Below are 112,172 nucleotides of genomic sequence, written 5' to 3'. Positions count from 1 at the left end.
TCTTTTGGAGCGCTCCCACCGGATGGGGGGCGTCTGAGCTGATGAGTGGGGCATCCCCGTACAAGGTGGAACTCGAGGTGCAGAGTGTGGCGCGCGGACCTCATTCAGGCCGCCCCGCTAGTCTTCCAAAGTGATCGCACGCCTAGCCTTGGGTAGAGACCACCGCCCGGCGCGCCACCCGCCCATAACCCCCAAGGAAGGGCCACCAACCAGTGACCGATGAGCTGCCGCCTCCGCCCGACGAAGCGCGTGAGCTGCCGTCTCCGCCCGCTGTGGCGCGAGAGGTCTTCACGGGCGATGCCTGGGACCGCGCAGAGGCGTTCGCCGAGCTCCTGGCCGGCCCCGGGGTGGTACGCGGGCTGCTGGGCCCGCGCGAGGTCTCACGGATCTGGGATCGCCACCTGCTCAACTGCGCCGTCGTCGCCGAGGCCGTCCCGCCGGAGGTGCGGCTGGTCGACATCGGCTCGGGCGCCGGCTTGCCGGGCCTCGTGCTGGCGATCGTCCGGCCGGACATCACGGTGACCCTGCTGGAGCCGCTGCTTCGCCGTACCGTCTTCCTGGAGGAGTGCGTCAAAGCACTCAAACTGGACAACGTCGAGGTGTTGCGCGGTCGGGCGGAAGAACTGGCAGGCAAACGTGAGTTCGACGTCGCCAGCGCCCGTGCGGTCGCACCCCTTGACCGGCTGCTGAAGTGGGCCATGCCACTCCTTCGCGAAGGCGGCGAGTTGATTGCCATGAAGGGGGAGCGCGCCGCGGAAGAACTTGCCGAGGCGGAGCCCCAATTGCGGGCCTGTGGGGCGAGGACAGCCGAGCTTGTGACCGTCGGGCGCGGTAAGGTCGAGCCGCCTGCAACATTGGTTCGGGTGGTAGCGGGTCGTGCGCCGGAGTCCGGTAGGCGGCGACAAAGGAGGTGACGGTCATGCCAATCGCATCAAGCGGTCTTGGCTGGCCGGACAGCCCTCTGTCCGAGAGTCCCAGCGGGGTTGGCTGGCCCGAAATGGGCGTGTCGCGACAGCCAATTCCTGGCACCGGCCTGCCACTGGTTGAAAGGATGGCCAACGTGACCCAGACCCCCCTAAACCCCGGTGATTCGCCGTTGGTACGAGAGGCGCTCAGCTCAGTGGTTTCACGTGAAACATCTGCCACCCAAACGGCCGCCGCCAAGTCAGGCGAAGCGCCCGGGGGAGGCGACGGTGCCTGGCCCAGGCCGCCCAAGTGCCGGGTGATCGCGGTGGCAAACCAGAAGGGCGGCGTCGGCAAGACCACAACCTCGGTCAACATTGCCGCCGCGCTCTCCATGCACGGCCAGCGCGTCCTCGTCGTCGACCTCGACCCCCAGGGCAACGCCTCGACGGCGCTGGCCACCGAGCACCGTGGCGATGTTCCGGACGTCTATCAGGTGCTCGTCGACGACCTGCCGATGGCCGACATCGTCAAGGAAGTGCCGGACATGCCGGGCCTCTACTGCGCGCCCGCCACCATCGACCTCGCCGGCGCCGAGATCGAGCTCGTCTCACTCGTCGCCCGTGAAGCCCGCCTCCGGCGCGCACTGGCGGCCTTCGAGGCGATCGAGCTCGACTACATCATCATCGACTGCCCGCCGTCGCTCGGCCTCCTGACCGTCAACGCCCTGGTGGCCGCCGAAGAGGTCATGATCCCCATCCAGTGCGAGTACTACGCGCTGGAGGGCCTGGGCCAGCTCCTCCGGAACGTCGACCTCATCAAGGCGCACCTGAACCCCACGCTCAGCCTGTCGACGATCGTCCTCACCATGTACGACGGCCGCACCCGGCTTGCGTCCCAGGTTGCCGACGAGGTCCGCGCCCACTTCGGCGAAACCGTCCTCAGCACGGTCATCCCACGCAGCGTCCGTCTCTCGGAGGCCCCCAGCTACGGTCAGTCGGTCATGACGTACGACCCCGGCTCCAGCGGCGCGATGGCCTACATGGACGCCGCCCGAGAAATAGCCCACCGCGCCAACGCCTGACCTTCCGCCGTGCCGTACGGCTGATCTTTTACGGCCGCACGAACCTCGTACGGCAGGGTGCGGCAGTCGGCTCCACGGACCATGTCCACAGCTTGTTTCCGACTGGCGGGGTCCCACGGACGGCTTCCGCGTGTGGACGGTTTCCGCGTACGGACGCTCACGGATGGCTCTCACTCCCCGGACGGCCGTCACAAATTGCCCCCCGGCTCGCCTTCTCAAGACAGCCCCGGACCCCGCCCGCACAGCTTGCACTAAAGACGACCCACAGACTGACTGCTTCCCCTCCGCTGACGCCCTCAGACTGCCGCACGGACGACCCACGGCTCGAGTTCCATGGAGCACCTCCCACGAACGGCTGCCGGATCGCCTTCCACGAAACGGCTTCCGACCGTCTACCGTAGGACGGCGTACGGACCGTCTTCCGCGGACGGACCACGGACCGCTTCTACCGGCGGTCCGGCTGGCAGTCCTACCGGCGTGTGCCATTGGCGTGTAACCGCTGGCATGTCGCCATCGGCGGTTGCTGGGCATCCTCGAATGCCTCTGCCCTCATCACTCCTCGCCGCCCACGTCCCCAAGATCGCTTGATCCTCGTTTACTCAGGGAACTTCGCTTACCCACGGCGCCTCGGCCAGCCACGGCGCTTCGCTTACCCACGGCGCTTCGCTTACCCACGGCGCCTCGGTCACTCACGGCACTTCGATCACCATGACAATTCGGTGTCTTTAAGACCCAGGTGTCCCGGCTGTGCCCAGGCCGCGTCCACGCCGCCGCCGACCCCCAGGATGCCTGCAGCGCGTTTGCGAAGCACACGCCCTTGGCCTCGAGGTGCTCGCGACGCCCTGGGGCACGCACTGCACGCGCGTCGAGCGTGTGGCCACAGCGGGGGAGCGGTCCGGCACACTCGTGGCGTACGCACACTCGTGGGGCGCCTCACCACGCTAGTGGCAAGGCTCCGACACGCCCAGGGAGCGCACGGCGCATTCATGGAGTACAGCACCCGCGAGCACACACGCACCGATTCCCCCGCCCCGACCACCCATCACTCCAAGGCCGGGATCCTGCCGGGATCCTTTTGAACAGTCGTCTTCGCGGTCACACTCATTGGGTAGGCCTGCAGAGGGCATGCCTGGTCGGATGTGTACGCGTGAGCTTGTGGCGGTGTAAATCCGGAGGAACCGCGCGTGGCGAGCGGGCACCCCGTTGCGTTGACGACGGTAACCTCTCCTGGAGTGACCGGAATCGGCCCGGTGGATGAGGAGACGCAGTGAGTCAGCAGCGGCGGGGATTGGGCAAGGGGCTCGGGGCACTCATCCCGACCGGTCCCATCGTTGACGGCACGGGGACAGTCGCCCCTGCGAATGGAGCAACGGGGGAGACCGGCCCGAGGCCAATTGCCGGAGCGTACTTCAGGGAGATCGCCCTCAGCGCGATCATTCCCAACCCGCGCCAGCCCCGCGACGTCTTCGACGACGACCGCCTCAATGAATTGTCCGCGTCCATCCGCGAAGTCGGCCTGCTCCAACCAATCGTCGTACGCTCGGTGGGCGGCGGCCAGTACGAGCTGATCATGGGAGAGCGCCGCTGGCGCGCCTGCCAACTGGCCGAGCTCGACCCGATCCCCGCGATCGTCCGCAACACCCAGGACGACGAACTTCTCAGAGACGCCCTGATCGAAAACCTCCAGCGCGAGCAACTCAACGCCTTGGAAGAAGCCGCCGCATACCAGCAGCTTCTCGACGACTTCCGGACGACGCACGAACAGCTCGCCCAGAAGGTCGGCCGCTCTCGTTCCCACATCACCAACACCCTGCGCTTGCTCAACCTCCCGCCGGAGGTCCAGCTCCGCGTCGCCGCCGGCACCGTCAGCGCCGGCCATGCCCGTGCTCTCCTCAGCCTCGACAGCCCGGAAGAGCAGATCCAACTGGCCAAGCGAATCGTCGCCGAACTCCTCTCGGTCAGGGCCGTCGAAGAGATCGTCTCCCTCGGCAGCTCGAAGGCGGCCCCCAAGGCCACCCGCGAACGCCAGCCCAACAAGCCGTCGGCGCCCGGCCTCCTCCACCTCGCAGACCGCCTCTCCGACCACTTCGAGACCAAGGTGAAGGTCGACCTCGGTCGTCGGAAGGGACGCATCGTGGTGGAGTTCGCGACGATCGACGACCTTGAGCGCATCATCGGCACCATGGCCCCCGAGGCGGTCCGCGCCATGAAGGACGCCGAAGACTGACCCCTGTTTCACGTGAAACCATCGGCCAGCAAGCCCCGCGCCGCCTAGGGCTGTTCGCCAAATAGCCCGTGTTTCACGTGAAACACTCGCAGCTTCTCCTCTCCGTCCGCCAGCACTGCCACGTCCCATGAACACCGCTACACCCCCGCCACAGCTCCACCCTTTCTGCCGCCACCTCGTCTCTCCGCACCGCTCCGCACCGCACCGCGATTCGGAACCGCGCCGCGTCTCTCGGTATCGAACCGAACCACGCCGCCGGAACCGAACCACGCCGTCCGGAGCGCACCGTCCGCGCTGCCTCCCCTCTGTCTCTTCCCGCGCCGTGCTTCCCGCGCCGCGTGGGCCGGGGCCGCGTGGGCCGGGCCTGGCGAGGCAGGGCTGGGCGGAGTACTGCCCCCCGCGACCCACATTGCCTATGCTTCGCCTCTTCTGTCTCCGCTGCATTCCGCACAGGACACGGTGTTCTGCGCGGCGCTGGGTTTCCTGCGCCGCGTCGTCCGCATCGCACCATCGGCATCGCGCGTCTGCACGGCGCCGTCTGCGCGGTGCCAAAGGCATCACACCATTGGCATCGCGTCACCCCAGCCGCGCCGCTCCTGCCCGCCATCAGTTCCTTTCTGTTTGCGCCACCTGGTCTGTTTGCGCCACCTGGCGCCACATGCCGTGTCTCGCTCCCTCCTCCTCTTCACGATGTGCCTCGCATCTCAGACGTCCGCTCCGCTTCTAAGTCACCCGCGTATGCGGCGCCTTGCAGTAGGCCCGGGCCGTGCCCCATTTCGTGCCAGTCGCCAGTCGCTAACGGCCAGCGCTGAGCGACGAACCACAAGGCCAGTCACGAACGACGAACGGGGCGGTCGCGAACACGGACGCTTCATCGCATGGCAGGTGTGGCGGAACTCCGGGGTGGGGCGAGGTGTGCGGGGCGCTGAGCGCAGCCGCGGTGGCGGCTGAGCGCGCCGGGGCTCAAGGCGTATTAGCTCCGAGCGGGGTGGGGTTGGGCTGACGAGACGAGACGAGACGAGACGGGGCACGGCGGAGCGGCGGAGCGGATTGGCCGCGCGGCGACGCGGCGCGGAAAGGCGGAGCGGTGCGGGCCGGAGCGGAAGGGCTAGGCGAGGCACGGCGGAGCGGCGGAGCGGAACGGGGGGCCGGCGCGGGAAGGCGGAACGGGGCGTGCGGCGGGGCGGGGCGGTGCGGCGGTGCGGCGGTGCGGCGACGCGCCGCGGAAAGGCGGAGCGGTGCGGGCCGGAGCGGAAGGGCTAGGCGAGGCACGGCACGGCACGGCAAAGCGGCGGAGCGGCGGAGCGGAACGGGGCGGGCCGGGGCGGCGGGGCGCGATGAGGCGAGGGCTGCGGGTGACTGAGTTGTGCGTGGGGGCTCGAAGCGTGATTGTCCCGAACATGGCGGGGGTGAGTACCAGCGAGCGAGTGAGCTGTGCGGGGGGTTCGAAGCATGACTGTCCCGAAGCTGGCGTGGGTCAGCGTGGCGGAGCGTGGCTTGGCGGGTGCGGTGGTGCAGGGCACGGGTGCAGGTGGGGGTGAGATGCGAGCGCCGTTGGCGTGTGTGGTGTCGGTGGAACTTGGGGGCGACGATCTTGTTGGGGTGGGGGGTGGGTGGTTTCACGTGAAACAGAGGCGTTGGCGGGCTCGTTGGCTGGGGTCTGCGGCGATGTTTCACGTGAAACCGGGAGTCGGGCGCCTAGCGGAGCGGATGAGTTGGGAGCTTTGGAGAAGAGCCAGCCGGGGGTCAGAGAGTGACGAGGGATTTGCGGATGTCGTCGAGGAAGTCGTCTACGTGGTCCGGGGTGGTGTCGAAGGCGGTCATCCAGCGGACGATGCCTGCGGCCTCGTCCCAGTGGTGGAACAGGTAGCGGTTGAGGAGGGCGGCGGTGGCTGGCTTGGGGAGGGTGGCGAAGACGGCGTTCGATTGGACGGGGTAGGCGATGGTGATGCCGGGGAGGTCGGCGATGCCGTTGGCGAGGCGGGTGGCCATGTGGTTGGCGTGGGTTGCGTTGTGGCGCCAGAGGTCGTGGGTGAGGAGGGCGGAGAGTTGGGCGGAGATGAAGCGCATTTTGGAGGCTAGTTGGAGGGACTGGCGGCGGAGGAAGGGGATGGCGTGGGCGAGGGAAGGGGAGAGGACTATTACCGCTTCAGCCGCTAGGGCGCCGTTCTTTGTGCCGCCGAAGCTGAAGATGTCCACGCCGACTTCTGTGGTGATCGCGCCGAGGGTGGTGTTCAGGTGGGCGGCGGCGTTTGCCAGTCTGGCGCCGTCCATGTGGAGGAGTAGGCCGGCGGCGTGTGCCGTGTCGGCGAGGGCGGCGATTTCGTCGGGGGAGTAGCAGGTGCCGAGTTCGGTGACTTGGGAGATGGAGACCACACGGGGCTGGGGGTCGTGGTGGCTGCCCAGGGTGCCGAGGCGTGCGGTGATGTCTTCGGGGCGTAGCTTGCCGTCGGCTGTGGGGGTTGTCAGGAGCTTCGTGCCCAGTAGTCGCTCTGCCGCGCCTGTTTCGTGGGTGGCGATGTGGGCGGTGTCGGCGCAGACGATGGCGTCGTAGCGGCCGAGCATGGGGGCGAGGCCGACCATGTTGGCGCCGGCGCCGTTCAGGACGGCGAAGCCTTCCGCCTTGGGGCCGAAGGTGTCTTTGATGTGGTGCTCGAAGGTCGATGTCCAGCGATCGCCGCCGTAGGCGGGTGCGTCCCCGTGGTTCGCCGCCGTCATGGCTTCGAGGATGGTGGGGTGGACGCCTGCGTGGTTGTCGCTGGCGAAGCTCTTGGGGTAGGTCGAATCGGTCAGCACATAGTCAGGCTATTTCAGGCGTTAGAGAAGGAAGGGGGGAGGGGGAGGGCGGGCCGGGTGCTAGCCATCCATACATGGCTGGGGGGCAGCGGCTTCTGGCTCGGCTCGGCTCCCCACCAGGTTCGTGGTGATGCTCGCTGTTGTGGGGGACCGGCGGTGGGTCGGCGATGAGGGCCGCGCGGTGCGTCGAAAGTGCGAGTCCGCTCGGGGTTGGCTGAGAGAGCGGGTCACGCGGGGTGGGTCACGCGGGGTGGGGAGAAAATGCGGCGCGCGGGAGTGGGCTGGGGGAGACGGAATGATCACGTCGGTCGCTGGGCGCGAGCTGGTGTGGCGAGCGGTCGTGAGAGGCGAGGAAGAGGAAGGCGAGGAGGAGGAAGGCGAGGAAGGCGTGGCCTGAGAAATTGGACCAGGGGCGGCGATGGGACTGAGGACGGAGATATGCGGGGGAAGAAGGAAGGGCAAGGCGCGGCCGGTGCTGGGGTTGTGTAGCGAAGCGGGGGTCGTGCTGGGAATGCCGAGGAGAGGTAGGAGAGCGCCTGGTCGTAAGGCGAAGGCAGGGGGCGGAGCGAAGGGTACGAAGCCGAGCAGAAGCTCGACGCTGGAGGAGAAGGGGGCAGGGTCGCATCTGGGATACAAGGCAAGGCAATGGGATTGAAGGCAAGGGAAGGTCTCCGCTCGGCGTGTGAAGGCGGAGTGGGGTCGCGCCGGGATTGCCGAAGGGAGATAGGGGAGCGCCTGGGCGTGTGAAGGAGAGGTGGGGCCGGTAACGGGGTTGCTGAGGGGAGCTATAGGAGTGTCTGGCAGCGCCAGCGGGCGCCCCAGTGCCAGCCCGACGTGGCGAAGGCGTGTGAGGGCGGAACCGGGTACGGCCGTTCCCGGGGGAGAGCCTAGGCGTGCGACGGCGAGGTGAGGGCGGCACCGGACGTACAAAACTGGACGTACGAAAGACGTATGGAAAAGACGTATGAAGGCGAGCTGGGATCGGCGCTCTGGGGATGTGGTTAAGCCTGGAAGCGGGACGCCGCGTTCTGGAGCAGGGTCCGACAGAGGTCGCCAAGGTCCTGGCCCGCTGCCTCCGCCGCCATCGGCAGCAGGGATGTCTCCGTCATCCCGGGAGCCACGTTGACCTCCAGGAAGTGGGCCTCGTCCGAGGCGTCGACGATGAGGTCTGTGCGGGAGATGTCGCGGAGGCCCAGGGCGGTGTGAGCCGTGACGGCGGTTTCGGCGCAGGCGGCCGCTGCCTTGGCGGACAGGCGGGCCGGAGCGAAGAACTCGGTGTGGCCGGCGGTGTAGCGGGCCGCGTAATCGTAGACGCCCTCGTCCGGGACGATTTCGACGGCAGGCAGGGCGATCGGGCCGTTGCCCAGGTCGACCACCGAGACCGCTACTTCGACGCCCTCCACGTAACGCTCGATCAGCGCCGTGTCGCCGTACGCGAAACAGCCGACCATCGCGGCGGGTAGCTCTTCGGCGGTGCGGACGATCGAGGCGCCCAGGGCAGAGCCGCCGCGGGCGGGCTTGACGAACAGGGGGAGGCCGAGATGCTCCACGATGCGGCCCAGGACGGCGGTGGCGCCGAGGTCGTGGAAGGTCTCCTTGGGCAGGGTGACCGACGCGGGGGTGCGCAGGCCGACCGAGCGCACGACCGCTTTGGCGGTGGGCTTGTCGAAGGCGACCCGGCATGCGTCGGGGTCGGCGCCGACGTAAGGGACGTTCAGGAGTTCGAGGATGGAACGGATGGCGCCGTCCTCGCCCGCGCCGCCGTGCAGCGTGACGAAGACCGCGTCCGGAGGATCGGCCAGGATGTACGGCACGAGGGACGCGTCAGTGTCGCGGGCCTCCACGTCGATGCCCACCGCCCGCAGCACCTCGCTCACCCGGCGACCCGAGCGCAGGGACACCTCCCGCTCATAGGAGAGTCCCCCGGCCAGCACGAGCACGTGGCCCAGATCGCTCATTAGTTCTCCTCCGCTGATCGCACACGCTGTCCAACCGTACCGGCGCTGGGGTGGAATGGTGTACAGCAGGTGCTTTCTACCGTACGGGTAACGGAGTTTCCGGGCGCATCGGTATACGCCACGGCGAATTCGGCCGGCGCCCGCTCTGGACGCCGGCCAAAGAAGGTCAGGCCAAGTCAGGCCCGGGTGTGTCCACGCCCAGGTGCCCCCGAGTCGACCCCGTCCCGAACGTGTCCCGCAGCTGGATCTCCTGCTCGATCACGCCGGCCAGCCGCCGAACGCCTTCCCGAATCCGATCGGGCTCGGGGAAGCAGTAAGACAGCCGCATCTGCCGAGCCCCACTCCCATCGGAGAAGAACCCGGTCCCGGGTACGAACGCCACCCGCTCCGCCACGGCCCGCGGCAGGATGGCCTTCGAGTCCAGGCCCTCCGGCAGCGTCGCCCACACGAAGAAGCCCCCGGCCGGTCGTGTCCAGCTGACCTCGGGGGGCATGAGCGCCGAGAGCGCGTCGAGCAGCGTGTCGCGTCGCTCGCGATAGAGCTCCTTGAACGATTTGATCTGTTCCTGCCACGGCTGCGTGGCCAGGTACTGGCCCACGGCCAGCTGGGTGAAGGACGAGTGCGAGAGCACGGCCGACTCCATGGCCAGCACGAGCTTGTCGCGGATGGCGTGCGGCGCCAGCGCCCAGCCCACCCGGAACCCGGGGGCGAGCGTCTTGGAGAACGACCCGAGATAGACCACGCCGTCGGGATTGTCGGCCCGCAGCGCACGCATGGGCTCGCCGTCGAAGCCGAGCAGCCCGTACGGGTTGTCCTCGATGATCAGAACCCCGGCCCGCTGGCAGATGTCGAGCACCTGCTGCCGCCGCGCCACGTTCAGGGTGACGCCGGCAGGGTTCTGGAAGGTCGGGATCGTGTAGAGGAACTTGATCGGGGCACCCGCGGTCTCCAGCGCGTAGATGGTCTGCGCGAGGGATTCGGGAATGATGCCCTGATCATCCATGGCGATATGGACCACTTTGGCCTGATATGCGGCGAAAGTGCCGAGGGCGCCTACGTACGACGGGCCTTCGGCCAGCACCACATCACCCGGGTCGATGAAGATCCGGGTGATCAGATCAAGCGCTTGCTGCGAACCTACGGTGACGACCACGTCGTTCGCCCCGGCCTGGATCCCCTCCAACCGCATCACGTCGCAGATCTGCTCACGCAGGTGCGGATCGCCCTGCCCGGAGCCGTACTGCAGCGCGACGGTACCGCGCCTGGTGACCAGATCGGACACCAGCTCGCCGACCATGTCGAGAGGGAGGGCCGTGACGTACGGCATGCCGCCCGCGAGCGAGACCACCTCGGGCCTCGACGCGACGGCGAAAAGAGCTCGGATCTCGGAGGCGACCATCCCGGTAGCTCGAGCGGCGTACCGATCGACGTAGGCGTCGATGCGCGACCCTTGGGTCGCGGGCGTCTGACCGTGATCAAGCTCTTCCGTCACGGTCCACCTCCTTGGTGTCATTTGTCGCTGAACTACCAGATTACGCCAGCCGGACATGTCGGCTGTGACCGGGCCTGACCGTGGTGCTAGCCGGTGGCGGGACCGTCACTGGGCTACGATGCCAGGTGGGGACGCGTTTTTCGCGCGCTTTTCCGGGTCAACGATTGGGGCCGTAGTTGTCGCGTCGGCTGGTCAACATAACCCTGGACAATCTGGACGATCTGCCGCGCCGCTGCCGACGGTGCGTCTTCTGGGAGCTCGACCCGGTCAGCGGGGAGCGCGCGATCGATTCTGGTGATCCAGCGCTGGAGAAAGAGGCATGGCTCTCCGGCACGCTGCTCGAATGGGGCAGCTGCGGCAAGATCGTGTACGTCGACGGGGTGCCCGCCGGATTCGTCGTCTACAGCCCGCCGCTCTACACCCCCCGTTCGGTGGCCTTCCCCACCTCGCCGGTCAGCGCGGACGCGGTGCTGCTGATGACCGCGCACATCATCCCGGAGTTCTCGGGTGGCGGCCTGGGCCGGATGCTGATCCAGGGTGTGGCCAAGGACCTGACGCGCCGAGGCGTGAAGGCCATCGAGGCGTTCGGCGACCTCAAGTGGGAGGAGCCGAGCTGCGTGGTCCCGGCCGAATACCTGCTTTCCGTAGGTTTCAAGACGGTACGCCCGCATCTGCGGTTCCCCCGGCTCCGGCTGGAGCTGAAGACCGCCGTCTCGTGGCGTGAGGACGTCGAGGTGGCCTTGGAGCGCCTACTCGGCTCCATGAGCCCGGAACGCGCCCTTCGCCCCGTCTGACGCCTTCTCAGGACACGACGGCAAGACACGGCCGCAAGCGGAAGCCCCCTGAGCGAATCTCGCCAGGGGGCTTCCGGTTGAAACGGTACGGGCGTCGTCAGATGAGGCCCTCGAGCTCGCGCAGCAGCATGGCCTTCGGCTTGGCGCCGATTATCTGCTTCACGACCTCTCCACCCTTATAGACGTTCAGCGTGGGGATTTGGAGCACACCGTAATTGCGGGGGACATCCGGGTTCTCGTCGATGTTGAGCTTGACGATCTCCAGCTTGTCGCCGTGCTCCTTGGCGATCTCCTCGAGGATGGGCGATACCTGACGGCATGGGCCGCACCACTCGGCCCAGAAGTCGACGAGCACGGGCTTGTCGCTCTTGAGGACCTCGGCCTCGAAGGTGGCGTCGGTTACTGCCTTCACGGTGCGCTCCTTAGTTGTCTGTCGTTCGTGGCCGGCCGGCGTCAGCTGTCGTTCGTGGCCAGCCAGCGCTCGGAGTCGAGTGACGCCGAGCAGCCGGTGCCGGCCGCGGTGATGGCCTGCCGGTAGATGTGGTCGACCACGTCACCCGCGGCGAAGACGCCGTCGATGTTGGTCTCCGTGGTGGGCGCGGACACCTTGACGTAGCCGTCGTCGTCGAGGTCGATCTGCCCCTTGACCAGCTCGGTGCGCGGGTCGTGGCCGATCGCTATGAACAACGCGTCGGTGGCCAGCTCGGATTCCTCGCCGGTCTTGAGATTGCGCAGCTGGACGGCCTCGACCCGGTCGGTGCCGAGGACGTCGACGACCTCGCTGTCCCAGACGAAGCGGATCTTGTCGTTCGCGAACGCCCGATCCTGCATGATCTTGCTGGCCCGCAGCTCGCCGCGGCGGTGCACGACGGTGACCATGCGGCCGAAGCGGGTCAGGAACGTGGCCTCTTCCATCGCGGTGTCGCCGCCGCCGACGACCACGATGTCCTTGTTGCGGAAGAAGAAGCCGTCACACGTGGCACACCAGGAGACACCGCGACCGGACAGCCGCTTCTCGTTGGGCAGGCCGAGCTCGCGGTAGCCGGAGCCCATGGCCAGGATGACCGACTTGGCGTAGTAAGTCTCGCTGTGAGTCTTGATCACCTTGGGATTGGCCGCCAGGTCCACTTCGAGCACGTCGTCCGCGACCAGCTCGGCGCCGAACCGCTCGGCCTGCTTGCGCAGGTTGTCCATCAGGTCCGGGCCCATGATGCCGTCGGGGAAACCGGGGAAGTTCTCGACGTCGGTGGTGTTCATCAGCGCACCGCCCGCCGTGACCGAGCCCTCGAAGACCAGCGGCTTGAGCTCGGCACGCGCGGAGTAAACGGCCGCCGTATATCCAGCGGGACCGGATCCAATAATGATCACGTTACGCACGTCGCTCAACGCTCTCACGCCTTCCTCGTCTGCTCTTGCCTGTCGCCTCAACAGATCCTAGGCCGCCGTGATTCCCGGGCTCGTTCTCAACGCACGCCCAAAACGAAAGAGCCCGCCGAAGCGGGCTCTGACGTGGGAATCAAGCTACCAACTGCCCACCGTGGGCTTGCGCAGGTTCTTGCAGTTGAACGGGTCGACGATGTCGATGCGGAGCGTCTTGGCCGACTTGTTCTTCCAGGAGGTCATGATGACGGCCTCCTGCCCGTTGTACTGCCCCTGGTCGACCGCGAAGACCTTGAGCTTCGTACGGTTCGCCACCCGATTGACACACTTGTCGACCCCGGCGACGTCAGAGGAGCCGCCACCCACTATGGGCGCGGGCCCGAAGAAGCTTTCGAGTGGCTGCTTCAACTCCTGGTCGCTGTAGTTGTGCCCGCTGTCGGTCAGCGCGTACGCCTTGGCCCGTACGTCCGACCTGGTCGGAGACGGCGCGTCAGCGGTCACCCCCTGCTGCCCGGCGACGATGGTGCCACCACCCGAGAACAGGTTGGTCGAGATCACCGCGGTGCCCACCACAGCCGCCGCGGCGGCAGCGGCGACCGCGGGCATCGCCCACCGGCGTCGTCGTGCGGCCCTGCGTCCGGCTGGGACGATGGTGCCGTCGTCGGAGACCACTCCTAGGCGTACCGGCTCCGGCAGAGGGTCGTTTCCCGCCAGAGGGTCGTTTCCCGGTTCCCACGGAGAGTGGCGTGCCGGAGCCTGCTCCCACGGGGAGTCCCGCATGAGCTCATCCCAGTTGGGTGGTTCCGCGAGGCCGACACCCCCCCGCCCGGATCCCGCTTCGGCGGCCAGAGCCTTGTCGATGCGCAGTGCGACCCCCATCGGCATGGCCGGAGTCGGAGTCGCCGCGAGCACCTCGCGAACCGCTGCCAGATCGGCCAGTAGCTCCCCACAGGGGTCGCATACCGCGAGATGCTCGCGGACCTGGCGGGCCGTGCCAGCGTCTAGGAGACCCTCGGCCAACTCGGCCAGGATTTCCAGATCGTAGTGCGTATCACCCGTCACGAAGTTCTGCTCCCTTCGCGGATGAGACGCGACTGAGGTCCGATCGGTTCCGCAGATGCGAAAGAATCGGGGCAAGTTTCGCGCGCCCCCGCGCGCACCGGCTCTTCACCGTCCCGCTGGGCACTTCGAGCACCTGAGCTGCGTCTTCGACCGAATAGCCCATCATGTCGACGAGCACAAGTGCGGCCCGCTGGTCTGTAGGAAGCATTTTCAGAGCGGCCGAAACCTCCATCGAAACCTCACGCTCACCCGTCTGATCGGGCATGGGCGTGTCACGCTCGGCGGCCTCGATGAGCTCGTCATCGGCGACCGGTCTGACAGATTTGCGGCGCATCCGGTCAAGGCAGGCGTTGACCACGATCCGGTGCAACCAAGTGGTGACCGCGGCCTCGCCGCGGAACGTGCCCGCCTTGCGATAGGCGGATACGAAAGCGTCCTGCACGGCGTCGGCCGCCTCGTCGGGATCGCCCAGCGTGCGCAGGGCAACGGCCCACATGCGGTCACGGTGTCTCTTGACGATCTCGCTGAAGGCGTGAGGATCCCCATTGATGTGCGCGGTCAGCAGCTCGGCGTCGGTGACGGCGGGCCGCTCCGCGGATGAAGGTGTATCAGATGGGGAGTTCACAAGAGGGATTCCTGGGTTATGCCGATCCGGGAGAATGCACCACTACTTCATAGATGGTGCCATGAAACTTGCCCGCATCTGCCGGAAGCCGGGTAAACCAGATCAAAACGTACCGACCGCTCGCGGCTTGATCAGGCTTCAAGGTGATCTTCCCGGACCCGTTTTTCTCCTTGGCGACGGTCTTCAGCGAGCCCAGCTCGGGCGCGTCGCCGACCTTCAGCTCGACGCTCGCACCGGACGCTTCGGCCAGCGTAGCCACCACGTCGCCGATCTGCACGGACTTGCCCATGTCGAGCAGCAGACCCACGCCGTCCTTGAGATTGCCCAGGTCGGCGCTGTTGTAGTTCTCAGTCTTCCAGAACGTGCTGGGCTTGCCGTCGATGGCGAGCGGCGCCATCTCGCCCTTCTCCTCCCGGTCGGCGAGCGGGTCGAAGCCGCTCGCCTTCTCCGGCTTGACGACGACCATCGGCTGCGCGGACGCGGAGGCCGAGGCGGTCGGGGAGGTCTCCGCCTGCGGGGCGTTCGGACTGCCCAGGCTGCGGCCGATCGTCCAGGCGCCGACGCCGACCGCGGCGATGACGAGCAGCACCACGACGGTCATCAGCACCCGGTTGAGCATGCTGCCGCCGCTCGGCGGGCGGGGCGGCCTGGGTCGGGGCTGCGGGGGCTGCTGCGGGCGCCGTTCGGTCTCGATGCCTTCGGAGTGCGAGGCCGACTGCACCGACGGCGTCGGGGGATAGGCGATCGGGATGGGCATGGGCCGGGCCACGTTGGCGAGCGCGTCGGCGATCTCGGACGGGCTGGTCAGCGCGGCGTGACCCTTGCGGGACTCGGGAAGGCAGGCCCTGATGGTGACCGCGTCGAGGTATCCGGGCACTCCGGCGGTGACCTGGCGGGGCGTGCAGAAGTGCCCGTCGATCATCGGCGCCGTGGGCAGGCCGGTCTCCTCCTCGTCGCCCGGCCAGTGGCCGGACAGCCCCGCGTAGAGCAGGCGGCCCAGCCCTTCGGCGTCGTCGAGGGCGGGCTGGTCGGTGGTGAGGCCGGACAGTGCCGCGTCGACCGCGACGCCGAGCACCTTGACCGTGTTGCCGGTCGTCCACACCAGGTGCTCGGGGCGCAGGCACAGGTGGTAGAGGTCGGCCTCGTGGGCGTGGGTCAGCGCCTCGGCGGCCTCGGCGACCAGGCCGGCGGCTCGCTCCGGCTCCAGCGGGCCGGCCGCGAGCAGGTCGGACAGGGTGTCGCCGGTCACCCACTCGCTGACCACGTACGAATGGTCGTCGTGCTCGGCCGCGTCGAACACCTGGGTCAGGCGCGGATCGGTGAGCCTGCTGGCGGCGCGGGCGGCAGTGACCACTTCGTGGACGCGGGGAAAGTCAGGGGAGAAGGTGTGGACCGCGACGGGTCGCGCGAGGATCTCGTCGATCGCCTTCCACAGGGTGGCTCCATCGGACTCGCTCACCCTGTCCTCAAGCCGGAAGCGTTCGGCGAGACGGGTGCCGGGTTCGACCGACGACGTGCTCACTGACTCACTCCGCTCGGCCGCTCGGGGGTGCACATGACTCGACTCACCTGCGTGGGGGTGTACCACGTAGGCACGCTATGCCGGGTGGTTCCGCCCACGCCCCTCCTGCTTCCATTCGCGCGTGTCGGCACCATGCTAGTGCCGAGCCGGTTCCACCCGCGTTCTTTACCGGCCTACCCGCCCGGCAACCATCCCAACGATCGAGTTGACTTCCGGGATGCGCATGCGATGGGCGACGCCCAGGTACAACAGCATGCCCAGCCCGCCGCCCACGGCCAGTGCGATCAGCGAGTTGAGGAAGGTAAGACCGCCGAACACGTCCTGAACCGCCCAGACGCAGACCAGCGCCAGCACCGCGGTGGGCAGCGCCGACAGGTACATCCTGGTCAGAGCCATTCCGATCTTCCAGCCACCCAGCCCCCTGACGCGACGAGCGGCGAGAATCCAGGCCCCGCCCGCCCCGATCGTATAGGCGACGGCATAGGCGAAGGCCAATCCCATCACCGCGTAGCGAGCCGGCAGCAGGACGTTGAACAGTACCATCAGCAGCGCGTTGACCGCGGTCGTCGCCGCGCCGACGTAAACGGGCGTCCGGGTGTCGCCGAAGCTGTAGAAGACCCGCAGCAGCAACTGGAAGATCGCGAACGGCACCAGCGCCAGGCCGTAGACCTGCAGCACGTTGCCGATGTAGACGGCCGAGTCCGCCGAGGTGACGCCATGGGCGTACAGCGGCACGGTGATCGCCGGGCCGAGCACCATCAGCAGCAGCGACACCGGAACCATCACCGAGCTGATGAGCCGCACGCTCGATCCGAACTCGGAGCGGACCTCGTCGAGCCGCCCCTCTTCCACCGCCCGGCTCATCTTGGGCAGCATGGCCGTGATCACCGAGACGCCGATGACGCCGTAGGGGAGCTGGAAGAGCTGGAAGGCCAGCGTGTACGGGCTGATGCCGTGACCCTGCACCGCGTCGCCCGCCGCGCTGGACAGGTTGGTGGTCAGCATGAAGCCGAGCTGAGTGACCACCACGTAGCCGATGGTCCAGATCCCCGCCCGGCCCATCTCGCCGAGCCGCGCGTTGCGCACGTCGAAGCGCGGCACGAAGGAGAACCCGATCCGCTTGAGCGCGACGATCAGCACGGCGGCCTGCGCCACGATGCCCGCCGTGGTGCCCACGCCGAGCAGCGCGATCTGGCCGTTCGTGACCAGCGCGATGTCGCCACCGGCCTTGCCGGCCACCACGAAGTAGAGCACCAGCACGCAGATGACCACGAGGTTGTTGACCACCGGCGCCCACATGGGGGCCGCGTAGCGGTCACGCGTGTTGAGAATGGCCCCGGCGACCGCGCCGACGCCGAAGAAGGCCAGCTGCGGCAGGATGAACCTGGCCAGCAGCACCGCGACCTCGAACTTGCGGCTGCCGGGCTCCCAGTCGGTGGTGTAGAGGTCGATGAGCAGCGGGGCCGCCAGCACGGCCAGCACGGCGACGACCAGCAGCGCGACCGTGGCCAGCGTCATGAGCCGCTGCTCATACGCCCGCCCGCCGTCGTAGTCGCGCTGCTGCGCCTTGACGATCATCGGCACCACGACGCTGCTGAGCACGCCGAGCAGCAGCAGGTCGAGAATGCTGTACGGGATGGCGTACGCCGCGTTGTAGGCGTCGCCCATGGCCAAGGTGCCGATCGCGGAGGCGAGCACCATCGTCCGCACGAATCCCGTGACCCTGGACACCATCGTGCCCGCCGCCATGATGGCGCTGGCCCGCAATATGCGGCTCATACGGTCTCACTCTCCCGGCTCTTGGCGGCCCGTGCCAGCCGTCGCTGCGATCTGCGTCGTAGCAGCCGTGTCACGACGGCGGCGAGCATAACCGCCAGCGCCGCCCCGACGATCACCAGGGCGATCCCCGTGTAGCCGGTGGTGCGGATCGTCAGCTTGACGGGCTTGCCGTACTTCAGGCCGTTCCTGGTCATGAGCTGGACGCTCACCGTGGCGTCACCGCTGGTCGTCGCGCTCATCGGCACCTGGACGCCGCCGTTGTTGTCATTGGGGATCGTCAGCAGCTTCTTCCACGGCGTGGAGTCGATCTGGAGAAGCGCGGGGTTGTTGCTCTTCACGTCGATGTAGAGGGCGATCGTCTCACCGCTCGTGTTCTTCACACTGATGGGCACCTGGCCGTTGCTCCCGGCCAGCTGGCGCAGCTGGTCGGGGTCGGCACCGGTGATCGAGATCTTGTTCATCTCGGTCTGGACGGCCTCGTTGACCAGCTTGGTGGCCGCGCGGCCCGCGCGCGTGTTGTTGCGCCAGGACGCGGAGGCCAGCCTGAGCACCGCGGCGTCGAAGTCGGAGTGCGGCTTGGGCACCTCGGCGATCAGAGAGGTGAGCTGCGCCTTCGCGGCGACGTCCTTGATCGGGCCGAGGTATTTGGCGCTGAGCTCTTCCTTGCGGTCCTGGTCGGTGTAGGTGAGCGCGGCCCTGGGCGTGGGCGTCTTGCTCGGCTTGATCGAGCTGAGCGGGGTCAGCGTCAGCCACGGCAGCCGGTTCGCGGTCTTGAGCAGGGTGTTGACCAGCGTCGGGTTCGGGTCCCAGCGCCGCGAGGGCGCGATGACCAGCGACCTGGGCTTCGTCTGCCCGGGTTCGGCGGCGATCATCGCGGTCTCGGCGATGAAGTGCTGTTTGTTCAGCAGGACCGAGCTCGGCGCGGTGGAATCAGGCTCGAACGTGCGGGTGAGCTCCGGGTCGGCGACCAGCGCGGTGACCGGCCCCTGGACGCTGTCGAGCGTGCCGGCGGCGTCGGGCGTGAACGTGACCGGCGGCTGCGGCGGCAGGTTCGTGGAGTTGAGCAGAACCCGGTCGACCTTGGCGACGGAGAGCAGGTCGAGCGCGTCGGGGTCGAGCACGCCCCCGGCCGGCCAGTTCGTGGTCAGCGGCACGTCGCGCTTGAGCAGCTCCGTGGCGACCTGGCGGCCCATCTCGATCGCCGTGCGGGTCTGGCCGTCCAGGCCCTGGTGGGCGAGCGCGGCGACGTCGGGATCGGCGTACGGCGTGGCCACGACCGGGGAGTCGGCCAGCGCGGTGCGCAGCGAGTCGAGCCACTTCGTGGCATTGGGGTCGGCGGCTTGGTTCTTGCCCTTGAGCCGGTGCGGCTTGGACAGGGCCTGCACGTCGTCGAGGAGCGCGGGTTCAAGGAACCACGTGACGCTCTTGGGCGCGGTCGAGGCGATGCCCGCCAGTTGGGCGAGCCGGCCCTTGCCGGTCAGCAGCGCGCCCAGCTTGTCGTCGACGAAGTTGTCGTCCTCGGCGCGATGCGCCTGGTCGATGATGGGCAGGGCGATGGCCAGCCGGTTGTGCGGCAGTTTCTGGGGCGTCGGCGGCGCGTACGTCAGATAGGTGCGCAGCGAGGTGAGCGGCACATTGAACCGGGCCACGTCGACGGCCACCGGATAGACGCCGAACGACGTAAGCCCGAGCTGCACGGGCGTCGCCAGGATCTCGAAGGCCTTGGAGGCCCCCGCGTCCAACGCCGGGATGTCCATGAAGGAGACGCGCTGAGAGACGATCGGCGGCAGGGTCGCGGTGTTCGGGTCGGACTGGTAGGCGGACATGGTGGCCCGGTCGGGGAACTTCTGCGCCGAATAACGCAGCTGGACCCGCAGATTGGTCATCGCTTCGCCCATGTCGTTGCGGACCGTGCCGGTGATCTTGATCTGCGTGGTCTGGCTCGTCGGCACGTCCGGTGTGATGGACGTGATCGAGATCGCCATCGACTGCCTGATCGCCTTCGCGGCGGTCGTGCCCGGCGTCTTCACGGCAGCCGTACTCGGCGTCGTCGCGACCGTAGGCGCGAGCAACGCGGCGGAGAGTACGGCGAGGAGCGTGGCCTTACGGATCACGCGTCCGCCCGAGCTGGAGTACGACGCACGCCCGCAATGGTACGGGCTCAGTGCCGTATCGCGACCGCCTGACGGGTTCCTCTAGGTCGTGGGACACGCAGGTTCACCGTCTTGCCACGCAGGAGTTTCAGCAGGTCAAGGGCGCGCATGGTGAGGGCCGTGTGGCGCTCGCCGGTGGCCGTGAAGATCGCATCGGCATCGGCGCGGAGCCGGTCGTCCACGACCATGGCCAGGTCATCGGGCAGCAGAAACGGGCTGACGAGCCCGGCCGCGTAGTCGGTGGCGGAGTTGACCAGGAAAGCGGGGGCGAGCCGGACTTTCCGCACCCCGAGCGCACCGCCCACGGCCCCGGCCTGCGGCGGATCGGAGACGGCGGAGACGACGGCGACGACGACCTCGCGGCCGATTCTCGTGGCGACCTCGAACACCGTGACCGCCACGCACCGCTCGGGCGCGGCGGAGACCGCATCGGGCAGCTCTTCCACGCAAGTCATGGGGCGCGGAAGGCGTACGATCTCATGATGGACCTGGTGTGCGAGGAGCCAGCGGTGGATCGCGAGGGCGTCCTTCATAGAAGACCTCCTTGCCTGGTTCCATGGCCCCGACGGTCCCCTGACCGACGGTAACCCCGACTGGATGTGGCTCGGGGGATATGTTCCGGAATCAAAGGACCTACCCAGCTTGTCCGACTCAAATCTGACCGAAAGCCAGCAGCGGGCCATGACCGACCTGTTCCGCAAGATCGCTCCGGTGGCCGACGAGCTCGGCCGGTTGTTCGCCGCGAAGGGGCACGAGCTGGCCCTCGTCGGCGGCCCGGTGCGCGACCTCCTGCTCGGCCGCGTGGGCAACGATCTCGACCTGACCACCGATGCCCGGCCCGAACGGGTCCTCGAGCTGGTCAGAAACTGGGCCGACTCGGTCTGGACGATCGGCATCGACTTCGGCACGGTCGGCGTGCGCAAGGGCGGCCTGCTGCTGGAGATCACCACCTACCGCAGCGAGTCGTACGACCCCAAGTCCCGCAAGCCCGACGTCATGTACGGCGAGACGCTGGAGGCCGACCTGGAGCGGCGCGACTTCGCGGTCAACGCGATGGCCGTGCGGCTGCCGGGGCACCAGTTCGTCGACCCCTACGGCGGCCTGACCGACCTGGCGGCCAAGCTGCTGCGCACGCCGGGCACCCCGGAGCAGTCCTTCGACGACGACCCGCTGCGCATGCTGCGCGCCGCCAGGTTCGCCTCGCAGCTCGGCTTCACGGTCGACGCCAAGGCGATCCAGGCGATGACCGATATGGCGGAGCGCATCGAGATCGTCTCGGCCGAACGCATCCGCGACGAGCTCGACAAGCTGATCTGCGGCACCTACCCGCGCGAGGGCCTGCGCCTGCTGGTCGAGACCGGGCTGGCCGCGCACGTGCTGCCCGAACTGCCCAAGCTGCGCCTGGAGATCGACGAGCACCACCGGCACAAGGACGTCTACGAGCACACGCTGACCGTCCTCGACCAGGCCATCGCCCAGGAGGACGACGGCAAGCCCGACCGGATCCTGCGCTGGGCCGCGCTCCTACACGACATCGGCAAGCCCAAGACGCGGCGGCACGAGGCGGGCGGGCGGGTCTCCTTCCATCACCACGAGGTGGTGGGGGCGCAGATGTCCAAGAAGCGCATGGCCGAGCTCAAGTTCCCCAAGGACGTGACGGCCGACGTGTCGCAGCTGGTGGAGCTGCACCTGCGTTTCCACGGCTACGGCACGGGCGAGTGGACCGACAGCGCGGTGCGCCGCTACGTGCGCGACGCCGGTCACCTGCTCGACCGGCTGCACAAGCTGACCAGGGCCGACTGCACGACCCGCAACAAGCGCAAGGCGACCGCCCTGTCTCGCACGTACGACCAGTTGGAGGAGCGCATCGCCCGGCTGGCCGACGAGGAGGAGCTGGCCAAGATCCGCCCGGAGCTCGACGGCAACGAGATCCAGCGCATCCTCGGCGTCGGTCCCGGGCCGATCGTCGGGCAGGCGTACAAGTTCCTGCTGGAGCTCCGGCTGGACAAGGGCATGGTCGGCAAGGAGACCGCCACCGAGGCGCTGCTGGAGTGGGCGCGGGAGACCGGCGCGGCGCCCGCTTGATCAGGCCGCGAGCCCGCGCTGCGGCCGCCTGATCAGTGGGAGGTCGCGGCGCGCGGCGTCGGGGTGATCATCCGGTAGATCAGGGCGCCCGCCAGGTAGCCGGCCGCGATGATCACCACGGCCGCGTACGACTTGCCGTTGCTGGGCAGAATCCCCGCCGACAGGGCCGCGGCCAGCACGTACATGCCGTTGAAGAGCATGTCGTAGATCGAGAAGGCGCGTCCCAGATAGGCGTCCTCCACGTCACGCTGGACCGTGACGTCGGCGCAGATCTTGACGCTCTGCCCGGCGATGCCGAGCACGAACCCGGCGACCGGCAGGCTCCACGCCTGGAACGGCGCGACCAGCACCGCCGTGAGCACGCCGGCCGCGGCCAGCGCGATCGACACCCACCGCTGGATCGTGAACCGCTCGGTGGCATACGGCGTGATGATCACCGCGAGGAAGTAGCCGACACCCGAGGTGGCCACGACCAGGCTGATCCCCCGCAGCGCCACCTCGGAGTCGCCGCCGGAGAAGTAGTAGCGGTAGAGGATGATGCCGAGCGCGGTCGCCATGCCGTACATGAACCGGTGTGTCGCCATCGCGCCCATCGTGGCGGCGGCCGTGCGGTGGCTCACCAGGTGCTTGGCGCCGTCGACGAGGCCCACGAGCACGTTGCGTACGGCCTGGCGGGCCTGCGGACGCTCGGGGTCGAAGGAGGGGCCGAGCAGCGAGCGCTCCATGGTGCGGGCGATCAGCGCGCTGAGCCCGAAGACCGTGCCCGAGACGACCAGGAGCAGCGCCACGCCCAGGTCGCCGCTGCCGAAGACCTCGCGCAGCAGGAACCCCACCCCGGCGCCGACGAACGTCATGACCGTGCCCGAGGTGGGCGTGACCGCGTTGGCGGCCATCAGCCGGTCCTCCGGCACCACGTGCGGCAGCGACGCGCCGAGGGCGGCCAGGAAGAACCGGTTGACCGCGAGCACACCGAGCGCGGCCCCGTAGAAGACCGGGTCGGGCACGCCGACGGCGACCAGCGCCGCCGCCACGAGCAGCAGCGCGCCGCGCACGAGCGGCGCGACGACGAGGATCTGCCGCCGCGACCACCGATCGATGAAGACGCCGACGAACGGCCCCAGGATGCTGTACGGCAGCAGCAGCACGGCCAGCCCGGCGGCGACCTGCAGAGCCGTGGTCTGCGATTCCGGGCTGAAGAAGGCGAATCCGGCCACGCCGAACTGGAAGATCCCGTCGGAGAACTGGGACACCAGCCGCGTACCGAACAGCCGGCGGAAGTCCCGGCCCTTGAGGACCACACGAAGATCGGCGACGAAAGACACGCAGTCAGCCTACTTCCGCCCGATTCACAGGTTGGTACAGCAGGTATTCATCCGTATCCAGTGGCCATCATGATCACGTACGCTTCGTAGCGTGACGATGGAAGAACAGGTGGTGTTGGTCGACAGCGAGGGCAACGCGATCGGCACCGCACCCAAGACCTCGGTGCACGGCCAGGAAACCCCGCTCCACCTGGCGTTCTCCAGCTACGTGTTCGACCAGGACAGCCGCGTGCTGCTCACCAGGCGCGCCACGCACAAGCTCACCTGGCCGGGCGTGTGGACCAACAGTTGCTGCGGCCACCCGCTGCCCGGCGAGCCCCTGGACCACGCGGTCATCCGCCGGCTCGCCTACGAGCTCGGCCTGACGGTCGACCGGGCGGACCTCATGCTGCCGACGTTCACCTACCGCGCGGTCATGCCCAACGGCATCGTCGAACACGAACTCTGCCCCGTCTACCGCGTGATGGTGGACACCTCGGCCACCCCGAACCCGGAGGAGGTGGACGAAGTCCGATGGATGCCATGGAAGGAGTTCGCGGACGGCGTCCTGAGCACCCTGCTGGCGATCAGCCCGTGGTGCCGCGAACAGGTCCCCATGCTGAACGAGCTGGGCACCAATCCTCTGGACTGGCGCCCCGCCCCACTGAAGGACCTGCCGCCGGCCGCCCGAAGCGCCGCTCAACCGGCCAACGGACAGTGAGGCGCCGCACGGCGCCTCACCAGAGACCTATCTGTCCACCTCGCCGCGGATGAACTTCTCGACGTAGTCGCGTGCCTCGTCGTCCGAGTACTGGATCGGCGGCGACTTCATGAAGTAGGAGGACGCGCTCAGGATCGGTCCCCCGATCCCGCGGTCGAGCGCGATCTTGGCAGCCCGCACCGCGTCGATGATGATGCCCGCCGAGTTGGGCGAGTCCCACACCTCGAGCTTGTACTCCAGGCTGAGCGGCGTGTCGCCGAACGACCGTCCTTCCAGCCGCACGTAGGCGAACTTCCGGTCGTCGAGCCACGGCACGTGGTCCGACGGGCCGATGTGCACGTCGGCTCTGGCCATCTCGTGCGGGATCTGCGACGTGACCGCCTGCGTCTTGGAGATCTTCTTCGACTGGAGGCGCTTGCGCTCCAGCATGTTCATGAAGTCCATGTTGCCGCCGAAGTTGAGCTGGTACGTGCGCAGCAGCTCGACCCCGCGGTCCTCGAACAGCTTGGCCAGCACGCGGTGCGTGATGGTGGCGCCGACCTGCGACTTGATGTCGTCGCCGACGATCGGCACACCGGCCTCGGTGAACTTCTCCGCCCATTCCGGGTCGGAGGCGATGAACACCGGCAGCGCGTTGACGAACGCCACCTTGGCGTCGAGCGCGCACTGGGCGTAGAACCGGTCGGCCGCCTCGGAGCCCACCGGCAGGTAGGACACCAGGACGTCCACCTGGGCCTCGCGGAGCACCTGTACGACGTCGACCGGCGACTCGTCGGACTCCTCGATGATCTCGCGGTAGTAGTCGCCAAGGCCGTCGAAGGTATGGCCACGCTGGACGATGATCCCGGTCGGCGGCACGTCCATGATTTTGATCGTGTTGTTCTCGCTGGCACCGATCGCCTCGGACAGGTCGCGACCGACCTTCTTGGCGTCGACGTCGAACGCGGCGACGAACTCGACGTCGCCCACGTGATAGTCGCCGAACTTCACGTGCATCAGGCCCGGCACCCGTATGTCCGGGTCAGCGTCCTTGTAATAGTGAACGCCCTGAACCAGCGACGACGCGCAGTTGCCAACACCGACAATGGCTACGCGAACCGAACCCATCGCACTCGCTCCCTTACTCATCAGTTGATCTCTCAGGGTTCTCCTCAGAGGAGCCCCGTCTTTCCGTCGCGATCAGCTCGTTCAGCCAGCGCACCTCGCGTTCGACCGATTCGAGACCGTGACGTTGCAGTTCGAGCGTGTAGCTGTCGAGGCGCTCCCTGGTGCGGGCCAGGGCGGTCCGCACACTGTCGAGCCGTTCCTCCAGGCGGCTGCGGCGGCCTTCGAGGATCCGCAGCCGCACCTCCGCCTCCGTGTGCCTGAAGAACGCGAAGTGGACGCCGAAGCTCTCGTCCTCCCACGCGGACGGCCCCGCCTGCGTCAGCAGGCCCTGGAGCCGTTCCTTGCCCTCCGCGGTCAGTTTGTAGACGATCTTCGAGCGGCCGCCGACGATCGTGGTGGGCGCCGGCTGCTCCTCCACGATGAAGCCCTGCTCCAACAGTGATCGCAGGCAGGGGTAGAGCGACCCGTAGGAGAACGCGCGGAACATACCCAGCAAGGCGTTGAGCCGTTTGCGCAGCTCATAGCCGTGGAGCGGCGTCTCGTGCAGCGACCCGAGCACGGCCAGCTCCAGCACTCTGCCCTGTCCGCTGGCCACTGGAACCGCCCCCTCTCGCGTCGATGTATCGAGCCGATACATCCCGATGATACGTCGAGCCGCTATATCGCCGCAATTAACGACTTTGCCAAGCCGTTGGGATGATTCAGCAAAACGCCGTAGTCTGGCGCTCATGTGGTCACAGCGAAGGGTGGTGGATTACGGCCTTGTGAAGCGAGCCGTGGTCGAACCCCTGCGCTCCGGGCGTACTTCTCCCGGAGCGGTCTGTGACGCACAGCCATACCTCCTTCGCGCGGCACGCCACTTCGGCGAGCCGACCGAACACCTCTGCCCGGGGTGCGAGAGGGAGAACGTCACCAACGTGACTTATGTCTACGGGGATTCGCTCAAGAGTCAGTCCGGTGCGGCAAAGATCGCGTCGCAACCCGCCGAGATGGCTCATGATTACGACGAGTTTCGGGTGTACGTCGTCGAGGTCTGCCAAGGTTGTTCCTGGAACCACCTGACGGCGTCGTTCGTCCTCGGCAACGGACCGCCGGATCTCGTCGGGCGACCGTAGAAGACCGAGGACGGCGAGGCGCCCCACGCCCATCCGCCGTGCTATCCGACGACGTTGTGAGGACGTGTGAGTAACAGCAGCAATGAGGGGACGGGCCGGCAGGGAAGGCGCCGTCGCTCCAACTCATCCCGTTCTATGCCCCAAGAGATCTCGCCGCAAACCGGCGAGGCGGGCTGGGGCGGACCGCCGCAGCGTCGTCCGGAAGCCGCCTACGAGCAGACCGGCGCGATGGCCGCCCAGCCATATCCCGGCCCCCAGCAACCAGGCCCCCAGCAACCGGCCCCGCGCGCCCCCGAACCGGGACGGCGCCAGGCGGTTCCCCGCGAGCCCGGGCGGCGTCAGAGCGGGCGTGAAGGCGCGCCCCGTACGGGCGGCGACAGTGACACCCGCGCCCGCAGCAACCAGGAGACCATGGTCAGCGACGCGCCCAGGCGGGCGCGCGGGCGAGGCTCCGGCGGTCCTCAGGGACCTGGCGGCCCCGGCGGTCCCGAGGGGCCGGAGAAGCCCAGGGACGAGCGGCCGAAGTGGCGCCGCTTCATCCCCAGCTGGAAGATCGTCATGGCCTCGATGACCGTCCTCGCGGCCGGCATCTTCGGCATGATCGCGGTGGCCTACGTCAACACCCCGGTGCCCGACGAGAACGACACGCAGGCCGGGGCGACCTCACAGGGCAGCACCGTCTACTACGCGGACGGCAAGACGGTCATCGCCAAGCTCGGCACCCCCCGGAAGATCATCAAGATCGGCCAGATGGACAAGAAGCTCCAGGACGCCACGGTGGCCATCGAGAACGATACGTTCTACGAGGACTCCGGCATCTCCATCTCCGGCATGGCCCGCTCGCTGTGGATGACCGCGACGGGCCAGCAGTTGCAGGGCGCCTCGACGATCACCCAGCAGATGGCCCGCGGCTACTACGGCGGCCTCAGCTCGGAAGTCTCGATCAAGCGCAAGGTCAGCGAGATCTTCATCGCGGTCAAGCTCAACCAGACGAAGTCCAAAGAGGTGATCCTGCAGACCTACCTCAACACCGTCAACTTCGGCCGGGCCTACGGCGTCGAGGCGGCAGCCGAGGCGTACTTCGGCAAGGGCAAGCATGCCTCGAACCTCACCCTGTCGCAGGCGGCCTACCTGGCCGCGCACATCCAGACGCCGAGCTGGGACTCCGAGGCGCCCGAGCTCAAATACCGCTGGAAGACCGTCCTGGAGTACATGGCCAAGCAGTGGCCGGACAAGTACGCCGAGGACGCGAAGACGGCGACGTGGCCCAAGATCAGAAAGGCCAACTCCGACAACTCCATGGGTGGCCTCAACGGCTACATGATCGACGCGGTCAAGCGGGAGCTCAAGGGACGCGGCATCACCGAGGACGTCATCGAGAGCAGCGGCTACCAGATCGTCACCACCTTCGACAGGAAGCTCATGCAGGCCGCCAAGACCGCGGTGCTGGGCGCGACGTCGGGTATGTCGAAGGAGTTCCACACCGGTCTCGCCGCCGTCGATCCCAACAACGGCCGCGTGGTGGCCTTCTACGGGGGCACCAACTACCTCAAGGACCCGTGGAACGAGCCCTTCGACTCGGCGAAGCAGGCCGCCTCCGCGTTCAAGCCCTACGTCCTGGCCGCCTGGCTGAAGGCCGGATACTCGATCAAGAGTTATGTGCCGGGCAGCGTGACGGTGCCGGAGAAACTCCCGGGGCAGCAGTTGGGCGGATTCAAGAACAGCCACAACGTGGGCGCCTCGATCGACGTGGTCAAGGCGACCGCGCAGTCCGTCAACACCGCCTACGTGTCGATGGCGTTCGCGCTGCCCGGCAAGATCGAGGACGTCAAGGACCTCGTCGAGGCGGCCGGGTTCAGCCCGACGCGTATGGACACCGACCTCAAGGAGCACTCCTACCAGTTCGCCATCGGCAGCGCACCGGTCACTCCCGTGGAGCAGGCGGCCGGATACTCGATCTTCGCCAACGGCGGTCTGTACACCAAGTATCACGTGGTGAAGGAGATCAAGCTCAACAACAAGACCGCCTATCCCGAGCTGAAGTCCCCCAAGAGGGTGATCAGCGCCGAGGCCGCCGCCGACGCGACGGTCGCCATGCAGGAGGTGCTGCGGTCCGGCACCGCGGCGGGCAAGGGCCTGGGCAACCGCCCGGCGGCGGGCAAGACCGGCACGAACAACGAGGAGAAGGAAGCCTGGTTCGTCGGTTACACCCCGCAGCTTTCCACGGCGGTCGGGATGTACCGCGAGATATGCCTGACGAAGACCGGCAAGCGCGTCCAACCCATCAACTCGAACTGCCCCATCACCCCGGGGGGCAAGCCGCATAAGAAGTACAACATCAACAAGCCCTACACCACCCCGAAGGAGACCACGCTGGGCTTCGAGGGTGCGGACACGCCCACCACGATCTGGCGCGCGTTCATGACCGCCGCACTCCAGAACAAGCCGGTTGAGCAGTTCCCCGACAGGTCCGACATCGGGCAGCCGGAGAACATCGTGCCGAGTCCCACGCCCACGCCCACTCCCACCGAGGACCCGTCGCTCGATGACGAGGACCCCAACGCCAACTGCGGCGTCGTCCCGCCGTGCACCGACGACCAGATCATCACGGTCGACCCCAACGAGAACGGCACGCCGCAGCAGGACGACGGCGGCGGTTTCGACGGGCGGGGCAGCCAGGGGGCGAACCCGGCCATGGTTCCCCAGCCGACGACGACCAGACGCGAGGACTGGTGAAGTCGAGCACCGAGGTCCGCCCGCCCCTTGGGGCGCGGGCCGTGCCGTACCTTCCCCTGGGGCTGTTCGCGGCCCTGGGGGCCACGCTCGCCTACATCGTGCGGCTGCCGTGCCGCACGGGCGGGTGGAACGACCAGGTCTCCACGTACACCAACTTCTGCTACACCGATATCTACCCGCTCTACTTCGACCGGCAGCTGGCCACCCAGAACCCCTACTTCGCCGACGTGCCGTTCGACAAGCACGTCGAGTACCCGGTGGTCCTCGGCGAGGTCATGCAGGTGATCAGCTGGATCGCCCGCTGGCTGGAGCGCGACGTGGTCGCCCAGGCGGTCAAGTTCTACGACATCACGGTGGTCCTGCTCGGCGTCTGCCTGGTGGCCGGCGTGCTGTTGATGGCGGCGGTGGCCGGACCGACGAGGCGGTGGGACGCGCTCTGGTACGCGCTCGCCCCGTCGGTCATCCTGGCCGCCTACATCAACTGGGACCTGGTCGCCGGCGCGCTGTCGATGGGCATGCTGCTGGCCTGGGCCCGGCGGCGGCAGGTGCTGGCGGGCGTGCTGCTCGGTCTGGCGATCGCGACGAAGTTCTACCCGCTGATGTTCGTCGGCGCGCTCCTGCTGCTCACCATGCGCACCGCGCGCTGGCGGCCGTTCCTCGTCACGATGGCCGCGACCGCCGGGGCGTGGCTGGCGGTCAACCTGCCGTTCATGGTGCTGGCCTGGGACGGCTGGCGCCGGTTCTACGTCTTCTCCGAGGAACGCGGCGTCGACTGGGGCTCGCCCTGGCTGTTCTTCCAGAACAAGGGCTGGCCGATTCTGGGCGACACCGATGTCAGCAGGCTGGGCATGGTCTCGCTGGGCCTGCTGTGCCTGGGCATCGCGGTCCTCACCCTGGCCGCGCCGCACCGGCCGCGGCTGGCGCAGATCTGCTTCCTCGCGCTGGCCGCGTTCATGATGACGAACAAGGTCTGGTCGCCGCAGTTCGTCCTGTGGCTGGTGCCCTTCGCGGTGCTGGCCAGGCCCAACTGGAAGCCGATCGGGCTCTGGCAGGTCGCCGAGATCTGGTATTTCTGCGCGATCTGGCTCTACTTGCTCTCCCAGTCTCCGGTCAGCCGTGCCGACCTGGGCATCGGCGACAACACCTACTTCACCGCCGTCTGGGGACGGATCATCACCATCGCCATCATGATGGCGTTCGTGGTGCGTGACATCCTGCGTCCGGACAAGGACGTCGTACGGCAGGCAGGCATAGACGACCAGGCCGGCGGGGTCTTCAACGACGCGCCGGACCGGTTCACCCTGCGCTCCGCCTAGCCATGATCACCCGCTCTGTCGATCGCGACGCGGCGTTGCTCTGGCTCTCCTCGCGGGCCGGACTGCTGGTGGCGACGTTATTCGGCGTCACGCTGCACGACTACGTGGGCACGTGGAAGAAGTGGGACGCCGGGCTGTTCATCACGATCGCCGAGCACGGCTACGACGGTGATCCCGGCAGGCCGCCCGACGCCGGGCTGCCCGCCTTCTTCCCCGGTATGCCGCTGGCGATGCGGGTGGTCCACCTGGTGGTGCCGGACTGGACGGCCTGCGGGTTGATCGTCTCGCTGGCCGCCGGGTTGGTGGCCATGATGGCGCTGGCCAGGCTGACCGAGCTGGAGGGCGGCTCGGGGTGGGCCGCGGTGGTCGGGCTGCTGCTGTTCCCGATGGCCGTCTTCCTGGCCGCCGGCTACAGCGAGGCGCTGTTCCTGGCGTTCGCGATCCCCGCCTGGCTGGCCGCCCGGCAGCGCCGCTGGCCGCCGGCCGTCGCCCTGGCGGCGGGCGCCTCCTGCGTACGCATCACCGGGTTGTTCCTGGCGGTCGCGTTGATCGTGGAGTTCGTCACCGGCAGGCAGCCCGTGCGGCAGGCGCCGTGGCTGGTGGTCCCCTTCCTGCCCCTGGTGGCGTACTCGTTCTTCCACTACAGCCGCTCGGGCGACTGGCTCGCCTGGAAACACGCCCAGGAGGCCGGCTGGGGACGGCAGATGGTGTGGCCGTGGCAGGCATGGATCACCACGTGGCGCTCGGCCATGGGCACGGGCGACTTCGCCGTCGCCTTCCGCATGGAGCTGGCCGGCGCGGTGGTGGCCGTGGCCGTGCTGGTCTGGCTGCTGGTGACGCGTAGATGGAGCGAGCTGGTCTACACGGGGTTACAGGCGGGCGCGCTCATGACCTCGGCGTACTACCTGTCGATCCCGCGCTCGCTGCTGCTGTGGTTTCCGCTGTGGGTGGCCTTCGGCCGGCTGGCAGCCAGACATCCGTGGGTGATCGTGGTGTACGCCCTGGTGTCGGGGCCGCTCATGCTGCTCGACGCGGTCCGCTTCCTGAGCGGCGCCTGGGCAGGATGACCTTCATACCCACTCCCGGGACTTGGTAATCCAGGGAAGTTATCCACAGGCTGTGTGTATTCGCTAGAGATTCTTCCTCAGGAACGCGATGTCGTCGGCCTGCCCCTCGCCGGGCGTCTCCACGACGATGGGCGCCTCGGCCGCGCGGCAGACCGCCAGGATGAGCTCGGGGTCGATCTTCCCGTTGCCCAGGTTGGCGTGCCGGTCGGCGCCGGAGTCGAACTCGTCGCGCGAGTCGTTGCAGTGCACCAGGTCGATCCGGCCGGTGATCGCCTTGACCCGGTCGACCAGGTCGAGGAGCTCCTCGCCGCCCGCGTGCGCGTGGCAGGTGTCGAGGCAGAAACCCACGTCGAAGCCGTCGAGCGCGTCCCAGAGCCGGGCGATGCGGTCGAGCTTGCGGGCCATCGCGTTGTCGCCGCCCGCGGTGTTCTCGATCAGCACCGGGATCGGGCACTCCATGCGCTCGAACACCTTGCGCCAGTTGTCGAACCCGATCTGCGGGTCGTCGTTCTTGTTCAGGTGGCCGCCGTGCACGATCAGGCCCTTGGCGCCGAGCCCGGCGGCCGCCTCCAGATGCTGGGCGAGCAGCTTGCGGCTCGGAATCCTGATGCGGTTGTTGGTGGTGGCCACGTTGATCAGGTAGGGGGCGTGGATGTAGATGTCGACGCCCTCGACCGGCTCGGCGGGCAGCACGGGCTTCTTGTAGCCCTGTGGATCGCCCAGGAAGAACTGCACCACCTCGGCGCCGACCGCGGCGGCGTGGGCGGCGGGGTCGTCCTGACCTACGTGAGCTCCGATGCGCACCATGTCACGAGCTTATCCGTTTGGAGAAAGAGGCTCAGGGAAGTCGCCGGACGCCCCCTACGCGAGGAGAACAACATGACGCGCTGGCGTTGGCGCTCACTGATCCTCTTCATTTACGTACTTGTAGGCATCTACGTGGCCTGGGTCTACCACTACATCACCCCGGGGATCCTCAGGGACATCGCCGAGGCGCTGCTCGCGGTCTTCCTCTGGTTCCTGGTGCTGCTCGGCGTGGATCTACATATCGGCAAGTGATCCGAGGCGCACGGTCCCGGCCCGGCCGGGACCGTTTCTCATGGCAGGAGGCCGGTTACGGCAGGAACCCGCCGTGGGCGATGCCGAGCGCGACCCCGACGAACGACGCCACCAGCCCGATGATGTTGAGCGAGCGCTGCGGTGTGGTGACGGAGACGTACTGGGAGTAGAGCCCCATCCCAAACCCGAGCGTGCCGAACCACGACGAGATCGGGTGGGCGGTGACGAAGAACGTCGAGACGAAGGCCACCAAACCGCAGAGGAAGGTGGCGATGGCCAGGATGTTCTCGATCGGATGCGGCGCCCCGTCAGTGTTGAGTGTGAGTCTGAACCGCTGGCTCTCCGGAGGTTGAAGGATGTGCGGCACTGGTGTCACCCCCATGGTTTCCTACAGGTCCTTCCCATCCACGCGCGGCTGGTAACCTGGTCAAGCTGCGTTGTGATGGGTGATCCATCAGCCCGAGCCGCCGAAAGGGGCGTCCGGGTTCTGACGTCAGCGTCCTCCTGTCACGGCAGAGTGTCGTGACCGCAAAAGTCCAGAGGAGGTTGGAGTCCCGCATGCGTCGTTACGAAGTAATGGTCATTTTGGACCCTTCGCTCGATGAGCGCACTGTGGCGCCGTCCCTCGACCAGTTCCTCACCGTGGTCCGCAATGACGGCGGCACCGTGGAGAAGGTCGACGTCTGGGGCCGTCGCCGTCTTGCCTACGACATCGACAAGAAGTCCGAAGGCATCTACGCCGTCATCGACCTGTCCGCGGAGCCCGCGACGGTCAAGGAGCTCGACCGGCAGATGAACCTCAACGAGGGCATCCTGCGTACCAAGGTTCTCCGCCCCGACGTGCACTAAGCAGCCGTTGCCCGGCTTTTTGTCGGGCGGCAGCCGTACTCTGAGCCGTAACCCAAAGCGAAGGCGTGCAGGAAGGCGAGCGCTAGCCATGGCAGCAGGCGACACCGTAATCACCATCGTCGGCAATCTTGTCGATGACCCGGAGCTGCGCTTCACCCCCACGGGTCAAGCCGTGGCTCGATTCCGCATCGCGTCCACTCCGCGGTTCATGGACCGCCAGACCAACGAGTGGAAGGACGGCGAAAGCCTCTTTCTGACCTGCAACGTGTGGCGACAGGCGGCGGAGAACGCCGCCGAGAGCCTGCAGCGCGGCATGCGGGTCATCGTGCAGGGGCGGCTCAAGCAGCGGTCTTACGAGACTAAGGAAGGCGAGAAGCGCACGGTCTACGAGGTCGAGGTCGACGAGGTCGGCCCGTCTCTGCGCAACGCCACCGCCAAGGTCAACCGCACCACCCGTCAGGGTGGCGGCGGCGGGGGTGGCGGCTTCGGCGGCGGCCCCGCTGACGACCCGTGGGCCTCCGCGTCGCCCGCTCCGCCCCAGGGCGGTGGCGGCTTCGGCGGCGGTGGCGGCGGCGGCTACCAGGGCGGCGGCCAGCAAGGCGGCGGCTCCGGCGGCTCCGGCGGCTTCGGCGGCGGCAGCAGCAACGACTTCAGCGACGAACCGCCTTTCTAACACCGAAGAAGACCGCAAGGTCCGTAAGTTCACCAGCTCGAGTCCATTCCCGCTTGACGGCGGGGCTCTGAAAGGAGCACCACGATGGCAAAGCCGGCACTGCGCAAGCCCAAGAAGAAGGTTTGCCTGTTCTGCCACGACAAGATCTCCTACGTCGACTACAAGGACACGGCGCTGCTGCGGAAGTTCATCTCCGACCGCGGCAAGATCCGTGCGCGCCGGGTGACGGGCAACTGCACCCAGCACCAGCGTGACGTGGCGACCGCGATCAAGAACGCCCGTGAGGTGGCACTGCTGCCCTACACGAGCACCGCGCGCTAGGGAGGACTGTCGATATGAAGCTCATCCTCACCAACGAGGTCTCCGGCCTCGGCACCCCTGGCGACGTCGTCGAGGTGAAGGACGGCTACGGCCGTAACTTCCTCATCCCGCGCGGCTACGCGATGCGCTGGACGCGTGGCGCCGAGAAGCAGATCGAGTCCATCAAGAAGGCTCGTGACGCTCGCGAAATCCGCGACCAGGGCACGGCCAAGGAGGTCGCCGGCCAGCTCGGCGCCCTTCGCGTCCGCCTGGTCACCCGCGCGGGCGACTCCGGTCGCCTGTTCGGGTCGATCACCACGGGTGACATCGCCGAGGCCGTCAAGGCCGCCGGCGGTCCCATCCTCGACCGCCGCCGCATCGAGATCATCAACCCGATCAAGAGCGTCGGCTCGCACAAGGTCAGCGTCAAGCTGCACCCCGAGGTCTCGGCGTCGGTCGACGTCGAGGTCGTCGCCGGCTGACGACTCTCAGCTCCGCCGCTGCCCCCTTTCGTCTTCGAGAGGGGGCAGCGCTGTCTCTACGGCCGTATGAGTGCAGGTGGGGCGTAGTTCCCTACCCGACATGTAGGATTTGCTCGTTCTTCCCGCGCTCCTTCTCTGGAGGCCCCCAGCCATGGCTCGACCCTCGATGCTGCTGGCCCTCGGCGTGCTCGCGGCGGCGGCCGTCGCCTGCGCTCCCGTCGACAATCCGCCGAGCACCGCCACGCTCAGCCCCACGACGTCCACCGCGTCCACCGCGTGCACCAAGGACCAGCTCAAGCTCATCAACGCCGACAAGCTGACGATCGGCACCGACAAGCCCGCCTTCGAGCCGTGGTTCAAGGACGACGACCCGAGCAACGGCCAGGGCTTCGAGAGCGCGGTGGCGTTCGCCGTCGCGGGTGAGCTCGGCTTCGACCGCAGCGAGGTGCAGTGGAGCACGGTCAAGTTCGACTCGGCCTTCGCACCGGGCGCCAAGCAGTTCGACTTCGACATCAACGAGGTCTCGATCACGCCCGACCGGGCCAAGGCGGTCGACTTCAGCCACGGCTACTACACGGCCAAGCAGGCCGTCGTGGCCATCGAGGGCGGCAAGTTCGCCGCCGCGAAGAGTCTGGCCGAGCTCAAGGACGCCAAGATCGGCGTGCAGGTCGGCACGACCTCTCTCAACGCGGTCAAAGAGGTCATCAAGCCGGCCAGCGACCCGAACGTCTACACCGATCAGATCGACGCCATCAACGCGCTGAAGAACAAGCAGGTCGACGCGATCGTCGTGGACCTGCCCACGGCCTTCTACGTGACGGCCGCCCAGGTCGAGAAGTCGAAGATCGTCGGCCAGTTCAGCTCCACCGGCGGCACGCCCGAGGAGTTCGGCCTGGTCATGGAGAAGGGCAGCGCGCTCAAGCCGTGCGTGGACAAGGCCGTCGACGCGCTGAAGGCGAAGGGTGAGCTGGCCAAGATCGAGCAGCAGTGGCTCAGCGCGGCCGCGGGCGCGCCCGAGCTGAAGTGAGCGAGACCTCCGAGGGCTGGGCCAAGAGCGAGCGGCAGCGGGAACGAGAGCGGGTCCGCAGGTCGCGGGCCCGGCGCTCGGTCTCCATCGCCGGCGCCTCGACGGTCGTCTTCATCGTCCTGGTCGTGGTGCTGGTCACCAACTCGCCCGGCTGGCCGCGGGTGCAGGAGTTGTTCTTCAATCCGGAGTGGTTCGTCAAGGCGCTGCCGGACGTCCTGTCCGGGTTCCTGCTCAACATCAAGATCTTCCTCATCGCCGAGCCGCTGATCCTGGTGGTGGGGGTGCTGGTGGCCCTGGCCAGGTCCATCACGGCGCCCGCCTTCTTCCCTGTGCGGGCGCTGGCCACGCTCTACACCGACATCTTCCGCGGTGTGCCGACGATCCTGGTCATCTACCTGGTCGGCTTCGGGCTGCCCGCTCTCAGGCTGCAGGGCATCCCGACGGATCTGGTCACGCTCGGCGTCATCGGCCTGACGCTCTCGTACGGCGCTTACGTGGCCGAGGTGTTCCGCGCGGGCATCGAGTCGGTCCATCCCAGCCAGGTGGCGGCGGCCCGCTCGCTCGGTCTGAGTCACGGCAAGACCATGCGGTTCGTCGTGCTCCCGCAGGCCACTCGCAGAGTCGTCCCGCCGCTGCTCAACGACTTCATCTCGCTGCAGAAGGACACGTCGCTGGTGGCCACCATCGGGCCGCTGGAAGCGCTCAGGCAGGCGCAGATCATCGCGGCCAGCGCGTTCAACTACACGCCCTACCTGGTGGCGTCGCTGCTGTTCATCCTGCTCACCATCCCGATGGCCCGGTTCACCGACCACCTGGCCGCGCGTACCCGAAGGAGGCGCGGATGAGCCTGCTGACCATCGACGGGGTGTGGAAGGAGTTCCGCGGCCACAGCGTGCTGCGCGGCATCGACCTGGAGGTGCGTCCGCACGAGGTGGTCAGCCTGATCGGCGCGTCAGGGTCGGGCAAGTCCACGCTGCTGCGCTGCGTCAACCTGCTGGAGACCGTCGACGACGGCGCCATCTACCTCGACGGGGAGGAGATCACCGACCCGCGGGTGGACGTCGACGACGTACGCAGGCGGCTGGGCATCGTGTTCCAGGCGTTCAACCTGTTCCCGCACATGACGGTGCTCGACAACATCACGCTCGCGCCCCGGCGGGTGCACGGCGTGGCGAAGGCCGCGGCGGAGGAGCAGGCCGGCGACCTGCTGGCCAGGTTCGGGCTGGCGGACAAGGCCCGCTCCTACCCCGACCAGCTCTCCGGCGGGCAGCAGCAGCGGGTGGCCATCGTCCGGGCGCTGGCCACCAAGCCCCGGCTGATGCTGCTCGACGAGGTCACCTCGGCGCTCGACCCGGTGCTGGTCGTGGAGGTGCTCCAGGTCATCAGGGAGCTCAAGGAGTCGGGCATGACGATGATCCTGGCGACCCACGAAATGGGCTTTTGTCGCGATATTTCCGACACGGTGTGCTTCTTGGAGGGCGGGGTCATGCTGGAGAAGGGACCGCCGGAGAAGATCTTCACCGCTCCGGAGCACGCTCGCACCAGGGAATTCCTGCGCGCGGTGCTCGACTCCGGGCGGCTCTGAGACCGCTGGCTAACGCCGATGCCGTCCCCGGGAGTTGTTCACCAGCGTCTCGGGCGCGGCCAGCAGGCTGTGGCGCCGGCCGTACAGGAGATAGACGAGCAGGCCGAAGGCCATCCACAGGGCGAACCACACCCAGGTGAGCACCTGCAGGTTCACCAGCAGCCAGAGCGTCGCGAGCAGGGAGAGCGCGGGCAGGAGCGGCGAGAGCGGGACGCGGAAGCCGCGGTCGAGGTGCGGCATCCTGCGCCGCATCACGATCACGCCCGCCGCGACGAACATGAACGCGAACAGCGTCCCGATCACCACGAGCTGCTGCAGCGTGAGCACGGGCACGAACTCGGCCAGCAGGATCGCCACCACCCCGATGAGCAGCGTCACCCGCGTGGGGGTGTGGTATCTGCGGCTGATCGTGGCCAGGCGACGCGGGATCAGACCGTCGCGGGCGATCGAGAACAGCACCCGCGTCTGCCCCACGATCAGCACCAGGATGACCGTCGTCAGTCCGAGCACCGCGCCGATGTCGATGACGTGCGCCATCCAGTCCACGCCCACCCCGCGGAACGCGCTGGACAGCGGTGCGTCGAGGGAGATGCGGGTGTAGGGGGTCATGCCGACCATGACCACGGCCACCGCGAGGTAGATGATCGTGGCGATCACCAGGCTGCGGATCATGCCCTTGGGTATGGCCCTGGACGCGTTCACGGTCTCCTCGGCGGCGGTGGCGACGACGTCGAAGCCGATGTACGCGAACGCGATGGCCGACGCCGCGGCGAACACACCGAACCAGCCGAACGCGTGACTCTGCCCCACGACCAGGTCGAGCACGGTCGCCGCCGGAGTCGTCAGCGGCTTCGGCTCGACGTAGAAGTCACCGAAGTTGGCCACTTTGACGTAGCGCGCCCCGACGACGATGACCGCCCCGATGGCCAGCAGCTTGGCCGCCACCATCACCCACAGCGCCCGCAGCCCGATCCGCGCGTTGACCGCCACGATGCCCGTGAGCGCCACCAGGATGAGCAGCACGAACACGTCCTCGACCACGTTCTGGTACGGCAGGCGCACCCCGAACCCGGTGATCGCCCGGACCGTGATGATGGCCCAGGCCCTGGCCACCACGGCGGCGGCCAGCTCCAGCTCCAGGATCAGCGCCCAGCCGATGATCCACGCCCATACCTCGCCGAAGATGACGTAGGTGAAGGTGTAGGCGCTGCCCGAGGTCGGCATCGTGGACGACAGCTCGGCGTAGCACAGGCAGGCCAGCAGGCAGGCGATCCCGGCGATCATGAATGACAGGATCACGCCGGGGCCCGCCATGGTGGCGGCCTGCTGGCCGGCGATGCTGAAGATGCCCGCGCCGATCATCACGCCGAGCCCGAGCACGACCAGGTCGGCCGGCCGGTAGAGCTCGGCGAGGCTGTGGCGCGCGCCCGTGCGTAGCCCGGTTGCCGCGTCGGGCGGCAGGCGTCGGAGAATCGTGGACAAAGCACACCCCGCTCGTGCGACTCGCCCACACTGCCTCACCACACCCGCAACAGCAAGCACGGGACGATTACGCCCCGGTCACCAGCCATGCCGTGCCGACCGCCCGCCGTACCAGCGTGATCGAACGTGCGATCATCCACGCCCCGAGCGCGCACCAAAGTGCAACGATGCCGAATCCCGAGGCGAGGAAGGCGCAGGGCAGGTACGCCAGCGTCGTCCACACGCCCGCCCACGCGAGGTAGCGCTGGTCGCCCGCGCCGATCAGCACTCCGTCGAGCACGAACACCACGCCGCAGATCGGCTGGAACAGCGCCACCGGCCAGAGCACGGCCAGCAACTGCTCCGTGACCTGTGGATCGGCGTCGAACAGGCCGGGCAGCAGCGGCCTGGCCGCGACGACGAGCACGCCGAGCGCGAGCCCCGACCAGAGGCCCCATTGCACCATGCGCCTGGTCGCGGCCCTGGTGGCGGCCACGTCGCCGGCGCCGAGCGTACGGCCCGTGATGGCCTGGCCGGCGATGGCGATGGCGTCCAGGGCGAAGGCCAGCAGTGTCCAGACCTGGGCGGCGATGGCGTACGCGGCCAGCGGGGCCTGACCCAGCCTGGTGGCCGCCACGGTCGCCACGATCAGCACGACGCGCAGGCAGGCGGTCCTGATGAGCAGCGCGAAGCCGGCCGTACCCGCCTGCCTGACGCCCGCCAGACCGGGCGTGAGCGGCGTGCCGAGCCGCAGCGCACCCCTGGCCACCACGGCGAGGTAGACGGCGGCACCCAGCGTCTGGGCCAGCACGGTGCCCCAGGCCGAGCCCGCGATGCCCCAGTGCAGCCCGAGCACGAACCACGCGTTGAGCCCCGCGTTGAGCGCGAACGAGCCCACCGCGACGGTCAGCGGCGTGACCGTGTCCTGCAGGCCGCGCAGCACGCCCGTCCCGGCCAGCACGACCAGCATGCCGGGCGCGCCGAGCAGGGAGATGCGCAGGTACGTCACGGCCTGTCCGGCCTGCTCCGGGCTCGCCCCGAACAGGCCGACGATCCACGGGCTGAGCGGCCAGCAGACCGCGATGAGCGCGGCGCCGATGGCCAGCGCGAGCCAGATGCCGTCCACGCCGCTGCGCATCGCCCGCTCGTGGTTGCCCGCGCCGGTCTGGCGGGCCACGGACGCCGTCGTGCCGTACGCGAGGAAGACGCAGAGGTTCACCACCGTGGCCAGGACCGTGCCCGCGACGCCCAGGGCGCCCAGAGCGGTGGTGCCCAGCCCGTGGCCGACGATGGCATAGTCGGCGAGCAGGAAGAGCGGCTCGGCGACCAGCGCGCCGAACGCGGGCACCGCCAGGCGCAGGATTTCCCGGTCCCGGGACGTAATGGGCATTTACCCATTATGGCCATTACACGGCGTGTCGAGCCAACTTTCTTTCCTCCACAGCCGGTGGACAATGTTTCACCAGGTCAACGTGGGTGATGTGGATTATGGACAGAGTTATCCACAGCTCTGTCCACAGTCCTTTCACACCCTGGGCGGGATAGTGCACAGCTTGACCACAGGGTTGTCCACAGGCCGCGTTGCCGTCTCACCGCGAACCCGCGAAACTGTCAGACCGGTCGACTACAAGTGGGGGTGGTGCGACCGCCTGCAAGGTTGAGGGGGCGCGGTGAGCATGGACGAAGATGGTGGCGGAAGCCCGGGTTTCGAGCGGACGCCGCCGAGCAACATCGAGGCGGAGCAGTCGGTGCTGGGCGGCATGCTGCTGTCCAAGGACGCGATCGCCGACGTCGTGGAGCTCATCCGGTCCGACGACTTCTACCGGCCCGCCCATCAGATGATCTATGACGTCATCACCGACCTCTACGGTCGCGGTGAGCCGGCCGACGCGGTCACGGTCTTCGACGACCTGCAGAAACGCGGCGAGATGGCCCGGGTGGGCGGTGCCGCCTACCTCCACACGCTGACGGCCGTCGTCCCCACCGCGGCCAACGCCGGCTACTACGCGAAGATCGTCCGTGAGCAGGCCATCCTCCGCCGCCTCATCGAGGCCGGCACGCGCATCGTCTCCTTCGGCTACGGCGGACAGAACGAAGAGGTCGACGACCTGGTCGACCGCGCGCAGGCGGAGATCTACAAGGTCACCGAGCGGCGCACGTCCGAGGACTACGCGCCGCTGGCCGACATCATGCCGGGCGCCCTCGACGAGCTGGAGGCCATCGGCAGCCGCGGCGGCCAGATGGTCGGCGTGCCCACCGGCTTCCAGGACCTCGACCAGCTCACCAACGGCCTGCACCCGGGCCAGATGATCGTCGTCGCGGCCCGCCCGGCCATCGGCAAGGCGCTGGCGCTCGACACGCCGCTGCCCACCCCGGCGGGCTGGACGACCATGGGCGAGATCGCGGTCGGCGAGCAGCTCATCGGGGCCGACGGCAGGCCCACCCGGGTGGTCGCCGCCACCGAGGTCATGCACGGCAGGCCGTGCTACGAGGTGGAGTTCAGCGACGGCACGGTGATCGTCGCGGACGCCGGCCACCAGTGGCTGACGACGCGCGGCGTGGCGACCACGGAGGAGATCTTCCGGGCCGGCAGAGGGGCGGACCACGCCGTCGCGGTGTCGGCGGCATTCGCGCTCGATGAGCGAGAGCTTCCGCTTCCGCCGTACACGCTCGGTGTCCGGCTCGGCGACGGACCCAGCTCGGGCGTCCTGGAAGAGAAGCACATCCCCGCTCCCTACCTCCGCGCCTCGGAACGTCAGCGACGTGACCTGCTGGCGGGCCTGCTCGACGCGGACGGGTTCGCCGGCGGAGACGGGCGGATCCAGTTCGCCGTGGCGGATCGGCGGCTCGCTCATGACGTTCACGAGCTGATCCTGAGCCTCGGCTACAACGCCGTCATGCGCACCAAGCCGGATTCCTGCCACGTGATCGACTTCACCACGGGGGCTCGCTCCATCGTGGACGTGCGCCCGGTCCCCTCTCAGCCGGTCCGCTGCGTCGAGGTGGACAACGCGGATCACCTCTACCTCGCGGGCAGCACGTGCGTCCCCACCCACAACAGCACCTTGGGTCTGGACTTCGCCCGTTCGGCGGCGATCAAGCATGGGATGACCACCGTCATCTTCTCGCTGGAAATGTCGCGCAACGAGATCACGATGCGTCTGCTGTCGGCCGAGGCGCGGGTGGCCCTGCACGCGATGCGCTCCGGCATGATGGGCGACGACGACTGGACCCGGCTGGCCCGGCGGATGAGCGAGGTGGCCGAGGCGCCGCTGTTCATCGACGACTCGCCCAACATGTCGATGATGGAGATCCGGGCCAAGTGCCGGCGCCTGAAACAACGCAACGACCTGCGCTTCGTGGTCATCGACTATCTCCAGCTGATGAGCTCGCCGAAGAAGACCGAGAGCCGCCAGAACGAGGTCTCGGAGATCTCCCGTGCGATCAAGCTGCTGGCCAAGGAGCTGGAGGTGCCGGTCATCGCGATCTCCCAGCTCAACCGAGGCCCCGAGCAGCGTACGGACAAGCGGCCCGCGGTCAGTGACCTGCGCGAATCAGGAAGTATTGAGCAAGATGCGGATATGGTCATTTTGCTCCATCGCGAGGATGCGTACGAGCGTGAGTCGCCCAGGGCGGGTGAGGCGGACCTTATAGTTGCCAAGCATCGAAATGGTCCAACTGCCACCGTCACTGTCGCCTTCCAGGGACATTATTCGCGCTTTGTTGACATGGCTACCCACTAGTATTCTCCGAATGTAGGGTCCACGCTCCGACGTCAAAATCCATGCTCGCATGTCAAATGGATGTCGAATTCGAATGGACTGCGGATGTGCAGGCCAGGAGTATCACCCGGTGGGGTGAGTTTTGAGGCGGTTCCTGTGACGTCTTCTGTCTTTTGCGCCATGGTGGGCATGAGGGTCGGGAAGCCGCTTCTGGGGGCGAGCTTGTATGCCGGATCAAGGTGTGATCGCCAGTGCCACGCTGCAGGTCAGGGCACGTGGCAAGAACGATGCCGCGTCGTACGGTTTCAGCGAGGTTCCCGTGGAGGTGCTGTTCGCTGCGGGACCGTGGCGGACGTTCCGCTGGCATCTGGGCCAGGCGCATTATTCGGGTTCTTACTGGTCGGCCACGGAAGCTGACCTGGTCATCTATGAGTCTCGGCTGGAACTCGCCCGGCTCTTGTACGCCGACTTCGATCCGACCGTGAAACGGATCATCGCGCAGCCGCTCCACCTGACAGCGCAGGTCGACGGGTTGACGCGGAGACACATTCCCGACTACCTCCTGCTCGCCGATACCGGTCCGGTCGTCGTCGACGTCAAGCCCGCGCACAGGTTGTCGAAGGAGGCGGTGGCCTTCACGTTCGCGTGGTCCCGCGAGGTGATCGAGTCGCGTGGTTGGGGTTACCAGGTGTGGAGCGAGCCTCCCGTCGCGGAGCTGGAGAACCTCCGTTTCCTGGCCGGGTTCCGGCGCGAGTGGTTGTTCGCACCGGAGATCCTGGAAGCGCTGGATCGAGCTGAGTTGGACGGTGCGCCGTTGGCCGAGGCGTTCGCCATGGCGCCGGAGTTCGACTCCCGCCTGGTGCGGGCCTCGGTGTTCCATCTGATGTGGGTCGGCAGGCTGACCACGGATCTGAAGACGCCGCTCGGGCCTGGCCACGTGCTGCGGAGGGTGGTGTGAACGCCGGGTCGATCCGGCTGCAGGTAGGCACCCGGATTCTCTACGACGGTGAAGCGGCCGTGGTCGTCGAGATCGTCGCCACGATGAGCGGGACCGAGGTCGTGCTGCGAGACCGTCTCGGTGTGGTCCGGGTCGCGGCCAGGGAACTGCTGTTCTCGGAGCGGGCCCGGGTCGTGCCGGATGAGCCGGGTCCCTCCTCCAGCGATGACAAGGAGCTGGGCGGCGCGATCTTGTCGATGCTCGCCGACCGGAAGCACCGCAAGACGATGGCGAAGATCCTTGAGCGAGTCGAGCATGTTCGAGAGGTCCGCACCGGCTACAAGTCTGGGAGCGCTGAGCTGGCCGGCCCTGCGGAGCCCCGGCCGGAATACGATCCGGGTCTGCCGCTCATGGCCAGGTATGAGGCGAAGGCTGCTGAACTCGGTGTCACGGTGCGCACGATCTGCCGGTGGGTGGGCGATGCCAATGGCAGCGGAGAGGCCGGACTGGCGCCGCCGATCCGCGCGGATGCGGTCCTGGATCGGTGCGACCAGCGGTGGGTGGAGATCGCCATCGAGGTGATGCTCGACCATGTCGACGACGCCACCCCGATGATCAAGACGGTCCTCGAGCGGACCCGGGCCCGGACCATCGCCCGGTATGGCGAGGGCGTGGTGCAGATCCCGGGCCGCTCCACCGCCTACAAAGCCATGGAGGAGCTGGAGAAGCGGCACCCCACGTTCCGGCACAGCACCAAGCGGAACCGCGACATCGCAGACCGCCCGAAGGGCGCCTACGGCAAGCTCCGGCCGACCCGGCCGGGCGAGTACGTGCTGATGGACACCACGAGGCTGGACGTCTTCGCGCTGGACCCAATGACCCTCAAGTGGGTGAACTGCGAGTTGACGGTCGACTGGTACACCCGCTGCATTGTCGGGCTGCGGCTGACGCCGGTCTCGACCAACGCGGTGGACGCGGCGATGGTGCTCTACCAGTGCTACCGGCCGCCGAGTGTGCTTCCGCATTGGCCGCCGAACGCGGTCTGGCCCGAGCACGGCATTCCGCGCCGTGTCCTGGTGGACCGGGACGCGATCGAGGGGCCGATGGTCCGGGCCGCGGGCCGGCGGTGGTGCCGGAGACGATCGTGGTGGACCACGGGAAGATCTACGTGTCGGCGCACCTCACGAGCGTGTGCGCGCGGATGGGGATCTCCATCCAGCCGGCCCGGCTGCGCACGGGCCGGGACAAAGGGCCTGTTGAGCGGTTCTTCAGGACCCTGCGGCAGGACCTGTTGGAGAAGCTGCCCGGCTACAAGGGGCCCGATATCTCTAAGCGGGGTGTGGACCCCGAGGGCCAGGCGTTCTATTACGTGGACGAGCTCGCCGACAAGATCCGGCAGTGGATCGCGGCCGACTACCACCTCAGGCCGCACGACGGTCTGGTCGAGCCGAGTCTCCCGAAATACCGCATGTCACCGGCGCAGATGTTCGAGCACGGGATGGCCAGGGCCGGCTACATCGAGGTCCCGCGCGACCCCTATCTGGCGCTGGAGTTCCTGCGGACCGAGTGGCGGACCATGCAGCACTACGGCGTCGAGGCTCTCGGCTGCCGCTACACCGGGGAAGGGCTCTACAAGCCCGACCGGATCAGCCCCTACGAGAACGGGCTGTGGCCGATCCAGGTGAACCCCGACGACATCACCCACGCCTACTTCCGCGACCTCGACCGCAAGTGGCACATCCTGACCTGGGAGCACGCTGCCGGGTTGGACATGCCGGTGAGCCTGGACGCCCGACGGTTCGGCCGAAAACTGGCCGCGGAGACATGCGCGTACCCCAACGACCGCCTCGCCATCGACCAGCTGCTGGAACGGTGGAAACTCGGGCTTGGCACCACACGGCAGGAACGGCGGATGGCGCTGCGGATGGCCTTGGAACAACCGACGTTCCCCACCGAGCACGAGGATCCCTTCGAGCCGCCCAAGGCGTTGGAGCCGCTACGGGGCGAGCTCGAGGGTGACGACGACGAAGCCGACTTTGAAGTCCCCGCAGACGGCGTTGAGGTCGACGAGGTCGCCTTCTACGCCGATGCTCTGGAGGATCTGTGATCCCGGCTGAGGTCCAGGTCCCCATGGAGGATGATCCCGCGTGGCGGAACCTGGCACTCGACGATCTGACCCTGACCAGGAAGGAAGGCTTCGCGGCGTTCGCTGAGGCGCCGGACTTCCCTCGCCCGCCGGACATAACCGCGCACGGCCTCAAGGCGATGAAGCCGGAGGCGAAGGCCGAGCACGATCTGGGGCGCCGCAGGTTCCTCGCCAATCTGCGTCCGATCAAGACGATGCAGGCAAGTCAGCTCGTCGAGGATCTGACTGACATCCTCGAAGCGGGCCTGGATCAGCCGAACTGGGAGGCCAAGGGGATGGCCGCCGTTGACGCGTTCCCTGGCCTGGGCAAGACCACGATCGGGCTGTCGTTCGCCAAGCGCGTCCACAACGACCTGATCCGCCAGCACGGCCGATTCACCGCGGCCGGGCACGAGCGGTGGCCGGTGATCCGGGTCGGGATGATGGGCGACACCACGATCAAGGACTTCAACTGGGCGATGTTGGAGTTCTTCGCCCACTCTGGGCGCAACAGCGGGACGGCGAACTCGTTCCTGTCCCGCGCCCTGGACTGCGCCCTGTCTTGCGAGTCACGGCTCTTGCTGGTCGATGACCTTCAGTTCCTCAGATTCCGGTCGATCCGCGGAACCGAGCTGGCCAACCAGTTCAAGACGATCGCCAACGAGTTCCCGCTGATGATTCTCTTCATCGGGCACGGCCTGAAGGACAAGGGTCTCTACGACGATCCGCAGCTCGAACGCCGCATCACCCCGCTCGCTCTGGATCCGTTCACGATCGACGACGAAGCCGGACGCACGCAATGGCGCAACTTCCTCCTCTCCCTAGAACAACGTCTGGTACTGGCCGACAAGCATCCCGGCATGCTCGCCGACGACCTTTCCGACCACCTATACGCCCGCTGCAGCGGGCACATCGGCTCCCTGATGACATTGATCAAACGAGCGTGCCTGCGGGCGATCCGAACCGGAGAGGAGCGTTTGACCCTTGAGCTGATGACCATGGTCAAACTCGACCGGGCCGCACAAGAACAGCAGGCGCAGTGGGAGGCTCTGCTGGCCGCCGGCAAGAAGACCACCAAGCCGAAGCCGTCCGCGAGGCGACGAGGATGACCGTGATGCGGACGCTGCCGATCCGGATGACACCGCTTCCCGGAGAGTCCCTGGACTTCTGGTTGGAGGCATACGCGCACCGAACGCAGATCCGCTACGGCGACGTACTCTCCAGCCTCGGCCTCTTGACGAAGGCCAAGAGCCGGGATCTTCGCCACCCCCGCCCCACCGATTGGACCATCGCCCTGAGCGAGCGCGAAGCCGACAACATCGCCTTCGCCACCGGCCTGGACAAACAGCGTGTTCATGCCATGACACTGGCCCACTTCCACGGACGAGCGCTGTTGATCGATCATGAGAAGCGACAGGTCAACCGGCATCGGCTCTGGGGGCGGGGCACCGGATCGCGATACTGCCCCGACTGCCTCGCAGACAACGCCGGACGATGGAGACTGGAATGGCGCCTGGGCTGGTCGTTCGCCTGCACCCGCCACTCCCTCCTCCTCGCGGACACCTGCCAGGGATGCAGACGCCTCACACGAGCACGCCCCTTCTCCCGACACAGCCTGCCGATCCCAGGACGCTGCGGCGGACGCCCGGCACGCAGCGCTGACCTCACCGCTCCACGCGGATGCGACCAGGACCTTACTCAAGCTGAGGTCGTCCGCCTGGCCGCCGGCCATCCCGTGGTTGAGGCCCAGGACCTGATCATGAACATGATCGAGACTGGCCATGCGGATTTCGGCCAGTATTCTCGCCACCCCCAACCTTCCACCGTGGCGCTCTCGGAACTGCGCGCAGTCGCCAGCCGAATGCTGATCCACCTGAACGCTGACGACTTGGCGGCAAGGGTTCCCGCCGACATCCTCGGCATCTACCTCACTCCCCGGCCAAGCAACGAACCGGAGCGCCGAGCGGCTGCAATGGGCCGTCCAGGGGCTATGGCGCCGCCGACCGCGGTGATGACCGCAGTCGCGGTCATCACCGCGATGCAGGTGCTCGGCGAGGAACATCTGGACACAGCCGCCCACGCGCTGCGCACGGTGATCGGCAAGACCCGCGACGGATCCGAGAAGACCACGACCACCACCATCCGGAGTTGGGGTCGCGGCACCGGCACCGTCCTACAGACCGTGCAACTGGCCGCACTCGGACCGCTTCTTCGCCCGAGCGATCAACTGCGATTCCAAACCGTCGCGCTTCCCTCCTCGCCGTCCGCCACCGCCCGGCAGATCGGCCGGCGCTCACGCAAACTCCCCGCCACGTTGTGGCCGTCATGGGCCGTGCGGCTGAGCCCCTCCAGCGGCGCCTACCAGCGAATCCTGGCACCTGTGCTGGCCGCAGCGGCGCTTCTGGTCGGGACCAAACTCGAACTCGACGAGGCCGCATCGATGCTCGGATCGATCAGCGTCGGCAACTCGCTATCGCGCGTCCTGCAGATGCTGCACGACCGGCAGTGCTGGGAACCCGTCGCCGCGGCTCTGGTTCACCTCGTGCACTACCTGGACGAGAACGACATCCCCATCGACTACCAGCGACGCCGCACCCTGGACTACTCGAACCTGCTGCCCGCCGAACAGTGGGTAGAGATCTGCCGCCAAAGCGGCCAATCTCCAGGAATCGGGCGACGTGCTCGCATCGCGCGATGCGTCCTGTTCAACCAGATCAGCGGCATGCCCCTCGACCGCGCGCCTGACTTCCCCACCACTGACGTGAACTCCTTCCGCGCGGAAGCAGAGCGCTTCACAGAGGTGTGGACTCCGCAACTCGCGAACGCACTCAGGCAAGTCGCACGCGACTTCGTCAGCGGATGCGGACTACGGAGCGAACCGGTGGCCTGGTGCCCGCCACTCGGAATACTCGACGGTCTCGACCTGCCCGGCACTGACCCGTCGACCATCAACATTGATCGCCTGCACGAGTTGACTCGCGGACGCCGTTACCCAGCCGGATCAGCCGCCCAGACGCTCGGCGTCAGCATCGAGGCCGTGCGTCTTCTCCTTGAGGAACACCCGATCCCGGCCCCACCGCTCAGCACCGCCCAAGCCCGCGCCCTCGGCCAGGTGAGCCACGCCGCCCGCCAAGTGCTCACCGAAGAGGAACTTCGCCGCCGCTACCTCGACGAGCATCAGTCTGCGCGCACCATCGCGATCGACGTCGGAGTATCGAAATCCACCGTGACCAGGCTCGCAGCGGAGTACGGCATCGAACTGCGGAAGGTCGGGCGCTACTTCAAACAGCACAACGTCATCGACCGAGACTGGCTATACGAGCAGTACATCACACGCCGCCGGACCCTGGCAGACATCGCACGCGAGAAGGGCACCAGCACCACCTACATCATCCACCGAGCCCAGGACCTGGGCGTCCCGCTCCGCGCAAGCGGCGGCGCCAGCACCCGCAAAGCAATGGACTCCAAGGCTGATTTCAATCGTTGTCTGGGGTTGCCAAACGAACCAGCTGGTCAGCTCTCCGATGGTCGTTAAGCCACGTCAGGCAAGTAGATCAGCCCAGCTGATTCGTCTGGCGTCCGACGAACGAGTGACGCTCACTCAGTCCGAACCCGTCTCCTGGCTCATCGCACAGTAGATGGCCAACACCAGCAAACCGTTTCCCCCTCGACGGGGAGACCCCACGATCTTCAGTGACATGTCCCGATCCGATTAAGGAGAAGGGCGTGGGAGGCTGGACATATGACAATTGAGTGGTCCCGGCAGGAGGTCCTCGAAGCGGTCAGGACACGCTTGCTACGTGCGGGCGCTGTGCTGGACGGATACTCCGCGGTCGATGTCGTGGCAGAGTCCGGCGGCATGCTGGTGATCTTCCATTGGCGGCGAGATCCGAACACATATGCCATCAAGGTCGAGTTCCCGAGGGGATCGGCGAGTCCGTGGACTGGCGGTTCGTACACCGGCCTGCCGGTGACCGCGCCTGATGAATGGGCCGCAGACTTCGCATCCCGCTTCGCGATCGAACTCGATAACGGCCTGGTTCGTCGAAGCCGCCGGATGATCCGAGATGGGTACGTCCTGCTGGACACTCACGATGCCCCGGACGCCTGGCCCGCCGGGTTCTACATCGGTCGCGTTGCACTCAACGACCTAAAGCTCTCCGCCTCGCCGGATGACCTCGAGAAGGCCTATTCCATTCTCGGATCGCTGCCGGCATCGGTTTCTCCGCCTGTGTCCGAGGTCGGCGCCTGGCTGGCCCAGGCAGGGATGGATGTCACCATTCCCAGACAGCTGATCGTCGAGGCCAGGCTTGCCTGCTGGCTTCAGGCCTACGTCGACAACGCCCACGGGGAACCTTATGTCGGTCAGGCAGCCGCATCCTGGGAGGACAAGCGACGCACCATCGCCCGTCTCGACCTGGTGCACATCCAGCCCGGCGTCCCATCAGAGGTGCGCGACGCGCTGGTGCGTCTCGTGGTCTGCGAGGTAGCCGAGGCCGGCGCCCTACGCGTGGTCACCGCGGTCGACGATCCCGAGCTCCATGGACTGGGGTTCCGGCCCGCGAACGGTGGCGGCCTTGCGCTTCACACTAGGAGCACTGAACCGCCATCGGACCCCGCGGCCGGAACCTGACCCAAGGCGTCTCACGGGGCTGGGCCTCAACATGCGAAACCACCCATAACGTCTCGGCGACCGCCAGATAACAGGGGTGCTGTCTTTCCGCCGGACGCCGAGGAAATGACACCAAGCGCGGAACGATCAAGGTGACACGGAGCGTGGAACCGCCAAAACGCCCAGCTCACAGGACCAGCATGTGACACCGAAACACGGAACCTACACCGAAGTCTATGGGCGGAAAGCTATCCGAGTCGGAGAAGGCGGACGTTGTTCAGCGTTATGCGTCAGGTGAAAGCGCTTCGAGGATCGCGAAGTCGTTCGGGGTGACTCGTCAGGCGCCAACGCGGACAGCTCGTCAGCGGGGGTGGTGGCCGGGACCCGCTCGGTGAGGTTCTCGGCCGACAACCGGCGGGCGGCGGAGATCACCCGGATCGGCCGCAGCACCCGACCGGCCACCAGCCAGCTCAGTACGGCGGCCAGCCCGGTCACCACGACGAGCGCCAGAGCGGCCTGGGGCAGCAGCGCGGACAGGGTGTCGGCCTGCACCCGGTCGGCGAGAGCGAGCAGCCCGTCCTGCGGCGACGTACCCGGCGAGGGAGTGCCGAGCGGGTCCAGGTGGGTGAAGATCACGCGGCGCCGCATCAGCAGGTAGGTCAACCCGGTCAGCGCGGCGCCGGCGGCCAGCACCAGGGCGGTCTGCAGCGATGCGAGCCGGGCCCGGGCGGTCAGCCGGACCATCCCGCGCCGCCGATCCGGCAGCCGGCGCCGGTGACGGTCTCGATCAGCGGCGGGTCGCCGAGCTTGCGGCGCATGTGCCGACGGTGATCCGGCAGGTCCCGGTCCAGGACCACCACGTCGTACGGCGTGATCTCGCACTTGTCCAGCGCGGTCCGCCCGTCGAGGGCGACGTCGACGGTGAAGCCGTGCTTGCGCAGCCCGGCTTCGGTGTACCCGGCGAGGGGCTGCTCGTCTTCGACCAAGAGCACGCGCATCCGGGCAGTATCGCAACGCCCGCATATGGAACGGATATGGGTCGCCGATCGGCCACCGATCGGTGCCGGCCGGTAGATGTGGTCGCCCACGAAGTCCCATCAGAAAAGGGTGATCGACCATGAGGCGTAGGAGAACCGTTGGCGTGGCCGGGGTGGCATGCGCGGTGCTGGCGTTGAGCGTCCCCGTACCCGCGGCCGCCGCCGACCAGGTCAAGCTGGGAGACGTCCAGCAGGCGATAGAGAACGTGGCGAAGACCGACGGCGTGGTGGGGGCCATCGGACAGGTGTACGTCGACGGCAAGCGGGTGGGCCAGGGGACGGCGGGTTCACGCCTGCTCGGCGGCAAGGGCGGGCGCATCCCCTCGGATTCCCGTTACCGCATCGCATCCCAGACCAAGCTCATGGAGGCCACGATCGTCCTGCAACTGGTCGGGGAAGGCAAGCTCGGCCTGGAGGACAAGCTCAGCGATGTCCTGCCCGAAGTGGCCAAGCACGACTATGTGGATCGGGCCGACGAGATCACCGTGCAGCAGCTGATCCGCCACACCTCCGGCATCCCCGACTTCATCGCCAGCGGGAAGTTCGACGTCTTCGACTTCACCACCGCCTACAAGCCGATCGACCTGGTGAAGGCCTCACGTACCGTGCCTCGCCAGGGCGAGCCGGGAGAGTACCTCTACTCCACCACCAACTACGTCCTCCTCGGAATGATCATCGAGAAGCTGACCGGCCATGATCGGGCCACCGAGTTCGCGCGGCGGCTGTTCACTCCACTCGGCATGAAGCACACCTATCTGGCCACCAAGGTCTCCGACCAGATCAAGGGTCCGCACGGACACGGCTACTACCCCGACGCCAAGGGCAGACCACGCGACGTCGACCGGGTCAACGCCACCATCAGCTCCGAAGGAGCGATCTCCACCGCGCACGACCTCAGCGCCTTCTACCGCGCGCTCAACCAGGGCAAGCTCCTGCCGCCGAACCTGCAACCGCCGCGGCCGCGGCCCAGCCTGTGCGGCGGAACGGTCGCGTCGGCCTCAGGCAGCATCCCCGGGATCAACTCCATCACCTTCTCCTCGACCGACGGCCGGATTCAGTTCGCGGTGGCCGCCACGCTGAAGATCGATAACGAGCGGGCCATGGCCGTCGGCGACGCCATCACCAAGGCAGCGGAAGCCGTCCTCTGCCCCGGCCAATGACCGGATCCGTCCGATGAGCGAAGGAGACCCATCAGCGTGAAGCGTTCCCTCTTGACCGCGCTGGCCTGCACCGGCGTCCTGACGTTGGCGACGTCCGGCGCCGCGGCGACCGCGCGGACCGAGGCAACCGTGCGGACCGAGGCAACCGTGCGGACCGTGGCCTCCGCGTGCGGCGCCAAGCCGGACCAGCCCGTCGCCACCGGCCTGAGCACCATCAAGCAGGCGTACGACTGCATCTTCACCGCCTTCTACGGTCGCGAGCGGCTCGACCACCGGGCGGTGCTCGCGGCCGGGTTCGCCGGGCTCACCGAGGAGCTGAACCGCCGCGGCATGGACCGGCCCGACGCCACCATGCCGCCGCTGACCGGGAACCGCACGACCGACCTGAACGCATTCGCGGCCGGGTACGAGCGGGTGGTGGCCGATCTGCCGGACGACGCCGCGCTGCGGCAAGCCGTGGCAGGGGCGACGATCAAGGGCATGGTGAGCAGCCTGCACGACAATCACTCGCAGTGGGGCCGCCGAGAGCAACCGCCAGGTAAGCCGGGCGACGCCTACGGCCTCGGTTTCACCACCTCGCCCGGCTATTCGATCACGTACCGGGCACCGCAGAAGGCGGTGGCTCCGTTGTTCGTCAACGCCGTGCAGGGCGGCCCGGCCGCCGTCGCTCGGATACGTCCAGGCGAGGTCGTGCAGTCCGTCAACGGCGCGCCTGTCTTCGTGGACGGTGTCCTGTCCAGCGGCGCCATGAACCTGCTCAACCCCGAATACTCCGGCAACCGGCCGGACCCGGTGCGGCTGGCGCTGCTCGACCCTGCCACCGGCCGCGTCAGGAAGACGACGCTGGGGCCGAAAGTGTTCACGCCCACGACGCGGCCCGTGACGGCCCGCCGGCTCGCCGGCGACGTGGCCGCGATCAAGCTCACCAACTTCCAGCCCGGGACCGCCGACCAGGTCCTGGCCGCCATCGCCGGACTGCGTGCGGACAAGAGACCGCGTGGCCTCGTCCTCGACCTGCGCGGCACCAACGGCGGCTCGCCCGCCGAGGTCGTCAAGCTGCTCAGTGCCTTCGTACACGGCAAGGTGCACAGTTACGACTGTGCCCCGGACAACACGTGCACGCCCAACCGCACCGACGACGCGGTCCCGCTGCTCGGCCTGCCCCTGGTCGTGCTCACCGACGGCATCTGCGCCTCGGCCTGCGACGCTTTCTCCGCCGCGGTCAAGGACCTCAAGGTCGGGCCGCTGATCGGGTCGCGTACGTCGGGCATGGTGTCGGGACCCGCCGGTATGTTCACGCTGGACGACGGGAGTCTCCTGACGCTGCCCGCGGCCTACCAGGTGGGCGCCAACCGCGAACTGATCAACGGCATCGGCGTGGCGCCCGACCACTACCTGCCGCTGACCGCGAAGGACCTGCGCAAGGGCCGCGACCCGGCGATGGCCAAGGCCCTGTCCCTGCTTTCCGCCGCCCGGTAGGAGCACGCTCGGCCCATGTGGACGGTGGTCGGCGGGTCGGATTCCCGGGGAGCCAGGTCAGAGCGAAGCGGGGGCCGCCGCGTCACCGGATCTCAGGGCCGCCTGGACGATGCAGAGTGCCTCGCTCTCATCGATGCCGACGCTCGCCACGACGGCCGCGTAGTCGGCGGCGGCCTGGCGGGCTCGTTCGCGGGCCGCCTGGCCGGCCGCTGACACGAACGACCCGGCCCGCCCCCGGGTCTCGATCAGCCCGGCCTCTTCCAGCTCCCGGTAGGCCCGGCCGACCGTGTTGATGGCCAGGCCGAGGTCGGCCGCGAGCCGGCGGATGGTCGGCAGCCGGAAGCCCACGGCCAGCGTACGGTCCTGGATCTGCCGGGCGAGTTGGGCCCGCAACTGCTCGAACGGCGGCACCGGCGAGCCGGCGTCGATGACGATCATCAGATGCCCACCACGTGCCGCGCCATGGCCGCGGCACACGGCGTCCTGACCTGGACCGCGATGTAGGCGGCCAAGCCCAGCAGCAGGAAGCCAATGGAGGCGGCGTTCCACCAGTCGGGCGCGGACCCGAACAGCAACACCATCGGCAGCGACCACAGCGTGCCTGGCGTGGTGCTCTCGCGCGCGTCCTCGACGCGCATGATGACGTCGGCCGTCAGTGAGACCTCGTCCTCGGCAACGACCGGCCGGGCCAGCAGCTCGCGCACTTGCAGGGCCGCGCCGACGCCGACCCCGGCCACGGCGACCAGCAGCACGACGGCTGCCTGCCGCGCGGTGCCCTCGTTGACGGCCAGTGCGCTGGCCCCCAGCGCGAACGAACCGGCCAAGGTGCCGACCGCGAAGGCGGCGTACGGCCGCCCGAGCAGGGCCCGCCAGCCGGGCTGCACCGGATGGGCCGCCCGCCGCGCCAGCGCCACCCCGGCCCGCCGGTCGACGCGCCGGATCCAGGCGTCAAGCAGCGTCCGGACCACCAACAGCCCGACGATGAACGCGCTCAGGACCAGCACCTTCGTCGGCTGGTACGACCCGAACCAGCCGGACGCGGGAACGGCCAGCCGGTCAGAGGCCTGTACCAGCGCGGCCCCGATGATCAGCGCAGCCGACAGGACGCTGCCGAGGAGCCGCGCCCGCCGCCGTACTGCCAGCCGCGCGGTCAGTAACGGCGTCGGTGGGCCGTCGCCGAGGCCGTGCCGCAGTAGCCAGGCCTCCGCGCCTTGGACATCCGCCTGCCGCGGCCCGGCGCCCGGCATGGAGCTGTTCGTCATGCCCTTCTCCTTTTGTCGCAAGCTTTGTATCAACATCTTGCGTCATAGCTTGCGACAAAGTCAATCGGAGGGGCTCATGAACGGCTGCGGACACGCCGCAATCCCCCTGGCCGGGCTTGAGGGCGTCAGCCTCCGTTGGTGTTCAGGCTGGGCCCCTCGCCCGCCTTCTGGTCGGTGGACGGGCCGTTGCCGGTGGGGTCGGAGGCCGGGGGGAGGTTCAGCGCGGTCGCCTCGCAGGGCGCCACCGCCCCCTTGACCACCTCCAGCGAGGTCGCGATGGGCGGCTTGTCCGCCTGGTCGACGGAGACCGCCAGGACCAGCGTCTGACCGGCCGCCACCTGCCCCTTGTCGATCCGGAACGCGATCCCCGTGCCGTTCCTCCCGACGTCGACGCCGTTCTCGACCCGCCCGTAGCCGGCCCCGTGCTCGCCTCGGGGCTGCTTGCAGGTCTGGTCCGCCGGCAGGTAGTCGACCACCGCCGTCACTCCCGCCGCGGCGAGCTTGACCGCCAGCTCGTCCGGGTCGCGGAACTCGTTGATCCGCACCTCGACCGACCCGTCCGCGCTCTTGGTCACGGCGAAGGCGGGGGCGGCGGCTCCGCCGTACACGTTCATGGCCACCAGCGTGGCCGCCGCGACCCCCGCCACCGCGGCGGCCAGTCCCAGGACCCGGCGGCGTCGTACCGGGGTCTCGACGACCAGGTCCGCCTTCCTGCTGGCGATGTCGTCCTTGAGCGCGCTGAGCAGGCGCTCCTCGAAGTTGCTCATGCCTGTCCCTCCACGTACACGGCCGATGGCGAGGCGACGTCTTCGAGGGCGCGTCTGGCCCGATGCAACCGGACTCGTGCGGTCACCCCGTTGATGCCCAAGGCCGCGGCGGCCTCCTTGACGGTGAGCTGGTCGATCGCCACGAGTTCGAGTACGGCCCGCTCGCCCTCGGGCAGCTTGCCCATGGCCTCCAGGGCGCGGCGCATCTGTCGCTCGGCGTCGATCCGTTCCTCCATCCGGTCGAGATCGTGGTCGTCCATCATTCGCCTGCCCGCGATGCGGCTGGTCGCCTTCGCCTCGCGGGCCGTGCGTCGATACTGGGCGGATACGACGTTGCGCGCCACGCCGTACAACCAAGCGGTCTCGCTGCCTCGGCCGGGGCGGTAGGTGTGCCCGGAGTCCACGGCCGCCAGGAAGATGTCGGCGGTCAGATCGGCGGCCAGATGAGGATCGCTCACTCGGCGTACGACGAACCGCATGACGCCATCGACATGGCGGCGATAGAAGGCCTCAAAGGCCTCGGGGTCTTCGTTGAGGCGCACAGGCCTCGCTCCCTTCGTCGTTCGCCCTTACATCTCTACTTGGACCGAAGGACGCGGAGCGTTTCCGATCAGGTCGGCAGCCACGTCGGGCCCCCGGGTGAGCACCGACCGGTGGCCGTCGGGCCAGCGCACGTACGCGGCACCGACCTGGCCGCCGGGGCACGGGCCTTCATAGGTGAGCGAGACGTCGAGCCGGCGCAGGACACCGTCGATGTCGAGACGGGGCACGCGGGGGAGTGTCACAAGAACCGATCCTCGCCAGTCCGCCAGGTGTGACACAACAGACAACGGCTCGCGGAATCACGGCTGATCGTCCCGGTGCTGCACCAAGGGAGTGAGCTTCAAGCGAAGGGAGCACGCCATGACCATCCTCGTCGCCTACGACGGCTCGGCCGACTCGCGCGCCGCGATCGAGTTCGCGGCCAAGCACCTGGCCGCCGAGCCCACGCTCATCGTGACCGTGTGGGAGCCGCTGCTCGTGCAGATCAAGAGGTACCCGCTGGCCGGTGCCGGGGTCGTCTCCGACTCCGGTGAGGAGTGGCGGATCCAGGCCGAGCAGTACGCCAAGGAAGGGGCCGAGCTGGCGACCGCCTCGGGGCTCGCGGACGTGACCTATCGGGCGGTGGCCGACAACGAGTCGATCTGGCGGACGATCGTGGACGTCGCGGACGAGGTCGACGCGTCGCTGGTCGTCACCGGGTCGCGCGGACTTGCCGGCGTGCGCTCCGTGCTGCTGGGCAGCGTCTCCAACCACGTGCTGCACCACGCCCACCGGCCGACCCTGATCGTCCCCCCGGCCAAGCGCTGACCTAGCAGGCCTGCGAGGAGTCCGTCTCGGCCGCGGGCGGGCAGCATTGCTGGGGCGGGGCGAGCCGTGTGTCGATGCGCCGGGCGCCCGGTCCCTCGCTGCCCAGCCGGTCGTGCGGGTTGGCCAGCGCACACCGGTCGAGCGACAGGCACCCGCATCCGATGCAGTCCGTGAGGTCGTCGCGGAGCCGCTGGAGCTGCTCGATCCGGTCGTCGAGCTCGCCGCGCCAGGTCGCCGACAGCCGCGCCCAGTCGTCACGGGTGGGCGTACGCTCCTCCGGCAGCTCGGCCAGCGCGTCCTTGATGGTCCGCAGGGGGATGCCCAGCCGCTGCGACAGCCGGACGAACGCGACCCGGCGCAGCGTGTCACGTGTGTAGCGCCGCTGGTTGCCCGCGGTGCGGCGGCTCCCGATGAGCCCCTTGGCCTCGTAGAAGTGCAGCGCCGAGACGGCTACGCCGCTGCGCTCGGCGAGCTGGCCGACTGTCAGCTCCCTGGAGTTCCATGCCACCTTGGTCATAACCTCAAGAATAGTTGAGGATTACCGGGCGGAAGTGGGTGACCAGCCGTTCGCCGTCGAAGATGTGCAGCGCGTAGGCGGGCGGCAGTTCGTACGAGACGGGGAACTCCGCGTCGGTCTCCACGCTGGTCAGGGCGGTGGAGATGACGCCGGGTGCGACGACGAGCGGCAGCCCGGCGAAGCGGGCCGACACGGCGGTGTGCGCGTGGCCGGTCAGCACCGCGGCCACGTGCGGATGCCGTGACAGCAGGTCCGCCAGCCGGTCCGGCTCGTGCAACCGGATCTTGTCGACGTACGGGATGCCGAGCTCGATCGGCGGATGGTGCATCCCCACGAACGCCGGCACGCCGGGCCGCTCCGACAGCACCTCGTCGAGCCAGGCCAGCGTCTCGTCGGCCAGGTAGCCATGGTTGTGGCCGGGCACGCTCGAATCGGCCAGGGCGATCGTCACGTCGTCGAGCCTGAGCGCCTGGTTGGCGGGGCCGAGCAGCTTCTCGAACTCCGGCACCGAGTCATGGTTGCCCGGGCAGACGGCCAGCGGCAGCTCGCCACGGAACAGCTCGTCCGCGATCGTGTATTCCTCCGGCAGCGCGTGGTCCGCGATGTCGCCCGTGACCAGGACCGCGTCGAGACGCAGCGTACGCAGGTGCCGCATGACCTGTCGGGTGCGCTCGACACTCTCGTCGGAGCCGCCGATGTGCACATCGCTGATCTGCGCAAAAATCGCCATCTGAGCACTTTAATCCACGTGCATGGGCCGTTCGAAGAACGTCTCCAGCACGACGACCGTCTGGGTCCCGGTCACGCCGTCGACCTCGAACACCTGCCGCAGCACCTGCTGTAATTCCCGCGTGTCGGCCGTACGGACCTTGAGCAGGATCGAGGCGGGCCCGGCGATGACGTGCGCCTCCTCGACCGGCGCGATCGCCGCCAGCCGCGCGGCGGCGTCGCCCATCCAGGCGCCGCCGTCGACCAGCACGTACGCCACCACGTCCCGGCCGAGCGCCACCGGATCCACCTCGATCGTGGTGCGCTTGATCACTCCACGCTCGCGCAGCTTGCGCACCCGCTCGTGTGCCGCCCCACCCGACAGGCCCACGGCCTGGCCGAGAGCCGCGTACGACCGCGTGGCGTCCTCCTGAAGCAGGCCGATCAACATCTTGTCGATTTCATCCATGACAGTATGCTATTCGAGTATGGAGCCAATTTACCGAACACCATCCAGTTCGATCCCCACGGATTTCGAGGTGCTGGACGAGCGCTTCGCCGCGGTCGGCGGCGACGACCTGGTCGAGCGGATCTACACCGGCACCCGCTGGGCCGAGGGGCCCGTCTACTTCCCGGCGGGCCGGTTCCTGGTGTGGAGCGACATCCCCAACGACCGGATGCTGCGCTGGGACGAGATGACCGGCGCCGTGGGACCGTTCCGGCAGCCCGCCGGCTACGTCAACGGCAACACGCTCGACGGCCAGGGCCGCCTGATCTCGTGCGAGCATGGCGAGCGCCGGGTCACCCGCACCGAGGCCGACGGTTCGATCACCGTGATCGCCGACCGCTGGCAGGGCAAGCGGCTCAACAGCCCCAACGACGCGGTGGTCCGCTCCGACGGCTCCATCTGGTTCACCGACCCCGCCTACGGCATCGACAGCGACTACGAGGGCCACCGGGCCGATCCCGAGATCGACGGCTGTCACGTCTTCCGCGTCGATCCGGCGACGGGGGAAGTGGTCCGGGTGGCCGACGACTTCGACCGGCCCAACGGCCTGGCCTTCTCGCTGGACGAGTCCCGCCTCTACATCGCCGACACCCGCCGCAGGCACATACGTCTGTTCGACGTGCACGACAACGGCACGCTCTCGGGCGGCAAGGTCTTCACGCAGGGGACCGACGACGACACCTTCGACGGGATGCGGCTGGACGACAAGGGCCGCGTGTGGGCGGCGGCGGGCAAGGCGGTGCAATGCTACGACCCCGACGGGACGCTGATCGGCCGGCTCCGACTGCCCGACTCCATCGCCAACCTGGTGTTCGGCGGGCTCAAGCGCAACAGGCTGTTCATCGCGGCCTCGTCCTCGCTCTATTCGGTGATGCTGAACGTCACGGGGGCCCGTCCCGTCTGGTCCTAGCGCTACTCCCAGCGGAACAACCGAATCGCGATCCCGCCGAAGACCAGCAGCCCGGCGACCATGACGATGAGGTGCAGCGGCTGCGGCGCGTGTCCCGCCCAGGTGTCGCGCAGCGCCTGGGCGAAGGGCCCGGCCACCGAATAGTCGCTCACCACGCGCAGCGCGTCCGGCATGACCTCGCGCGGGATCCACATGCCCGCCACGAACATCAGCGGGAACATCACCACCGACCCGATCCCCGGCGCCGACTTGCCCGTCGGCGCGATCGAGGCGATCACCAGCCCCAGGGCCAGCAGCGCGGCCGAGCCGAGCAGGAAGACCAGCACGAAACCGGGGAGCTGCTTGGGCATCGCGGCGCCGAGCACCACGTACCCGAGCACCACCAGCAGGAAGACCGACACGGTGCCGATGGCCAGGTTGATGATGAGCTGGGCGGCCAGCAGCCGCCCCGGCGGCACCGGCGTCGTCGACATCCGCCTGAGCACCCCCTGCTCGCGATAGGTGACGAGGACGGCCGGCAGCACCGAGCACGCGAGCGTCAGCACCGCGAGCAAGGTCATCTGCGCCGGCAGCTGGGTGTCGATGAACCGCTGCCCGCCCATCGCCGGATCGGGCTTGCCCAGGTCGGGGATGCTGCCGAGCCCCAGCAGCAGGGCGAGCGGCAGGCCGATGGTGAAGACCATCGTGGGCCACTGCCGCAGGTGCAGCTTGGTCTCGACGAAGAGGAGCTTCCTCATGACAGCTTCCTTCCGGTCAGTGCGAGGAACGCGTCGTCGAGCGTGGCCTGCTCGACGCGTAGGTCAGCGGGGACGATCTGGTGGTTGGCGAGCGTCAGCATGACGGCGGGCGCGAGGTCGCCGGTGCCCGTCACCACGACCTGCTGTCCGCTCCTGGCGACCTCGGTCACCTCGGGCAGAGCCAGCAGGAGGTCGTCGGAGAAGGGCGCGGTCGGCCGGAATCGCAGCCGCTGCGCGCCGCCGACCTGGGCGATCAGCCCCGCCGGCGTGTCGGTGGCGGCGACCCGGCCCGCGTCGATGAGCGCGACGCGGTCGCAGAGCCGCTCGGCCTCCTCCATGAAGTGCGTGACGAGCACGATCGTCACGCCGGAGTCGCGTACCTGCTCGACCAGCTCCCAGGTGTCCCTGCGAGCCTGCGGGTCGAGCCCGGTGGTGAGCTCGTCGAGCACGGCGACGCGGGGCCGACCCACCAGCGCCAGCGCGACGGACAGGCGCTGCCGCTGCCCGCCGGAGAGTTTGCCGAAGTACGTGCCCCGCTTGTCGCCGAGCCCGACGCGCTCGAGCAGCTCGGACCAGTCGGTCGGATCCGGGTAGAAGGAGGCGTAGAGGTCCATGGCCTCCCACACCTTGATCTTGTCGGGCAGCGCGGCGCTCTGCAGCTGCGCGCCCAGCACCCGGCGCAGCGCGTCCCTGTCCTGCTGGGGGTCGATCCCGGTCACGCGTACGGTGCCACGATCGGGAGTGCGTAACCCCGCGACGCACTCAACGGTCGTGGTCTTGCCGGCGCCGTTCGGGCCGAGGATGCCGAAGATCTCGCCATCCGACACCTCGAACGACACGTCGTCCACCGCCACATGGTCGGGATATCGCTTGTGGAGGTTCCTGACCTCGATGACTTTCATGCCTTCGACGCTAGGAACCCCGGCTCTCGCGGGGAATCGGGCTGGGTACCCGGCGAAGGTGTATCTAGGTGCAATGTGCGAGAAGCTCCGGCTCGCGCACACTGGAGGCATGTTGAGAAGGTACGGCCAGGCCGCGGTGCTGCTGGCGCTGATCCTTGTCGAGGTGCCCGCCATCGTCGCCTCCTTCACCATGCTCGTCCTCGCCTTCGGCATCGGCGTGGTCCCCCTCCTCCCCTTGCAGGTCCGGCTGGTCAGGCGGCTGGCGGAGCACACCAGAGGGCTGGTCGGGGAGTGGACGGGGGACCGGATCGACTCGCCGTACCTGCCCAAGCCACTGCCCCCGCAGCGGCAGGCCGACGGGATGTACCGGTCGAACCGCACGCTGTACAAGTCGCCGCGGGTGCCGGCCTGGAACGACCGGTGGAAGTGGCTGGTCACCGACCCGGCGACCTGGCGCGACTGCGTCTGGCTGCTGCTGGACCCGGTGGTCAAGCTGGCTCTGCTGCCGATGTTCCTGCTGCTGCCCGACCGCGGACTGCGCCTCTACAGCCTGTGGAGCGAGCTGACGCTGGCCGCGACCGCCGCGAGCCGCCTGGCCGGGCAGGTCAACCACCTCCAGCGCGTACGCAACCTCGCCGTCGACACGCAAGCCGCCGAGATGCGCAGGATCGAACGCGACCTGCACGACGGCACGCAGGCCAGGCTGGTGGCGATCGGCATGACGCTCGGGGCCGTCGAGCAGCTCGTCGACACCGATCCCGCCGCGGCCAAGGCCCTGCTCGCCAAGGCCAGGGAGGCGTCCTCAGAGACGCTGACCGAGCTGCGCACGGTGATCCGCGGCATCCATCCGCCGGTCCTGGCCGAACGCGGGCTTGGCGACGCCGTTCGAGCCCTGGCCATCGACAGCCCGTTACGGGCGAGCGTGGACGTCGACCTGGCGCACCGGCCGGAGCCGCCGGTGGAGGCCGCCGCCTACTTCGCGGTCAGCGAGCTGCTGTCCAATGCCGCCAGGCACGGCGGCGCCGCCACGGCCACGATCGACATCAGCAGCAACGGCCCCGACCTGCGGATCTCCGTGACCGACGACGGCATGGGCGGCGCCGACCCGAGCAAGGGCACCGGCCTGATGGGCATCGAGCGACGGCTCGCGGCCTTCGACGGCGTGCTGGCCCTGAGCAGCCCGCCCGGCGGGCCGACCACGGTGACCATGAGCATGCCCAGGGTCCTGCCGCAGCACTGGGCGGGCAGCCTGCCCAAACTGCCGCGCTGGAAGGCCGCCGTGGTGGCCGCGCTCTGGCTGACGTCCTGGTGCCCGCTGTTCCCGCAAGGCATCGTGGCGGGCATCTTCAAGGTCTTCGGCCTCGACGAGAAGTCGTGGTTCCTCGCGCTGTACCTGCCCGAGCCGTGGCAGTGGCCGGTCATCCTGTTCATGATCACGCTGGGCTCCGCCATGTATTTGACCGCCGTCCTGCTCCCGGCCTGCCACAACAAGGAGCGCTGGCTGGCCGAGGCGACGCCCCGCCGCCTATGGTTCAACCGATGAACCGCGTTCTCATCGCCGAAGACCTCTACCTGCTCAGGGACGGCCTGGTTCACCTGCTCCAGGCGCACGGCTTCACGGTCGTAGCCGCCGTGGAGAGCGGACCCGAGCTGCTCAAGGGCCTGATCGAGCTGCGCCCCGACGTCTCGATCGTGGACGTACGGCTGCCGCCCACCTTCACCGACGAGGGCCTGCAGGCCGCGCTGGCAGCGCGCAAGCAGGTGCCCGGGCTGCCGATCCTGGTGCTGTCGCAGCACGTCGAGCAGCTCTACGCGCGCGAACTGCTGGCCGACGGGTCGGGCGCGATCGGTTACCTGCTCAAGGACCGGGTGTTCAACGCCGAGCAGTTCATCGACGCCGTTCACCGGGTCGCCGAGGGCGGCACCGCGATGGACCCCGAGGTGATCGCCAAGCTGCTGGCCAGCAACGCCAGGCACGAGCCGCTGGCCGCCCTCACGCCACGCGAACGGGAGGTGCTGGAGGCGATGGCCGAAGGGAGGTCCAACGCCGCCATCTCCCAGCGGCACTACCTCAGCGAGAGCGCGGTGGCCAAGCACACGGCCGGCATCTTCGCCAAGCTGGGTCTGGCGCCTTCCGACGACGACAACCGCCGCGTCCTGGCGGTGCTCGCCTACCTCAACAGCAGATAGTCCGCATTGTCGGTGACACCGGCTACCTTTCATAGGAGGCAGCGACACGAAGGGTGGGTCAGGTGAAGATCCGGGTAAACCGCGATGTTCTGGCGGACGCGGTGGCATGGGCCGCCAGGGTCCTGCCAAGTCGCCCTGTGGTGCCCGTGCTCTCCGGCTTGCTGCTGGGGGCCGATGAGGAATTGACCCTGTCCGCGTTCGACTACGACGTCTCGGCGCAGGCCAGGATCGAGGCCGACGTGGCCGAGGCGGGCCAGGTGCTCATCCCCGGCCGCCTGCTGGCGGAGATCAGCCGCAGCCTGCCCGCCGAGGACGTCGAGATCGTCACCGAGGGGCAAGAGGCGGTCCTGACCTGTGGCAGCGCCGAGTTCGGCCTGATCACGATGCCCGTCGAAGACTTCCCGACCATGCCCACGATGCCGCCGAGCATCGGCGCCATCGGCGGTGGCGTCTTCGCCTCGGCCGTGGGCCAGGTCGCGCCCGCGGCCAGCCGCGACGACACGCTGCCGATGCTCACCGGCATCAGGGTCGACATCGAGGGCGAGTCGGTGACGATGGCGGCCACCGACCGCTACCGCATCGCGGCCCGCGACCTGGCCTGGCGCCCGGTGTCGCCCGACGTCGCCGTGTCCGCCATGGTGCCCGCCCGCGTGCTGGTCGACGTGGCCAAGACGCTACGCGGGGGCGAGGTGGCGGTGGCGCTGGGCGACGGCGTCGCGGGCTTCGAGAGCGTCGGCCGCAGCACCACGGTCCGCCTGCTCGACGAGCAGTTCATCGACTACCGCACCAGGCTGACCGCCGACTGGTCGATCAGGGCCGATGTGCCGGTGACGGCGTTCGTCAACGCCATCAAGCGGGTGGCGCTGGTGGCCGAGCGCAACACCGCGATCCGGCTGTCGTTCACCCAGGGCCACGTACGCATCCAGGCCGGCGGCGGCGACATCGGCCGCGGCTCCGAGGTGGTCGAGTGCGAGCTGCGCGGCGACGACATCCAGATCGCCTTCCAGTCGCAGTTCCTGCTCGACGGCCTGACCGGCATCGACACCGACCTGGCCCGGCTCAACATGGAGTCACCGACCAGGGCCGCGCTGATCCAGGACGTTCCGGGTGACGCGCAGCCCAGCTTCCGCTATTTGGTGATGTCGCTGCGTCTCGGCTGAGCCGCTGGATCAATCGCCTTCGGTGAGCGCGATGAGAATGTGCTCCATGCAGGCGTGGCCGGCGCGCTCGGCGGCGGTGGCGTCGCCCGAGAAGATGGCGCGCGCGATGGCGTCGTGGGGGATGTAGCTCTTGTTCAGCGACGTGCCCGCGGCCGTGATGCTGGCCCGCAGCGCCGCCGAGAAGTCCTCATAGAGGTCGATCAGCACGAGGTTGTGCGTGGCGTGCGCCACCGACATGTGGAAGGCCAGGTCGGCCTCGACGAAGGCGTCCGGGTCGTCCAGCTCCCAGGCGCGGTCGCGCTCGGCCAGCGCCGCCTCGATGCGCACGATGTCCTCGTCAGTGCGCCTGGTCGCGGCCAGGCGGGCCGATTCGACCTCCAGCGCGCGCCGCACCTCGAGGATCTCCAGCTGCTCCGCCTGGCGCAGGCGCCTGAGCATCGCGCCGGAGAGCTCGCTCGTGGCGCGGACATAGGTCCCGTCGCCCTGGCGGCACTCCAGCAGCCCGGCGTGAGTGAGCGCGCGTACGGCCTCGCGTACGGTGTTGCGCCCCACCCCGAGCTGCTCAGCGAGCACCGTCTCAGTAGGAATCTTGCCGTTCATCTGCCACAACCCTGAGGTGATCTGCTCCTTGAGTTGATCGATCACCTGGTCGACGAGCGAAGCTCGTTGAGCCGTACGCAGACTCACAGTCCGCCTCCTCTGGGGGTGCCAGTCATCCCATGAGTCAATGACTGGTAGACCCTAATTATTCCAGACTCAAAAACCAAATCTGGAGCTCCCGGAGGCTAGCGGGACACAGAAGTGTCGATCTTCACCCCTGCCAGTGCGGAATGGACTCCGGCTGCTTCCAGCGCCTTGCGATAGGCGCGGGTCTGCTGTGCCTTGTCGCCTGATCTGCCGTAAAGGTCGCCCAGCTCTCGCCAGCAGCGTGCGGCCTGCCTGTCGGAGCCGAACACCGGATGGTTGAGCGTGTCGAGCAGCTCCTGGGCCGCGCCCAGGTGCCGCGCCGTGTCGGCGTCGAGCGCGAGCGCGACGGTGGCGAGCACCAGGTGGGCCTCGGCCGGTGTCGTGCCCGGGGCGTCGTGCACCAGGTCGAGCGCCGACGTGGCCAGCTCACCTGCCCGCACGGCGTCCTGCGCCCGCAGCTTGACCCTGGCGTGCGCGATGAGGCTCTCACCGTGCTCCTGCGTGCTGCCCGCGGTGCTCGCGAACGCGCGAGTCGCCGCCCCGGCCCACAGGTCGGCCTCGGCGAGCGGCGACGAGTCGAGCCTGGCCCAGTGCATGGCCGCCCGGGCGAGCTGGAGCGCCAGCCTGGCGGGCCGGCCTGCCATGATCGCGTCGTCGGCCAGCCGTACGGCCAGCGCGGAGTCCTCGCCACCGGCCGCGGCCACACTGGCCTGCCAGAGGGTGTGGATCTCAGCGGAACGGTCCACAATGTCAGGCACGCCGCTGGCGTCGAGCACCCTCCGGACATAGTCGAGCTCGGGGGAGTCGCCCTCGCGTCCGCTGCGCGCCTCAACCAGTGCGGCGGCCAGGTCGATGGCGATCTCGCCTTGCGTGATCGCCAGCCGTTCCGCCTGCTCCAGCGCGTGCGCGGCCAGGTCTCGAGCCCGCAGGCGGTCGCCCGCCCGCTGGTAGCAGCGGCTCAGCGACACGGCGAGCGGCAGATCGGCCAGACGCTCGGGATGCGCCGCCGCCTCTCTGCGCAGCCGTTCGAACGCCTCGACCGCCTGGCCGAGCCGCCCCTGTGCTTCGAGGGCGCGCGCCCTGCCGAAGCGGGCGTGCGCGGTCAGCAGCGCGTTTTCCTCGTCGGACGCCTTCACGATCTCAGTGAAGCGGTCGGCCGCGACGACGGGGTCGCCGTGCTGTAGCTCCAGCTCCGCGTGGCGCAGGCCGAGCTCGGTATCGATGCGCTGCCGAGGCTCGATCCCATGCAGGAGGAACTCGGTGGTGCACCCCAGGCGCTCGGCCAGGAGTCTTGCTACAACCGGAGTCGGTGTCCGCTTGCCCGACTCGATGAGCGAGACATAACTGTCAGATAGGTCGGGTCCGGCCAGTTGGGCCTGAGACATCCGCCTGTTTAGCCGCAGTCCTCGGACGCGGTCACCGATGGTTCCCTGACTCGGCATCTCATCTCTCAAGGCGGGGAAGGGTCAACACTCCGCAATGATTGCATGAAGTGGCGCAATCGGGTATCCCCACGTGAAGAATTCCCCGTGCCAAGGATTAATCGTCGCTGTCGTCCTTGCTGGGGAAAAGCATCTGGCAGACCTCGAGGTACAAGGTCTCCGGATACGGAATGTACTCGACTGTTGACAGCGCCTGATCCTGACCAGCGGATTCGAGGATGAACTCACCGTAGCCGAGCATGCGCCCAAGCAGAGATCGCTGGAAGCTCATGTCGGTGACCTTGCCCAAAGGCATCATCGCGACTTTGCGGGTGATGAGGCCTGTGGTGAGCAACATCCGCTTTGAGGTAACCACAAAGTAGTCAACCGACCACTCCGCGACTTTCCATACAAAACGGATCAACAGCAGCAGCCAGAGCCACCACACGACGACCAGAGCCGTGCTGCTCCCCTCGCCGCCGAAGATCTTGCTGAGCAGCCCGGCGACGATCAGGCCGCCGAAGACCTCGGCGACCGGGCGAAGCAGCACGGCTGGGTGACGCCGTACCATGATGACCTGTTGTTCGTGGGGGAGTAGGTAGCGGTTGACCGACGCCGGAGCAGAGTCTCCGTGGGTCACAAGTCTCATGCGAGAACGTTCACGAATTGGGCCAGTTGGTCAGCCGCGTTGATCATGGTGTCGAACGCCCCTCTGACCGCGTCAGCGGCATCGGTTGGTCGTGCGAACAGGTAGTACGCCACAAAAGCGATACCCCCGTATGTGAAGACCTTTTTGACCTGCACTGTCGCCTCCGTACCACTACCTTCTACACCCGCCGTATACTTTACCCACCGCAATGCCGGGGTAAAGGTAACTTTGCGGGTTACTTTTGATCTTGCTTAGCCACGTTCGCTGGCCACCAGAGCCAGGACGTGAAGGTGCTTGCGCGCGATCCGCTCGACGAGACTCGGATGGGCGTAGCCCGTGACCTCCAGCGCGCCGTAGTGCGCCGCTTCGACGCAGCGCGTTACGGTGACCGCGGAGTGGATGCCGGCGAACTCCTCGCGGAGCGCCGTCTCCACGTCCGCGTACGGACTTGACTCCGCCTCGGTGTGCTCACTCACGAGAACACCTCGGTAATCGGAAAATCGCTCATCGTGCTCCCCCCACGCGCGTGCGGAAGTTGCCTTCCCCTCACTTCATACCCCGGTGGCAACAGTATGTAACGAAGCGAGTGCGCAGCGTGGCTGGTCAGACAACTCCGTAGAGTCGATCTCCGGCGTCGCCCAGTCCTGGAACGATGTAACCGTTCTCGTTCAGCCGTTCGTCGAGGGCGGCGGTCACGACGCGGAGCGGCTTGCCGGAGTTGGCGAACACCTTGTCCATGTAGGCCAGCCCCTCGGGCGCCGCGAGCAGGCAGATCGCCGTGACGTCGACCGCCCCGCGGTCGAACAGGAACCGCACGGCCGCGGCGAGCGTGCCGCCGGTGGCCAGCATGGGGTCGACCACGTAGCACTGGCGCCCGGACAGGTCGTCGGGCAGCCGGGTGGCGTAGGTCTCGGCCTGCAGCGTCGACTCGTTGCGGATCATGCCGAGGAAGCCGACCTCGGCCGTGGGCAGCAGCCTGGTCATGCCGTCGAGCATGCCGAGACCCGCCCGCAGGATCGGCACGACCAGCGGGGACGGCTTGGCCATCCGCACTCCGTGAGCCTCGGCGACCGGGGTCTGCACGGTCACGTCGATGACCCGGACATCGCGGGTCGCCTCGTATGCCAGCAGGGTCACCAGCTCGTCCGCCAGCCGGCGGAACGTCGGCGAGTCCGTCCGGACATCACGTAGCGTGGTGAGCTTGTGTGCTACGAGAGGATGGTCGACGACGAGGGTTTCCATAAGGGACAACGCTATCTTGTGTGCAACGAACCGGCACGCCGCGTCATCGGTTTTGATCACAATTTGGTCGGAGCAGCACGCGGGGGGTGGTCGGGTCTGGAACGATTGGAAGCCGAAGTGGCCACGTCGTGGGGTGGACGATGACAGAAGAAGATGCGCTCGACTTCGCCATCGTGGTCTATCGCGAGGATGAATGCTGGGACGCCGGGCTGCTGCCGGTCGCGCTGACGTCCGATCTGCACGGCCTGATCAAGGCTCTGCGCCAGCAGCCGAGCGAGAGTGGCACGATTGGCCTGGTCGCCGTGGGGGACGAGTTCTTCGTGGCGCTGCGGGTCCTCGGTGATCGCGTTGATGTCTTCCTGTCCGACATCGCCGCGTCCTGGGACTTCCCGCTGGCCGAGCAGGTTCTCGATTTCCTCGACGTGCCGATCCCCGACGAGGAGGAGCTCGACGAGATCCTCCAGGACGAGGAGACGGTGCTCCCCGCAGGCGATCTGTCGATCTTCGCGGACCTGGGACTCGACGAGATGGAGCTGGGCATACTCTCCGGCGACATCGAACTCCTCCCGGAGGACGTGCTGTCCAGCATCGCCGCGCGGCTCGGTTTCTCCGAGCCGTTCGAGCGGGCCATCGAATCGGTCTTCGGCTGACCCTGGAGCATGGACATGGCGTCCAACACCTTTTCCGCGGCCTTCGTCAAGATCCCCGGCGGCTGGAGCGGCGCCGAGGTCGATCTCGGTGACGCCGAGATCGTCGACGACTTCGGCGACGCGGTGACCGAGGCCCTCGGCCTGTCCGGCGACGAGCTCGCCCTGCTCTGCGTCGAGGTGGAGGACGAGTGGTTCGCCATCGTCCGCTACCGCGGTGACGAGGAGCCGCGTGTCTTCCTCTCCGACGCGCACGCGATCCTGTCCGACACGCTCGGCGAGCTGTTCGCGGAGTTCGCCGGGGTGGCCCCCGACAAGGAGAGCAACGGGCTGGGCGTCAAGCCGGCCGGTGACTTCGAACTCCTCAGCGACCTGGGCGTGAGCTCGGAGGAGCTGCTGGAGCTGAGCATGGAAGAGGGCGTGCTGCCCGCCGACATCCTCTCCGTGATCGCCGAGCGGCTGTCCTTCGCCGACGAGCTCGACCGGTTGCGGTGAACCACGCCGACGCGATGCGCCTGGCCCTGTCCGAGGCCGTCGCGGCCGGCGCCCGCGGCGAGGTCCCCGTCGGCGCGGTCGTGCTCGGCCCGCTGGGCGAGGTGCTCGCGTCCGCCGGCAACTCCCGCGAGGCTTCCTTCGATCCGACCGCCCACGCGGAGGTCCTGGCCCTCCGGCAGGCCGCCCGGTCGCTCGGGCGGTGGCGGCTGGACGGCTGCACGCTGGTGGTCACGCTGGAGCCGTGCACGATGTGCGCGGGCGCGGCGGTGCTGGCCCGGGTCGACCGCGTCGTGTACGGGGCCGTCGACGAGAAAGGCGGGGCCGTGGGGTCACTGTGGGACGTGGTCCGGGACCGCAGGCTCAACCACCGGCCCGAGGTCGTCATGGGGGTGCTGGGTGAGGAGTGCGCTGCCGTACTAAAGGAGTTCTTTGGCACTCGGCGGATCCGGTAAGCTCGTCGACGGTGGTGTCGCCTAGTGGCCGAGGGCGCACGCCTCGAAAGCGTGTGATGGGGCAACTCATCCGTGGGTTCAAATCCCACCACCACCGCCACTCTTTGGGCCTCTGACCTGTCTGATCGGGTCAGGGGCCTTCTGTTATGGCTGGACCTTCGGCGTCCCACCTGATGAAGGCCGTCTGGTGCCCGACTTGAGCTCCGGTGCGGGGATCCACCTTGAAGGCCCCGAACAGGGTGGTGGTCTCCAACGCCGTGGCGGCGGACCACAGCTCCGCACGTGCCGTACTGCCGGCTTGCCGGGCGCAATGTGTCGCGATGGCCGCGGCGGCGACGGCTTGCACGGCCGGATAGTCCGGGAGCGAACCGGCGCGCTCCCGGTAGGCGGTCAGGAAGTCGTCCTCGGCCATGGACAGCTCGACGCGGTCGCCTCCGCCGGGAAACCACTGCCCGACGCCGTAGACGCCCACAGGATCGCCGACGGCCTCGCCGAACTCGCGGACGCCCGCCGCCACGGCGCACACGCTCCGCGGGGGCATCGGCAGCGACCTGGCGTAGGTGACGGCCCGCACGTCGTCTTCGAAGGAGCCGGCGCAGAAGAGATCCCACGCCTCCGGCGTCGGTGAGCTGACGGTGCGCAGCCCGAGGGCGTGCGCCAGGCGCTCGGCGCCGCCGGCGACCTGACGGGCGAAGCTGCCCTTGCCCTGAACGATCCGGAGCGGGCGGGGGTCCTGCTGGGTGGCGAGGTGCCGGACGAAGGGCTCCGCGTAGCGGCTCGCGGGCGTGAGCACGGAGACGACGTGACCGGGGTGAGCTGTCTCGACGTCGTCGCCTGATCCGCCGTGGTTCCAGATCAGGCGGCCCATGGCCGCGGCGATGGTGCCCGCTCTGCGCATGAGCAGCGTGGAATAGGGGCCGAGCAGGAGGTCGCACTCCGCCGACAACCTGGGGAGGAGGGCGTCCACCCGCTCGGGGTCACTGCCGTCGTCCTCGATGAGGAGGTCGACCGCGTCGGTCGTGGATCGCCAGATGTCCAGGGCGAGCCGGGCCTGGCCGCCGAAGCGCGCGTACTTGCCGGACAGCGACAGGCAGGCGCCGAGACGAAGCCGGTTCCTGTACGGCGCTGCCACGCTGTCCCCTCCGCTTATTCGCTTTCGCTGGTGGGCCCGGCTACTCGTTGTAGGCCCAGCCGCTCCAGCGCTCGACGGTGATCACCACCACCGGGCCCTCAGGACGTCGCTCCGCGTACTGTTCGTAGCGTTCGGCCAGGCGGTCGAGCCAGTGCCGGCGGGTGGTGTCGTCCTCGGCGAGCGCCGCGGTGCCATCGGCTCGTGCCCACCACAGGTGCCGCCAGTCGTCGGAGTAGTGGTCGGCCAGGACGCATACGCGGTCGTTGGCCGCGATGTTGCGCAGCCTGCGGAGGTCGGTGGCGCGCTTCGGTTTGTGATCCACGGCGAACACGATCACGTCGCCCTCGACGGCGAAGACGATGGGCACCAGGTGCGGCACCCCTTGTCCGTCCACGGTGGCCAGCCTGGCGCTGCGTGCCGTCAGGAACTTCGATCGGGCCGTGGCCTCGTCCATCGAACCAACTCTCAGACGACGTCGAACTCGTTGCCCTCCGGATCCGCCATGGCCACCGCGTAATGGTCCAACCCCGGCTCCGCGAGCACGCGTACGACGGAGGCACCCGCGCGGACCAGCCGCTCCACCTCGGCGTCGACGCGGGCTCTGCGGGTCGCCAGCGGAACCTCCTCCCGCTTGCCGCCCACCTTGATGTCGAGGTGAAAGCGGTTTTTCACCACTTTGCCCTCCGGGACCCGCTGGAACCAGATCCGCGGGCCCGCGCCCTCCGGGTCGACGATGCTGTCGGAACAGTCTCCGTCGCCGAGCTCCTCCTCCGGCACGCCGATGCTCTGCCAGTAGTCGCGCCAGGTGTCGAAGTGGCCCGGCGGCTCCTCCGGCTCGTAACCCAAGCCGTCAGCCCAGAAGCGCGCCAGCCGATCGGGGTCGGCGCAGTCGATCACCAACTGAAAAAAGACCATGGAGGCATCCTGCCCGAGGAGGCTGACATTTCTTTTTCAGCTGGGCAGCTCCAGGACCCTGGCGTGCAGGATCGATCGCTGGTGCAGGGCCGCCCGGAGAGCCCGGTGCAGCCCGTCCTCCAGATAGAGCTGGCCCTGCCACTGCACCACGTGCGGGAAGAGGTCGCCGTAGAACGTGGAGTCGGCGGCGAGCAGGGAATGCAGGTCCAGCATGGCCTTCGTGGTGATCAACGAGTCGAGCCGGACCTGCCGTGGGGGGATCTGCGCCCACTCTCTGGGGGTCAGACCATGGTCGGGATAAGGGCGGCCGTCACCGACGAGCTTAAAGATCACCCCAATGATTTTAGGAGAGAATCCGATTACTCGTGTTCTTCGGGGCTGTTATAGAAGATCAGATTGCGCACATTTGGCTGGGTCGCCGGTCTTGTAACCGCGATTCAGCGCGTTGACGCGTTGCTCCGAGCTGCCGTGCGTGAACGACTCCGGGTCGATCCTGCCCTGAGTGCGTTGCTGGATCCGGTCGTCGCCGACCGCCGCCGCCGCGTCGAGCGCCTCGGCGAACTCCGAGGTGGTGAACGGCTTTTCGTAGAAGCCGGTGTCGACCGCGTGCTTGGCCCACACCCCCGCGTAGCAGTCGGCTTGCAGCTCCGTGGCCACCGAGTTGCCCTCGGAGAGCGCGCCCAGCAGGTCCTGGGTGTGGTGGCCGTACTCGTGGGCGATCACATACGCCTGCGCGAACGGTCCCCCCTAAGGAATGTCTGTACATAGGTCAAGGCGCTACCCTGAGCCGGCGCGGTCCGTCAGGAGGCCGCGCAGACCTAGGGGGACCGCTTTGTGAGCTGGGCATGCCTACGTTCGGCCGCCTACGCTCTGGCTGTCCCACTCCGCGACTCGCGAAAGTGGAGATGCAGTGATCGAACCTCGTGACCCCCAGACGGCGCCGAGCGGCTCACAGAGCGACGAGCACCACGTGCCCGGGGGCGATGCAGCACCGCGCCCCCGTTGGGCGCTCTACGCGCGTTCTGGAGGCGCCGTACGTGACCAGGCAAACGGACAGCTAGTAGCACTTCGGGCATACGCGGAACGGCATGGCGTCCACGTGGTCGCCGAGCTGGTCGACCTCGGCCGTAGCCGACGTGACCGCGACCGTGCGTTCGAGCTCGTCGAGGCCGGCGAGGTCGACCGCGTCGTCGTCGTTCAGCTCGACCGTCTCGGCCGACTGGTCGAGGACGTCGCACTCTGGGTCGATGCATTCGACGGGCACGCCGCGGCGCTGTGGATTCTCCGCGGATTGGTCGGCAACGGAGAACCAGCCGAACTCACGAGCCCGCTCAACAAAGCCATATTCAACATATTCAACGAGCTCGCCCGTGCCGAGGAGCGTTACACCGCCGAGGTAGGCCAGCAGCAACAGGAAGAGGGGAACAGGCGCCGCGCCAATAACAACGAGGCGTGAGCCGACTACTCGAGGCCGCCCTCGGGGGACGTCGATGGGGGATTTACGCCCGCCTATCGAAAGACCGCGAGGGCTCAGGCCTCGGCGTAGAGAGACAGGTCGATGAGGTAACCAAGAAGATTACCTATATCGACCCATCAGGCGTAATCGTCGACATCTATATCGATAACGATATGTCGGCGAGCAAGAAGAAAAGAAGGCCTGACTACGAAAGGATGATCGCAGACCTCGAAAGCGGCCGTATAAACGCTTTCGCGGTATGGCATATTGATCGCCTGACCAGGCGCAACGCAGAGCTTGAGCGGATTGTCGACCTGGTCGAGGCGACCAAAGCTCAATTCGCATGCGTTTCTGGTGATGTCGACCTCGGCACCTACACCGGGCGCATGGTCGCCCGAATCTTGGGGGCCGTGTCGCAAGGGGAGGTGGAGCACAAAGCCGAGAGGCAGAAGGCGGCTTACCTGCAACGCGCCTTGGAAGGAAAGGCTTGGGGATGTGGCGTGAGACGCTACGGCTATGATTCCGACGGCATTACAATCCGGCCGGAAGAACAAAAAGTCGTTCGTCATATGGTCGAACATGTACTCAAGGGTGGCTCTGTAAATTCCCTTGTAACTTGGCTCGGCGACAACGATCACCGCACAAGTCAAGGCAATAGATGGGCATCGCGCGCCATTGTTCGACTGCTCCTGAATCCGGCAATGGCGGGGCACCGGACGTACGGCGACGAGAAGCGGATCGAGGTCGACAAGCCTGACGGCACAAAACAAGAGATAACTGTCACTAAGGAAAAAGAGCCCGACGCATTCATCGTCGCCCGCGACTGCTGGCCCGCGATCATCACCGATGATGAGCGGCGAAGGCTGCGAGTTATCCTCAAAGACCCAGATCGCACCACTAACCCCGGTGGCTCGAATAAGCGCAAATACCTTCTATCGGGTGGCATTCTCATATGCGGCTTGTGCGGACGACCCCTCACCGGGCATCGTGCGAATTCCGGCTTGCCCGGATACCACTGCCGGAAGACGGCGCCGTACGGCGGATGCGCGAAAATTCGCATTGCCGCCGGCCCGCTCGAGCTCGACGTCGCCAGTCGCGTGCTCGCCCGCTACGCCTCGCCGGTCGTGCGCAAGCGGCTCGCCGAGGCCGCCTCGCCTGGCGGTGACGTGACCCTCGGGAACGAGCTCGCCGATCTCGAGGAGAAGCTCGAGCAGCTCGGCCGCGACTACGCCGACCCGATGATCCCCATGTCTCGAGGGGCGTTCCTCGAGGCGAACAAGTCGCTCGCGGCTCAGGTGAACGACGTCAAGGGCCGCCTCAAGCAGGCACAGCGGTCGACCGCCTTGCCGGAAATGGTGACACCGAAATCTCTCGCCGCATGGTGGGCGGCAGCCGAAATCGAGGAACGGCGCGGCCTTATCCTCACGGTTATTGACCATATTGTCGTACATCCTTCCACTAGGCCCGGTTTTCGAGGGCTCGATAAAGACCGGTTGACGTACGTTTGGCGGTAAATACCCTAAGTGAAAGTTCAATAACAAAACGGTAAAATGAGCTAGCCTCGCACCCCGAACCCGTGCGACCGTAACCGGACCTCGCGATCCTGGGGGATCACGCTGCGCCGTGCGCGGTTGGGGGCGAAAGGTACAAAATTTGAATAACGTCAGTTCCGCATTCACGATCGACGAGCTCGAGCGAGCAATCCTCGACGAGCTCGAACAGTCGGGGGGCACCACTCCGGCGACGTGGGAGCTACGCGACGAGCAGGTCGAGCATGCGGCCGAGATCCTCGGTGGGATCTTCCGTGAGGCTGCTGAACCATCTGCCGCCTGACGGACAACACACGCGGGCCGCGAAGATCTTTTATAGATCTTCGCGGCTCTTTGCTTTCCTGGCGTGATCTCCAACATCACCCGATCGCCTTGCAATGTCTCAGTACACAGGCGTACGGTCCCTCTTGCAGCCTGACATCTGCAAGAGGAGTGATCATGTTCGACGACGGCTACGACCGCGAACGGTCCGACATCGACGACGGCTCGCCGGCCATGTGGGCGGCCAACAGCCCAGAGCCGCGCGACACCGCCGACTGGATCGAGTGGCTCAAGACGTCATGAGCCATCGCTACGCCGACCGGCGTCCACGCAAGGCCGAACGGCTGCGCGTACGCGACTACGTGCACGACGGCCTCGCGCCCATGATGGTCGTCGGCTTCGAGGACGCCAGTCCCGGCAGCGTGCGCGTGGTCGGCCGCCTCGCCTCGGGGACGCTGATCCGCGCCGTCCATCCCGCCACGCTCGAACTCGACGTCACGCGCATGATCCGCGTGCAGCCCACCAGGGCCCGCGGGCACCTATCCCTCATCACCACGGAGGTATCGTGACCAACTTCGTGTTTCTCGCCATCAGCCGCACCGGTGCCGACCCCAATTGGCACGAGGTCGTCGAGGTCGCGGCCATCCTTCGTCGTCCCGGACAAGGCGACGTCACCCGCTATTGGCACATAAGGCCCGAGAACCTCGAGCACGCCAGCGCCGACGAGCTGCGACGGAATCGCTACCTCGAGCGGCGCGAGTCCTGGGAGCACAACGGCGAGCCGGTCGTCAAGATCGACCCGACCCTCGGCACCACGACGCCGACCTCGCGACGCGGCGTGGCGAGTCGGCTCGCCGGCGCGCTGCTCGAGTCCTACGCCGTGACCCTCGGCAACGACCGTGAGATCGAGTTCCTGCGCGAGTTCCTCAGGCGCAACGGGCATCCATGTCCGCTGATGGGGCAGATCGACGTCACCTCATTCGCGGCCGGCGCCATGGCTGGCTACGCCCAAGGATGGGCCGCGTGTTACGACTCGCATCCGACCGAGGGCGGGATCGGCGCGCGGATCGACCTCGGCCCCCTCGAGCTGCCATTCGGCCCGATGGGCATCGCCCGTGCGATGGGCTTGCACGTGCCCGACCAGCCTGAGAGTGCGCTCGCCCGTGCGCAGCTTGCCGGCGCGCTGTGGGCCGCCGCGTCCGCCACGCCGACGCCCCCACTGGTGCGATCCGAGCCGGTCGACGCAGGCCCGTCGACCGGGCCGACACTGCCGGTCGATGCCGAGCTCGACGTGCTCGTCGCCAGCCGCCGACCGCATGAGCAGGCCGAGGCCCGGGCGGGGCGCGAGCCGTACCAGGCGGCAACGGCCGACACGCTCGCGATGCCGGCGCCGACGCCCTGAACGGCACAGTCATCGGTGAGGAGGGGCCCGGTAGCACATCCGGGCCCCCTTGTTTCGGCGAACGCTAGTCACGATGGGTGACGGGTCGCTAGCGTGGCGGCACCTAGACACGCGCATATCAGAAGCGCGCATGTCTAGGTACTGCGCTCGGGACTTCCAAAAACGAGGGAAAGAAATGTCAACAGCGTTCGTATTCACCGTGCGGTACACCGATGCCGATCTCGACGACACGGTGTTCGTCGCCGCCCGATACGAGACCGATCCCGCGGCGAATTTCGTGCGGTTCCTCAGCGAGGACGGCCGCGAAATTCGGGCCTTCGTGTTTCATCTGGTTCGCGAAATCGAGACGAGCGGGTATGCGGCTACGGTTGCGGAAGCCGGTCGACCGGGACTTACCCCGGTGCCGAGCGGTGTCGACGTCGCCGTCGCGCAGGCGGCCGATCAGGGCGCGATGAGGCCGGCCCCGGTGCCCCCGAGTCGTCAGCCGATAGAGGGGGCCGCCGCGGCGGCCGTATCCAGCGGCTCGCGACCGGCGTAGGCCGTGCAGCTCGCCGGGTGGCCGTGGCCGATGACGCCGCACACGCTCGTCGTGTGGGAGCCGGCGGGGGCCGGCCACGCTGCGCACCACTGGTTCGGCGTGCTGTTCCCGCGGGCGCACCGCGGGTGCCGCGTGTGCGCGCCCTACCGGGCCCGATGGCGCGAGCTCATCCGTGAAGACCGCCGGCGCCGGCTGGGGGGCAGGCGCCGGCACCAGCCGCCGGAACTCCTCGACGCCCTGTAGCCCTGGGGAGGGTGCGGTCACGCACAGGGGTGCCTGAGGGGCTCGTTCGGCGGTGAGGATTCCACTCGGGCGATAGCCTTGAGCTGGGAGTCTTCCCGGGCCCCTTCGGTAGTCGAGAACCGGCGATGAACGCCCCGCGCTTGTATGCAAGCGCGGGGCGTTCGGCATTTCCGAGGCCATACCGCTTGTGGTCTTTTCCTGCTCACGCTAGACAGGAATAGTTGACTGTCTGCTATCTTCCACCTATGCAGGAGCGATCCAATGACAGACCCCCACACCCGTTCGAGCTCGAGCCCGACGAGTACGCCGCCAACTACGGCCCGGGCGTACAGATCGGCGCCCCCGACGCCGACCGCGGTATCCGCCTCGACGAACACGCCCCCGGGCACGTCGACGACGAGTACCCCCTCGACGCTGGTGAGCTCGCCGAGCTCGAGCGGCGTCGCACGATGAGCGCGCGGCGCCAGCCCGCCGGCGGACGGCCTGCGGCCCGCACACGCACGACGACGGCAGGCAAGCCCCGCGGCCGGTCGACCGGCCGCGGCCGTAAGGGCGGCGAGATCGCCCTCGGCGCCATCGTCGCCGCGGTGCTCCTCGCGTTCGGCGGCTACTGGCTTGCCCGCGAGCTCCTCGGCCTCGACAAATCCATCGCCTTTGTGATCGCCGGCTACGTGGGCGGCATCTGCTCGGGCGGCGTCGTGTGGCCGCTATGGCGAGCCTTCCGGCACGCCGTCGGCCGGTACATCACACCCAAGGCAGCTCGGTGATCACACTTCCGACGACCGCGGGCGGGTGGCTGCTCGCCGCCGCGCTGCTCGCCCTCGGCGCCCTCGCCTCGCGCCGGCGGCCGTGGGAAGGCGCCACACGCCGCCTGTGGTGGCGCGAGCAGCGCATGTACCGGCGGCCGGTAGCGGTGTGGCGCCGGACCGGCCGTGTGCTGCTCGCCGCGGTGCTCGTGCTCGTCGCATCGGTCGCCGGCCTCGGCATCGTGCTCGCCCTTGGCGTCGCGCTGCTCGTCGTCGGAGGGTTCGCCCTGCTCTGGTACATCGCCAACCGGGCCGCGATCCGCGTCGAGCCGACGACCAGCCCGAGCGAAGACGGCCGCATCGAGTACCTGATCGAGCTTGGCGACGGCCCGTTCGACCGGCGGGTCGTCGACGGCGACGTCGACCTCGAGCCCGACCCTGACACCCCCTACGGCCGCCCTGAGACCTACCGAGCGGAGATCGACGTATGACCGCCACCAACCAGGACCTTGCAGGACTCCCCCACAGGTCGACTGAGCAAATCAAGCTCTACGGCCGGTCGGCTGAGAGGGTGTTCCGCGACCTAAGCGCCGAGATGGACTTTCGCGCCGGCGAGACCCGAGCACAGGTGATCGGGCTGATCAAAGCCGCGCACAAGCTTGGATTCGGCGACGGTAAAAACCCCTGGTTCCGCGCGATCCGTATCGCGTTCGGCTACTCCACCGCGCACGTCTCGTGCATCATCGCCCGCCGCGCGGTCCGCAGCGTGCACGAGAACCTCGAGAAGGAGTGCGCGGCCGAGCTCGACGGGTTCCGCACCCGCAAGTATGGCAAACAGATCAAGCGCAAGCCCGAGCGGAAGACTCCCGTTCTGGGGGTCGAGGTCTGATGGACCCTACGGCAACCCTCAAGCGCGAGGCACGGCGCGCGTCCAAGTGGACCAAGACCCCGCGTGACCGCGACAGTTCTGAGTTCAACGAGGCGATCAGGCTGGTCGCGCCGTGGGCGCTGCTTGGCAGCACGCTGGCCCTGGCCTTCGTCGCCCGCAACGCGTTCGCCCTCACGCCCTCGCTCACCCCATACACGCGGCTCACGGCCGTGTGCTTCGCCTTGCTCGCCGCGGTACTCACCGGCGTCTCCTTTCATCTCACGCGCGAGCGGCGAGGCTTCGGCCGCGTCATCGAGGCCCTCAACACCGCCGCACCGCCGACCGTGATCGCCTACACCCTCGAATACGGCGTGCGGCCCGAGTTCCTCATCCCCGCGGCCACGGTCGGTGTCGGGCTGGCCTACCTGTGGAACCGACGGCACATCCGGCACGCCGCCGGCGAGCTCGCCGTCTCCGAGCAGCGCGGAAGCTGGGACGACTTCACCAAGACCGAGCTCACCGCACTCGCCGGCTCACGGATCGACGTGATCGAAGACAGCCCCGAGCGTGCCGTCGCCGGCATGTGGCTCCCCTTGGGCAAGACCGTGGGGATCGTCGGCAACCTGCTCGAGGAGATCGGCACGTACTTCGGTGCGATCAGAGGGGGCACCGACATGCAGGTCGGGGCCAAGCACGACCGCGTGCTCATCACCGCCACCCGCAAGGATCCACTCGACCTCGGCATGCAGTGGGCCGGACCGTCGGGCCCGGGCGAGTCGATCGCCGAGACGATCGAGGGCCTCGGCATCTACCGCAACAAGCTCGACCTACGCATGTTGATCCCGCACACGGAGCTTCCGAACGGGCTGCTCAGCGTAGTCGCGCACACGAAGATGGTCGGCCGGACCCGTATCGGCAAGTCCGCGGCCGGCGAGCTCGCGATGGTGAACATCGGTCTACGGGGCGACGCAGGGGTCGTGTTCTGCGACGCGGTCAAGGCCGATCAGTCCGTCGGCGCGATCGAGGGCGCGTGCTGCTACGTGCTCGACACCGAAGCGAAGATCAAAAACTTTCTGTGGCGGCTCGTGTACAAGACGATCCCCGCCCGGGCCGCCTACCTCGGCAACCCCAACCGCAACCCTCTCGGCAAGCGCCTACGCGAGTGGGAGCCGGGATGCGGGCTCACGTGGATCACCGTGTACATCGCCGAGGGCGCCGCACTGTACGGAGTGCAAACCCTGCTGCTCGTCTCCGAGCGCGCCGCCTCGGTGGGAATCGAGCTGCGGATCGAGCTGCAACGCGCCTCACACGACCGCGTCGACACGACCATGCGCGCGAACAACGCCGCCGGCATCGCGTTCGCATGCGACGACGACGGAGACGCCGCGATGGTGCTCTCGCCGCGGCTCATGCAACTCGGCGTGACCCCGTCGGCGTGGGGTCCCGAGTACCCCGGCAAGATCTATTACGAGGCGCCCGGGATCCCTGAGAGCCTCGCGGCGATGCCCGCGCGGTTCGCGCGTCACGCCCGCGACGGCAGCGATATCGAGGCCGCGATCGCCGAGTATCGGCACCTGATGAACCCGGTCGACCCCATCACTGCGGCGAGCTGGGGGCCTGCGTACGAGAAGTACCGGGCCGACCGCGCCCGCCGGCGTGGCCGCGAGCCGGTCATGTTCTCCACCGCACCGCCGATCCCCGCCACCGTCGCCCCGCACCGCACGGTCGTCACCGACACTGCGCCGCGGCCGACGGCCCCCGCTATGGCGCCGGCCGCCGCGGTGCGTGTCCCCCCGACGCCGCCGGCCCCCGGCGACGAGCCGCTCGACGGCGAGCCGCGCGAGCTCGACGCCGACCAGGCGCCCGACGAGCTGTCTCGCGAGCAGCTCGCCGGGATCGCGGACGTCGCGGCCGACGAGGTGCTCAACGAGTTCGAGCAACTCGCCGGCGACGACGTCGACGGCGAGCAGTTGCGGACCCTCGCCGAGCGGATGCTCGGCACACCCGATGGCGATGCCGACGAGCCGTTCGAGTACAGCGAGGTCGACGACGTCGATCTACCGACCGACCTCGGCACGCTGGTACATGACGCGCCGGACGCCCCCGAGCTCGTCGACGACAAGCCCCCGCCCGCGAGCCGGGCCGAGGCCCTCGCGATCGCTCGCGAGGTGCTGTGGACCGTGATCGGTGAGGGCGAGGAGTTCGGGCCCAAGAACGTGTACGGGCCGCTCGCCGAGCGCGTCGGCAAGGCTGACACATGGTTCCGTCAGCAGCTCCCGATCATGCTCGCTCGCGGCTGGATCGACCAGACCGAGAAGCGCGGCAAGTACATCGTGCTCCCCGGTTGCGACCCCGAGGCCGACGACCTCGATGACTACAGAAAGTGACCAAACATCAGGCCTGTTTGGTCGCGTTGTTTGACGATCTTGCGGGCCTTGTTAAACAGACATTTCCCCCGCTCCCCCGCTCGCTCTCTTAAGGAATCGCGGCGTCAAACAGCCCGCCAAACAACGCGCTGAGACCCGTCAAACAGCCCTCGCAAGGCCAGACGGCCGCGCACGGAGAGTAACCAAGGAAGATCACGAAAGGCCCTGACATGACCACGCACCACCCGACCGACAAGATCCACGAGGCACCCGCGGCTGATCTCGATCTCGACCTCGACGCCCTCGGCGACCAGGTCGCCGACGACCCCGACGGCGACCTTGCCGAAGATCACTCGATCAACGATCTCCGCGTCGAGCCCGACGGCGCGGTGACCTACATTCCGGGTCCCCCCCTGCCGGCGACGTGGGCCGACGAGAGCGACTCGACCCCGCCGGCTGCGCGCCGCTTCATGACCGCGCTGCCATCCCGGACCATGATCGACAACCTCGACCAGGAGCCGGCCGCCCCGTTCGTCGAGGAGCCTTACGAGGAGTACGAGGAGGAGGCGCCGCCCTTCATGATCGACAAGCGTGCCGTTTTGATCTGCGCGTTCATGATCGTCATGTGGGCTGCTGGCCTCGCCCTCGCCGGCGTCGTCGCCGCGGCGTTCGCCCCCCTCACCGGCCCGTTCGGCTGGTTGCTGATCGCCGCCTACAGCGCGGCCGTGCTCGAGCTCGGCCGCCGGTCCTGGCTCGAGGAGTCGCCCACCAATTCGGCCCTCGGTACGGCCGCGATCCTGACGGTCTGCGCCTGCGCGGCTCTCGCCCTCGCCGCCGGCGTCGTCGTGGGCGTGCTCGCTCTGTTCTCCTGACCCCGAAAGGCTCGCAAGTGATCAATTTCCTACGGCGTCCCCGCGAGGATTCGGTTCGTGCGGCTCAGCTCGCGGCCGAGGCCGCCGAGGCGAAACAGCGCGAGATCCGTGCGCTCGTCGACACCGAACGAGCGAACGCCGACCTTGCGGCCGTACGCGAGCGTGCCGACGCCACCGCCCGTGAGCGCGAACTCAGGGCGGCGATTAGGCTCGCACCACTCGAGGCCGAAGCGGAGCGGATCGCCGCCGCGCAGGCCGAAGACGAACGCACCCGCACGATTGCGGCTCGTGCGGCGAACGATGCGGCCGAGGCCGAACAGTCCCGAACGGCCGCCGCACGGCGTGAGGTCGCGGTACGCGCCTTGATCCGCCGGCGTCTGGTCGCCGTGGCGTTCGCCGGTGTCTCGTTGGTCGCGTTCGGCGGGCAATCCGTCTCGTACGCCATCGGGGCGCAATGGTGGCCGATCGCCGCGGTCGCCGTCTCGCTCGTGGTCGAGGCGATCGGGCTCGCCCTCGGGTGGCTCGCGCACGAGGCGACGCTCGATGACGAGCCCGCCGGCGGATTGCAGGCCAGCGCGTACGGCGTTGCCCTGTACGTCGCGATGCTCAACTATTGGCACTGGTCAAAGGACTGGACGCCGACCCCCGAGGCGGCTCTCTTCACCGGCTGCTCGGCCATCGCCCCGTGGCTGCTGCACGCCTACACCAGAAAGACATATGCCGCGAAGCGTCGCGCTGAGGGGCGGCCCCTCCCGCGCGCCCCGCACTTTATGAAAACGCGCTGGATTCTGTGGTTCCCCTCCACGTTCGGAACCGTGCGCCTCGCGATCCGCACGGGCGAATCCGACCCGAACGTCGCGGCTCTCGCGTACGAGCAACGGCAGGAGGACAAGGCCCGGGCCCGCGAGCTCGCCGCGGCCGACCCTGACCGGGCCGAGCTCGAGCGTGCGCTCGACGCCGCACGCTCCGATCTTGCTGCGGTCGCCGAGGCGTACGTTTCGGCCCTCGACGCGAATGACACCGCACAAGCCGAACGAGCCGAGCTCGAGCGTTCGCACGCCGCCGCACTCAAGGCCCTCGAGGCGAAAGAGCGCGACCGCGTCGACGAACAAGACGACGAACCCGCCGGCGTACATGTGCTGCCCGAGGTGCCCTCGCTCGACGAGCAGGAGTCGATGAGCAAGGCCGAGTTGCAAGAGGCCGCACGCCGCACGATCAGGGCCGCACGGTTGGCGAACATCCCGATCACGGGTAAGACGATCGGTGAGGCGTACGACCGCGGCGATCGCTGGGGACAGCTACGCATGGCCGAGGTTCCCCCGTTCGTGGTCGCCGGCAAGGTCGACGACGAGGCCGCCGAGGCCCCCGCCGGCGAGGAGTCCGGCAACGGGAAACGCCCCGAGGGGCAGTGACGGCAGGTGCTCAGGGTGCAAGAGAGGCCGTACACTCCGATCATGCCGAGCAGCCCCGAGGAGAGAGAGCGCCCCACCGTCGACGAGCTGTACGACGTGGCGGCCCGGGAGAAGGCGGAGTACGAACGCCTCGAGCGGCTGTACCAAGAGCAGATGGACCGGTATTACGAGGCGGTCAAGGCTCTCGACGCCGCCGGCGAGGGACATACCGAGATCGGCCGCCGCCTGAAAGTGAAGAAATCCAACATTCAGTACATGGCGAACACCGACCTCGAGGCGAGGCGGGCGCGTCGCGAGGCCAAGCGCGCCGAGGACACCTAGGCTCGCCGGCGAGTGGCTGTCGGTTGCCATGTCGGCAGCTCCCGATGAGACCGACTGAACCCCGGAGTCCGCAAGGGTCCCGGGGTTTCGTCGTTCCCGGGCTTAGAAACGAGAACGGCCCGGGCGGCGAGAAGCGCACCCGGGCCGTTGGAGCTCTCGAGACCAACCGAGAGGCAACCTGACGCACCGACTGTACCCGCTCACTGCCCGACCTCTCGACAGCAACGGCAATCGCGCTACTTCCTCGCATAGGAACGGCCCCGCGTCCTAGCCTGAAGTTGTTGAAGCTTCCAGGAGAACGCGGGGCAGCTATGACCGACGGTAGCAACGAAGACGAGAGCCCGGTACTGACCATCGGGCAGCGCATAAAGTATCTGCGCGAGAGGCGCGGTATGACCCGCGAGGTTCTAGCGGGTCTGGTCGGAAAATCCGAGTCTTGGCTTAAGCAAGTCGAAAACGGGATAATTCAACAGAATCCCCGTCTGCCGATTCTCATTCAACTCGCAGAGGTCCTGCGCGTAAGAGATCTTGCTGAGCTGACCGGCGGCCAGTCGATCCCGGTCCGCATGTTCACCGGCCCGGGGCACCCGGCATTGGACGCCGTCCGCACCGCGATCAACACCGTTCCCCTTCTGCCGACCGGCACCGTGCAGCCACTCGCGACGCTGCGAGCTCGCCTCGACTCCGCATGGCGGACACGGCACGCCTCGCCCGACCACCGAACGGCCCTCGGCGCGATCCTGCCCGACCTGATCCGAGACGCCCAACTCGCCGCACGCCTGTATCAAGGCGCCGACCGGCGACGAGCGCTCGCCCTGCTGGCCGAGGTCTACGGACTCTCACAGATGTACCTTGCCTACCAGCCCGCCCAGGACCTCCTATGGCGCGTAGCCGACCGGGCACTCGCAGCGGCTCAGGAAGCCGAAGACCCGCTATCACTGGCCGCGGCGGCATGGTTCCTGACTCAAGCTCACAGGGACTCCGGCGACCTGGACGCGGCCATGTCGATCAACCGGTCAGTCATGACGGCCCTGTCGGCACACATGGATAGCGCTGACGTCAACCTGCGAGCAATGTGGGGTGCCCTCACGTTCGAGTTGGGATACACCGCCTCACGCATGGGAGACGCGGGAGAGGCATGGATGCACTGGCAGGACGCGGCCCGAATCGCCGAGCGCCTGCCCAGCGGCTACTACCAGCCGTGGACGTCGTTCTCAAATGTGATCATGAAAGCGCACGCGGTCACCGTCGCCGTTGAGCTGCACCAGGGGGGCGAATCGGCCCGACAGGTCGTCAACGCCGAATCACAGCCAATCCCATCGCGCCCGCGCCGCGGTCGGCATTTGATCGAAACGGCGCGTGCGCATCAACTTCAGCGAGATAACGAGGCCGTACTCGGGACATTGGAGCTCGCCCAGGGGGCAGCGCCCGAAACGATTAGATACAACGGATATGCGCGGCGTATGGTTCTGGACCTCACAGAGGGACCCAAGTCATTGCGTCCTCGAGCACGGATACTCGCCGACCGAATAGGACTTTTGGTGTAGCCAAAAGTAAGGGGCAGAAACCCTGCCCCTTGCGCGGGTGGTCAGGTTTATACGCTCAGTGAGGACCTGACAACCGACAGCGAGAGACCGACGTGACCATGACCGAGGGAGTACCGACAAGCGCCCCCCGAGGCCCGACCAGAGAGGCCCCGACCGTCCCAGACCAGCGGCCGGCGCCTCTCGACCCGAGCAAGCCCGGGCCGATCGCGCAAGCCATGATCGACGCCCTACGAGCGCGCGGACTCATGGTGCGCGCCTCACGCCAACACGACCACATGCTGATCAAGGCGACTCAGCCCGCCATACCTACCGAGGTACACGACAGCCCGATCTACACCGCACCCGGTCTATCGCAGGAAATCGTGCTCGCGACCGACCGCAGTGCACTCGCCCGCGAGCCTTTCGCCTGGTACCTGCTCTGGGGGAGTGAGTTCCGCGGCGCCGGCGCCGGCGACCTCCAGCGGCTCACCCACGGGACAGACATCGATGTTGCAGCCAACATCATCAAGAAGGTGCTGCATCTCAACGAATAGGCCGCGAGTAGCGTCACACTAGAACCAGACGTCGCAAGACGCGCACAAGCGACGTCGGCCCCCCGCTCGGGGATGTTTCTGGGGGGAAGAGGGCGAGGTCGAGATCCCCCAGGATCCAAACGGGAAACCCCGTGCGGTCGGCCCCGCCCTCACCCCGATATTCGCGGACGACTGACATTCCGGTTGCCTCTTTCCTGCTAGACGAGTCGCCCTCATGTGCCCCGGCGGGCCGACGTAAGCGCAGTACGTCGGCCCGCCGGCGAGGCCCCGCCCTGACTGCCCTGGGTCGCCCCCGTGCCCTCGCAGTCCCACAACCCCCGTAGGGCGGGGCCTCATCCATTCCTGAACGCGCCCGGGTAGGTCCTCCCACGTGACAACCCACACAAGCGCCAACACGGGCAGCTCCCGAAACGGCGCGAAAGCCCGACTGACCAGGTGGTACGCCATGATCGTGTATCGCCGAATGCGGACATTCGGAGGGACACACCCGGGGGACTCACATGGCCATGAGCAATACGAAGCGCGCGGAGATCGCAGAACGTCGAGCGAAAGCGATCAACCTGAAGCTAAGAGGCGCCACTTGGCAGGAGATCGCCGACCGCCTCGGCTACAGCTCGCGTTCGGCAGCATGCAAGGACATCTCGCGCTTGCTCGACCAGCATCTCGGCGAGGTCGACCGCGGCGTCGCCGAGATGCGGCGCGTACTGCTCGCCCGCCTGGAAAAGATCACGTACGCGATGTGGCCCGAGGCCATGGCCGGCGACGCCGCCTCGGCCCGGACGATCCTGCGAGCGATCACCGAGCAAGCGAAGCTTTACCGTCTGTACGACCCGAAACGACTCGAACAGACCGTGAGCAACGACCTCGACGCCGAGATCGAACAGCTCTTGAACACGCTGCTCGAGGCAGAGCGCACACGACTCGACACCGCGCGGGCCGAGCTCGAGGCCGAGCGCGCACGACTCGCCGACACGCCGTGACCGCACTGCCGGCCGCACTCGCCGGCCTCCCCGACGACCGCAAGCAACAGTTGCGCGACCGGGCCGCGGTCGCCTCGGCGCGCATGGGGATCGGCCTCGGCGACGCCGCCACCCCGGGCGCGCTCGCCGTACGGCTCAAGCCGCGGTTCATCGTGCAGCGCCCGCACCTGGAGATCATCGACGACGCATGCCGGCGGGTGCTCGCGGGCGAGGTCGACCGTGTGCTCATCACCACGCCGCCCCAGGTCGGCAAGAGCGAGCGGGCCGCGGTGTGGTTCCCGTTCTGGTGGCTCACGCACCGGCCGCGACACCGCGTCCTACTCACTTCCTACGCCGACAACCTCGCCGTCAAGCGCGGCCGAGACGTGCGCGAACTGGTCAGAGAGTTCGGTATGCCCTACGGGCTCGAGCTGCGCGGCGACGTCGAGGCACAAGGCGACTGGGAGCTCACCTCAGGCGGCGGCATGAAATCGACCGGGATCCGCGGCAGCTACACCGGCCGGCCGGCCGACCTTGGGATCGTCGACGACCCCCACAAGAACCGCGAGGAGGCCGACAATCCTGAGTTGCTCGAGAAGATCGAGGCGTCGTTCTCGGGCGACTTCGTCTCGCGTTTGGCCCCGGGCGCCCCGGTGTTCATCATTCAAACCAGATGGGCGCCGCTCGACCTCGGCGGCCGACGGCTCAAGCTCGAGGGCCGACGCGGCGCCGGCGGCCGATGGCTCGTGATCCATATTCCCGCCATCGCTGACCCCGGACGGTTCGGCCCCGACCCGCTCGGCCGCCCCGCCGGCGGTCCGTGCCCGCACCCGCGGATCCCCGTCGACGACGTGCCCGCCCTTACCGCCTACTGGGCGGAGAAACGCGCGAGCTCGCGCGCCCGAGACTGGGCAGCGCTCTACCAGGGCGACCCCGTCGCCGCGGCCGGCGCCCTCACAACCGAGGCAATCCTCGAGCGGCAGACCGTACGTCATCCGAACGTCGAGCGCGTGATCATCGCCGTGTCGATCGACCCATCGGGCGAGGGCCGCGACGTCGCCGGCGTGATCGGCGGGTACCTCGACGACCTCGGGCACTGCCATTGGACGCACGACCGTTCGGCCGAGATGGGCGTCGACCAGTGGGCCCGCGCTGCGTGCGAGCTCGCCGTCGAGATCGACGCCGACCGGATCATCTATGAGTCGAACTACGGCAAGGGCATGATCCGTTTCGCGATCCGTACGGCATGGGACGCGCTACGCCGCGAGTGGATCGCCGAGCACGCCGGCCCTGAGCCGGACGCCGAGCGCGAACCGAAGCGGCGGGCCCACTGGGATCAGATCGTCGCGCGGTGTCCGTACGCGCACATACCGCGCCTGGTCGAGCAGGTCAGCCGCCGCGGCAAGTTGCTACGGGCCGAACCGGTCGCTCAGCAGCTCGCCGAGGGCCGCCAATGGCTCGACGACCACTTGCCCGAGCTCGTCGCTGAGTGGCTCGACTGGACGCCGACGAGCGCGTACAGCCCGGGCCGGATCGACGCCGCGGTGCACCTGTCGCTCAACCTCCTTAGGCCCCCGGGGACCGAGACCGTCGTATCGAACCCGGGCGGGAAATCGCCGAGCGGTGCGTCGCCGGTCCATCGCCGGCGGGTGAGGTGAGCCGATGTCTGAGCACGTCAGCCCAACCTGTACGGACTCTCTTGCATTGGCAATGTACATAGGTGTACGGTCCATCTTGCAAGCACGGAGCGAGGCGAGGGAGTGCCAAAGTTGATCACCAAAGTTGAGATCATCCGCTGCGCCTGCAAGATCCACAACGGCGAGGGTGTCGAGGTCCCCAAGGGCGGCGGCCTCGCCCGGCTCGCCAGTGGCGACGACAAGGCCGCCCGCACGGCCGCGCATAACCTCGTCAACTCGGTCCGCCTCGGCCTGCACCGCACCGCGAGCGGCAAGGCGTCGGGCCCGTGGCCGATTGGCACGCACAGCGTCGTCCGCACCCGCGACGAGCTGCTCGACCACATCGCCGACCAGTGCCCCGACATCTGCGGGGGCGACCCGCAGGTGATGGCTGACCTCGACGACGCCACCGACGACGAGCTCGCCGCCTACATCGACGGAATGCATGCCTGGCACCAGCAGCGCGCGGCCCTGTAGCTGCGTACGGCACCCGCTCACCTCGACGGGCGGGTGCCGGGCGGAACCACCGGACCGGCCAACGAAAGGACCCAACCCCCCATGATCGAGCAGTACGTCGCCGACTACCGAATCCGCGAGATGGCCACCGCCCTGCAATGGTCGCGCGAGCAGGGACAGGTCATGGCGCACGCACACGAGATCGGCCTGTACCTCGACGAGCGCGGTTACCACCTGCCCGCCCGACGCCAGGGTCGCGGTCGGCAAATCAACCTCCGCAGCGGCCGAGGCCGCCAGGTCAAGCGGGCCCGGGTCGAGGCTCTGATTGCTGGTGGGTTCCTCGTCCTCGAAGGGTCACGGGTCGCGCTCACCAACGACGGTTACGACGCCGTCATGGCGTGGTCGCTCAACGTCGACACCTCGGTCGAGGTTGAGCTCGACGAGCTGCCCCCGCTGAGCGGAGGTGAAGAGGCCGCCCGACGATACGCCGCATACGAGGCCCGGATCGCCGAGTTCGAGGCCCGCCTCGCAACCTGGCGGGCCGAGAACGAGGTGCGTCTCGCCGAGGCCGAGCGCGTCGAGGCCGAGCGGCAAGCGGCACGGCTCGCTGACTTCTCCGCGCGCCGCTTCCACTCGACGTGGGACGCGATCTATGCCGTCGACGAGCCGCGCAACTACGGCGACGACGACCTCGGCGACGTCATCACGACGGCCGGCCCCGCCCCGTGGGACGTCGACGAGCCCGTCGAGGCCGTCGACCAGGTCGCCGGCCCGGCGGAGCTCCTCGAGGCCGCGCAGACCCTTGCCGCTTGGGGGGTGCCGGCGGCCCGGGTGCTGACGCAGCGCACCGCCGCGCGGCCTCGGCCGCTGGCCCACCTTGGCGCTCGACGTGGTCGCCGCCGAGGTGCTCCCGCTTCGCCCTGGAGCCGTGCGTACGCGCCTATGTCGCCGACCTCTACGCCGCACGCAGCCAGGTCGCACAGACCGCAGCCCAAAGAAGGTGTACGGACTCCATTGCAATGTCTATTGACATAGGTGTACGGTCTGTCTTGCATCACAAGTTCAACCTGACAAGGGGAAACTCATGACCAACTCGAACGCCGTCACGTGGACCGCCCCCCGCGCTGGAACCTCCTGGGCGTAACGCCCCCCGGCATCTAGGTCGCCGGCGCCCTGACCAGGCGCCGGCGTAGTAACCCCCAAGATCGCTGAAAGGCAACCTGACGATGCTCCGCACCACCGGCCTTGTCCTCGCGGCCGCTCTCGCCATGCCCGCTCTCGCCGCGTGCCAGATCGGCAATTCCGACGCCGCTGAGATCACCGTCGGCCGCGTGATCGATCACCGGCATTGGGTGATCAGCAGCAACCACACCCGGCACTGGGCGATCACGATCCGCGCCGGATTCGTGACCAACGAGTTCGAGGTCACCGAGACCACGTACAACGCCTGCGAGCCCCACAAGACGACGTACGACGACGGCAAGTGCGCGCCGATCAAGGCCGCCGACGACATCTAGCAGCCGTACTCAAGCCGGAGATCAGGAGGACATCCCATGGCCATCATCGAGGGCGACAGGACCGAGTACGGCGTGCGCTTCACCAACCACCACGGCAAGACCATCGACATCCCGCAGCGAACTCGCGCACTCGCCCTCGATGGCGTCTATCAGGCGTACGAAATGCAGGTCGCCAAGGGCGACGTACCTGACGCCAAGCTCATCTATCGCGAGCCTCGCGGCGAATGGCAGGCGGTCTACCGTCACGAAACCTTCACCGCAAGATCGGTGACCTTCCTCTGCGATTGCGACGTCGCTGTCACCGTGCGCGGTGTGGTTACCGAGGAAGACGCAAGGAGGTTCCTCGAGCGCATCGGCCGCCACAAGCACTAGCCCCGGGAGGTTGCGTACGGCACCCGAGGACCGACCTCGGGTGCCGGGCGGAACCGCCGGACCTAGAAGGGACGCCTATGTACGAGATCCCAGGATTCGCCGCAGACCGCTACAGCCTCACGGCTACGCAGGACGACCGCGGTGTCTGGCTCACTCTCTCCCCGCTCAAGAGCGGCACGCTCCACACGGCCGAGCTTGTGCCCCCATCGGAAGTGCATCGGGTTGTACGCGAGCTGGTGCGCGAGGCCGACGCCGACCGCAGCCTTGACGACGCACACGACCCGATCGGGCTCGCCGCGCAGATCTCCCGCCTCGCCGCGCGCCTCGAGCAGATCAACCGGCACGAGGGCGATGTCGCCGATGCCTTCAACGGCGATTGGGCGACCGTATTCGAGCATCTCAAGGATGCATGCGGCTCGGTCGTCGAGGTCATCAACGGCGGCGCTGAGACCGCAGGCGACATGGGCCACGACCTCAAGTCGGACGCCTGGAACGACGCCGCAGAGTACGCCGATTTCACCGTCGGTCACCTCATACACGCTGCGACCACCCTCGGCCTCTCGGCCGAGAACGCACTCAAGGGGCAGAACGAGCAGCGCGCCGGCGGCGCCTAGTGACCACGTACTTGATCATCGTCATGCACTTGTGCGCGGTGTGGTGCTTCGTGCTCGTTCTGCCCGCCGGCCGCCGCGCGGTCGTCGAGTGGTGGCACCGCGTCGAGGCCTCGCCCGACGACCCCATCCGCGCCGAGCTCTGCTCACTCGTCGGCGCTCTGGTCTACCTCTCCGCGGTCGCCGTGATCTACGGCGTCGTACTGACGGCCGGATGGCTCTTGGTCATCGCGACCGCAGCAACCCCCCGCTAGGAAAGGATCACTGAATGTCCGTTCCGATGTCTCCGCAGCTCACCGCGGCGGCCGAGTCCCTCGGCGCCGAGCACCGGATCGAGCTCGACCTACAGACGGTCGTGCTCAGGGCGACCGGCCCGCACCGCTGGGACGTGTGCGGCGCTGAGGACTACGAGGGCCGCGTGTACGGCTCTGTGACGGCCTCAGATGGCCCCGCGGGCGTCCTGTGGCGCTACACCCTCCGCAACTACGCGCCGCACGAGTTCGCGCGCCCAGACCTCGATACGGCTGTCGAGGAGATCGTGTCGGACTGGCCCGAGGAGGTCGACCCGATCGAGCTCGTCGCCCGGGCCGAGGCCTTGCTCGACACAGTCGAGATGCTGCTCAATGACCGGCACCACCAGTGGAACGCGGACTACGCGACGTTGCTCGGGCAGCTCGCCGGCGTGATCCGCAAGGTCGGCGCCGTGCACGACCACGTCCACAACGTCGCGATGGTGTTCGCGGCCGACCGGGACTCGGCCGTATGGGGCCGGGTGGCCGAGCTGTCGGCCGACACCGCGGCGGCGTGCGCGGTGCTGCTCGAGCAGAACCAGAAGATGCGCGAGGCGGCCCGCGGGGGTCTGCTCGAGTTCACCCCCGCGGACAACGCCCGTGGGCTGCTTGTGCCCTACTTCGCCGCCCGGGAGGCCGAAGCATGCACCGGCCGGACCGCGGCCGAGTCGAACCGCGACGACCGGGAAGGGGCCGCTCGGTGACACCGCACGCCTGGCAGGTGATCGAGCACTACCTCGTGAGCATCGGAGACGAGTTCCGCCATGTGGTCACGGGAGTAGAGCTCACGGCCCGGGCCGAGAACCTCGGGACCGGCCAGTATTGGGTGACCTCGGCCGATTCGGGCGCCCGCTGGACGCACACCATCAATGTCATGGTGGCCCGGGACGGCAACGGCATCGTGTGGCGCGTGCCTACGGTCGACGGCAAGACGGCGCTGTTCCGCCACACCGCCGAGGACGCGTTGTGGCTGGTCGCCAAGATGCACGCGCCCTCGCCGCTCGCGGTCGAGATCGACCAGCTCGCCGCCCGGGCGGCCGAGTTCGCCCGCGAGGTCCGTGCCGCTCGCGACGGCGCGGCCGAGGGGGAACGGCGGTTCTTGGGGCCGCTGGGCGACATCGGCTCGTGGTTGGCCGAGGTCGAGCACGAGCTCGGCAAGGCGGCAGCGACCCTCGAGCGGCAGGCGCGGCGGCCGGCCCGCCCGTGCCCCGCCGAATGGGGTGTGTGCCCTGAACACGGCGCGACGATTGACATCGAACGCTCGGGCCACCAAGTCGCGTACGGCTGCCGGGATCGCGACTGCCCGCGCACGTGGGACTACGACCGCGCCGCGCAACCGTGCACCGAGCCGGCCGCCTACCGCGTGACCGATCCCGAGGGCGGCGTTACCGAGCTGTGCGCCGGCCACGTGATCGGTCTCCGCAAGATGCCGAACGCGCACCAGTGGCATTGCGCACCGCTGCCGATCGAATCCTGACCGACACGACACAACCAAGGGGGCCGCGTTCATCGAACGCGTCCCCCTTCCTCGTATGGTGGGCTGCAACCCGCACGCACCCCCATTAGGTAAGTTGATCATGCGTTTTTCTACCGCCGTCGGCATAGTCGCCGCTACGGCCGGACTCGCCGCGCTCGCCGCCCTCCTCTACACCCTGTACCAGCTCATCACCGGCATATGGGCGATGCTCCTGACGCTGCTGATATTGATGGCAATGGGCGCAGGAGGCGACGTTTCTACAGGTCAAGCCGGGGTTCAGGAGGGAGTTCCTCATGCATCCCAAGTGGTCGACGCCCTGCACGTGGCCGGTCGCCGCGCTGATCTCTTCGCGTAGCTTGATCAAGTGCGGTGCGACGCCGACCAGGCGCTTTCTCAACTACTGGCTATGCGTTGATCACGCACCAGCCATCCCCGTACCTCCGAATCCCCTCGGTTCGGGTGAGTACGGCACGTCACTCTAGGGGCCGTCACCTATGCACGTGACCATTCGTCCGTGCAGGTCTACCAATGGTTGTTGACGCTCGGCGCGGTCCTGAGGATCACGCGCTTTCTGAACGCTGACGTTCTCGCCGAACCGTTCCGCTCATGGGTCGAGCGAAAGTGCGGTGAGGACTCGAAACCGGCCTACCTGATGACGTGTCCATGGTGCGCGTCGATCTGGGTCGCGCTGATCGTCGTGCCGTGTCCTACTTCGCCGCCGGCAGCGTGCTGTGGTACCTCGTGACGTCGATCCTGTCGATCTCGTACCTCGTGGGGATCGCCGACGCCAACCTCGAGCGCGAGTAGCCGTGGCCATCTCGGCGAGGCGCCGGCGCAACGGCATATACACGGTCCAGCACACCACCACGGCGCCCGGCTCGAAAGAGACGCGCAGCCTGACGGCCGCCGTACAAGTACTCACCGGCCGGCGCATCACCCGCACCGCCGCGGCGACGACCAGCGTGCAGGCTGGCTGGCAGGTCGAGGCGTGGGAGATGTACGACCAGGTCGGCGAGATGCGTTTCGCCGTCAACCTGGTCGCGAACGCGATCAGCCGTTGCCGGCTGGTCGCCGGCCGCATGACACCCGGCATCGACGACCCCGAACCCATCGACGACGGCGTGCCGGCCGACCTGGTCGCAGACTTCGCCGGCGGCCGAGGCGGGCAAGGCGCCTTCCTGACGCGCGCCGTTCAACACCTCACCGTGCCCGGCGACAGCTATTTCGTTGGCCGGCGCCTTGAGGCCGACGAGATCGACCCGGGCGGCCCCGCCGAAGAATGGCGCCCCTACTCGACCGAGGAGACCACGCACGGCCCGAACGGGTGGCAGGTGAACCCCGGCGACGGCGCTATCGACCTCGGCGCCGACGACATGATCTTTCGATGCTGGCTGCCGTCGCCGCGGCGCTGGACTCAAGCCGAGAGCTCGGTCGGTTCCGCGCTGCCGGTACTGCGTGAGGTGCACGGCCTCACACAAAGGATCATGGCCGAGATCGACTCACGCCTCGCGGGAAACGGCCTGCTTGTCCTCCCGCAGGAGTTCGAGATGCTGCGCGGCCAAGGCGCGCAGACCGAGGCCGGCGCCGAGGCATCGTTCGTCGAAACCCTGCTCGACTACATGATCACGCCGATCAAGGATCGAGGCACCGCCTCGGCCGTCGTGCCGCTGATCGTCACTGCCCCGGGCGACTACATCGCCCAAGCGCAGCACATCAAGTTTTTCAACGAGCTCGACGGCCGCTCCCACGAGATCCGCGAGGGCGCTATTACCCGCCTCGCCCGATCGATGGACATGCCGCCCGAGGTCATGCTCGGACTCTCCGATAGCAATCATTGGAGCGCTTGGGCGATCGACAGGGACGTGATCCAACTCCACTTGGCGCCCCTGCTCGGCGTGATCTGCTGGGCCCTCACCATCGGCTGGTACCGGCCGGCGCTCGCCGCGGCCAGCGTGCCCAACGCTGACCAGCTCGTCGTTTGGTACGACACGAGCACGCTCGAGATTCCGCCCGACCGGTCCGAGGCCGCCAAGGACCTGTACGACAGGTACGCGATCGGGCCGGTCACGCTGCGTCGGGAGACGGGTTTTCAGGAGTCGGACGCGCCGACATCGGCCGAGCTCAAGGAAATGATCTTGCTCAAGCTGGTCGACAGGATCAGCGACCCGAGAGCGCTACTCGAGGCCCTCGGCGTGAGCGTCGCCGACGTGCCCGAGCTCGCCCCACCGGCCGCGCCGACACCCGCGATCGGCACCGGTGACGACCAGGGCGACGAGGGGCCGCCCGACAACGCCCCCGACAGTGTGCAGGCATCCGGCACGCTCACGCCCGTCGAGCTCGCATACGTCGCCGAGCTCGCCGTACAACGCGCCCTCGAGCTCGCCGGCAAGCGCCTGCTCACGCGGCACTACCGGGCCACCCGCCCCGACCTCAACCACACACCGGCGACCACGCTGCACGTGCACATCCCCGCGGCCGAGCACGAACTCGACCGGCTGCTCGCCGGCGCTTGGGATCCCGTGCTCGCCGTGGTGCCGAACGCCCGGGCGCTCGTCGACCGGCTCGACGAGTACGTACGAGACCTGCTCAGAACGAGCACGGCGCACGAGGCGCAGTACCTCGCGCGACTTCTATCAACGGGGGAATGATCATGTCAGGTACGTATGTGGTGCCGCCGGCCGACCTCGCCGAGGCCGGCCCGTTCCCAATGACTGCCATGCCGCCCGTGATGGCGATCCCGATCGGCGAGCACGGCGGCAAGCTGCTCATCCCCGAGCGGCTCGCGGCCGAGGGCGAGCCGCTGTACACCCTCGGCGAGGCCCGCCTCGAGCTCGCCCAACGCGAGTGTTCGCTCACCGGCCACACGATCGAGGTCATCGTCGACGGCCGCGGAGAGGTTACGGGCATCGTCTGCTCGAACCGGTGCGGGCATCGCGGATGGCGTGTGACGCCGATCGGCGACGTCGACCCGCGGGCGATGCTGCGCGACGTCGCCGTCGACCTCTGGCACGACCTCGCCGCCGCCTACGGCGCGAGCGACTGCAAGCCGCGCGAGACCTCGGTCGCCTGCCACGGGCTGATCAAGCGGATTCAGGACATCGCCCGCGTGGTCGGCCCCGTCGCTCCCGGCGACCTCGAGTACGAGATGTTGCTCACGGGCTTGTACGAGACCGTGCACGCCGAGGTCGGCGTCGACGTCCACGTGCCCGACGGGCTACTCACCGCGGCCCGGGCCTACGTCGAGGCCGGCGGCGAGCTGCGCGACGGCCGCACCCGTGGCCTGTACAGCGAGAACCGCGACCGCCGCGTGTACTTCGGCACCGACCCCGACGGCGCCCGCTACTACCTGGCCACCGACCGCGCCGGCTGGCTTCCCGGCGAATACGCCACCCCCGAGGCGGCCGAGGCCGCGTTCGACGCGCCGCGCGAGTGCCTCGAGGGGCTCGCGAACAACGCGATCGACAACGGCCGACGGATCGAGGTCGACGACATCACGCGCGTGATGAGTGAGCCGCTCAAGCTCGCCGACGCCGCGCCGGCGGCCGAGGGCTGAGCGATGGACGTCGACGCCGTACGTGCGCTGCACGCTGACGACCCGTGGCTCGCCGAGCGGCTCAAGGCCTCGACCGCATTCATCGCGGCCGAGGCCCTCGTCGAGGACGCCGTACGCGAGCTCGTCGAGCAGTGGCTCGCCGCGGTGCGCCGGCTCGTGCTCGGCGACGACACCGTCATCACCGCGGCGTCGACGCCGGACCTCGGCGGGTTCGCCGGCGCCGAGGGCGATTGGTCGAGCGGCCTCGAGCGCATCGTGATACCCGCGCTCGAGGACCTGTTCGCCGAGAGGTTCCTCGCCGTGGCGCGCGTGGCGACGATCTCGGCTCAGCCGTACCGCGAGCAGTACATCGCCGACGTGTTCAGCCGGTTGAAGCTGTTCCCGAGCGAGCAGTTCGAGGAGATCCGCCCCGAGATCCAAGAGGCGATCAGCGAGGGGGAGACGCCAGACGGGATCCGGTCGCGGATCGAGGCGATCCTCGACTTTGACGGCACCGTGGGCGCCCGGGGCGAGCAGGCAGAGACGCGCCGGCTACAGGCACGGATCAACCAGATCGAGACGCGGCTCGACGCCGGCGGCATCACGCAGGATGAGGAGGCCGACCTCCGGGCCGAGCGGTCGCGGCTGTACCCCGATCTGTACGCCTCGCAGCGTCGTTGGCAGTGGAAGGCCCGCCGGATCACGAGGACCGAGACCGTCGGGGCGATGAACGGCGGAGCCTACTGGGGCGCCGTGGCGAAAGCCGAGATCCTCGGCGACACCCTGTACAAGCAGTGGTTGAGCACCGAGGACGAGCGCACAAGGCTCACGCACCGCGAGGCCGACGGGCAGGCCCAACGCCTCACCTCGCCGTACCTCGTGGGCGGGTTTCCCCTGCTCTTCCCGGGTGACCCAACAGGGCCGGGGCACGAGACGATCAATTGCCGGTGTACGAGCCTGTTCCTGGATGCCGAGGACCTCGACCCCGACCAGCTCGCCGAGCTCGAGGGCGCCGACGACGACGGCGCCGAGCTCGACGTCGACGAGGGCGCCGGCGTCGACGGACTCGAGGTCACCGCCGAGGGCGCCGACGAGCTCGCGGTCGCCGACCTCGGCACGGTCGCGGCGGTGCCCGACGACCTCGAGCCGTACACGCTGGTCGAGCTGCTCGAGGCGTACCCGCGCTTCGTCACGGTAGACGAGGCAGGATCTCTGCGGATCCTTGAGCGGGCCGACCAGCTCGAGCAGCTCGCCAACGCGGCCGAGGCCGAGCGCGCCGACGAGCTCGTCGAGGCGATGGTCGAGGCCCCCGACGTCGCCGCGGCGGTCGAGCAGACCCGCGACGCATGGGGCGCGATCGACGACACGTGGCACGCCGGCCACGACGAGGCCGTCGAGGACCTTGCGCCGTGGGCGGCGACCAGCGCGAGGCCGCCCGACCCGATCGGCACCGGGCCCGGCTACCGATACGACGTCGACATCGACGCCGTGGTCGAGGACCTCGACGTGCCGGCGGGGTGGGTGGCCTACGAGGACCCGTACACGGGCGCGACCTCGTACTACGAGCATGCCGGCATCCCGAAGTCGCAGACCAGGGCACAGACCCTCGCCGCAGCCAAGGCCGCGTACGCCGACTGGGTGCACATGCAGTTCCTCGCGGCCGAGGACGCTACGCGCGGCGTGCTGCTGTCCAAAGCCGGGCTCGCGGCCGGCGTGCCTGAGCGATCTCTCTGGTCGGGCAACGCCCGTACCGCCCGGGCGTACGCCTCTGAGGAGCTGCTCCGTTGGTGGGGGGATCACCCGCGGCTCACACAGGTCGAGTGGCTGTACCAAGAGCTCGGCGACGAGAAGTACCGCGAGCCGGCGCGACGAGCCCGGGAGAACAGCGCGAAGATCCTCGGCGCGTTCCAGATCGTTCCGGAAGGTCCCGCGTCATCCGGCCGCGTTCGGGCTCGTTCGGCGCCGTTCCGAATCATTCCGCAACGGTCCGACGCGCTGCGCGCGGCCGGCGGCAACGGCCGCTCGTACTCGCGGGCCGACCTCGCCCGCGTGTGGTTCGCCGGTCTCGCCGCGGGCCGGGCCGGCGCCGAGCTCGTCGACTGCCCGTACCGGCCGACGGCCGACGGGTTGCTGTGCCTGCTGTGGGTCCGTGCCTGGGCCTCGCAGCGTCCCGACACCGTGATCGCATCAGGGGGAGAAATGCCCGATACCGAGGACCTGCCGACAGGGTGGCGCGGCGTGATGGGGCCGCTCGACATCCGCACCGGCGACAACCGCATCTTGGCAACACCGCCCGACGGCGTGCGCATGCGCGAGGGCACCCTCGCGATCATGTGGCAGCGCGAAACCGGCATGGGCCACGACGGCAGCGTGATCGCCGGCCGCGCCGATCGGGCGTGGGTCGAGGACCTCAACGGCGTGAGCGTGGTCATGGGCGAGGGGCCACTCGATCTCGGGGGAGAGGATGGCCGCGAGGCCGCGCGCCTGCTACGCGACGGCTTCCTCACCGGTCTGAGCATCGACCCCGACGAGGTCGCGTTCACCTGGAAATGGGTCGCCAAGGATGGCGCTGAGGTCGACGTCGAGAGCCTCGACGAAGATGAGTTCTGGGAGATGCTCGACGCCGGCGAGCTGGAAGAGATCGCCGTCATGACCGATTGGCGCCTCATGGGCGCCACCATGACTCCGTTTCCGGCGTTCGACGAGGCCAGAATCCAGGCGTTGTACGACTACGAGCCGGCGGCCGACGCGGTGACCGCGGCCGGCCCGGGCCTCGCCGTCGAGGCCGCGCCGGTGCCGCGCGCCTACCCTGCTGAGCACTTCGCCGACCCGGGCCTCAAGCGGTTGACGCCGCTCACGGTCACCGACGACGGCAGGGTGTACGGGCACATCGCCCCGTGGAACGAATGTCACATCTCGTTCGGCGACACGTGCGTCATGGCGCCGCGCTCGGCTACGTCATACGCGTACTTCCACCTTGGCGAGATCGCGACGGACGCCGGGCGGCTACCCGTCGGCAAACTCACGCTCGGCGGTGGCCATGCCGACCCGAAGATCGGGTACCGGCCGGCCACGCAGCATTACGACGACGTGGCGACCGCGATCGCCGCAGTGCGCGCCGGCGAGGACAAGCACGGGATATGGGTCGCCGGCCGGATCCTGCCGAACGTGTCTACCGAGGACCTCGAGTTGTTCCTCCTATGCCCGCCCTCGGGTGACTGGCGCCGCATCGGCGGGAACCTCGAGCTCGTCGCCGCATGCTCGGTCAACGTGCCCGGGTTCCCCAACATCCGCGCCAGTGCGGCCGGCGGCGTACAGACCTCACTCGTCGCGGCCGGCGCTCGAGAGATGCGCCGTATCGCACACCGCGACCTACGTCGACGCAACCACAACGGCGATCCGCGTCGGCGGGCGATTGAGGCACGGATGCTCGCTGTCGAGGTCGCCCGCGAGGTGAGGGCGATGGACAGCCGCGGGGCCCGGGCCGATGCGCTCGCTGTCCGGCTTGGTGTCGACGACGCCTCGCGCGTCGACCTGGCCGCGGCCCGGATCGGTCAGCTGTAAACCCGACACGATCAAGGGGGAATGTCATGGGGTGCGGATGCGGCAAGAGCGCCAGCGCCAGCAGAAAGAAGTACAAGGTCACCTTTAACGACGGAACGACCAAAACGTACATGCTCCAGGCCGACGCCGAGAACGCCCGAACCACAGCCGGCGCGACCAGGCCGATCGAGGTCGTCAAGGGGTGAGCGAGCTCGGCACCACCGCGGCGCCCGTGCGGCTCGTGGCCGAGCTCAACGGCCGCGAGTACGAGCTCGCCGTCGGCGATCTCGAGATCAACATCGCGACCACACTCGACGATCGCACCGCGCCGGCGCACATCGCCGGCGCGCTGCGCGACCTGCTCGCCGACCTCGTCGAGCAGCTCACCATCGAATACGAAACGGGGGACACCTTGACCACCGATCAGCCGATTAGCACCTGCCGGATAGTCCTGTACCGCCACTACGGCACCCCGGGCGGCGAGTTCCCGCCCAAGGACTCGCCCGCCCTTGTGACCGGCATCGTCGACGGCGACACAGTCTCGCTAACGGTCTTCACCTCTGACGGCGGTATCCACCCACACAAGGCCGTACGGCACGACGAGGACCTCGCCGGCGGCACATGGCACTGGCCACCGCGCGTAGGTCCGGGCGGGTCCGCCGCGCCGAGCTCGGCGTACCAGGCGTCGCACCCGTCGGTACTCCGCCCAGGCGACTAGCTAACGTCGCCACATAGAACGCCCTCACCTCGCACATCGGGGAGAGGGCGTTGCCGAGCCCTGAACGGTCACCTGGCGATCGGCAGTAGATCTCGTAACACTCAACATGAGTCATCCCGATCTCCTTGCGTGCTTGCAAATCTACTTCCTGGCCTTCGTGAGATCCGCACACCGCTTGCAGCGGGATATATGTGGCTGGCCGGCATCTGGCTGACATGGGGAATTGATCTTCCCCGAGCGGGGCAAGCTAAAGGTGTCCTCGCTGAGATCTACCGTCTCGGTGATGCTGCTGGCCTCGCGGCGGTAGGAATTGCGATGAGTTTCGTTGCCTACCTTATAGGAGTGCTAGCAAATATTCCTGTTCAATGGTTCGCGAATAATTGCTATGAGCAAGTATTTCTTTCGCTGAACGGTAATCGCGAAGTGCTGGCTATAGTCTTCGATGTCATTGAACGAGAATACAAGGAGACCGGCAAGAGTGAACTGGGTGTGAAATTAAAGAGCATGCTGGGGGATGATCCCCATCCTCGCACATTAGCAATATATCTCCATCGATATCTAATGCCGTTGCTTGCCCTGATTCCTTCGCGACTATTGGGCAAAGAGCCGGAAATATATAACGCGTGGGATCGCGCATACAGCGAAGCGGAGTTTAGAGCAGCCGTTGCGCCTGTGATGATGTTTCTGAGTCTTCCTGTAGTAAGGGTCTCGCACGTCCTTGCGGCCGTATTGTTATTTGCCTCGACCTTTCTCGGCTCGACTTATTTAATGCAACGTGCTCAGGCGGACTCCATATTGATACAAGCCATACGCGCGGATCGAGTTCCGCTTGCCGATCAAGGGGAAATTGCAAACTTCCTCATTAGACGTAGATATCTTGAGGGCGCACCCAAATCGACGAAATACAGTAACTCTTCGGCCGTACCTGGTTATCTTGAGTTAAAGTACTACGAAACCATTCTGAAGCAGGATCCTGAAGATCCGCCGAAGGATGCCGTACCCTGACCTACAGATCGCCGTTTGAGCTATGGGCCGGGCGCCATACGTACCCGTGCGGAGGCCCGACGGTGGATCCGGTCACACTCCAAGATCTTTTGAAGGCGCTTGGCGACGCCGACAAGCTCGCCGCCTTGCTCGCCCGCGACGACCTCGACCTCGGCGCCCTTGAGGCCGCGGCTCTCGAGATGTTCCAGGAGATTCGCGCACGTCAGGGCGAGGGCCTGTCGGGCGAGGACGTCGCCGCGCTCGAGCAGCTCGCCGAGGGCGTCGAAGCGCTGCGCAGCGAGGGCGCTCGCCGAGACCAGGCCGCAGCAGACCAGGCGGCGGCCGTCGATGCGATCGCCGCACGCATCACCCCGCCGGCACCGGCCGACGAGCTCGCCGACGACGAGCCGGCGCCCGTCGACGACCAGGCGCCGACCGACGCGCCTGTCGACGAGCCGGCGCTCGAGCCGGTCGCAGCGTCCGGCGGACGGCGCCGGCCGCCGGTCGACCTGTCGGCGATCGCCGCGCGGTCGCGCAAGCCCGCCGGCGGCCCGAACGACAAGGCGAGCGGCCCGGCGCTGATCGCCGCGGCGAACGTGCCCGGCATCGGCGCCGGCGCGCGGTATCGCGACGTGACGCACATCGCCGAGGCCGCGATCGCGACGTTCGCGAGCTACCCGACCCCGGGCGCCGACGGCCGCGCGTCTGGCCAGCTTGCCGTGATCCGTAAGGAGTTCGAGGAGGGCGTACTCGCGAGCGGAGGAGAGGAGCAGATCGAGGAGGCCCTCAAGACCGCCGTTGATCAGAGCAAGCTCAAGGGCGGCTCTCTCACGGCCGCGGGTGGCTGGTGCGCACCGTCGGAAATCCTTTATGACCTGTGCGAGCCCGAGACCACGGCGGGCCTCATCTCCGTGCCCGAGATCGTCGCGACCCGCGGCGGCTTCCAGTGGACTCGTGGCCCGGACTTCCGGACGATCTACAACCACACTGGGAACTTCATACAGACCGAGGCTCAGGCCGAGGCCGCAACGCAGAAGCCATGTTTCGAGATCCCGTGCGCCGCGTTCAACGAGGTCCGCCTCGACGCCATCGGGTTCTGTCTGTCCGCGGGCATCCTCACCAACAGGGCCTATCCCGAGATGGTCGCGAGGTTCATCCGCGGCGCGTTGACGGCTCACGCTCACCGGTACGCCGCCTCGACGATCGCTCGCATGGTGGCCGGCTCGACGGCGGTCGCGCTGCCGGCGGCCCCGTTCTCGGCCTCGGTCGACCTGCTCGGCTCGCTCGAGTTGCAGGCGTGGGACTACCGATACGGGCAGAGGCTCGACCCCGACGCGACACTCGAACTGATCGCGCCGTACTGGTTGCTCGGCGTGTTGCGTTCGGACCTGGCCAAGCGCAACGGCTACGACAACGCTCTCGACGTCAGCAACGCCGAGATCAATGCGTGGCTGACGCTGCGCGGGTTCGCTCCGCAGTGGGTGTACAACTGGCAAGATCGTTTCGTTGACGGTGCGGCGACGATCGGTGCGCCGACCGCGCCGACCGTGTGGCCAGCCTCGGTCAAGGTCCTGATCTACGCCGCCGGCGTCTGGGTGCGCGCGACTCAGGACATTCTGACGCTCAATACCCTCTATGACTCGACGAACATCCGCCTCAACAGGTACAACGCGATGTTCAGCGAGGAAGGCCTCGCGATGATGCAGCGCTGCTACGACTCGCGTGTCGTCACGATTCCGATCTGTGCGAACGGCGCCTCGGCCGAGCAGATCGCCGTCACGTGCCCGTCGATCTGACCCTGACCAGGCCCGGGGCCCCGTTCCCTGCCGTCCACTACACGGCGGGGGGCGGGGCACCCGTTCTCAGAGAGGGGCCGCATCATGCCCATGTGCCCAAAGCCCATCGTGGACGCGCCGACCGTCGAGCCGGCCGAGTATGGGCTGTTCAGCGTCGCTCAGAGACCCGCCCCCGAGGGGGCGCACTGGCGATGCGGCGTGCGCTGGGAACCGTACGCATGCGACGCCGGCGACGCCTACGGCGACCAGTGCGACGACCCTGAGCAGGAAAAGAGCATCCGCGACGGCGTGCCACTGGCCGAGGCCGACTCGTTCAGCGTGCACGACGGCTATCTGTGCCGGCTCCCGGGCCGGCCGGATGAGGCCGAGATCCGCGACCGCGCCGAGACTCAGCTCAAGCTCGGCGAGCAACGACTCGTCGAGCGCGTCGTGTGGACCGGCGAGGCGGGCACGCAGACGGTCGACCCCCACCTCGCGGACCCGGCGGCCGTCGTGCTCAACGCGGTGCCCGTGCCGACCGCGGCTGACGCGCTCTCGCTGCCGGCCGCGATCGCTGCGCTCGAGGCATACCTCGGCGCCAACTACGGGGGCCGGGGCGTGATCCACGCGCCGCGCCTCGCGGCTGCGCATATCGCGCACGCGCAGCTCGCCGCGCCGGCGGGGGCGACGATTCGCACTCTGCTCGGCAATGCGATCGCCTTCTACTCGGGCTCGCCGAACACGGGCCCCGACGGATCGACCGCACCGGCCGGTACGGCGTGGTTGTACGTCACGGGCGCGGTGTTCATCCGCAGCGGGCCCGCGCTGATCATCCCGAACGCGGTCGAGGCCGGGTTCAACCGCGCCACGAACGAAGTGCTCATGATCGCCGAGCGTGAGTACGTCGTCGGCTGGGACTGCGTACACGCCGCGGTGCTCGCCGACCTCGACCTACCTGAGCCCGCCTGACCTGAAAGGATCATGATGTCTGAGACCGACACGCCGCCCGTCGAGATCACCACCGATGAGACCGAGCTCGACCGGCGCAACGAGTGGGTGACCCTGCTCGTCGACGTAACCGAGCGCGCCGACGTCGCTCGCAAGCTGCTCGCCGCCGCGGTTGTTGATCCGTATCTCGTGCTCACCACGAGCCACGGGTTCCGAGTGCCGCGGTGGGTGGCCGAGGACGCCGACCTGCTGGTCGCCGAGGACGTCGACCCGGACGCCGACGCCGTGGTGCCCTCGGGCGGCCCCGAGGATGCTCCGGGCCCGGATGCCGAGAGCCCCGGAGGCGAGGCCCTCCACATTGAGCAGCCGGTCGACGAGCGGGTCGTCGGCGATGCGGATGCGTCGGGGGTGACGCGGCTGGCCCGCGGCCGACGGAAGTAGGGGACCGCGGGTATTGCGTGTTCATCCAGCTACGAGAATCGGCCGCGCCGCTTCGTGATCTTGTGTTGGTATTGCGCCACACCAACGTACGGAGCGTGATCGATGGATTACAAACCAATGCTGTTCAAAAACGGCGAATGGCTGGATGCCGCCGAAGCCCATGCCGAGATGACAAAGGCATGCGAGGCCGCCGATGGAGACTCCGACGAAGGTCTGAGGGCTCTGGGCTTCGAGGTCTGGACAAGGATCGGCGATACCGAGCTCGGTGTCGTCGATCCCATTGCGTTCACGATCTACAAGCGGATTTATGCGACGCCGACGTTCTACATCTCGATCGACGGTCAAGAGTCGAGCTACCCGGATGAGCTCTACGTCGAGTCGGTGATCGACCTCATGGATCTACTCGCCCGCTGGGCTCCCGGACTCCAGGCCGCGGCCGTGGTCTCTCGAGGGCCCCGCGTGGAGGCGTAGGAGAACGTACGTACGACTCCCCCTGTGCGCCGCGACACCCCGTTCCCCGGTGCCGCGGCGTCCGGCGGTTACGCTGACATCATCTGATCGCCGCTGAGCTATGGGCCGGGCGCCACTCTGCACAGAAGGGGCGGCCCGGTGCCTGCTACTTGCTGGTCAAGCATCTACGGCAAAGTTCTACGTCTCACACGGCTCGACTCGTGCGGTGTTCCCGTGATCGGCGCCTGCTCGACCGTCACGAGCGACGGGTTCGTATCGATCGCCTACGCGAGCGAACTCAAAGAGGGCACAGAGATCGAGGTCGTCAAGGCCAATGGTGCGCTGTGCGTCAGCGACAAGGCGTGCGACGAGATCAAGTGGATCAACCTCACGGCGACCTTCTGCAACGTCGACCCTGACGCGTTCTCCCTCATGACAGGCAATCAGACGGTTCTCGACCATACCGGCAAGGCCGTCGGTAACCGCATCAGCAAGAACGTCCTGTGCAACGGCGGGTTCGCCCTCGAGGTGTGGTCGGACATCTCCGGTCAGGACTGCTCGGAGACCGCGCGACTGTACGGCTACTTCCTCGCGCCTTGGGTCACCAACGCGGTTTTGACGGGGTTCACGCTCGAAAACGACGCCGCCTCGTTTGAACTGACCGCACGGACCAAGCTCGGCGGGGGCTGGGACGTCGGCCCGTACGATGTCGACCCGACCGCGGTCCCTGCCACGCCCGGGCCGCTGCTCACGCCCATCGGCCCGAACGACCATCTCGACCTACACGCGACGACTGTCGCCCCGCCGGCGCCCGTGTGTGGTTGCGTCGCCCTGGCGGCGTAGAGCGGCAGGTCGCCCGCGATCAGGGCCCGCGTGTCACCCCGTACACGTGGGCCCGTCGTCTCTGTAGAGCCGGGGGAGAGGGGGAGACGTGGCGATCCGCACGACGGCGTGCGAGTGGAACCTCGACATGACGTGCTGTTCGAGCTGGGAGAACGCGGCGGCCGAACTACGGCAGCTCGCGACTGACGTCGCGACCGAGATCATGTGGAATCTCAGCGGCCGACAGTTTGGACTTTGCACGATCACCGTCCGGCCGTGTCGAGCTCCGTGCACGCCGATGGTGGGGCTCACTCCGTTGTATGGCGGGGGCTCGTACTGGCCTCACATGGTCGACGGTTCGTGGATCAACGGGTGTGGCGAGTGCCTCACCGACTGCTCTTGCGGCCCGATGTGCGAGATCGTGCTCCCCGGGCCCGTCGACAGCGTGGTCGAGGTCCGACTCGACGGCGACATCGTGAGCGCGGCGGACTACTTGGTGTACGACCACCGGAAACTAGTCCGGCGCGACACCGCGGCGTGCTGGCCTACCTGCCAAGACCTCACCCTGCCACCGTCCGAGGTCGGCACGTTCGCGGTCACCTACCGTCAGGGCATCCCCGTACCGCGCGCCGGCCAACTCGCCGCCGGCGTGTATGCCTGTGAGCTGCTCAAGGCGTGCATGGGGCAGACTTGCCGGCTACCCAAGCGCGTGACCTCGATCACGCGCGAGGGCGTGACGCTGGCGCTGCTCGACCCGATGGACATGCTCGACAAGGGCCGTACGGGGCTGTACGAGGTCGACGCGTGGCTCTCGGCCGTGAACCCGAACGGGCTGCGACAGGGCGCTCGCGTCTACTCACCGGACCGCCGGCCGCCACGGGTGCAGACATGGCCGTGAACCTCGACAAGATGGCGCTCGGGCTCGCGAACGCGCTGCTCGCCTGCTTCTGCTCGGCTCTCGAGGGCAGCACGGGCGGTTCGCCCTGTCACTGCTGCCTCGCGGTCGGCCCCCCGCCGGCCGACTTCTGCTGTGAGTGCCCAAGCGGCGCCTCGGGGCAGGCATGGGTACGCGTCGTCGCGATCTTTCCGTCGTCGAAATTCCCCGCACGTACCAACGAGCTGGTTCGGTGCGGGCAGTCGGCCGCCTACGCCGTCGAGCTCGAGCTCGGCGCTTACCGGTGCGTGGCCACGCTCGACGACGCCGGCGACCCGCCCTCGTGCGAGGCCACGACCCGTGACGTCGAGGTACAGGTCGACGACGCCGCCGCGATGCGCGCCGCGGTGTGCTGCTTCCGCGCCCAGGACGGCGGTCGGATCCTCGTGCCTGGCGAGTGGAGCCCGATCCCCCCGAACGGCGGGTGCGCCGGCGGGGTCATGCGCGTGACCGTGCAGGCGTACACCTGTTGCCCGTAACGCGGTATCGCATCGCTCGATGGCCTACCCCACCTAACCGATTGGCCTCTTGTCGGTCACGATCGGTAGTCATATGGTCGCGGAGACCGTTCGTTTCAAGGCGAGGAAGGGCTCACCGCATGGGCAAGCACGAGGGCGAAAAGCCCAAGTCGAAACCGCTCGAGCTCCCGAAGCATGACAAGAACACGGGCGATGGGGACGGCAGCGGTGGCAAGCACGAGGGGGGCGGAAAGGGAAAGTGACGCCCGACCTCGACGCTAGCGTCGACGGCATGATCGCCGCGATCAGTGGGACTCGCGCCCCGATAAGCGGCACGATCACCAACGCGCTACACGCGGTGCCAAGGCACATGTTCGTGCCCTCGGTGGCAGTTGCTCTGACCGACGCCGGCCCCGAGCTGATCGACCGGGGTTGCGACCCCGAGGCGTGGTGGGCGGCCGTGTACGGGACGGCCGCCATCGTGACGCAGCTCGACAAAGGCGCGACGGACATCCGCACTGTGGAAGGCCGCTACACCTCGTCGAACTCGGCCCCGGGCACAGTGGTCGACCTGCTCACGCAGCTCGACCCCGAGCCGGGGCACCGCGTACTCGAGGTGGGCACCGGTACCGGGTGGACAGCCGCCCTGTTGTCCCACCTGATCGGCGACGCTTCCCGGGTGACGTCCATCGAGGTCGACCCGGCGCTCGCCGAGCAGGCGGCAAAGACGCTGGCCGCAGCCGAGGTACACCCGCACCTGATCGTCGGTGACGGGGCGGATGGCTGGCCAGAGAGAGCGCCGTACGACCGCGTGCACGTCACGTGCGCAGTCCACACCGTTCCGTACGCGTGGATCGAGCAATGCCGCCCGGGCGCGGTCATCGTCACGCCGTACTCGCCCGGGTTCGACACTGACCAGTCGCTACGGCTCGTCGCCATGCCCGACGGCAGCGCCGTCGGGCGGTTCCCGGGCTACACCTCGTACATGATGATGCGTTCTCAGGGCGCTACACCGGGCAATCCCGACGACGGAAGCGGTCGACGGTTCAACACCGCGGTAGACCCCCGCACGATCGCCTACGCGCCGGCCGGCGCCGGCCTGATGATGTCGGCCCTCACCGGCCTACGCATGCGCCTCGACGACGAGCAACGGCTGTTCCTCGTTGATCCCGGCGACCCCGGCCAATGGGGCGCAGCCCTTTACGAGCCTGACGACGAGCCATGGGTGTACGAGCTCGGCGACCGCCACCTCTGGGAGGAGGTGACAGGCGCGTACTTCGAGTGGGTGGGCTGTGGCGAGCCGGGCCTCGATCGGTTCGGCATGACCGTCACTCCCGAGGGGCAACAGCTCTGGCTCGATGCTCCGCAGGCCACCATCGGCCCTCGTCGAGGGCCGTATCAGGCCTGAACTCCAACAGCGCCCCGCAGGTCTCGACCTGCGGGGCGCTGCTATGTCGCCGTGTCGCACTGCCAGCTACCCATGAGCGTTGAGCAGTGCGCCGGACAAGCGTCGGGCGCCCCGTCAGATCCACGAGGCGCCCGGCGGGCAGTCCCCAGACATCGAGTTTTCCCTCTGCCCGATCGCCGTCTATCGCAGGTCTTACACACGGCCCTTGAAACGGCGCCGATCAGGTGTTTGGTACGCCGGGCTAAAGCCTGGGAAGTTCCACCCGGTTCGCGCGTGACTGCCAGCACCAACGGTAGCTGCGCAACAGCGTCGCCGTACCTCAATTCGAGAGATCATTTATCATCGACCTATACGGGCGCGTTACGTAGTGCGCCCAACTAGGTGGTGAAGCATGAGGCTCGCTTGCCCGTGGCCATCCGTGTGCACTTGCCTGCACATCGGATGCGTGGCCGGATGGCTCGACCTCGTCGACGGCAACGGCCGCGAGTATGTCGAGCCGTGCCCCAACTGCCGGCCGGAGGTGGCGCAGCACCTCGCGTACGGGCGGGGGTCGCTGGCTGAGGTGCGCGGTCGGATCCGGCACGTGCCGAGACCCTCGAGAGAACGGGCGCCCACGGCTTAGATGTACGGACTCCCTTGCAATGTCTATTAACATAGGTGTACGGTCTGTCTTGCACCGCCAAGACCGCAAGGGAGTCCCCCGTGAACCACGCTCAGACCTGGCTCGACCTCGGACCGACCGCGTTCGACCCCACGTTCAAGCCGGTCGCCGAGACCCTGTTCGACGAGCACGCGGCCACCGGTGCCGAGGGCCTGTTCGAGCTGGGCGAGGTCTGAGATGCACGCGCCCCTCTACATGACGCCGCCGTGTGGTGACGAGCGCATCGTCGATGCGATGCTCGCCGGCGACCTAGGCATGATCACCACCCCGGCACAGGGGAACCGCCCCATCCCGGGCGTCGTCAAGTGCCGCGACAACGGCGTTTTCGGTGGGCACTATCGGGGCGACGAGGCATACCTCGCGGGCCTCGACGAGCTCGCCGCCGCGGGCCTCGCCGACGAGTTCGCGTTCGTCGTCGCTCCCGACGTCGTCGGGAACCACTGGGCCACCAAGAACGCGAGCTGGGACATGCTTCCCCGGATCCGCGAGCGCGGGTTCAGTGTCGCGTTCGTCGCTCAGCCCGGCATCGAGTACGACGCGTGGGACTTGTGGAACGACATTGACGCGCTTTTCATCGGGGGCGGCGACGACTGGAAAGAGTCGGCCGCGGTCGCCGAGCTCGTCGACATCGCTAACAGCCTCGGCAAGTGGACCCACATGGGCCGCGTGAACACGTGGGGCCGCTACCTGATCGCCGCCCGGATGGGCGTCGACTCGGTCGACGGAACCATGTGCACCGTTGCCCCGAAGAACGTCGAGCGGATCATGCGTTGGCGCGACCGGATCCTCGCCGCGGCCGACGTCGACGCGCTGTTCGGCGTCGACGAGCCCGCGTTCGAGGAAGTCAACGGGTTCAACCCGGACCGGCCCGGGCGGCACCGCGGCCGGTTCACCTCGGCGCGGCCAGCGGCCGAGGTCGATCAACTCAGCCTCTTCGCGGCGTAACCCTCAGATCTGCGGGGGCGCGATCAGTTGATCCCCCGCACTGCTCACCCCCTCTAACAAGTCGATCACCGTCACGGAAGGACAGCGATACCCGCATGACACGTTTCATTGACGAAAGCAAGATCACGGCCGAGCAGGCGCGACACGTCCTGTTTCACTTCCGGAGCCCGGGCGGATTCCAGGGGGGCGACTACACCACCGACCTCGTGAACCTGATCGCGCGGTCCAGCCCCACCAACCGCGCCCGCTTCGCCGAGGGGTTCGCCGGCTACGTGTCCGCGGTCAACCTCGCGCAGCACGTCGAGGGCGGCACGGCCAAGCTCCAGGCGATCGCCGCGGGCAAGACGTTCGCGGTCGAGATCAGCGAAGAGGACGCCGCTCACGTACTGTTCCACGCCCGTGGCGAGGGCTGGACACCGAGCACATTCCGAAAGATGCTGCTCGCCGCGATGGACACCGGTGATGCGCACAACCTCGACAAGCTCGCCGCGGGATTCCCGGGCCTCGTGACCGCGTACCGGATGGTGCGCACCCTCGAGGGACTCGACAAGCTGCGGGCCATCGTCGGCGAGAACGCGTGACCAGCCGCAAGCGGGGACGCGGCGCCGAGCAGGGGCCGGCACCGCTCACCCCCGAGGAGAACGACGAGGCCCGCCCGGCGATCCGCGACGAGCTCGAGAAGCTGCGCAAGGAGGCGG

At 68.0% G+C, this 112,172-nt stretch carries 121 protein-coding genes, 1 tRNA gene and 1 pseudogene (1 of these 123 cut by a window edge); 84 read left to right on the top strand and 39 right to left on the bottom strand.

All coding sequences use genetic code 11. From position 1 onward, the window contains the following. The first annotated feature begins 212 nt into the window (after positions 1 to 212). The 3 genes from rsmG (at position 213) to KLK06_RS10980 (ending at position 4,214) form a co-directional block, all read left to right on the top strand. A complete protein-coding gene (gene rsmG, locus KLK06_RS10990; RefSeq protein ID WP_374197105.1) occupies positions 213 to 914 on the top strand; it encodes a 16S rRNA (guanine(527)-N(7))-methyltransferase RsmG in 702 nt (233 codons plus the stop codon). Between the two features lie 137 nt (positions 915 to 1,051). Further along, complete coding sequence (locus KLK06_RS10985; protein WP_214635251.1) at positions 1,052 to 1,987, top strand: ParA family protein; 936 nt, start codon at positions 1,052 to 1,054, stop codon at positions 1,985 to 1,987. Between the two features lie 1,267 nt (positions 1,988 to 3,254). Continuing rightward, the gene (locus tag KLK06_RS10980) at positions 3,255 to 4,214 is read left to right on the top strand and encodes a ParB/RepB/Spo0J family partition protein (protein ID WP_214635250.1); all 960 of its coding nucleotides are present in this window, start codon (positions 3,255 to 3,257) and stop codon (positions 4,212 to 4,214) included. A 1,746-nt stretch (positions 4,215 to 5,960) separates the two neighbouring features. Here the strand turns inward: KLK06_RS10980 and KLK06_RS10975 are convergent. The 3 genes from KLK06_RS10975 to KLK06_RS10965 form a co-directional block, all read right to left on the bottom strand. Continuing rightward, positions 5,961 to 7,010 (bottom strand): aminotransferase class V-fold PLP-dependent enzyme, encoded by a 1,050-nt coding sequence (locus KLK06_RS10975; RefSeq protein ID WP_214635249.1) that lies wholly within the window; start codon positions 7,008 to 7,010, stop codon positions 5,961 to 5,963. 1,001 nt (positions 7,011 to 8,011) lie between these two features. After that, entirely contained in the window at positions 8,012 to 8,968 is a 957-nt protein-coding gene (locus KLK06_RS10970) for a D-alanine--D-alanine ligase (RefSeq protein ID WP_214635248.1), read from the bottom strand. 166 nt (positions 8,969 to 9,134) lie between these two features. Continuing rightward, entirely contained in the window at positions 9,135 to 10,481 is a 1,347-nt protein-coding gene (locus KLK06_RS10965) for a PLP-dependent aminotransferase family protein (RefSeq protein WP_214635247.1), read from the bottom strand. A 155-nt stretch (positions 10,482 to 10,636) separates the two neighbouring features. Here KLK06_RS10965 and KLK06_RS10960 point away from each other — a divergent pair, with 155 nt between their 5' ends. Beyond that, the gene (locus tag KLK06_RS10960) at positions 10,637 to 11,254 is read left to right on the top strand and encodes a GNAT family N-acetyltransferase (protein WP_214635246.1); all 618 of its coding nucleotides are present in this window, start codon (positions 10,637 to 10,639) and stop codon (positions 11,252 to 11,254) included. Between the two features lie 97 nt (positions 11,255 to 11,351). On the opposite strand, the gene trxA is transcribed toward KLK06_RS10960, so the two are convergent. The 8 genes from trxA to KLK06_RS10920 form a co-directional block, all read right to left on the bottom strand. Then, the gene (gene trxA, locus KLK06_RS10955; RefSeq protein ID WP_214635245.1) at positions 11,352 to 11,666 is read right to left on the bottom strand and encodes a thioredoxin; all 315 of its coding nucleotides are present in this window, start codon (positions 11,664 to 11,666) and stop codon (positions 11,352 to 11,354) included. Between the two features lie 41 nt (positions 11,667 to 11,707). Next, positions 11,708 to 12,640 (bottom strand): thioredoxin-disulfide reductase, encoded by a 933-nt coding sequence (gene trxB, locus KLK06_RS10950; RefSeq protein ID WP_214635514.1) that lies wholly within the window; start codon positions 12,638 to 12,640, stop codon positions 11,708 to 11,710. 135 nt (positions 12,641 to 12,775) lie between these two features. After that, positions 12,776 to 13,696 carry an anti-sigma factor gene (locus KLK06_RS10945; RefSeq protein ID WP_214635244.1) on the bottom strand — a complete coding sequence of 307 codons (921 nt, stop codon included), beginning with the start codon at positions 13,694 to 13,696 and terminating at the stop codon, positions 12,776 to 12,778. Continuing rightward, positions 13,686 to 14,321, bottom strand: a complete 636-nt coding sequence (sigM, locus tag KLK06_RS10940; RefSeq protein WP_214635243.1) for an RNA polymerase sigma factor SigM — start codon at positions 14,319 to 14,321, stop codon at positions 13,686 to 13,688. The genes KLK06_RS10945 and sigM overlap by 11 nt, the downstream gene beginning before the upstream one ends. 16 nt (positions 14,322 to 14,337) lie before the next feature. Then, positions 14,338 to 15,843 carry a protein kinase family protein gene (locus KLK06_RS10935; RefSeq protein WP_214635242.1) on the bottom strand — a complete coding sequence of 502 codons (1,506 nt, stop codon included), beginning with the start codon at positions 15,841 to 15,843 and terminating at the stop codon, positions 14,338 to 14,340. Between the two features lie 165 nt (positions 15,844 to 16,008). Further along, entirely contained in the window at positions 16,009 to 17,622 is a 1,614-nt protein-coding gene (murJ, locus tag KLK06_RS10930) for a murein biosynthesis integral membrane protein MurJ (protein ID WP_214635241.1), read from the bottom strand. Further along, positions 17,619 to 19,736, bottom strand: a complete 2,118-nt coding sequence (locus tag KLK06_RS10925) for a DUF6049 family protein (protein ID WP_214635240.1) — start codon at positions 19,734 to 19,736, stop codon at positions 17,619 to 17,621. Before KLK06_RS10925 ends, murJ begins: the two co-directional genes overlap by 4 nt. Before the next feature lie 47 nt (positions 19,737 to 19,783). Beyond that, positions 19,784 to 20,308, bottom strand: coding sequence for an aminoacyl-tRNA deacylase (locus tag KLK06_RS10920; protein WP_214635239.1), 525 nt, complete (start codon positions 20,306 to 20,308; stop codon positions 19,784 to 19,786). A gap of 148 nt (positions 20,309 to 20,456) precedes the next feature. On the opposite strand from KLK06_RS10920, the gene KLK06_RS10915 reads away from it, so the two are divergent. Then, a complete protein-coding gene (locus KLK06_RS10915; RefSeq protein ID WP_250905278.1) occupies positions 20,457 to 21,860 on the top strand; it encodes a CCA tRNA nucleotidyltransferase in 1,404 nt (467 codons plus the stop codon). A gap of 32 nt (positions 21,861 to 21,892) precedes the next feature. Here the strand turns inward: KLK06_RS10915 and KLK06_RS10910 are convergent, their stop codons facing one another. Continuing rightward, on the bottom strand, positions 21,893 to 23,182 hold the full coding sequence (locus KLK06_RS10910) for an MFS transporter (RefSeq protein ID WP_214635237.1): 1,290 nt from the start codon (positions 23,180 to 23,182) through the stop codon (positions 21,893 to 21,895). A gap of 97 nt (positions 23,183 to 23,279) precedes the next feature. Between KLK06_RS10910 and idi the strand changes: the two genes are divergently transcribed. Next, a complete protein-coding gene (idi, locus tag KLK06_RS10905; protein WP_214635513.1) occupies positions 23,280 to 23,882 on the top strand; it encodes an isopentenyl-diphosphate Delta-isomerase in 603 nt (200 codons plus the stop codon). Positions 23,883 to 23,909: 27 nt separating this feature from the next. Here the strand turns inward: idi and KLK06_RS10900 are convergent, their stop codons facing one another. After that, a complete protein-coding gene (locus KLK06_RS10900) occupies positions 23,910 to 24,989 on the bottom strand; it encodes an inositol-3-phosphate synthase (RefSeq protein WP_214635236.1) in 1,080 nt (359 codons plus the stop codon). 13 nt (positions 24,990 to 25,002) lie between these two features. After that, the gene (locus KLK06_RS10895) at positions 25,003 to 25,584 is read right to left on the bottom strand and encodes a PadR family transcriptional regulator (protein WP_214635235.1); all 582 of its coding nucleotides are present in this window, start codon (positions 25,582 to 25,584) and stop codon (positions 25,003 to 25,005) included. A gap of 46 nt (positions 25,585 to 25,630) precedes the next feature. Here KLK06_RS10895 and KLK06_RS10890 point away from each other — a divergent pair, with 46 nt between their 5' ends. The 4 genes from KLK06_RS10890 to KLK06_RS10875 all read left to right on the top strand — a co-directional run bounded on the left by KLK06_RS10890 (position 25,631) and on the right by KLK06_RS10875 (position 31,223). Further along, a complete protein-coding gene (locus tag KLK06_RS10890) occupies positions 25,631 to 26,104 on the top strand; it encodes a DUF5318 family protein (protein WP_308168188.1) in 474 nt (157 codons plus the stop codon). A gap of 135 nt (positions 26,105 to 26,239) precedes the next feature. Next, positions 26,240 to 28,840 carry a transglycosylase domain-containing protein gene (locus KLK06_RS10885; RefSeq protein WP_214635233.1) on the top strand — a complete coding sequence of 867 codons (2,601 nt, stop codon included), beginning with the start codon at positions 26,240 to 26,242 and terminating at the stop codon, positions 28,838 to 28,840. Beyond that, on the top strand, positions 28,837 to 30,156 hold the full coding sequence (locus KLK06_RS10880; protein ID WP_214635232.1) for a glycosyltransferase family 87 protein: 1,320 nt from the start codon (positions 28,837 to 28,839) through the stop codon (positions 30,154 to 30,156). Before KLK06_RS10885 ends, KLK06_RS10880 begins: the two co-directional genes overlap by 4 nt. A 2-nt stretch (positions 30,157 to 30,158) precedes the next feature. After that, positions 30,159 to 31,223 carry a mannosyltransferase family protein gene (locus tag KLK06_RS10875; protein WP_214635231.1) on the top strand — a complete coding sequence of 355 codons (1,065 nt, stop codon included), beginning with the start codon at positions 30,159 to 30,161 and terminating at the stop codon, positions 31,221 to 31,223. Between the two features lie 63 nt (positions 31,224 to 31,286). Here KLK06_RS10875 and KLK06_RS10870 read toward each other — a convergent pair whose 3' ends face one another. Further along, the gene (locus KLK06_RS10870; protein ID WP_214635230.1) at positions 31,287 to 32,030 is read right to left on the bottom strand and encodes a deoxyribonuclease IV; all 744 of its coding nucleotides are present in this window, start codon (positions 32,028 to 32,030) and stop codon (positions 31,287 to 31,289) included. Positions 32,031 to 32,102: 72 nt separating this feature from the next. Between KLK06_RS10870 and KLK06_RS10865 the strand changes: the two genes are divergently transcribed. Next, positions 32,103 to 32,282 (top strand): hypothetical protein, encoded by a 180-nt coding sequence (locus KLK06_RS10865; protein ID WP_214635229.1) that lies wholly within the window; start codon positions 32,103 to 32,105, stop codon positions 32,280 to 32,282. Between the two features lie 55 nt (positions 32,283 to 32,337). Here KLK06_RS10865 and KLK06_RS10860 read toward each other — a convergent pair whose 3' ends face one another. Beyond that, complete coding sequence (locus KLK06_RS10860; protein WP_250905173.1) at positions 32,338 to 32,664, bottom strand: hypothetical protein; 327 nt, start codon at positions 32,662 to 32,664, stop codon at positions 32,338 to 32,340. 176 nt (positions 32,665 to 32,840) lie between these two features. On the opposite strand from KLK06_RS10860, the gene rpsF reads away from it, so the two are divergent. From rpsF to KLK06_RS10825, 7 genes are all read left to right on the top strand, one after another. Continuing rightward, a complete protein-coding gene (gene rpsF / locus KLK06_RS10855; protein WP_026214314.1) occupies positions 32,841 to 33,131 on the top strand; it encodes a 30S ribosomal protein S6 in 291 nt (96 codons plus the stop codon). A gap of 88 nt (positions 33,132 to 33,219) precedes the next feature. Then, on the top strand, positions 33,220 to 33,804 hold the full coding sequence (locus KLK06_RS10850) for a single-stranded DNA-binding protein (protein ID WP_214635228.1): 585 nt from the start codon (positions 33,220 to 33,222) through the stop codon (positions 33,802 to 33,804). 84 nt (positions 33,805 to 33,888) lie between these two features. Then, positions 33,889 to 34,125 (top strand): 30S ribosomal protein S18, encoded by a 237-nt coding sequence (rpsR, locus tag KLK06_RS10845; RefSeq protein ID WP_020543048.1) that lies wholly within the window; start codon positions 33,889 to 33,891, stop codon positions 34,123 to 34,125. A gap of 14 nt (positions 34,126 to 34,139) precedes the next feature. Continuing rightward, positions 34,140 to 34,586 carry a 50S ribosomal protein L9 gene (rplI, locus tag KLK06_RS10840; RefSeq protein ID WP_214635227.1) on the top strand — a complete coding sequence of 149 codons (447 nt, stop codon included), beginning with the start codon at positions 34,140 to 34,142 and terminating at the stop codon, positions 34,584 to 34,586. Between the two features lie 151 nt (positions 34,587 to 34,737). After that, complete coding sequence (locus KLK06_RS10835; RefSeq protein WP_214635226.1) at positions 34,738 to 35,613, top strand: ABC transporter substrate-binding protein; 876 nt, start codon at positions 34,738 to 34,740, stop codon at positions 35,611 to 35,613. After that, complete coding sequence (locus KLK06_RS10830) at positions 35,610 to 36,458, top strand: amino acid ABC transporter permease (protein WP_214635225.1); 849 nt, start codon at positions 35,610 to 35,612, stop codon at positions 36,456 to 36,458. The genes KLK06_RS10835 and KLK06_RS10830 overlap by 4 nt, the downstream gene beginning before the upstream one ends. Beyond that, positions 36,455 to 37,198, top strand: a complete 744-nt coding sequence (locus KLK06_RS10825; protein ID WP_214635224.1) for an amino acid ABC transporter ATP-binding protein — start codon at positions 36,455 to 36,457, stop codon at positions 37,196 to 37,198. The genes KLK06_RS10830 and KLK06_RS10825 overlap by 4 nt, the downstream gene beginning before the upstream one ends. A 9-nt stretch (positions 37,199 to 37,207) precedes the next feature. Here the strand turns inward: KLK06_RS10825 and KLK06_RS10820 are convergent, their stop codons facing one another. Next, positions 37,208 to 38,680: an APC family permease gene (locus tag KLK06_RS10820; RefSeq protein ID WP_250905172.1), complete on the bottom strand. Its 1,473-nt coding sequence runs from the start codon at positions 38,678 to 38,680 to the stop codon at positions 37,208 to 37,210. Between the two features lie 67 nt (positions 38,681 to 38,747). Next, complete coding sequence (locus KLK06_RS10815) at positions 38,748 to 40,049, bottom strand: MATE family efflux transporter (RefSeq protein WP_214635223.1); 1,302 nt, start codon at positions 40,047 to 40,049, stop codon at positions 38,748 to 38,750. A 280-nt stretch (positions 40,050 to 40,329) separates the two neighbouring features. Here KLK06_RS10815 and dnaB point away from each other — a divergent pair, with 280 nt between their 5' ends. The 8 genes from dnaB to KLK06_RS63005 all read left to right on the top strand — a co-directional run bounded on the left by dnaB (position 40,330) and on the right by KLK06_RS63005 (position 50,713). Further along, the gene (gene dnaB, locus KLK06_RS10810) at positions 40,330 to 42,402 is read left to right on the top strand and encodes a replicative DNA helicase (RefSeq protein WP_374197103.1); all 2,073 of its coding nucleotides are present in this window, start codon (positions 40,330 to 40,332) and stop codon (positions 42,400 to 42,402) included. Between the two features lie 205 nt (positions 42,403 to 42,607). After that, positions 42,608 to 43,339 (top strand): TnsA-like heteromeric transposase endonuclease subunit, encoded by a 732-nt coding sequence (locus tag KLK06_RS10805; RefSeq protein WP_214635222.1) that lies wholly within the window; start codon positions 42,608 to 42,610, stop codon positions 43,337 to 43,339. A 1,108-nt stretch (positions 43,340 to 44,447) separates the two neighbouring features. Next, the gene (locus KLK06_RS10800; protein WP_214635221.1) at positions 44,448 to 45,425 is read left to right on the top strand and encodes a DDE-type integrase/transposase/recombinase; all 978 of its coding nucleotides are present in this window, start codon (positions 44,448 to 44,450) and stop codon (positions 45,423 to 45,425) included. 23 nt (positions 45,426 to 45,448) lie between these two features. Continuing rightward, positions 45,449 to 46,552 carry a TniB family NTP-binding protein gene (locus tag KLK06_RS10795; RefSeq protein WP_214635220.1) on the top strand — a complete coding sequence of 368 codons (1,104 nt, stop codon included), beginning with the start codon at positions 45,449 to 45,451 and terminating at the stop codon, positions 46,550 to 46,552. After that, a complete protein-coding gene (locus KLK06_RS10790) occupies positions 46,549 to 48,978 on the top strand; it encodes a TniQ family protein (protein WP_214635219.1) in 2,430 nt (809 codons plus the stop codon). Before KLK06_RS10795 ends, KLK06_RS10790 begins: the two co-directional genes overlap by 4 nt. Positions 48,979 to 49,185: 207 nt before the next feature. After that, entirely contained in the window at positions 49,186 to 50,076 is an 891-nt protein-coding gene (locus KLK06_RS10785) for a hypothetical protein (RefSeq protein ID WP_214635218.1), read from the top strand. A 215-nt stretch (positions 50,077 to 50,291) separates the two neighbouring features. After that, positions 50,292 to 50,450, top strand: coding sequence for a helix-turn-helix domain-containing protein (locus KLK06_RS63010; RefSeq protein ID WP_214635217.1), 159 nt, complete (start codon positions 50,292 to 50,294; stop codon positions 50,448 to 50,450). Then, entirely contained in the window at positions 50,447 to 50,713 is a 267-nt protein-coding gene (locus tag KLK06_RS63005) for a hypothetical protein (RefSeq protein ID WP_214635216.1), read from the top strand. The genes KLK06_RS63010 and KLK06_RS63005 overlap by 4 nt, the downstream gene beginning before the upstream one ends. 73 nt (positions 50,714 to 50,786) lie before the next feature. On the opposite strand, the gene KLK06_RS10770 is transcribed toward KLK06_RS63005, so the two are convergent. Continuing rightward, on the bottom strand, positions 50,787 to 51,053 hold the full coding sequence (locus KLK06_RS10770; protein WP_214635215.1) for a response regulator: 267 nt from the start codon (positions 51,051 to 51,053) through the stop codon (positions 50,787 to 50,789). 119 nt (positions 51,054 to 51,172) lie between these two features. Between KLK06_RS10770 and KLK06_RS10765 the strand changes: the two genes are divergently transcribed. Continuing rightward, positions 51,173 to 52,252, top strand: a complete 1,080-nt coding sequence (locus KLK06_RS10765) for a serine hydrolase (protein WP_214635214.1) — start codon at positions 51,173 to 51,175, stop codon at positions 52,250 to 52,252. A 36-nt stretch (positions 52,253 to 52,288) separates the two neighbouring features. Beyond that, positions 52,289 to 53,731: a S41 family peptidase gene (locus KLK06_RS62260; RefSeq protein ID WP_214635213.1), complete on the top strand. Its 1,443-nt coding sequence runs from the start codon at positions 52,289 to 52,291 to the stop codon at positions 53,729 to 53,731. A gap of 57 nt (positions 53,732 to 53,788) precedes the next feature. Here the strand turns inward: KLK06_RS62260 and KLK06_RS10755 are convergent, their stop codons facing one another. The 5 genes from KLK06_RS10755 to KLK06_RS10735 form a co-directional block, all read right to left on the bottom strand. Beyond that, positions 53,789 to 54,169, bottom strand: coding sequence for a GntR family transcriptional regulator (locus tag KLK06_RS10755; RefSeq protein WP_214635212.1), 381 nt, complete (start codon positions 54,167 to 54,169; stop codon positions 53,789 to 53,791). Then, on the bottom strand, positions 54,169 to 54,993 hold the full coding sequence (locus KLK06_RS10750; RefSeq protein WP_214635211.1) for a hypothetical protein: 825 nt from the start codon (positions 54,991 to 54,993) through the stop codon (positions 54,169 to 54,171). The genes KLK06_RS10755 and KLK06_RS10750 overlap by 1 nt, the downstream gene beginning before the upstream one ends. A 125-nt stretch (positions 54,994 to 55,118) precedes the next feature. Further along, positions 55,119 to 55,760, bottom strand: coding sequence for a hypothetical protein (locus KLK06_RS10745; protein WP_214635210.1), 642 nt, complete (start codon positions 55,758 to 55,760; stop codon positions 55,119 to 55,121). Further along, entirely contained in the window at positions 55,757 to 56,302 is a 546-nt protein-coding gene (locus KLK06_RS10740) for an RNA polymerase sigma factor (RefSeq protein WP_214635209.1), read from the bottom strand. The genes KLK06_RS10745 and KLK06_RS10740 overlap by 4 nt, the downstream gene beginning before the upstream one ends. Before the next feature lie 27 nt (positions 56,303 to 56,329). Continuing rightward, on the bottom strand, positions 56,330 to 56,530 hold the full coding sequence (locus tag KLK06_RS10735) for a hypothetical protein (RefSeq protein WP_214635540.1): 201 nt from the start codon (positions 56,528 to 56,530) through the stop codon (positions 56,330 to 56,332). Between the two features lie 133 nt (positions 56,531 to 56,663). Between KLK06_RS10735 and KLK06_RS10730 the strand changes: the two genes are divergently transcribed. Continuing rightward, the gene (locus tag KLK06_RS10730) at positions 56,664 to 57,110 is read left to right on the top strand and encodes a universal stress protein (RefSeq protein WP_214635208.1); all 447 of its coding nucleotides are present in this window, start codon (positions 56,664 to 56,666) and stop codon (positions 57,108 to 57,110) included. Position 57,111: 1 nt separating this feature from the next. Here the strand turns inward: KLK06_RS10730 and soxR are convergent, their stop codons facing one another. Genes soxR through KLK06_RS10715 form a run of 3 tightly spaced genes read right to left on the bottom strand, consistent with a single transcriptional unit; the run spans position 57,112 to position 58,804 of the window. Beyond that, positions 57,112 to 57,627 (bottom strand): redox-sensitive transcriptional activator SoxR, encoded by a 516-nt coding sequence (soxR, locus tag KLK06_RS10725; protein ID WP_214635207.1) that lies wholly within the window; start codon positions 57,625 to 57,627, stop codon positions 57,112 to 57,114. A 4-nt stretch (positions 57,628 to 57,631) separates the two neighbouring features. After that, positions 57,632 to 58,357, bottom strand: a complete 726-nt coding sequence (locus KLK06_RS10720; protein WP_214635206.1) for a metallophosphoesterase — start codon at positions 58,355 to 58,357, stop codon at positions 57,632 to 57,634. A gap of 9 nt (positions 58,358 to 58,366) precedes the next feature. Next, positions 58,367 to 58,804, bottom strand: a complete 438-nt coding sequence (locus KLK06_RS10715; protein ID WP_214635205.1) for an Lrp/AsnC family transcriptional regulator — start codon at positions 58,802 to 58,804, stop codon at positions 58,367 to 58,369. Positions 58,805 to 58,823: 19 nt separating this feature from the next. On the opposite strand from KLK06_RS10715, the gene KLK06_RS10710 reads away from it, so the two are divergent. Further along, positions 58,824 to 59,753, top strand: coding sequence for an SMP-30/gluconolactonase/LRE family protein (locus KLK06_RS10710; protein WP_214635204.1), 930 nt, complete (start codon positions 58,824 to 58,826; stop codon positions 59,751 to 59,753). A 2-nt stretch (positions 59,754 to 59,755) separates the two neighbouring features. On the opposite strand, the gene KLK06_RS10705 is transcribed toward KLK06_RS10710, so the two are convergent. Together KLK06_RS10705 and KLK06_RS10700 are read right to left on the bottom strand one after the other, a co-directional pair. Then, positions 59,756 to 60,490 (bottom strand): ABC transporter permease, encoded by a 735-nt coding sequence (locus KLK06_RS10705; protein ID WP_214635203.1) that lies wholly within the window; start codon positions 60,488 to 60,490, stop codon positions 59,756 to 59,758. Continuing rightward, positions 60,487 to 61,392, bottom strand: coding sequence for an ABC transporter ATP-binding protein (locus KLK06_RS10700; RefSeq protein ID WP_214635202.1), 906 nt, complete (start codon positions 61,390 to 61,392; stop codon positions 60,487 to 60,489). Before KLK06_RS10700 ends, KLK06_RS10705 begins: the two co-directional genes overlap by 4 nt. Positions 61,393 to 61,501: 109 nt before the next feature. Here KLK06_RS10700 and KLK06_RS10695 point away from each other — a divergent pair, with 109 nt between their 5' ends. From KLK06_RS10695 to dnaN, 3 genes are all read left to right on the top strand, one after another. Further along, entirely contained in the window at positions 61,502 to 62,935 is a 1,434-nt protein-coding gene (locus tag KLK06_RS10695; protein ID WP_214635201.1) for a histidine kinase, read from the top strand. Continuing rightward, a complete protein-coding gene (locus KLK06_RS10690) occupies positions 62,932 to 63,582 on the top strand; it encodes a response regulator transcription factor (protein WP_214635200.1) in 651 nt (216 codons plus the stop codon). Before KLK06_RS10695 ends, KLK06_RS10690 begins: the two co-directional genes overlap by 4 nt. Before the next feature lie 62 nt (positions 63,583 to 63,644). Continuing rightward, positions 63,645 to 64,742, top strand: coding sequence for a DNA polymerase III subunit beta (dnaN, locus tag KLK06_RS10685; RefSeq protein ID WP_214635199.1), 1,098 nt, complete (start codon positions 63,645 to 63,647; stop codon positions 64,740 to 64,742). A gap of 9 nt (positions 64,743 to 64,751) precedes the next feature. Here the strand turns inward: dnaN and KLK06_RS10680 are convergent, their stop codons facing one another. From KLK06_RS10680 to upp, 5 genes are all read right to left on the bottom strand, one after another. Next, positions 64,752 to 65,429 carry a FadR/GntR family transcriptional regulator gene (locus tag KLK06_RS10680; RefSeq protein WP_214635198.1) on the bottom strand — a complete coding sequence of 226 codons (678 nt, stop codon included), beginning with the start codon at positions 65,427 to 65,429 and terminating at the stop codon, positions 64,752 to 64,754. A gap of 98 nt (positions 65,430 to 65,527) precedes the next feature. Continuing rightward, positions 65,528 to 66,871 (bottom strand): helix-turn-helix transcriptional regulator, encoded by a 1,344-nt coding sequence (locus KLK06_RS10675; RefSeq protein WP_214635197.1) that lies wholly within the window; start codon positions 66,869 to 66,871, stop codon positions 65,528 to 65,530. Positions 66,872 to 66,968: 97 nt separating this feature from the next. Then, positions 66,969 to 67,499, bottom strand: a complete 531-nt coding sequence (locus KLK06_RS10670) for a PH domain-containing protein (RefSeq protein ID WP_214635196.1) — start codon at positions 67,497 to 67,499, stop codon at positions 66,969 to 66,971. Positions 67,500 to 67,750: 251 nt separating this feature from the next. Continuing rightward, complete coding sequence (locus tag KLK06_RS10665; protein ID WP_214635195.1) at positions 67,751 to 67,975, bottom strand: hypothetical protein; 225 nt, start codon at positions 67,973 to 67,975, stop codon at positions 67,751 to 67,753. Between the two features lie 127 nt (positions 67,976 to 68,102). After that, a complete protein-coding gene (upp, locus tag KLK06_RS10660) occupies positions 68,103 to 68,741 on the bottom strand; it encodes a uracil phosphoribosyltransferase (RefSeq protein ID WP_214635194.1) in 639 nt (212 codons plus the stop codon). Positions 68,742 to 68,881: 140 nt separating this feature from the next. On the opposite strand from upp, the gene KLK06_RS10655 reads away from it, so the two are divergent. The 4 genes from KLK06_RS10655 (at position 68,882) to KLK06_RS10640 (ending at position 70,435) form a co-directional block, all read left to right on the top strand. Further along, on the top strand, positions 68,882 to 69,391 hold the full coding sequence (locus KLK06_RS10655) for a tRNA adenosine deaminase-associated protein (RefSeq protein WP_214635193.1): 510 nt from the start codon (positions 68,882 to 68,884) through the stop codon (positions 69,389 to 69,391). 15 nt (positions 69,392 to 69,406) lie between these two features. Next, a complete protein-coding gene (locus KLK06_RS10650; RefSeq protein WP_214635192.1) occupies positions 69,407 to 69,883 on the top strand; it encodes a tRNA adenosine deaminase-associated protein in 477 nt (158 codons plus the stop codon). Then, the gene (gene tadA, locus KLK06_RS10645) at positions 69,880 to 70,335 is read left to right on the top strand and encodes a tRNA adenosine(34) deaminase TadA (RefSeq protein ID WP_214635191.1); all 456 of its coding nucleotides are present in this window, start codon (positions 69,880 to 69,882) and stop codon (positions 70,333 to 70,335) included. The genes KLK06_RS10650 and tadA overlap by 4 nt, the downstream gene beginning before the upstream one ends. A gap of 10 nt (positions 70,336 to 70,345) precedes the next feature. Further along, positions 70,346 to 70,435, top strand: a tRNA-Ser gene (locus KLK06_RS10640). A gap of 30 nt (positions 70,436 to 70,465) precedes the next feature. Here the strand turns inward: KLK06_RS10640 and KLK06_RS10635 are convergent. The 5 genes and pseudogenes from KLK06_RS10635 to KLK06_RS10615 all read right to left on the bottom strand — a co-directional run. After that, positions 70,466 to 71,467, bottom strand: a complete 1,002-nt coding sequence (locus KLK06_RS10635) for an ABC transporter substrate-binding protein (protein WP_214635190.1) — start codon at positions 71,465 to 71,467, stop codon at positions 70,466 to 70,468. 40 nt (positions 71,468 to 71,507) lie between these two features. After that, entirely contained in the window at positions 71,508 to 71,921 is a 414-nt protein-coding gene (locus KLK06_RS10630; protein ID WP_214635189.1) for a TIGR03668 family PPOX class F420-dependent oxidoreductase, read from the bottom strand. An 11-nt stretch (positions 71,922 to 71,932) separates the two neighbouring features. Continuing rightward, positions 71,933 to 72,382: a VOC family protein gene (locus KLK06_RS10625; protein WP_214635188.1), complete on the bottom strand. Its 450-nt coding sequence runs from the start codon at positions 72,380 to 72,382 to the stop codon at positions 71,933 to 71,935. 36 nt (positions 72,383 to 72,418) lie between these two features. Next, positions 72,419 to 72,715, bottom strand: a complete 297-nt coding sequence (locus KLK06_RS10620; protein WP_214635187.1) for a type II toxin-antitoxin system VapB family antitoxin — start codon at positions 72,713 to 72,715, stop codon at positions 72,419 to 72,421. A 48-nt stretch (positions 72,716 to 72,763) separates the two neighbouring features. Further along, a pseudogene (locus tag KLK06_RS10615) lies at positions 72,764 to 73,114 on the bottom strand (neutral zinc metallopeptidase); the annotation flags it as partial. Between the two features lie 178 nt (positions 73,115 to 73,292). On the opposite strand from KLK06_RS10615, the gene KLK06_RS63000 reads away from it, so the two are divergent. From KLK06_RS63000 to KLK06_RS10390, 47 genes are all read left to right on the top strand, one after another. Then, the gene (locus KLK06_RS63000) at positions 73,293 to 73,838 is read left to right on the top strand and encodes a recombinase family protein (RefSeq protein WP_214635185.1); all 546 of its coding nucleotides are present in this window, start codon (positions 73,293 to 73,295) and stop codon (positions 73,836 to 73,838) included. Further along, positions 73,835 to 75,352 (top strand): recombinase family protein, encoded by a 1,518-nt coding sequence (locus KLK06_RS59725; RefSeq protein WP_214635184.1) that lies wholly within the window; start codon positions 73,835 to 73,837, stop codon positions 75,350 to 75,352. The genes KLK06_RS63000 and KLK06_RS59725 overlap by 4 nt, the downstream gene beginning before the upstream one ends. Positions 75,353 to 75,491: 139 nt before the next feature. After that, positions 75,492 to 75,671, top strand: a complete 180-nt coding sequence (locus KLK06_RS10600) for a hypothetical protein (RefSeq protein ID WP_214635183.1) — start codon at positions 75,492 to 75,494, stop codon at positions 75,669 to 75,671. A 155-nt stretch (positions 75,672 to 75,826) separates the two neighbouring features. Further along, positions 75,827 to 75,952 (top strand): hypothetical protein, encoded by a 126-nt coding sequence (locus KLK06_RS61380; RefSeq protein ID WP_284734946.1) that lies wholly within the window; start codon positions 75,827 to 75,829, stop codon positions 75,950 to 75,952. Continuing rightward, a complete protein-coding gene (locus KLK06_RS10595) occupies positions 75,949 to 76,218 on the top strand; it encodes a hypothetical protein (protein ID WP_214635182.1) in 270 nt (89 codons plus the stop codon). Before KLK06_RS61380 ends, KLK06_RS10595 begins: the two co-directional genes overlap by 4 nt. Then, positions 76,215 to 77,051 carry a hypothetical protein gene (locus KLK06_RS10590; protein WP_214635181.1) on the top strand — a complete coding sequence of 279 codons (837 nt, stop codon included), beginning with the start codon at positions 76,215 to 76,217 and terminating at the stop codon, positions 77,049 to 77,051. Before KLK06_RS10595 ends, KLK06_RS10590 begins: the two co-directional genes overlap by 4 nt. Positions 77,052 to 77,226: 175 nt before the next feature. Beyond that, a complete protein-coding gene (locus KLK06_RS10585) occupies positions 77,227 to 77,589 on the top strand; it encodes a hypothetical protein (RefSeq protein WP_214635180.1) in 363 nt (120 codons plus the stop codon). Positions 77,590 to 77,619: 30 nt separating this feature from the next. After that, positions 77,620 to 77,832: a hypothetical protein gene (locus KLK06_RS10580; protein WP_214635179.1), complete on the top strand. Its 213-nt coding sequence runs from the start codon at positions 77,620 to 77,622 to the stop codon at positions 77,830 to 77,832. Between the two features lie 245 nt (positions 77,833 to 78,077). Further along, positions 78,078 to 78,599 carry a hypothetical protein gene (locus KLK06_RS10575; protein WP_214635178.1) on the top strand — a complete coding sequence of 174 codons (522 nt, stop codon included), beginning with the start codon at positions 78,078 to 78,080 and terminating at the stop codon, positions 78,597 to 78,599. Beyond that, positions 78,596 to 79,069, top strand: coding sequence for a hypothetical protein (locus KLK06_RS10570; RefSeq protein ID WP_214635177.1), 474 nt, complete (start codon positions 78,596 to 78,598; stop codon positions 79,067 to 79,069). The genes KLK06_RS10575 and KLK06_RS10570 overlap by 4 nt, the downstream gene beginning before the upstream one ends. Continuing rightward, positions 79,066 to 79,467: a hypothetical protein gene (locus tag KLK06_RS10565; protein ID WP_214635176.1), complete on the top strand. Its 402-nt coding sequence runs from the start codon at positions 79,066 to 79,068 to the stop codon at positions 79,465 to 79,467. Before KLK06_RS10570 ends, KLK06_RS10565 begins: the two co-directional genes overlap by 4 nt. Continuing rightward, positions 79,467 to 81,833: a hypothetical protein gene (locus tag KLK06_RS10560; protein ID WP_214635175.1), complete on the top strand. Its 2,367-nt coding sequence runs from the start codon at positions 79,467 to 79,469 to the stop codon at positions 81,831 to 81,833. Before KLK06_RS10565 ends, KLK06_RS10560 begins: the two co-directional genes overlap by 1 nt. A 209-nt stretch (positions 81,834 to 82,042) precedes the next feature. Next, positions 82,043 to 82,684 carry a hypothetical protein gene (locus KLK06_RS10555; RefSeq protein WP_214635174.1) on the top strand — a complete coding sequence of 214 codons (642 nt, stop codon included), beginning with the start codon at positions 82,043 to 82,045 and terminating at the stop codon, positions 82,682 to 82,684. A gap of 17 nt (positions 82,685 to 82,701) precedes the next feature. After that, positions 82,702 to 84,096 carry a hypothetical protein gene (locus KLK06_RS10550; RefSeq protein WP_214635173.1) on the top strand — a complete coding sequence of 465 codons (1,395 nt, stop codon included), beginning with the start codon at positions 82,702 to 82,704 and terminating at the stop codon, positions 84,094 to 84,096. 42 nt (positions 84,097 to 84,138) lie between these two features. After that, a complete protein-coding gene (locus tag KLK06_RS10545) occupies positions 84,139 to 84,417 on the top strand; it encodes a hypothetical protein (RefSeq protein ID WP_214635172.1) in 279 nt (92 codons plus the stop codon). Positions 84,418 to 84,728: 311 nt separating this feature from the next. After that, positions 84,729 to 85,964, top strand: coding sequence for a helix-turn-helix domain-containing protein (locus tag KLK06_RS10540; protein WP_214635171.1), 1,236 nt, complete (start codon positions 84,729 to 84,731; stop codon positions 85,962 to 85,964). 275 nt (positions 85,965 to 86,239) lie between these two features. Beyond that, a complete protein-coding gene (locus tag KLK06_RS10535) occupies positions 86,240 to 86,497 on the top strand; it encodes a hypothetical protein (protein ID WP_214635170.1) in 258 nt (85 codons plus the stop codon). Positions 86,498 to 86,997: 500 nt separating this feature from the next. After that, the gene (locus KLK06_RS10530; RefSeq protein ID WP_214635169.1) at positions 86,998 to 87,477 is read left to right on the top strand and encodes a hypothetical protein; all 480 of its coding nucleotides are present in this window, start codon (positions 86,998 to 87,000) and stop codon (positions 87,475 to 87,477) included. Beyond that, positions 87,474 to 89,114: a terminase large subunit domain-containing protein gene (locus KLK06_RS10525; RefSeq protein ID WP_214635168.1), complete on the top strand. Its 1,641-nt coding sequence runs from the start codon at positions 87,474 to 87,476 to the stop codon at positions 89,112 to 89,114. Before KLK06_RS10530 ends, KLK06_RS10525 begins: the two co-directional genes overlap by 4 nt. Before the next feature lie 111 nt (positions 89,115 to 89,225). Next, a complete protein-coding gene (locus tag KLK06_RS10520) occupies positions 89,226 to 89,609 on the top strand; it encodes a hypothetical protein (RefSeq protein ID WP_214635167.1) in 384 nt (127 codons plus the stop codon). Positions 89,610 to 89,690: 81 nt separating this feature from the next. Continuing rightward, positions 89,691 to 90,623 carry a hypothetical protein gene (locus tag KLK06_RS10515; protein WP_214635166.1) on the top strand — a complete coding sequence of 311 codons (933 nt, stop codon included), beginning with the start codon at positions 89,691 to 89,693 and terminating at the stop codon, positions 90,621 to 90,623. Positions 90,624 to 90,814: 191 nt separating this feature from the next. Continuing rightward, a complete protein-coding gene (locus KLK06_RS10510) occupies positions 90,815 to 91,105 on the top strand; it encodes a hypothetical protein (protein WP_214635165.1) in 291 nt (96 codons plus the stop codon). A 36-nt stretch (positions 91,106 to 91,141) separates the two neighbouring features. After that, the gene (locus KLK06_RS10505) at positions 91,142 to 91,477 is read left to right on the top strand and encodes a hypothetical protein (RefSeq protein WP_214635164.1); all 336 of its coding nucleotides are present in this window, start codon (positions 91,142 to 91,144) and stop codon (positions 91,475 to 91,477) included. A gap of 77 nt (positions 91,478 to 91,554) precedes the next feature. After that, complete coding sequence (locus KLK06_RS10500) at positions 91,555 to 92,091, top strand: hypothetical protein (RefSeq protein ID WP_214635163.1); 537 nt, start codon at positions 91,555 to 91,557, stop codon at positions 92,089 to 92,091. Then, a complete protein-coding gene (locus KLK06_RS10495; RefSeq protein ID WP_214635162.1) occupies positions 92,091 to 92,342 on the top strand; it encodes a hypothetical protein in 252 nt (83 codons plus the stop codon). The genes KLK06_RS10500 and KLK06_RS10495 overlap by 1 nt, the downstream gene beginning before the upstream one ends. 14 nt (positions 92,343 to 92,356) lie before the next feature. Further along, positions 92,357 to 93,082: a hypothetical protein gene (locus KLK06_RS10490; protein ID WP_214635161.1), complete on the top strand. Its 726-nt coding sequence runs from the start codon at positions 92,357 to 92,359 to the stop codon at positions 93,080 to 93,082. Then, positions 93,079 to 93,855: a hypothetical protein gene (locus KLK06_RS10485; protein WP_214635160.1), complete on the top strand. Its 777-nt coding sequence runs from the start codon at positions 93,079 to 93,081 to the stop codon at positions 93,853 to 93,855. Before KLK06_RS10490 ends, KLK06_RS10485 begins: the two co-directional genes overlap by 4 nt. Before the next feature lie 100 nt (positions 93,856 to 93,955). Next, positions 93,956 to 94,210 carry a hypothetical protein gene (locus KLK06_RS10480; RefSeq protein WP_214635159.1) on the top strand — a complete coding sequence of 85 codons (255 nt, stop codon included), beginning with the start codon at positions 93,956 to 93,958 and terminating at the stop codon, positions 94,208 to 94,210. 302 nt (positions 94,211 to 94,512) lie between these two features. Next, a complete protein-coding gene (locus KLK06_RS10475) occupies positions 94,513 to 94,662 on the top strand; it encodes a hypothetical protein (protein WP_214635158.1) in 150 nt (49 codons plus the stop codon). Positions 94,663 to 94,664: 2 nt separating this feature from the next. Beyond that, complete coding sequence (locus KLK06_RS10470) at positions 94,665 to 96,503, top strand: hypothetical protein (protein WP_214635157.1); 1,839 nt, start codon at positions 94,665 to 94,667, stop codon at positions 96,501 to 96,503. A 2-nt stretch (positions 96,504 to 96,505) separates the two neighbouring features. Then, on the top strand, positions 96,506 to 97,408 hold the full coding sequence (locus KLK06_RS10465) for a hypothetical protein (protein ID WP_214635156.1): 903 nt from the start codon (positions 96,506 to 96,508) through the stop codon (positions 97,406 to 97,408). Between the two features lie 3 nt (positions 97,409 to 97,411). After that, on the top strand, positions 97,412 to 100,951 hold the full coding sequence (locus KLK06_RS10460) for a phage minor head protein (RefSeq protein WP_214635155.1): 3,540 nt from the start codon (positions 97,412 to 97,414) through the stop codon (positions 100,949 to 100,951). Positions 100,952 to 100,977: 26 nt separating this feature from the next. After that, a complete protein-coding gene (locus KLK06_RS10455) occupies positions 100,978 to 101,136 on the top strand; it encodes a hypothetical protein (protein ID WP_214635154.1) in 159 nt (52 codons plus the stop codon). Beyond that, on the top strand, positions 101,133 to 101,648 hold the full coding sequence (locus tag KLK06_RS10450) for a hypothetical protein (RefSeq protein WP_214635153.1): 516 nt from the start codon (positions 101,133 to 101,135) through the stop codon (positions 101,646 to 101,648). The genes KLK06_RS10455 and KLK06_RS10450 overlap by 4 nt, the downstream gene beginning before the upstream one ends. A 129-nt stretch (positions 101,649 to 101,777) precedes the next feature. Then, the gene (locus KLK06_RS10445; RefSeq protein WP_214635152.1) at positions 101,778 to 102,653 is read left to right on the top strand and encodes a hypothetical protein; all 876 of its coding nucleotides are present in this window, start codon (positions 101,778 to 101,780) and stop codon (positions 102,651 to 102,653) included. An 89-nt stretch (positions 102,654 to 102,742) separates the two neighbouring features. Next, entirely contained in the window at positions 102,743 to 104,428 is a 1,686-nt protein-coding gene (locus KLK06_RS10440) for a major capsid protein (RefSeq protein ID WP_214635151.1), read from the top strand. Positions 104,429 to 104,512: 84 nt separating this feature from the next. Beyond that, complete coding sequence (locus KLK06_RS10435; RefSeq protein ID WP_214635150.1) at positions 104,513 to 105,376, top strand: hypothetical protein; 864 nt, start codon at positions 104,513 to 104,515, stop codon at positions 105,374 to 105,376. 12 nt (positions 105,377 to 105,388) lie between these two features. Then, a complete protein-coding gene (locus tag KLK06_RS10430; protein ID WP_214635149.1) occupies positions 105,389 to 105,796 on the top strand; it encodes a hypothetical protein in 408 nt (135 codons plus the stop codon). Positions 105,797 to 105,898: 102 nt separating this feature from the next. Then, positions 105,899 to 106,267 (top strand): hypothetical protein, encoded by a 369-nt coding sequence (locus KLK06_RS10425; RefSeq protein ID WP_214635148.1) that lies wholly within the window; start codon positions 105,899 to 105,901, stop codon positions 106,265 to 106,267. A 213-nt stretch (positions 106,268 to 106,480) separates the two neighbouring features. Further along, positions 106,481 to 107,089, top strand: a complete 609-nt coding sequence (locus KLK06_RS10420) for a hypothetical protein (RefSeq protein ID WP_214635147.1) — start codon at positions 106,481 to 106,483, stop codon at positions 107,087 to 107,089. A gap of 325 nt (positions 107,090 to 107,414) precedes the next feature. Then, the gene (locus KLK06_RS10415; RefSeq protein ID WP_214635146.1) at positions 107,415 to 107,966 is read left to right on the top strand and encodes a hypothetical protein; all 552 of its coding nucleotides are present in this window, start codon (positions 107,415 to 107,417) and stop codon (positions 107,964 to 107,966) included. Next, on the top strand, positions 107,957 to 108,481 hold the full coding sequence (locus KLK06_RS10410; protein ID WP_214635145.1) for a hypothetical protein: 525 nt from the start codon (positions 107,957 to 107,959) through the stop codon (positions 108,479 to 108,481). The genes KLK06_RS10415 and KLK06_RS10410 overlap by 10 nt, the downstream gene beginning before the upstream one ends. 271 nt (positions 108,482 to 108,752) lie before the next feature. Then, positions 108,753 to 109,868: a methyltransferase domain-containing protein gene (locus KLK06_RS10405; protein WP_214635144.1), complete on the top strand. Its 1,116-nt coding sequence runs from the start codon at positions 108,753 to 108,755 to the stop codon at positions 109,866 to 109,868. A gap of 702 nt (positions 109,869 to 110,570) precedes the next feature. Further along, positions 110,571 to 110,705 carry a hypothetical protein gene (locus tag KLK06_RS61375; protein ID WP_284734945.1) on the top strand — a complete coding sequence of 45 codons (135 nt, stop codon included), beginning with the start codon at positions 110,571 to 110,573 and terminating at the stop codon, positions 110,703 to 110,705. Between the two features lies 1 nt (position 110,706). Continuing rightward, positions 110,707 to 111,474 (top strand): hypothetical protein, encoded by a 768-nt coding sequence (locus KLK06_RS10400; RefSeq protein WP_214635143.1) that lies wholly within the window; start codon positions 110,707 to 110,709, stop codon positions 111,472 to 111,474. Positions 111,475 to 111,569: 95 nt separating this feature from the next. Next, positions 111,570 to 112,055 (top strand): hypothetical protein, encoded by a 486-nt coding sequence (locus KLK06_RS10395; protein ID WP_214635142.1) that lies wholly within the window; start codon positions 111,570 to 111,572, stop codon positions 112,053 to 112,055. After that, positions 112,052 to 112,172, top strand: the 5' portion of a protein-coding gene (locus KLK06_RS10390) for a hypothetical protein (protein WP_214635141.1). It continues 263 nt past the right edge of the window; only the first 121 of its 384 coding nucleotides appear in the window; its start codon is at positions 112,052 to 112,054; its stop codon lies off the right edge, out of view. The genes KLK06_RS10395 and KLK06_RS10390 overlap by 4 nt, the downstream gene beginning before the upstream one ends.

This window comes from Nonomuraea sp. NEAU-A123 (genome assembly GCF_018603905.1).
Lineage (GTDB): Bacteria > Actinomycetota > Actinomycetes > Streptosporangiales > Streptosporangiaceae > Nonomuraea.
The sequence above is the reverse complement of the archived record's forward strand: the minus strand, read 5'-3'. Positions and strand labels throughout refer to the sequence as shown.

Bases quoted from the DNA above. Each gene is read 5' to 3' on its own strand.
- KLK06_RS10545 (WP_214635172.1), top strand. From the start codon at position 84,139: ATGCCGAGCAGCCCCGAGGAGAGAGAGCGCCCCACCGTCGACGAGCTG.
- KLK06_RS10510 (WP_214635165.1), top strand. From the start codon at position 90,815: ATGCTCCGCACCACCGGCCTTGTCCTCGCGGCCGCTCTCGCCATGCCC.
- soxR (WP_214635207.1), bottom strand. From the start codon at position 57,627: ATGACCAAGGTGGCATGGAACTCCAGGGAGCTGACAGTCGGCCAGCTC.
- KLK06_RS10575 (WP_214635178.1), top strand. From the start codon at position 78,078: ATGCAGGAGCGATCCAATGACAGACCCCCACACCCGTTCGAGCTCGAG.
- KLK06_RS10540 (WP_214635171.1), top strand. From the start codon at position 84,729: ATGACCGACGGTAGCAACGAAGACGAGAGCCCGGTACTGACCATCGGG.
- KLK06_RS10530 (WP_214635169.1), top strand. From the start codon at position 86,998: ATGGCCATGAGCAATACGAAGCGCGCGGAGATCGCAGAACGTCGAGCG.
- KLK06_RS10560 (WP_214635175.1), top strand. From the start codon at position 79,467: ATGGACCCTACGGCAACCCTCAAGCGCGAGGCACGGCGCGCGTCCAAG.
- KLK06_RS10565 (WP_214635176.1), top strand. From the start codon at position 79,066: ATGACCGCCACCAACCAGGACCTTGCAGGACTCCCCCACAGGTCGACT.
- KLK06_RS10985 (WP_214635251.1), top strand. From the start codon at position 1,052: ATGGCCAACGTGACCCAGACCCCCCTAAACCCCGGTGATTCGCCGTTG.
- KLK06_RS10965 (WP_214635247.1), bottom strand. From the start codon at position 10,481: ATGACACCAAGGAGGTGGACCGTGACGGAAGAGCTTGATCACGGTCAG.
- KLK06_RS10455 (WP_214635154.1), top strand. From the start codon at position 100,978: ATGGGGTGCGGATGCGGCAAGAGCGCCAGCGCCAGCAGAAAGAAGTAC.
- KLK06_RS10805 (WP_214635222.1), top strand. From the start codon at position 42,608: ATGCCGGATCAAGGTGTGATCGCCAGTGCCACGCTGCAGGTCAGGGCA.
- KLK06_RS10860 (WP_250905173.1), bottom strand. From the start codon at position 32,664: ATGGGGGTGACACCAGTGCCGCACATCCTTCAACCTCCGGAGAGCCAG.
- KLK06_RS10915 (WP_250905278.1), top strand. From the start codon at position 20,457: ATGACCGACCTGTTCCGCAAGATCGCTCCGGTGGCCGACGAGCTCGGC.
- KLK06_RS10715 (WP_214635205.1), bottom strand. From the start codon at position 58,804: ATGGATGAAATCGACAAGATGTTGATCGGCCTGCTTCAGGAGGACGCC.
- murJ (WP_214635241.1), bottom strand. From the start codon at position 17,622: ATGAGCCGCATATTGCGGGCCAGCGCCATCATGGCGGCGGGCACGATG.
- KLK06_RS10675 (WP_214635197.1), bottom strand. From the start codon at position 66,871: ATGCCGAGTCAGGGAACCATCGGTGACCGCGTCCGAGGACTGCGGCTA.
- KLK06_RS10970 (WP_214635248.1), bottom strand. From the start codon at position 8,968: ATGAGCGATCTGGGCCACGTGCTCGTGCTGGCCGGGGGACTCTCCTAT.
- KLK06_RS10720 (WP_214635206.1), bottom strand. From the start codon at position 58,357: ATGGCGATTTTTGCGCAGATCAGCGATGTGCACATCGGCGGCTCCGAC.
- KLK06_RS10920 (WP_214635239.1), bottom strand. From the start codon at position 20,308: ATGAAGGACGCCCTCGCGATCCACCGCTGGCTCCTCGCACACCAGGTC.
- KLK06_RS10670 (WP_214635196.1), bottom strand. From the start codon at position 67,499: ATGAGACTTGTGACCCACGGAGACTCTGCTCCGGCGTCGGTCAACCGC.
- KLK06_RS10580 (WP_214635179.1), top strand. From the start codon at position 77,620: ATGACGCCGCACACGCTCGTCGTGTGGGAGCCGGCGGGGGCCGGCCAC.
- KLK06_RS10535 (WP_214635170.1), top strand. From the start codon at position 86,240: ATGCTGATCAAGGCGACTCAGCCCGCCATACCTACCGAGGTACACGAC.
- KLK06_RS10885 (WP_214635233.1), top strand. From the start codon at position 26,240: ATGCCCCAAGAGATCTCGCCGCAAACCGGCGAGGCGGGCTGGGGCGGA.
- KLK06_RS10695 (WP_214635201.1), top strand. From the start codon at position 61,502: ATGTTGAGAAGGTACGGCCAGGCCGCGGTGCTGCTGGCGCTGATCCTT.
- KLK06_RS10490 (WP_214635161.1), top strand. From the start codon at position 92,357: ATGTCCGTTCCGATGTCTCCGCAGCTCACCGCGGCGGCCGAGTCCCTC.
- KLK06_RS10825 (WP_214635224.1), top strand. From the start codon at position 36,455: ATGAGCCTGCTGACCATCGACGGGGTGTGGAAGGAGTTCCGCGGCCAC.
- KLK06_RS10415 (WP_214635146.1), top strand. From the start codon at position 107,415: ATGGTCGACGGTTCGTGGATCAACGGGTGTGGCGAGTGCCTCACCGAC.
- KLK06_RS10430 (WP_214635149.1), top strand. From the start codon at position 105,389: ATGATGTCTGAGACCGACACGCCGCCCGTCGAGATCACCACCGATGAG.
- KLK06_RS10595 (WP_214635182.1), top strand. From the start codon at position 75,949: ATGAGCCATCGCTACGCCGACCGGCGTCCACGCAAGGCCGAACGGCTG.
- KLK06_RS10655 (WP_214635193.1), top strand. From the start codon at position 68,882: ATGACAGAAGAAGATGCGCTCGACTTCGCCATCGTGGTCTATCGCGAG.
- rpsR (WP_020543048.1), top strand. From the start codon at position 33,889: ATGGCAAAGCCGGCACTGCGCAAGCCCAAGAAGAAGGTTTGCCTGTTC.
- KLK06_RS10705 (WP_214635203.1), bottom strand. From the start codon at position 60,490: ATGAGGAAGCTCCTCTTCGTCGAGACCAAGCTGCACCTGCGGCAGTGG.
- KLK06_RS10480 (WP_214635159.1), top strand. From the start codon at position 93,956: ATGCGTTTTTCTACCGCCGTCGGCATAGTCGCCGCTACGGCCGGACTC.
- KLK06_RS10870 (WP_214635230.1), bottom strand. From the start codon at position 32,030: ATGGTGCGCATCGGAGCTCACGTAGGTCAGGACGACCCCGCCGCCCAC.
- KLK06_RS63010 (WP_214635217.1), top strand. From the start codon at position 50,292: ATGGGCGGAAAGCTATCCGAGTCGGAGAAGGCGGACGTTGTTCAGCGT.
- idi (WP_214635513.1), top strand. From the start codon at position 23,280: ATGGAAGAACAGGTGGTGTTGGTCGACAGCGAGGGCAACGCGATCGGC.
- KLK06_RS10835 (WP_214635226.1), top strand. From the start codon at position 34,738: ATGGCTCGACCCTCGATGCTGCTGGCCCTCGGCGTGCTCGCGGCGGCG.
- KLK06_RS10745 (WP_214635210.1), bottom strand. From the start codon at position 55,760: ATGAGCAACTTCGAGGAGCGCCTGCTCAGCGCGCTCAAGGACGACATC.
- KLK06_RS10585 (WP_214635180.1), top strand. From the start codon at position 77,227: ATGTCAACAGCGTTCGTATTCACCGTGCGGTACACCGATGCCGATCTC.
- KLK06_RS10505 (WP_214635164.1), top strand. From the start codon at position 91,142: ATGGCCATCATCGAGGGCGACAGGACCGAGTACGGCGTGCGCTTCACC.
- KLK06_RS10500 (WP_214635163.1), top strand. From the start codon at position 91,555: ATGTACGAGATCCCAGGATTCGCCGCAGACCGCTACAGCCTCACGGCT.
- KLK06_RS10815 (WP_214635223.1), bottom strand. From the start codon at position 40,049: ATGCCCATTACGTCCCGGGACCGGGAAATCCTGCGCCTGGCGGTGCCC.
- upp (WP_214635194.1), bottom strand. From the start codon at position 68,741: ATGGAAACCCTCGTCGTCGACCATCCTCTCGTAGCACACAAGCTCACC.
- KLK06_RS10795 (WP_214635220.1), top strand. From the start codon at position 45,449: ATGGAGGATGATCCCGCGTGGCGGAACCTGGCACTCGACGATCTGACC.
- KLK06_RS10875 (WP_214635231.1), top strand. From the start codon at position 30,159: ATGATCACCCGCTCTGTCGATCGCGACGCGGCGTTGCTCTGGCTCTCC.
- KLK06_RS10865 (WP_214635229.1), top strand. From the start codon at position 32,103: ATGACGCGCTGGCGTTGGCGCTCACTGATCCTCTTCATTTACGTACTT.
- KLK06_RS10850 (WP_214635228.1), top strand. From the start codon at position 33,220: ATGGCAGCAGGCGACACCGTAATCACCATCGTCGGCAATCTTGTCGAT.
- KLK06_RS10435 (WP_214635150.1), top strand. From the start codon at position 104,513: ATGCCCATGTGCCCAAAGCCCATCGTGGACGCGCCGACCGTCGAGCCG.
- KLK06_RS10690 (WP_214635200.1), top strand. From the start codon at position 62,932: ATGAACCGCGTTCTCATCGCCGAAGACCTCTACCTGCTCAGGGACGGC.
- KLK06_RS10730 (WP_214635208.1), top strand. From the start codon at position 56,664: ATGACCATCCTCGTCGCCTACGACGGCTCGGCCGACTCGCGCGCCGCG.
- KLK06_RS10710 (WP_214635204.1), top strand. From the start codon at position 58,824: ATGGAGCCAATTTACCGAACACCATCCAGTTCGATCCCCACGGATTTC.
- KLK06_RS10630 (WP_214635189.1), bottom strand. From the start codon at position 71,921: ATGGACGAGGCCACGGCCCGATCGAAGTTCCTGACGGCACGCAGCGCC.
- KLK06_RS10755 (WP_214635212.1), bottom strand. From the start codon at position 54,169: ATGATCGTCATCGACGCCGGCTCGCCGGTGCCGCCGTTCGAGCAGTTG.
- KLK06_RS10555 (WP_214635174.1), top strand. From the start codon at position 82,043: ATGACCACGCACCACCCGACCGACAAGATCCACGAGGCACCCGCGGCT.
- KLK06_RS10890 (WP_308168188.1), top strand. From the start codon at position 25,631: ATGATACGTCGAGCCGCTATATCGCCGCAATTAACGACTTTGCCAAGC.
- rpsF (WP_026214314.1), top strand. From the start codon at position 32,841: ATGCGTCGTTACGAAGTAATGGTCATTTTGGACCCTTCGCTCGATGAG.
- KLK06_RS10395 (WP_214635142.1), top strand. From the start codon at position 111,570: ATGACACGTTTCATTGACGAAAGCAAGATCACGGCCGAGCAGGCGCGA.
- KLK06_RS10765 (WP_214635214.1), top strand. From the start codon at position 51,173: ATGAGGCGTAGGAGAACCGTTGGCGTGGCCGGGGTGGCATGCGCGGTG.
- KLK06_RS10465 (WP_214635156.1), top strand. From the start codon at position 96,506: ATGTCAGGTACGTATGTGGTGCCGCCGGCCGACCTCGCCGAGGCCGGC.
- KLK06_RS10410 (WP_214635145.1), top strand. From the start codon at position 107,957: ATGGCCGTGAACCTCGACAAGATGGCGCTCGGGCTCGCGAACGCGCTG.
- KLK06_RS10785 (WP_214635218.1), top strand. From the start codon at position 49,186: ATGACAATTGAGTGGTCCCGGCAGGAGGTCCTCGAAGCGGTCAGGACA.
- KLK06_RS10770 (WP_214635215.1), bottom strand. From the start codon at position 51,053: ATGCGCGTGCTCTTGGTCGAAGACGAGCAGCCCCTCGCCGGGTACACC.
- KLK06_RS10625 (WP_214635188.1), bottom strand. From the start codon at position 72,382: ATGGTCTTTTTTCAGTTGGTGATCGACTGCGCCGACCCCGATCGGCTG.
- KLK06_RS10700 (WP_214635202.1), bottom strand. From the start codon at position 61,392: ATGAAAGTCATCGAGGTCAGGAACCTCCACAAGCGATATCCCGACCAT.
- KLK06_RS10400 (WP_214635143.1), top strand. From the start codon at position 110,707: ATGCACGCGCCCCTCTACATGACGCCGCCGTGTGGTGACGAGCGCATC.
- KLK06_RS10425 (WP_214635148.1), top strand. From the start codon at position 105,899: ATGGATTACAAACCAATGCTGTTCAAAAACGGCGAATGGCTGGATGCC.
- KLK06_RS10650 (WP_214635192.1), top strand. From the start codon at position 69,407: ATGGCGTCCAACACCTTTTCCGCGGCCTTCGTCAAGATCCCCGGCGGC.
- KLK06_RS10900 (WP_214635236.1), bottom strand. From the start codon at position 24,989: ATGGGTTCGGTTCGCGTAGCCATTGTCGGTGTTGGCAACTGCGCGTCG.
- KLK06_RS10790 (WP_214635219.1), top strand. From the start codon at position 46,549: ATGACCGTGATGCGGACGCTGCCGATCCGGATGACACCGCTTCCCGGA.
- KLK06_RS10405 (WP_214635144.1), top strand. From the start codon at position 108,753: ATGATCGCCGCGATCAGTGGGACTCGCGCCCCGATAAGCGGCACGATC.
- rplI (WP_214635227.1), top strand. From the start codon at position 34,140: ATGAAGCTCATCCTCACCAACGAGGTCTCCGGCCTCGGCACCCCTGGC.
- KLK06_RS61380 (WP_284734946.1), top strand. From the start codon at position 75,827: ATGTTCGACGACGGCTACGACCGCGAACGGTCCGACATCGACGACGGC.
- KLK06_RS10750 (WP_214635211.1), bottom strand. From the start codon at position 54,993: ATGACGAACAGCTCCATGCCGGGCGCCGGGCCGCGGCAGGCGGATGTC.
- KLK06_RS10515 (WP_214635166.1), top strand. From the start codon at position 89,691: ATGATCGAGCAGTACGTCGCCGACTACCGAATCCGCGAGATGGCCACC.
- KLK06_RS10460 (WP_214635155.1), top strand. From the start codon at position 97,412: ATGGACGTCGACGCCGTACGTGCGCTGCACGCTGACGACCCGTGGCTC.